Origin of the sequence: Inhella sp. (assembly GCF_041912635.1) — a bacterium.
In the GTDB taxonomy this organism is placed as follows: Bacteria; Pseudomonadota; Gammaproteobacteria; order Burkholderiales; family Burkholderiaceae_C; genus Inhella.
On the sequence record NZ_JAYRMO010000009.1, the window covers coordinates 1 to 110,255 of the forward strand.

At 69.8% G+C, this 110,255-nt stretch carries 102 protein-coding genes, 1 tRNA gene, 1 other RNA gene and 2 pseudogenes (1 of these 106 running past the window's edge); 68 read left to right on the forward strand and 38 right to left on the reverse strand.

Translation table 11 applies throughout. The features are described 5' to 3' along the window. Positions 1–202: 202 nt before the first annotated feature. A complete protein-coding gene (gene ychF, locus ACE3QP_RS06925; protein ID WP_374434716.1) occupies positions 203–1,297 on the reverse strand; it encodes a redox-regulated ATPase YchF in 1,095 nt (364 codons plus the stop codon). Between the two features lie 144 nt (positions 1,298–1,441). Here ychF and ACE3QP_RS06930 point away from each other — a divergent pair, with 144 nt between their 5' ends. Genes ACE3QP_RS06930 through ACE3QP_RS06950 form a run of 5 tightly spaced genes read left to right on the forward strand, consistent with a single transcriptional unit; the run spans position 1,442 to position 5,595 of the window. Next, a complete protein-coding gene (locus ACE3QP_RS06930; protein WP_374434718.1) occupies positions 1,442–2,563 on the forward strand; it encodes an FAD-dependent monooxygenase in 1,122 nt (373 codons plus the stop codon). A 23-nt stretch (positions 2,564–2,586) separates the two neighbouring features. Further along, a complete protein-coding gene (locus ACE3QP_RS06935; protein WP_374434719.1) occupies positions 2,587–3,312 on the forward strand; it encodes a DsbC family protein in 726 nt (241 codons plus the stop codon). Next, entirely contained in the window at positions 3,309–3,773 is a 465-nt protein-coding gene (locus tag ACE3QP_RS06940; protein ID WP_374434721.1) for a DUF3429 domain-containing protein, read from the forward strand. The genes ACE3QP_RS06935 and ACE3QP_RS06940 overlap by 4 nt, the downstream gene beginning before the upstream one ends. Then, positions 3,743–4,810: a DUF3108 domain-containing protein gene (locus tag ACE3QP_RS06945; RefSeq protein ID WP_374434722.1), complete on the forward strand. Its 1,068-nt coding sequence runs from the start codon at positions 3,743–3,745 to the stop codon at positions 4,808–4,810. Before ACE3QP_RS06940 ends, ACE3QP_RS06945 begins: the two co-directional genes overlap by 31 nt. After that, complete coding sequence (locus ACE3QP_RS06950; RefSeq protein WP_374434724.1) at positions 4,807–5,595, forward strand: enoyl-CoA hydratase; 789 nt, start codon at positions 4,807–4,809, stop codon at positions 5,593–5,595. The genes ACE3QP_RS06945 and ACE3QP_RS06950 overlap by 4 nt, the downstream gene beginning before the upstream one ends. Here ACE3QP_RS06950 and ACE3QP_RS06955 read toward each other — a convergent pair. The 4 genes from ACE3QP_RS06955 to ACE3QP_RS06970 are packed head-to-tail and all read right to left on the reverse strand — an operon-like array spanning position 5,592 to position 8,789. Beyond that, positions 5,592–6,335, reverse strand: coding sequence for a LytR/AlgR family response regulator transcription factor (locus ACE3QP_RS06955; RefSeq protein WP_374434725.1), 744 nt, complete (start codon positions 6,333–6,335; stop codon positions 5,592–5,594). The two genes, ACE3QP_RS06950 and ACE3QP_RS06955, sit on opposite strands and share 4 nt — an antisense overlap. Further along, entirely contained in the window at positions 6,320–7,378 is a 1,059-nt protein-coding gene (locus tag ACE3QP_RS06960; RefSeq protein ID WP_374434726.1) for a histidine kinase, read from the reverse strand. Before ACE3QP_RS06960 ends, ACE3QP_RS06955 begins: the two co-directional genes overlap by 16 nt. Then, positions 7,375–8,415, reverse strand: coding sequence for a sensor histidine kinase (locus ACE3QP_RS06965; RefSeq protein WP_374434727.1), 1,041 nt, complete (start codon positions 8,413–8,415; stop codon positions 7,375–7,377). The genes ACE3QP_RS06960 and ACE3QP_RS06965 overlap by 4 nt, the downstream gene beginning before the upstream one ends. Further along, positions 8,412–8,789 carry a hypothetical protein gene (locus tag ACE3QP_RS06970; RefSeq protein WP_374434728.1) on the reverse strand — a complete coding sequence of 126 codons (378 nt, stop codon included), beginning with the start codon at positions 8,787–8,789 and terminating at the stop codon, positions 8,412–8,414. The genes ACE3QP_RS06965 and ACE3QP_RS06970 overlap by 4 nt, the downstream gene beginning before the upstream one ends. Before the next feature lie 139 nt (positions 8,790–8,928). On the opposite strand from ACE3QP_RS06970, the gene ACE3QP_RS06975 reads away from it, so the two are divergent. Beyond that, positions 8,929–9,780 carry a 23S rRNA (adenine(2030)-N(6))-methyltransferase RlmJ gene (locus tag ACE3QP_RS06975; protein WP_374434729.1) on the forward strand — a complete coding sequence of 284 codons (852 nt, stop codon included), beginning with the start codon at positions 8,929–8,931 and terminating at the stop codon, positions 9,778–9,780. Between the two features lie 25 nt (positions 9,781–9,805). On the opposite strand, the gene ACE3QP_RS06980 is transcribed toward ACE3QP_RS06975, so the two are convergent. Both ACE3QP_RS06980 and ACE3QP_RS06985 read right to left on the reverse strand, forming a co-directional pair. Then, positions 9,806–10,531, reverse strand: coding sequence for a substrate-binding periplasmic protein (locus ACE3QP_RS06980; protein WP_374434730.1), 726 nt, complete (start codon positions 10,529–10,531; stop codon positions 9,806–9,808). A gap of 68 nt (positions 10,532–10,599) precedes the next feature. Further along, positions 10,600–11,100, reverse strand: a complete 501-nt coding sequence (locus tag ACE3QP_RS06985) for a glycine zipper 2TM domain-containing protein (protein WP_198113191.1) — start codon at positions 11,098–11,100, stop codon at positions 10,600–10,602. 188 nt (positions 11,101–11,288) lie between these two features. Between ACE3QP_RS06985 and ACE3QP_RS06990 the strand changes: the two genes are divergently transcribed. The 4 genes from ACE3QP_RS06990 (at position 11,289) to ACE3QP_RS07005 (ending at position 16,555) form a co-directional block, all read left to right on the forward strand. Next, positions 11,289–12,665 (forward strand): OmpA family protein, encoded by a 1,377-nt coding sequence (locus ACE3QP_RS06990; protein ID WP_374434731.1) that lies wholly within the window; start codon positions 11,289–11,291, stop codon positions 12,663–12,665. Positions 12,666–12,667: 2 nt separating this feature from the next. Next, entirely contained in the window at positions 12,668–15,433 is a 2,766-nt protein-coding gene (locus ACE3QP_RS06995) for a caspase family protein (protein ID WP_374434732.1), read from the forward strand. An 81-nt stretch (positions 15,434–15,514) separates the two neighbouring features. Next, entirely contained in the window at positions 15,515–16,288 is a 774-nt protein-coding gene (locus ACE3QP_RS07000; RefSeq protein WP_374434733.1) for an alpha/beta fold hydrolase, read from the forward strand. Between the two features lie 18 nt (positions 16,289–16,306). Further along, on the forward strand, positions 16,307–16,555 hold the full coding sequence (locus ACE3QP_RS07005) for a hypothetical protein (RefSeq protein WP_374434735.1): 249 nt from the start codon (positions 16,307–16,309) through the stop codon (positions 16,553–16,555). Between the two features lie 122 nt (positions 16,556–16,677). Here ACE3QP_RS07005 and ACE3QP_RS07010 read toward each other — a convergent pair whose 3' ends face one another. After that, complete coding sequence (locus ACE3QP_RS07010; protein WP_198113200.1) at positions 16,678–17,235, reverse strand: HNH endonuclease; 558 nt, start codon at positions 17,233–17,235, stop codon at positions 16,678–16,680. A gap of 228 nt (positions 17,236–17,463) precedes the next feature. On the opposite strand from ACE3QP_RS07010, the gene ACE3QP_RS07015 reads away from it, so the two are divergent. From ACE3QP_RS07015 to ACE3QP_RS07060, 10 genes are all read left to right on the forward strand, one after another. Further along, positions 17,464–18,174: a TetR/AcrR family transcriptional regulator gene (locus tag ACE3QP_RS07015; protein WP_374434737.1), complete on the forward strand. Its 711-nt coding sequence runs from the start codon at positions 17,464–17,466 to the stop codon at positions 18,172–18,174. Between the two features lie 19 nt (positions 18,175–18,193). Further along, entirely contained in the window at positions 18,194–19,984 is a 1,791-nt protein-coding gene (locus ACE3QP_RS07020) for an acyl-CoA dehydrogenase C-terminal domain-containing protein (protein WP_374434739.1), read from the forward strand. A 40-nt stretch (positions 19,985–20,024) separates the two neighbouring features. Further along, positions 20,025–20,453, forward strand: coding sequence for a DUF2147 domain-containing protein (locus ACE3QP_RS07025; RefSeq protein ID WP_374434740.1), 429 nt, complete (start codon positions 20,025–20,027; stop codon positions 20,451–20,453). 65 nt (positions 20,454–20,518) lie between these two features. Next, a complete protein-coding gene (locus tag ACE3QP_RS07030; protein ID WP_374434741.1) occupies positions 20,519–22,915 on the forward strand; it encodes a 3-hydroxyacyl-CoA dehydrogenase NAD-binding domain-containing protein in 2,397 nt (798 codons plus the stop codon). Positions 22,916–22,924: 9 nt separating this feature from the next. Next, complete coding sequence (locus ACE3QP_RS07035) at positions 22,925–23,422, forward strand: DUF4442 domain-containing protein (RefSeq protein ID WP_374434743.1); 498 nt, start codon at positions 22,925–22,927, stop codon at positions 23,420–23,422. Positions 23,423–23,441: 19 nt separating this feature from the next. Then, on the forward strand, positions 23,442–24,656 hold the full coding sequence (locus ACE3QP_RS07040) for an acetyl-CoA C-acyltransferase (protein WP_374434744.1): 1,215 nt from the start codon (positions 23,442–23,444) through the stop codon (positions 24,654–24,656). A gap of 148 nt (positions 24,657–24,804) precedes the next feature. Continuing rightward, on the forward strand, positions 24,805–25,326 hold the full coding sequence (locus ACE3QP_RS07045; protein WP_374434746.1) for a DUF1569 domain-containing protein: 522 nt from the start codon (positions 24,805–24,807) through the stop codon (positions 25,324–25,326). Then, entirely contained in the window at positions 25,323–26,189 is an 867-nt protein-coding gene (locus tag ACE3QP_RS07050) for an alpha/beta fold hydrolase (RefSeq protein ID WP_374434748.1), read from the forward strand. Before ACE3QP_RS07045 ends, ACE3QP_RS07050 begins: the two co-directional genes overlap by 4 nt. Then, a complete protein-coding gene (locus ACE3QP_RS07055) occupies positions 26,186–26,950 on the forward strand; it encodes an enoyl-CoA hydratase (RefSeq protein WP_374434750.1) in 765 nt (254 codons plus the stop codon). The genes ACE3QP_RS07050 and ACE3QP_RS07055 overlap by 4 nt, the downstream gene beginning before the upstream one ends. Further along, positions 26,947–27,600, forward strand: a complete 654-nt coding sequence (locus ACE3QP_RS07060) for an NAD(P)H-binding protein (protein ID WP_374434752.1) — start codon at positions 26,947–26,949, stop codon at positions 27,598–27,600. Before ACE3QP_RS07055 ends, ACE3QP_RS07060 begins: the two co-directional genes overlap by 4 nt. On the opposite strand, the gene ACE3QP_RS07065 is transcribed toward ACE3QP_RS07060, so the two are convergent. The 5 genes from ACE3QP_RS07065 to ACE3QP_RS07085 form a co-directional block, all read right to left on the reverse strand. Beyond that, the gene (locus ACE3QP_RS07065; protein WP_374434754.1) at positions 27,572–28,084 is read right to left on the reverse strand and encodes a hypothetical protein; all 513 of its coding nucleotides are present in this window, start codon (positions 28,082–28,084) and stop codon (positions 27,572–27,574) included. The two genes, ACE3QP_RS07060 and ACE3QP_RS07065, sit on opposite strands and share 29 nt — an antisense overlap. Next, positions 28,081–28,671, reverse strand: a complete 591-nt coding sequence (locus ACE3QP_RS07070) for a nucleotidyltransferase family protein (protein ID WP_374434756.1) — start codon at positions 28,669–28,671, stop codon at positions 28,081–28,083. The genes ACE3QP_RS07065 and ACE3QP_RS07070 overlap by 4 nt, the downstream gene beginning before the upstream one ends. Before the next feature lie 29 nt (positions 28,672–28,700). Further along, complete coding sequence (locus ACE3QP_RS07075) at positions 28,701–29,690, reverse strand: diguanylate cyclase domain-containing protein (protein ID WP_374434758.1); 990 nt, start codon at positions 29,688–29,690, stop codon at positions 28,701–28,703. Positions 29,691–29,700: 10 nt separating this feature from the next. Further along, on the reverse strand, positions 29,701–35,262 hold the full coding sequence (locus tag ACE3QP_RS07080) for a CHASE domain-containing protein (RefSeq protein ID WP_374434760.1): 5,562 nt from the start codon (positions 35,260–35,262) through the stop codon (positions 29,701–29,703). 120 nt (positions 35,263–35,382) lie between these two features. Then, positions 35,383–36,297 carry a DMT family transporter gene (locus ACE3QP_RS07085; RefSeq protein ID WP_374434762.1) on the reverse strand — a complete coding sequence of 305 codons (915 nt, stop codon included), beginning with the start codon at positions 36,295–36,297 and terminating at the stop codon, positions 35,383–35,385. A gap of 75 nt (positions 36,298–36,372) precedes the next feature. On the opposite strand from ACE3QP_RS07085, the gene ACE3QP_RS07090 reads away from it, so the two are divergent. Continuing rightward, complete coding sequence (locus ACE3QP_RS07090; RefSeq protein WP_374434764.1) at positions 36,373–37,173, forward strand: helix-turn-helix domain-containing protein; 801 nt, start codon at positions 36,373–36,375, stop codon at positions 37,171–37,173. A 25-nt stretch (positions 37,174–37,198) separates the two neighbouring features. On the opposite strand, the gene ACE3QP_RS07095 is transcribed toward ACE3QP_RS07090, so the two are convergent. Further along, positions 37,199–38,392, reverse strand: a complete 1,194-nt coding sequence (locus ACE3QP_RS07095) for a hypothetical protein (protein ID WP_374434766.1) — start codon at positions 38,390–38,392, stop codon at positions 37,199–37,201. Between the two features lie 144 nt (positions 38,393–38,536). Here ACE3QP_RS07095 and katG point away from each other — a divergent pair, with 144 nt between their 5' ends. Then, positions 38,537–40,714 carry a catalase/peroxidase HPI gene (gene katG / locus ACE3QP_RS07100; protein WP_374434768.1) on the forward strand — a complete coding sequence of 726 codons (2,178 nt, stop codon included), beginning with the start codon at positions 38,537–38,539 and terminating at the stop codon, positions 40,712–40,714. A gap of 93 nt (positions 40,715–40,807) precedes the next feature. Further along, positions 40,808–41,419 carry a gamma-glutamylcyclotransferase gene (locus ACE3QP_RS07105; protein WP_374434770.1) on the forward strand — a complete coding sequence of 204 codons (612 nt, stop codon included), beginning with the start codon at positions 40,808–40,810 and terminating at the stop codon, positions 41,417–41,419. A 32-nt stretch (positions 41,420–41,451) separates the two neighbouring features. Here the strand turns inward: ACE3QP_RS07105 and ACE3QP_RS07110 are convergent, their stop codons facing one another. Next, complete coding sequence (locus ACE3QP_RS07110) at positions 41,452–41,871, reverse strand: cupin domain-containing protein (RefSeq protein WP_374434771.1); 420 nt, start codon at positions 41,869–41,871, stop codon at positions 41,452–41,454. Between the two features lie 134 nt (positions 41,872–42,005). Continuing rightward, positions 42,006–42,455 (reverse strand): nuclear transport factor 2 family protein, encoded by a 450-nt coding sequence (locus ACE3QP_RS07115; protein ID WP_374434773.1) that lies wholly within the window; start codon positions 42,453–42,455, stop codon positions 42,006–42,008. 122 nt (positions 42,456–42,577) lie between these two features. On the opposite strand from ACE3QP_RS07115, the gene ACE3QP_RS07120 reads away from it, so the two are divergent. Then, a complete protein-coding gene (locus tag ACE3QP_RS07120) occupies positions 42,578–42,823 on the forward strand; it encodes a hypothetical protein (RefSeq protein WP_374434775.1) in 246 nt (81 codons plus the stop codon). Here the strand turns inward: ACE3QP_RS07120 and ACE3QP_RS07125 are convergent, their stop codons facing one another. Genes ACE3QP_RS07125 through ACE3QP_RS07145 form a run of 5 tightly spaced genes read right to left on the reverse strand, consistent with a single transcriptional unit; the run spans position 42,824 to position 48,274 of the window. Beyond that, entirely contained in the window at positions 42,824–43,930 is a 1,107-nt protein-coding gene (locus ACE3QP_RS07125) for a DSD1 family PLP-dependent enzyme (protein ID WP_374434777.1), read from the reverse strand. A gap of 29 nt (positions 43,931–43,959) precedes the next feature. Continuing rightward, positions 43,960–44,367, reverse strand: a complete 408-nt coding sequence (locus ACE3QP_RS07130) for a GFA family protein (protein ID WP_374434778.1) — start codon at positions 44,365–44,367, stop codon at positions 43,960–43,962. Further along, the gene (locus ACE3QP_RS07135) at positions 44,364–44,717 is read right to left on the reverse strand and encodes a DOPA 4,5-dioxygenase family protein (protein ID WP_374434780.1); all 354 of its coding nucleotides are present in this window, start codon (positions 44,715–44,717) and stop codon (positions 44,364–44,366) included. The genes ACE3QP_RS07130 and ACE3QP_RS07135 overlap by 4 nt, the downstream gene beginning before the upstream one ends. Positions 44,718–44,720: 3 nt before the next feature. Then, positions 44,721–47,567, reverse strand: a complete 2,847-nt coding sequence (locus tag ACE3QP_RS07140) for an HD domain-containing phosphohydrolase (protein WP_374434781.1) — start codon at positions 47,565–47,567, stop codon at positions 44,721–44,723. A gap of 38 nt (positions 47,568–47,605) precedes the next feature. Then, positions 47,606–48,274: a hypothetical protein gene (locus tag ACE3QP_RS07145; RefSeq protein WP_374434783.1), complete on the reverse strand. Its 669-nt coding sequence runs from the start codon at positions 48,272–48,274 to the stop codon at positions 47,606–47,608. An 81-nt stretch (positions 48,275–48,355) separates the two neighbouring features. Here ACE3QP_RS07145 and ACE3QP_RS07150 point away from each other — a divergent pair, with 81 nt between their 5' ends. Next, entirely contained in the window at positions 48,356–49,243 is an 888-nt protein-coding gene (locus ACE3QP_RS07150; RefSeq protein ID WP_374434785.1) for a DMT family transporter, read from the forward strand. A gap of 9 nt (positions 49,244–49,252) precedes the next feature. Continuing rightward, positions 49,253–50,017: an SGNH/GDSL hydrolase family protein gene (locus ACE3QP_RS07155; RefSeq protein WP_374434787.1), complete on the forward strand. Its 765-nt coding sequence runs from the start codon at positions 49,253–49,255 to the stop codon at positions 50,015–50,017. Here the strand turns inward: ACE3QP_RS07155 and ACE3QP_RS07160 are convergent. Together ACE3QP_RS07160 and ACE3QP_RS07165 are read right to left on the reverse strand one after the other, a co-directional pair. Then, positions 50,014–51,153: an NAD(P)/FAD-dependent oxidoreductase gene (locus ACE3QP_RS07160; RefSeq protein ID WP_374434789.1), complete on the reverse strand. Its 1,140-nt coding sequence runs from the start codon at positions 51,151–51,153 to the stop codon at positions 50,014–50,016. The genes ACE3QP_RS07155 and ACE3QP_RS07160 overlap by 4 nt on opposite strands. Positions 51,154–51,157: 4 nt before the next feature. After that, a complete protein-coding gene (locus ACE3QP_RS07165; RefSeq protein ID WP_374434791.1) occupies positions 51,158–51,574 on the reverse strand; it encodes an acyl-CoA thioesterase in 417 nt (138 codons plus the stop codon). A gap of 64 nt (positions 51,575–51,638) precedes the next feature. Here ACE3QP_RS07165 and ACE3QP_RS07170 point away from each other — a divergent pair, with 64 nt between their 5' ends. The 8 genes from ACE3QP_RS07170 to ACE3QP_RS07205 all read left to right on the forward strand — a co-directional run bounded on the left by ACE3QP_RS07170 (position 51,639) and on the right by ACE3QP_RS07205 (position 62,531). Further along, positions 51,639–53,444 carry an ABC transporter ATP-binding protein/permease gene (locus tag ACE3QP_RS07170; RefSeq protein WP_374434793.1) on the forward strand — a complete coding sequence of 602 codons (1,806 nt, stop codon included), beginning with the start codon at positions 51,639–51,641 and terminating at the stop codon, positions 53,442–53,444. Then, on the forward strand, positions 53,425–54,348 hold the full coding sequence (locus tag ACE3QP_RS07175; protein WP_374434795.1) for a LysR substrate-binding domain-containing protein: 924 nt from the start codon (positions 53,425–53,427) through the stop codon (positions 54,346–54,348). The genes ACE3QP_RS07170 and ACE3QP_RS07175 overlap by 20 nt, the downstream gene beginning before the upstream one ends. Before the next feature lie 109 nt (positions 54,349–54,457). Further along, positions 54,458–55,357 carry an amino acid ABC transporter substrate-binding protein gene (locus ACE3QP_RS07180; RefSeq protein WP_374434796.1) on the forward strand — a complete coding sequence of 300 codons (900 nt, stop codon included), beginning with the start codon at positions 54,458–54,460 and terminating at the stop codon, positions 55,355–55,357. A 62-nt stretch (positions 55,358–55,419) separates the two neighbouring features. Then, positions 55,420–56,160 carry an amino acid ABC transporter permease gene (locus ACE3QP_RS07185; RefSeq protein WP_374434798.1) on the forward strand — a complete coding sequence of 247 codons (741 nt, stop codon included), beginning with the start codon at positions 55,420–55,422 and terminating at the stop codon, positions 56,158–56,160. Further along, entirely contained in the window at positions 56,157–56,819 is a 663-nt protein-coding gene (locus ACE3QP_RS07190; RefSeq protein ID WP_374434799.1) for an amino acid ABC transporter permease, read from the forward strand. Before ACE3QP_RS07185 ends, ACE3QP_RS07190 begins: the two co-directional genes overlap by 4 nt. An 8-nt stretch (positions 56,820–56,827) precedes the next feature. Continuing rightward, positions 56,828–57,562: an amino acid ABC transporter ATP-binding protein gene (locus ACE3QP_RS07195; RefSeq protein WP_374434801.1), complete on the forward strand. Its 735-nt coding sequence runs from the start codon at positions 56,828–56,830 to the stop codon at positions 57,560–57,562. A gap of 329 nt (positions 57,563–57,891) precedes the next feature. Then, positions 57,892–61,653, forward strand: coding sequence for a two-component regulator propeller domain-containing protein (locus ACE3QP_RS07200; RefSeq protein WP_374434802.1), 3,762 nt, complete (start codon positions 57,892–57,894; stop codon positions 61,651–61,653). An 8-nt stretch (positions 61,654–61,661) separates the two neighbouring features. Then, positions 61,662–62,531, forward strand: coding sequence for a DUF4394 domain-containing protein (locus tag ACE3QP_RS07205; RefSeq protein ID WP_374434804.1), 870 nt, complete (start codon positions 61,662–61,664; stop codon positions 62,529–62,531). A gap of 78 nt (positions 62,532–62,609) precedes the next feature. Here the strand turns inward: ACE3QP_RS07205 and ACE3QP_RS07210 are convergent. Together ACE3QP_RS07210 and ACE3QP_RS07215 are read right to left on the reverse strand one after the other, a co-directional pair. Then, positions 62,610–62,999: pseudogene (locus ACE3QP_RS07210) on the reverse strand (SRPBCC family protein); the annotation flags it as partial. Between the two features lie 37 nt (positions 63,000–63,036). Beyond that, on the reverse strand, positions 63,037–63,414 hold the full coding sequence (locus ACE3QP_RS07215; protein ID WP_374434805.1) for a rhodanese-like domain-containing protein: 378 nt from the start codon (positions 63,412–63,414) through the stop codon (positions 63,037–63,039). Between the two features lie 173 nt (positions 63,415–63,587). On the opposite strand from ACE3QP_RS07215, the gene ACE3QP_RS07220 reads away from it, so the two are divergent. From ACE3QP_RS07220 to ACE3QP_RS07265, 10 genes and pseudogenes are all read left to right on the forward strand, one after another. After that, positions 63,588–63,950 (forward strand): hypothetical protein, encoded by a 363-nt coding sequence (locus tag ACE3QP_RS07220; RefSeq protein ID WP_374434807.1) that lies wholly within the window; start codon positions 63,588–63,590, stop codon positions 63,948–63,950. A 37-nt stretch (positions 63,951–63,987) separates the two neighbouring features. Beyond that, on the forward strand, positions 63,988–65,031 hold the full coding sequence (gene pyrC / locus ACE3QP_RS07225) for a dihydroorotase (protein ID WP_374434809.1): 1,044 nt from the start codon (positions 63,988–63,990) through the stop codon (positions 65,029–65,031). Continuing rightward, a pseudogene (locus tag ACE3QP_RS07230) lies at positions 65,028–65,759 on the forward strand (NYN domain-containing protein); the annotation flags it as partial. The gene pyrC and the pseudogene ACE3QP_RS07230, both read left to right, overlap by 4 nt. 410 nt (positions 65,760–66,169) lie before the next feature. Beyond that, a complete protein-coding gene (locus ACE3QP_RS07235) occupies positions 66,170–66,868 on the forward strand; it encodes a DUF3025 domain-containing protein (RefSeq protein ID WP_374434810.1) in 699 nt (232 codons plus the stop codon). Further along, on the forward strand, positions 66,865–68,211 hold the full coding sequence (locus ACE3QP_RS07240) for a serine protease (RefSeq protein ID WP_374434812.1): 1,347 nt from the start codon (positions 66,865–66,867) through the stop codon (positions 68,209–68,211). Before ACE3QP_RS07235 ends, ACE3QP_RS07240 begins: the two co-directional genes overlap by 4 nt. Further along, on the forward strand, positions 68,208–69,212 hold the full coding sequence (locus ACE3QP_RS07245; RefSeq protein ID WP_374434813.1) for an FHA domain-containing protein: 1,005 nt from the start codon (positions 68,208–68,210) through the stop codon (positions 69,210–69,212). The genes ACE3QP_RS07240 and ACE3QP_RS07245 overlap by 4 nt, the downstream gene beginning before the upstream one ends. Positions 69,213–69,234: 22 nt before the next feature. Next, an RNA gene (gene rnpB / locus ACE3QP_RS07250) (RNase P RNA component class A) lies at positions 69,235–69,649 on the forward strand. Positions 69,650–69,736: 87 nt separating this feature from the next. After that, on the forward strand, positions 69,737–70,957 hold the full coding sequence (locus ACE3QP_RS07255; protein WP_374434815.1) for a multidrug effflux MFS transporter: 1,221 nt from the start codon (positions 69,737–69,739) through the stop codon (positions 70,955–70,957). 49 nt (positions 70,958–71,006) lie between these two features. Then, complete coding sequence (locus ACE3QP_RS07260; protein WP_374434817.1) at positions 71,007–71,762, forward strand: hypothetical protein; 756 nt, start codon at positions 71,007–71,009, stop codon at positions 71,760–71,762. A gap of 10 nt (positions 71,763–71,772) precedes the next feature. After that, positions 71,773–72,699: a carbonic anhydrase gene (locus ACE3QP_RS07265; protein ID WP_374434818.1), complete on the forward strand. Its 927-nt coding sequence runs from the start codon at positions 71,773–71,775 to the stop codon at positions 72,697–72,699. Positions 72,700–72,798: 99 nt separating this feature from the next. On the opposite strand, the gene ACE3QP_RS07270 is transcribed toward ACE3QP_RS07265, so the two are convergent. Beyond that, complete coding sequence (locus ACE3QP_RS07270; protein WP_374434820.1) at positions 72,799–73,086, reverse strand: hypothetical protein; 288 nt, start codon at positions 73,084–73,086, stop codon at positions 72,799–72,801. Between the two features lie 269 nt (positions 73,087–73,355). Between ACE3QP_RS07270 and mraZ the strand changes: the two genes are divergently transcribed. The 20 genes from mraZ to ACE3QP_RS07370 all read left to right on the forward strand — a co-directional run bounded on the left by mraZ (position 73,356) and on the right by ACE3QP_RS07370 (position 95,709). After that, positions 73,356–73,784: a division/cell wall cluster transcriptional repressor MraZ gene (mraZ, locus tag ACE3QP_RS07275; protein ID WP_198112765.1), complete on the forward strand. Its 429-nt coding sequence runs from the start codon at positions 73,356–73,358 to the stop codon at positions 73,782–73,784. Positions 73,785–73,833: 49 nt separating this feature from the next. After that, the gene (gene rsmH, locus ACE3QP_RS07280) at positions 73,834–74,763 is read left to right on the forward strand and encodes a 16S rRNA (cytosine(1402)-N(4))-methyltransferase RsmH (RefSeq protein WP_374434904.1); all 930 of its coding nucleotides are present in this window, start codon (positions 73,834–73,836) and stop codon (positions 74,761–74,763) included. A 1-nt stretch (position 74,764) separates the two neighbouring features. Continuing rightward, positions 74,765–75,070 (forward strand): cell division protein FtsL, encoded by a 306-nt coding sequence (gene ftsL, locus ACE3QP_RS07285; protein WP_374434822.1) that lies wholly within the window; start codon positions 74,765–74,767, stop codon positions 75,068–75,070. After that, positions 75,067–76,842 (forward strand): peptidoglycan D,D-transpeptidase FtsI family protein, encoded by a 1,776-nt coding sequence (locus ACE3QP_RS07290; protein WP_374434824.1) that lies wholly within the window; start codon positions 75,067–75,069, stop codon positions 76,840–76,842. Before ftsL ends, ACE3QP_RS07290 begins: the two co-directional genes overlap by 4 nt. Then, positions 76,842–78,341: a UDP-N-acetylmuramoyl-L-alanyl-D-glutamate--2,6-diaminopimelate ligase gene (locus ACE3QP_RS07295; protein WP_374434825.1), complete on the forward strand. Its 1,500-nt coding sequence runs from the start codon at positions 76,842–76,844 to the stop codon at positions 78,339–78,341. The genes ACE3QP_RS07290 and ACE3QP_RS07295 overlap by 1 nt, the downstream gene beginning before the upstream one ends. Then, positions 78,341–79,747, forward strand: coding sequence for a UDP-N-acetylmuramoyl-tripeptide--D-alanyl-D-alanine ligase (gene murF / locus ACE3QP_RS07300; RefSeq protein ID WP_374434827.1), 1,407 nt, complete (start codon positions 78,341–78,343; stop codon positions 79,745–79,747). Before ACE3QP_RS07295 ends, murF begins: the two co-directional genes overlap by 1 nt. After that, complete coding sequence (mraY, locus tag ACE3QP_RS07305; protein ID WP_198112697.1) at positions 79,741–80,919, forward strand: phospho-N-acetylmuramoyl-pentapeptide-transferase; 1,179 nt, start codon at positions 79,741–79,743, stop codon at positions 80,917–80,919. The genes murF and mraY overlap by 7 nt, the downstream gene beginning before the upstream one ends. Before the next feature lies 1 nt (position 80,920). Then, positions 80,921–82,684, forward strand: a complete 1,764-nt coding sequence (gene murD, locus ACE3QP_RS07310; protein ID WP_374434829.1) for a Mur ligase family protein — start codon at positions 80,921–80,923, stop codon at positions 82,682–82,684. Next, the gene (gene ftsW / locus ACE3QP_RS07315; RefSeq protein WP_374434831.1) at positions 82,681–83,925 is read left to right on the forward strand and encodes a putative lipid II flippase FtsW; all 1,245 of its coding nucleotides are present in this window, start codon (positions 82,681–82,683) and stop codon (positions 83,923–83,925) included. Before murD ends, ftsW begins: the two co-directional genes overlap by 4 nt. Further along, a complete protein-coding gene (gene murG / locus ACE3QP_RS07320) occupies positions 83,922–85,028 on the forward strand; it encodes an undecaprenyldiphospho-muramoylpentapeptide beta-N-acetylglucosaminyltransferase (RefSeq protein ID WP_374434833.1) in 1,107 nt (368 codons plus the stop codon). The genes ftsW and murG overlap by 4 nt, the downstream gene beginning before the upstream one ends. After that, entirely contained in the window at positions 85,025–86,431 is a 1,407-nt protein-coding gene (murC, locus tag ACE3QP_RS07325; RefSeq protein WP_374434835.1) for a UDP-N-acetylmuramate--L-alanine ligase, read from the forward strand. Before murG ends, murC begins: the two co-directional genes overlap by 4 nt. 2 nt (positions 86,432–86,433) lie before the next feature. Continuing rightward, positions 86,434–87,399 carry a D-alanine--D-alanine ligase gene (locus ACE3QP_RS07330; RefSeq protein ID WP_374434837.1) on the forward strand — a complete coding sequence of 322 codons (966 nt, stop codon included), beginning with the start codon at positions 86,434–86,436 and terminating at the stop codon, positions 87,397–87,399. A gap of 7 nt (positions 87,400–87,406) precedes the next feature. Then, positions 87,407–88,228 (forward strand): cell division protein FtsQ/DivIB, encoded by an 822-nt coding sequence (locus ACE3QP_RS07335; protein ID WP_374434839.1) that lies wholly within the window; start codon positions 87,407–87,409, stop codon positions 88,226–88,228. A 1-nt stretch (position 88,229) separates the two neighbouring features. Next, a complete protein-coding gene (gene ftsA / locus ACE3QP_RS07340) occupies positions 88,230–89,459 on the forward strand; it encodes a cell division protein FtsA (RefSeq protein WP_198112704.1) in 1,230 nt (409 codons plus the stop codon). A 96-nt stretch (positions 89,460–89,555) separates the two neighbouring features. Further along, the gene (gene ftsZ, locus ACE3QP_RS07345; protein WP_374434840.1) at positions 89,556–90,794 is read left to right on the forward strand and encodes a cell division protein FtsZ; all 1,239 of its coding nucleotides are present in this window, start codon (positions 89,556–89,558) and stop codon (positions 90,792–90,794) included. 210 nt (positions 90,795–91,004) lie between these two features. After that, positions 91,005–91,940, forward strand: coding sequence for a UDP-3-O-acyl-N-acetylglucosamine deacetylase (lpxC, locus tag ACE3QP_RS07350; RefSeq protein WP_374434841.1), 936 nt, complete (start codon positions 91,005–91,007; stop codon positions 91,938–91,940). A gap of 16 nt (positions 91,941–91,956) precedes the next feature. Continuing rightward, positions 91,957–92,139 (forward strand): hypothetical protein, encoded by a 183-nt coding sequence (locus tag ACE3QP_RS07355; protein WP_374434842.1) that lies wholly within the window; start codon positions 91,957–91,959, stop codon positions 92,137–92,139. 3 nt (positions 92,140–92,142) lie between these two features. Next, entirely contained in the window at positions 92,143–92,916 is a 774-nt protein-coding gene (locus tag ACE3QP_RS07360; protein WP_374434844.1) for a class I SAM-dependent methyltransferase, read from the forward strand. A gap of 93 nt (positions 92,917–93,009) precedes the next feature. After that, positions 93,010–93,852: a hypothetical protein gene (locus tag ACE3QP_RS07365; RefSeq protein WP_374434845.1), complete on the forward strand. Its 843-nt coding sequence runs from the start codon at positions 93,010–93,012 to the stop codon at positions 93,850–93,852. Between the two features lie 180 nt (positions 93,853–94,032). Continuing rightward, positions 94,033–95,709 carry an MFS transporter gene (locus ACE3QP_RS07370; RefSeq protein WP_374434847.1) on the forward strand — a complete coding sequence of 559 codons (1,677 nt, stop codon included), beginning with the start codon at positions 94,033–94,035 and terminating at the stop codon, positions 95,707–95,709. 38 nt (positions 95,710–95,747) lie between these two features. Here the strand turns inward: ACE3QP_RS07370 and ACE3QP_RS07375 are convergent, their stop codons facing one another. The 10 genes from ACE3QP_RS07375 to ACE3QP_RS07420 all read right to left on the reverse strand — a co-directional run bounded on the left by ACE3QP_RS07375 (position 95,748) and on the right by ACE3QP_RS07420 (position 105,585). Further along, positions 95,748–97,418 (reverse strand): NAD(P)/FAD-dependent oxidoreductase, encoded by a 1,671-nt coding sequence (locus tag ACE3QP_RS07375; RefSeq protein ID WP_374434848.1) that lies wholly within the window; start codon positions 97,416–97,418, stop codon positions 95,748–95,750. A gap of 64 nt (positions 97,419–97,482) precedes the next feature. Beyond that, positions 97,483–97,647, reverse strand: coding sequence for a hypothetical protein (locus ACE3QP_RS07380; RefSeq protein WP_198112716.1), 165 nt, complete (start codon positions 97,645–97,647; stop codon positions 97,483–97,485). 118 nt (positions 97,648–97,765) lie between these two features. Beyond that, the gene (locus ACE3QP_RS07385; RefSeq protein WP_374434849.1) at positions 97,766–99,556 is read right to left on the reverse strand and encodes an ABC transporter ATP-binding protein; all 1,791 of its coding nucleotides are present in this window, start codon (positions 99,554–99,556) and stop codon (positions 97,766–97,768) included. After that, positions 99,549–101,333 carry an ABC transporter ATP-binding protein gene (locus ACE3QP_RS07390; protein WP_374434850.1) on the reverse strand — a complete coding sequence of 595 codons (1,785 nt, stop codon included), beginning with the start codon at positions 101,331–101,333 and terminating at the stop codon, positions 99,549–99,551. Before ACE3QP_RS07390 ends, ACE3QP_RS07385 begins: the two co-directional genes overlap by 8 nt. A 71-nt stretch (positions 101,334–101,404) precedes the next feature. Next, entirely contained in the window at positions 101,405–101,953 is a 549-nt protein-coding gene (gene ruvC / locus ACE3QP_RS07395; RefSeq protein WP_374434851.1) for a crossover junction endodeoxyribonuclease RuvC, read from the reverse strand. Positions 101,954–102,059: 106 nt separating this feature from the next. Further along, positions 102,060–103,046, reverse strand: coding sequence for a phosphatidate cytidylyltransferase (locus tag ACE3QP_RS07400; protein WP_374434852.1), 987 nt, complete (start codon positions 103,044–103,046; stop codon positions 102,060–102,062). After that, complete coding sequence (locus tag ACE3QP_RS07405) at positions 103,043–103,672, reverse strand: lysophospholipid acyltransferase family protein (protein WP_374434853.1); 630 nt, start codon at positions 103,670–103,672, stop codon at positions 103,043–103,045. Before ACE3QP_RS07405 ends, ACE3QP_RS07400 begins: the two co-directional genes overlap by 4 nt. Positions 103,673–103,704: 32 nt before the next feature. Beyond that, complete coding sequence (gene miaB, locus ACE3QP_RS07410; RefSeq protein ID WP_374434854.1) at positions 103,705–105,057, reverse strand: tRNA (N6-isopentenyl adenosine(37)-C2)-methylthiotransferase MiaB; 1,353 nt, start codon at positions 105,055–105,057, stop codon at positions 103,705–103,707. Next, a complete protein-coding gene (locus ACE3QP_RS07415) occupies positions 105,054–105,434 on the reverse strand; it encodes a hypothetical protein (RefSeq protein ID WP_374434855.1) in 381 nt (126 codons plus the stop codon). Before ACE3QP_RS07415 ends, miaB begins: the two co-directional genes overlap by 4 nt. Positions 105,435–105,508: 74 nt before the next feature. After that, positions 105,509–105,585, reverse strand: a tRNA-Met gene (locus ACE3QP_RS07420). 86 nt (positions 105,586–105,671) lie between these two features. Here ACE3QP_RS07420 and ftsY point away from each other — a divergent pair. Continuing rightward, the gene (ftsY, locus tag ACE3QP_RS07425) at positions 105,672–107,021 is read left to right on the forward strand and encodes a signal recognition particle-docking protein FtsY (RefSeq protein WP_374434856.1); all 1,350 of its coding nucleotides are present in this window, start codon (positions 105,672–105,674) and stop codon (positions 107,019–107,021) included. Here ftsY and ACE3QP_RS07430 read toward each other — a convergent pair whose 3' ends face one another. Next, positions 107,022–107,492 carry a DUF2726 domain-containing protein gene (locus ACE3QP_RS07430; RefSeq protein ID WP_374434857.1) on the reverse strand — a complete coding sequence of 157 codons (471 nt, stop codon included), beginning with the start codon at positions 107,490–107,492 and terminating at the stop codon, positions 107,022–107,024. Positions 107,493–107,585: 93 nt separating this feature from the next. Then, positions 107,586–108,977 (reverse strand): signal recognition particle protein, encoded by a 1,392-nt coding sequence (gene ffh / locus ACE3QP_RS07435; protein WP_374434858.1) that lies wholly within the window; start codon positions 108,975–108,977, stop codon positions 107,586–107,588. An 83-nt stretch (positions 108,978–109,060) separates the two neighbouring features. Between ffh and ACE3QP_RS07440 the strand changes: the two genes are divergently transcribed. The 3 genes in view from ACE3QP_RS07440 to ACE3QP_RS07450 are tightly spaced (at most 36 nt apart) and all read left to right on the forward strand, a layout consistent with a single transcriptional unit that may run on beyond the window. Next, positions 109,061–109,837, forward strand: a complete 777-nt coding sequence (locus ACE3QP_RS07440; protein ID WP_374434859.1) for an inner membrane protein YpjD — start codon at positions 109,061–109,063, stop codon at positions 109,835–109,837. Positions 109,838–109,846: 9 nt separating this feature from the next. Next, entirely contained in the window at positions 109,847–110,083 is a 237-nt protein-coding gene (locus ACE3QP_RS07445) for a PP0621 family protein (RefSeq protein WP_374434860.1), read from the forward strand. A 36-nt stretch (positions 110,084–110,119) separates the two neighbouring features. Beyond that, positions 110,120–110,255: the 5' portion of a PAS domain-containing sensor histidine kinase gene (locus tag ACE3QP_RS07450; protein WP_374434861.1), read on the forward strand. The gene runs 1,556 nt beyond the window's last position; 136 of the gene's 1,692 nt are visible here — the first part of the coding sequence; it begins with the start codon at positions 110,120–110,122; the stop codon falls past the right edge of the window.

Here is a 110,255-nt window from a genome sequence, read left to right on the forward strand (position 1 = left end):
TCGGCCTCAGGGCTTCATCGTATACACCTTCATCGACCTGGCGCAAGATCCATATACACGGCCGTATTCACTTGCGCAGTGCTATCAGCTGTCGTTGCATGCAACGAGCTGAAATGAAAAAGCCCCGTATCCACGGGGCTTTGCGTCGATTTCAGTGATGCACTTGCAAGCATGTGCAATCGCCTGAAATGGCTTGTTTGAATCAGACGTTGAACAGGAAGTTCATCACGTCGCCGTCCTTGACCACGTACTCCTTGCCTTCGGCGCGCATCTTGCCGGCGTCCTTGGCACCCTGCTCGCCCTTGTAGGTGATGAAGTCCTCGAAGGCGATGGTCTGGGCGCGGATGAAGCCGCGTTCGAAATCGGTGTGGATCACGCCGGCCGCCTGCGGGGCGGTGTCGCCCTTGTGGATGGTCCAGGCGCGCACTTCCTTCACACCGGCGGTGAAGTAGGTCTGCAGGCCCAGCAGGCTGAAGGCGGCGCGGATCAGGCGGTTCAGGCCGGGTTCGGTCTGGCCCATCTCGGACAGGAACATGGCCTTGTCCTCGTCGGCCATCTCCGAAAGCTCGCTCTCGGTCTTGGCGCAGATCGCCACCACCGGGCCCTTTTGCGCCGCGGCGTATTCCTTCAGGCGCTCCAGGAAGGGGTTGTTCTCGAAGCCGTCCTCGGCCACGTTGCCGACGAACATGGCCGGCTTGGCGGTGATCAGGCACAGCGGCTTCAGCACCGCCAGCTCTTCCTTGCTGAAGTCGATGGAGCGCACCGGCTTGCCTTCGTTCAGCGTGGCCTCGCACTTTTTGAGCACCTCGACCAGGCGCAGGGCTTCCTTGTCGCCGCCGGCCCGGGCCTGCTTGGTGTAGCGCTGCAGGCTCTTTTCAACGGTGGAGAGGTCGGCCAGGCAGAGCTCGGTCTGGATGACCTCGATGTCGGAAATCGGGTCGACCTTGCCGTTCACGTGGATGACGTTCGGGTCCTCGAAGCAGCGCACCACGTTGACGATGGCGTCGGTCTCGCGGATGTGGCTGAGGAACTGGTTGCCCAGGCCTTCACCCTTGCTGGCCCCGGCCACCAGGCCGGCGATGTCGACGAATTCGACGATGGCCGGCACCACGCGTTCCGGTTTGACGATCTCGGACAGCGCATCCAGACGAGGATCCGGCAGCTCGACGATGCCGACGTTGGGCTCGATCGTGCAGAACGGGTAGTTCTCGGCCGCGATGCCGGCCTTGGTCAGGGCGTTGAAGAGGGTCGATTTGCCGACGTTCGGCAAACCCACGATGCCGCACTTGAGGCTCATCGGACAGTCCTTGAATAGCTGGGGCGCCCGGGCGTCGCTCGGCAGGGACCGGCGATCGGGGAATCTGGGCAAAGGGGCGGGATTTTAGGCGGGCGTGACCCTGTCCGCAGCTGGGCTTGGGGCGGCTTCCTAGAATCCCCGGCTATGCACAGGGCTCCAGTCGATGTATTGATCCGCGGCGATGGCTGCGTCGGGCGGGCGTTGGCGCTGGCCTTGTCGCGCCAGGGCCTGCGCGTGGCATTGCGCGGCCGCCCCCCCGCGGCGGGCGGCCCCGATCTGCGCGCCTACGCGCTGAACCCGGCCTCGCGCCGCCTGCTGCAGGAGCTCAGGGTTTGGGACAGCCTGCCCGCCGAGGCACGCACGCCCGTGCACGACATGAAGGTGCATGGCGACGCGCAAGGCGCACACATCGAGTTCTCGGCCTGGCAGGCCCAGGTGGAGGAACTGGCCTGGATCGTCGACGCCGGCGAGCTGGAAGCCCAGCTGGACGCCGCGCTGCGCTACGCCCCCCATGTGGAGCGCGTGCAGGAGGACGTGCCGCACACCCTGCTGGCCCTGTGTGAGGGCCGCGAGGCCGGCAGCCGCGCCGCGCTGGGGGTGGAGGTGGAGTTGCACCGCTACGGCCACCATGCGCTGGCCGCCCGCCTGGTGGCCAGCCAGCCGCACCAGGGCATTGCCTGGCAGTGGTTCCGCCAGGGCGCGCACGGCCCCGAAATCCTGGCCCTGCTGCCGCTGGACCGGCCCGAACCCGGCCGCAGTTATGCCTTGGTGTGGTCTCAGCCGGCTGCGGCCGCGCAGCAATGGGCCGTGGCCGAACCCGCCGAATTTGAAGCCGAGCTGAACCGCCTGTGCGCCGCCTCGTCCGGCAGCCTGACGCTGGCCAGCGAGCGCAAGACCTGGCCGCTCCAGTGGCTGCGCGCCCGGGAGGTCTGCGGCCCCGGCTTCGTGCTGCTGGGTGATTGCGCGCACCAGGTGCATCCGCTCTCCGGCCAGGGCCTGAACCTCGGCCTGGGCGATGTGGCCGCCTTGGCCCAGGTGCTGCGCCGGCGCGAGCCCTGGCGGCCGCTGGGCGACGAGCGCCTGCTGCGCCGCTATGCGCGTGAGCGCGCCCTGCCCACGCTGCTGATGGGCGGCGGCGCCGATGCGCTCTGGACCGGGTTTGCCCATCCCTCGCCCCTGCTGCGCAGCCTGCGCAACCAGGGCCTGAGCCTAGTCAATCAACTGCCCCCATTGAAGCGCTGGCTGGCCCAGCGCGCGATGGGCTGAATCCCGGCCGAGGTGCCCTGTCCATGAAGACCCTTCCCGTTCTCACCCTGGCCCTGGCCGCCATGCTGGGCTGTTCAGCCGAAGCCAACGAGGCCGTCATCCGCAAGGCCCTGGCGCAGCATCTGCCCGCCCATTTCCCGCCGGTGGACGAGGTGCGCAAGTCCCCCATCCCCGGCGTGTTCGAGGTGCGCTTCGGCACCGAGATCAAGTACACCGATGCCAAGGGCGAGTTCCTCATCGACGGGGACCTGATCGACCTGAAGACACGCAAGAGCCTGACCCAGGAGCGCGTGGACAAGCTCACCGCCGTGAACTTCGACAGCCTGCCGTTCAAGGACGCCATCGTCTGGAAGCGCGGCAACGGCAAGCAGCGCGTAGCCGTGTTCGCCGACCCGAACTGCGGCTACTGCAAGCGCTTCGAGCGCACGCTGCAGGAACTCAAGGACGTGACGGTCTACACCTTCGTGATCCCCATCCTGGGCAGCGACTCGCGTGACAAGAGCCGTGACATCTGGTGCGCCAAGGACAGCAGCGATGCCTGGCTGAGCTGGATGCTGAAGAACCGCCTGCCCGAGAAGGTCAGCGGCGCCTGCGATGAGGCCCCGCTGGAGCGCAATCTGGCCTTCGCCCGCAAATACGCCATCCACGGCACCCCGGCCGTGCTGTTCGAGGACGGCACCCGCGCGCCCGGGGCCATCCCGCTGGAGGCGTTGATGGAGCGCCTGGCCAAAGCCGAGAAGCGGTCTTGAACACCACCCCACTGCCCCCGCCGCCCGTCGTGGCGGTGCGCCTGGCCTACGCCGGGCTGATTCCTTTTGTGCTGGGCGCTGCCCTGGCCTGGCTGCTGCCGCCGCCCGATGGCGCCAGCCCGGGCTTGGACGAGCACACCTATGCCCTGCTCGGCCTGTCGGCCTACGCCGCGGTGGTGCTGGCCTTCCTGGGCGCGGTGCACTGGGGCCGGGCCCTGCAGGCGGGTGAGCGAGCCACCTTCCCCTATGCCTGGGCGGTGGTGCCGGCGCTGCTGGGCACGATGGGCGCGCTGATGCCGGCCTATGCCGGCTTGGTGCTGCAGGGCGTGGCCCTGATCGCCTGCTACGCGGTGGACCGGCAGCAGTACGCCCGCTGGGGCGCCCAGAGCTGGCTGACCCTGCGCTTCCGCTGCACCGTGCTGGCCAGCCTGTGCTGCTTCCTGGCAGCAGCGGCAACATAAGCCGCGCGCTTGCCTTTGCCTTGCTGCTGGCCCTGGTGATCGGGGCGCATTGGCAGCTGGTGCGGCAGTGGCGCGGTGGGCTGAGCCTGCAGGCGCCGCCCGCGCGGATGGCGGTTGAACTGCGCAAGCCCATGGAGCTGAAGGCGCCACCGGCGCCGCCCAAGCCGCAGGCTGAAGCGCCGCGCGCGCGCAGGCAATTGGCCGCCGCGCCGCAGCCGGCCGCGGCGGCATCCGCCGTGGAACTGCCCAAGCCCTTGCCTGAGCTGCCCGCACTGACCGAACTCAGCCCGCCGCCCGTGCTGGCTGATCCTTCCGAGGGCGAGCCCGGCCCGGAGTGGCCGCTCTCGACCCGGCTGCGCTACAGCCTGGTCGGCCACTACCGCGGCGCGGTGCATGGCGACGCCGAGGTCGAGTGGTTGCGCCAGGGGCGGCGCTACCAAGTGCGGTTGACGGTGACGGTCGGCCCCAGCCTGGCGCCCTTCATCACGCGACGCATGCTCAGCGAGGGCGAGCTCACACCGCAGGGCATCAGCCCGCGCCGCTACGACGAAGAGACCCGTGTGCTGGTGGCCAGCCCACGCCGCCTGCAGGTGCTGATCGACCCCCTGCGCATCCAGTTCCCGAACGGCCGCATGGAACCCACGCCGCCCGGCGTGCAGGATTCCGCCAGCCAGTTCGTGCAGCTGACCTGGCTGCTGCTCACCGGCCGCGAACAAGCCCGCGCCGGCCATGCGATTGCCCTGCCGCTGGCCTTGCCGCGCCGGCTCTATGCCTGGCGCTACGACATCGTCGGCCTGGAGACCCTGGACACCCCGCTCGGGCCCTTGCCCGCCTGGCAACTGCGCCCGGTGGTGACCGATAGCCGCGGCACCCTGCAGGCCACCGTCTGGCTCGCACCGCAGTTGCAATACCTGCCGGTGCGCATCCGCATCGTGCAGGACGACGAAACCTGGGTCGATCTGCTGCTGGCCGAGCCGCCGCTGCAGGAAGCCGCGCCCGAAAATGCCCACCCCACCGCAAGAGGCTCCACCCCATGAACTACGAAAACATCCTGGTTGATACCCGTGGCGACGGCGCGCGCAAGACCGGCGTCATCCGCCTGAACCGCCCCAAGGCCCTGAATGCGCTGAGCGACCCGCTGATGGACGAGCTGGGCCATGCGCTCAAGGCCTTCGATGCCGACCCCGGCATCGGCTGCATCGTGCTGACCGGCAGCGAGAAGGCCTTCGCCGCCGGTGCCGACATCCCCACCCTGCTGCAGCACGATTTCCTCTCGGCCTTCAACAGCCAGCTGATCAGCAAGAACTGGGAGCACATCCTCGACGTGCGCAAGCCCGTGATCGGCGCCGTGCACGGCTTCTGCCTGGGCGGGGGCTGCGAGCTGGCGATGATGTGCGACATCCTCTACGCCGCCGACAACGCCAAGTTCGGCCAGCCAGAGATCAAGCTCGGCGTCATCCCCGGCGGCGGTGGCACGCAACGCCTGCCGCGCTGGGTCGGCAAGGCCAAGGCCATGGACCTGCTGCTGACCGGCCGCTTCATGGACGCAGCGGAAGCCGAACGCGCCGGCCTGGTGGCCCGCGTGATCCCGGCCGATCAGCTGCTCGATGAAGCCTTCAAGGCCGCCGAGACCATTAACGGCTACTCGGCCCCGGTGGTGGCGCTGATGAAGCAGCTGACCAACCAGGCGTTTGAAGTGCCGCTGACCGAGGGCGTGAAGATCGAACGCGGCATGTTCCATGCCGTCTTCGGCACCAACGACCAGCGCGAGGGCATGAACGCTTTCCTGGAAAAGCGTCCCGCCAACTGGAAGCATTCCTAAAGCTGCTTGAACTTGTGCGCATAGGCCGCGCTGACCTCCAGGGTCTCCGGCCTTTGCTTGAGCGCGATGCTGAGCTTGCCGCTCAGCGAGCGGCTCACCGAGCGGATCGCACCCACATTGACGATGGTGCTGCGGTGCACCTGCCAGAAGCGTTCGCCGTCCAGGCGCGCCACCAGCTCCTTCAGGGGCAGCGAGATCAGCGCCTCGCTGTCGGCCGTCACCACCGCCACGTATTTGTTGTCGGCGCGGAAGTACTGCACGTCGTCCACGGTGATCAGCTGCAGCTCGCGGCCGCGCTGCACGGTCAGCCAGCGCAGCGGTTCGCTGTCCGCAGCGCTGGAGGCGCTCGGCCCACCCAAGCCGCTGAGATCGGCCGGCGGCTGGTGCAGGCGCTCCTTCACGCGCGCCAGGGTGCGGGCCATCTTCACCACGTCCAGGGGCTTGAGCAGGTAGCCCACCGCGCCTTCGTCGAAGGCCTGCAGGGCGTACTGCTCGTAGGCGGTGATGAACACCACATGGGCGCGGTTGCCAATCAGCCGTGCCACCTCCAGGCCGGAGAGCCCCGGCATCTGCACATCGAGCAGGCAGACCTCGGGCTGCAGGGCTTCGAGCGCCTGCAGGGCGGCGTGGCCGTCGTGCACCACGGCGCAGACCTCGGCCTGCGGCCAGAGCTTTAGCAGCTCCTCGCGGATCTCGGCGGCGAGCCGGGGTTCGTCTTCGGCGATCAGGATGCGGGCCATGGGGGCAGGTCCAGGGTCAAACGGGGCAAGGGCGTGGGGTCGAGTTGCAGCCGGGCGGCTGGCCCGTGTACGGCGTGCAGGCGTTCGGCCAGCGCGGGCAGCTCCAGGGCTGCGGCGGCGCGCTGGGTGGAGGCTTCATCCGGCCCGAGCGCATCCACCTGGATGCGCGTGCCGCCGTCGCTGCGGGCGCGCAGGTCCAGGCTCCAGATCGTGCCGGGCGCCTGCAGCAGGCCGCGCACCAGGGGCAGCAGCACGAAGGGGGCGAAGGGCCGTTCGGTCAAGCCTTCGTCCAGATGCAGATGCAGGCGCTCGGTGTGCTGGGCGTCCTGGCTGATCAGGCGCGCGTAGGCCTGCACGGCCTGGAGCTCGCGCGCCAGCGTGGACACACGTGCCTCGGCATGGGGCTGCAGCGCGCGCAGCAGGGCGATCAGCGCGTCCAGCCGTGCCTGGGCGCGCAGCGGCTCCTGGCCGAGCTCGGTGCTGACGCGCTGCAGGCGCTCGAACAGCAGGTCGGGGTCGACGCGCGCCTGCAGGGCCAGCAGCTGGGCGGCGGCCAGTTCGCGCTGGCGTTCGGCATGGGCCAGCTCGGCCGCCTGCAGCTGGGCTTGCACGCGGCGGCGCTGGCGCAAGCGGGCGTAGACGGCCACGCCCAGGCCCAGCCAGACGCTGCTGGTAGCGGCCAGGCCGATGTCGGCCCGCCAGCTCCACCAAGAGACGACGCCCAGAAACGGCGTGAGCGCCTTGCCCACCACCCACACGCCCAGCAGCACCGTGCCGAGCACGGCGGCGCCATAGGCCAGCGGGGCGGCCAGGCGGCGGGCGTCCACCGCATGGTCGGCCAGGTACAGCGCGGCCAGCAGCGGGAAGCCGAACTGCAGCACGTTGTAGACCAAGGCGCTGGGCACGTTGACCTCGATCATGCTGTTCGCAAACGGCGTGCCGTTGGAGAACAGATTGGCCGCGCCGATGAAGAGCGCCCAGCGCCAGTGCCGCAGCGCGTGCTGGACGGCCGGCCCGATGAGCTGCTGCGGCGCCGTGCTCATAGCGGCAGGCTGAGCCGGGCGATCAGCCCGCGCGGCTGGTTCATCAGCAGGCTCAGGCTGGCCGCCTCGCCATACATCGCCTTCAGCCGCGCGCGCAAGGTCGCCAGGCCGGTGCCATGGCCGCTGGCAGCACTCATGCCGCGGCCGGTGTCGGCCAGCTCCAGCAGCAGCTGCTCGCCTTCGCGCCAGGCGCGCACCGTGATCTCGCCGCCGCCCACCTGGGGTGCGATGCCGTGCTTGATGGCGTTCTCGGCCAGGCTCAGCAGGCTGGTGGAGGGCAGCGGGGTGGCGTGCAGGGCCTCGGGCACGTCGAAGTGCAGGCGCAGGCGCTCGGGCCCCATGCGCAACTGGTGCAGGGCCAGGTAGGCGCGCACCAGGCCGAGCTCACGGCCTAGGGTCGATTCGCTGTCGCGCAGGCTGGGCAGGGCCTCGCCCAGGTAGTGCAGCAGGTCGGCCAGCATGGCGCGCGCGCCCTGCGGGTCGGTCTGGGCCAGCCGGCGCAGGTGCGCCAGGGTGTTGAAGAGGAAGTGCGGCTCCACCTGGGCCTGCAGCAGCTGCAGCCGGGCGGTGGCCAGGTCACGCTCCTGCTGCTGCGCCTGCTGGTTCAGCGCCCGCGCCCGCGCACCCTCGGCGCGCGCGCGCTGTGTGGCTTCGTGTGCGGTGACGAGGCAGGCGGCCAGGGTCAGCATCACCTGGATGAGGTAGGGGCCGGGTCCGGGTGCGAGTTTGGGGTCCACATGGTGCGCCAGCCAGGCCAGCCCCATGCCGACCGCCGCGGCCGCCAGCACCAGCAGCGCCAGGCCGAGACCGCGACCCCGCCCCGGCGGCAGCCAGGGGTGCAGCAGGGCGGTGCAGGCCATCATGCTCAGCAGCATCAGGAAGTTGCCGAGGCCGCCGCCGCTGACCAGGTGCAGGCACTCGCTGGGCTCGGGGGCATCGACCGCGCAGTGCACGAAGCCGGGCACGGCCATCGCCAGGGCCAGGCCGGCGGCCAGGCCCAGGGCGATGCGGAGTTCGTGCCGGCGGGTGGGGTTCATCGGGGGGTGGAGGCGGCGGCGAGGCGCGTGTGCGGCGCTTCAGCGCGCGGTTCCTGGAAGCGGATGGTAAGAAGCTGGCGCTGCGGCGTGGCGCTGCGGCAGTCCTGACCCTGCAGTGCGGTGCGCACGCGGCTCAGGTAGCGGCGCGGGCCGCTCACGGCCTCGACCTGCTGCACGCCTTGGCCATCCAAATGCAGCAGCACCTGCACCTCGGCTTCGGTGCCCAGTTCTTGCTTGGCCGTGGCCAGGAGCTCGGGAATCTGCTCGGCCAGCGCTGGGCATTGGGCGCGCAGATCCTGGCGCGGGGCCGGCTCGGCGTGGGCAGCCAGGCTCAGCAGGGTGGCGATCAGAAGGGTGGGGGTGCGGAAGGTCATGATGCGCTCCGAAGGGGTTGTCGATGGAGCGGATGGTTCCGCGTTCGCCCTGCGGCTTCAGTAGAAACCCGATGAAGCCGGCACGGCGGCGACGAATTGGCCCGCAGGCCCGACGAAGCCGCCGGATAGAGTGCCGACCATGTTTGCTTACCGACACGCCTTTCATGCCGGCAACCACGCCGACGTGCTGAAACACCTGGTGCTGGTGCAGCTGCTGCAGCACTTGAGCCAGAAAGAGAAGGGCTACCGGGTCATCGACACCCACGCCGGCGCCGGCGCCTACTCGCTGCGCAGCGAGCAGGCCAACAAGAAGCTGGAGTGGCTGGACGGCATCGGCCGCATCTGGGAGCGCAAGGACCTGCCCAAGGGCGTGGCCGCCTACCTGGACGAGGTCGAGCGCTTCAACGGCCCCGGCGTGCTGAAGAACGTGCCGGGCTCGCCCACGCTGATCCGCCAGCTCTTGCGGGCGCAGGACGAGCTGCATGCCTTCGAGGTCCACCCCACGGACCTGCGCGCGCTCGAAAAGCTGATGGCCGAGGCCAAGGGTGTGAAGGTGCACCTGGCCGATGGCTTTACCTCACTCAAAGCCCTGCTGCCACCACCGACGCGGCGCGGGCTGGTGCTGATCGACCCGCCCTACGAGATCAAGACCGACTACGCCCGCACCCTGGCGGCGGTGCGCGAAGCCCTGACGCGCTTTCCGGAAGCCGTGGTGGCGGTATGGATTCCGCAGCTGCAGACGGTCGAGGCCCAGCAGCTGCCGCAGCGCCTGCGCAATGCCGTCAAAGGCGTGGCCAAGAAGGGCTGGCTGGATGCGCAGCTGAGCGTGGCGGCGCCGCAGGACGGCGGCTTCGGCCTGCTGGGCAGCCATATGTTCGTGGCCAACCCGCCGCACACCCTGGGTGCGCTGCTGGCCCAGGAACTGCCGTGGCTGGCCGAGGTGCTGGGTCAGTACGAGGGCGCCAAGGGCGTGCTGCAGGCCGGCGCCTGAGGGCGGCGGCGGAAGGTGTGCCGCCCTACAGGTGGGCGCGGATGATGGAAGCCAGCCGGCCGTTGGCCTGCAGCCGGGCCAGCGCGGCGCGCAGGCGCTCGATCAGTTCGCGCGGCAGCTGCGGCCGCGCATAGAGCGCATAGGCACCACCGCCGGCATCAAAGGGCGGCGCGAACTGCACCCCTTCCAGCCGGGCCTGCCTCAGTGCCTGGGCGAGCAGGAAGTCGGTCGACACCACCGCGTCCACGCGTTCCAGGGCCAGCATGCGCAGGCCCTGGAAGGGTTCCGTGATGGGGACGAACTGCACCTCGGGGTTGTCGTTGATCGCGGCGTTGTAGTACGCACCCCGCGCCATGCCCAGGCGCTTGCCGCGCAGCGCGGCGAGTGACTGGATCGGACGGGCCTGCAAGCTGATGACCAGGTAGCGCACCGGGTGCAGCGGGTGCACCAGCGTGCCCTGGCTGTCCAGGTCCGGACCGGTCAGGGCTACCACCGCGTCGACGGCTTCGTCCAGCAGCGCGCGCTTGACGCGGGCGTAGGGTGCCGAGCTCAGGCGCAGGCGCAGGCCTTCGAGCTGCGCCATCTCCTGCAGCATGTCCGGGTGCATGCCCAGGATCTGCTGACCCTCCCGGTGCGAGTAGGGCCGCACGTCATTGACCATGACGCGCAATTCCTCCGCCTGCGCCAGGGCGCGCAGGGGCAGGGCAGGCGCGGCCAGCAGCAGGTCACGACGGGAGAGGCGCACAGGCATCCCCGCAGTGTCGCAAGCCGGCCCTCTCCTCCTGTTTCAGGAGCCGGGCGCGGGCCGTGCTGCCGCGCTCAGGGCTGGGGTTCCGAGGCGCTGCGGGCCGCCTCGGGCGGCACCGGCGGCAAGGCGCGCGTCACCCGCGCGCTGCGGCCCTGGCTGACCACCATCACCTTGTCGCCGGCGGCGAAACGCTCCTCGCCCTGCGACTGCACGATCGCGACGCGCTCGCCATTGCGCAACTGAATGATGAGCTCCAGCGCTTCCTCGCGGCCTGACTCGCGCTCGATCGCGTGGCCGATCACCCCGCCCAGGATGGCCCCCAGGGTCGAGAAGATCACCGATTCGCGGCGGCCGCCCACCGTGCCGCCGGCCACGCCGCCGGCCACCGCGCCGGCGGTGGCACCCAGGCCGCTTTGGTGGCCGTCCAGGCGCACGGTGCGCACGGCCACCACGGTGCCGTCCTGCACCTGGGCCATGCGCATCACCTCATGGCGGGGGCGCAGATCGGGGTTGGTGCTGGCACAGGCACTGAGCAACAGGGCGGCCAGCAGGGGCAGGGCAATGGGTTTCATTCGGGTCTCCGCTTCGCGGCCGGTGGAACGCGAACAAGGGGTGCGCCGTTGACGCGAGTTGTTGACGACTTCGCCATGGCCTATAAACACCACCACGAAAGGGGTGGCCAATGAGAGCGTACTGGTTGTGTGGCACGGTTGATCTTCTGTGTGTGGTTCCTTGTGCGATGCCGACGCATTGGTGGGTTATGGCTGCCCCGCCGGCTGCGCAGCCGGCCGTGGTGGTACAGGCGCCCCCGCCCCCGCCCCCGCCCGCACCTCCCCCGCCTCCGCCCACGCTGCCGCATGGCGAGGCGGTGCTGACGGCGGCCAATGCGCTCTTCTCCAAGGTCGACCTGGACGGCGTGGCGCCCGCCGCCAACAAGCGCTACACGGTGGTGGTGGACCCGCTGATCGACGGCGTCTCGCGCATGCAGACGCGCGCCACACAGCAGATCGAGCAGCGTATCGGCCAGCTGGTCAAGGCCAGCTACCCGCAGTTCGACATCAAGCCGCTCAGCACGGCCGTGCTCGATCAAAAGCCGCTGGTGGTGATCGGCACCTTCACGCCCATCAATCAGCAGGGCAAGACCGAGGGCGTGCGCGACCAGTACCGCTTCTGTCTTGCGATGGTGGACCTGAAGTCCGGCAAGCTCGTCAGCAAGACGGTGGCGCGCTCGCGCATGGAGCAGGTGGACGCGGCGCCGCTGCGCTTCTTCGCCGATGCGCCGGCCTGGACCCAGGACGCCCCGGCGGAGGGCTATGTGAAGACCTGCCAGGCCTCGAAGGCGGGCGACCCGATCCAATCCGCCTACCTGGCCGGCCTGGTGGCCACCAGCAGCGTGGAAGAGGGCATCCGCCACTACAACAACGCGCGCTGGAAGGAGGCCGAAGCGGCCTTCGCGCGCGCCCAGACCACCGCCGCGGGCAAGCAGCTGCGCGTGCTCAGCGGCCTCTACCTGAGCCAATGGCGCCAGGGCAAGCGTGACGCCAGCGTCAAGAGCCTGAGTCAGCTGCTGGACTACGGCATCGAGCAGGGCAAGCTGGCCATGATGTTTGCCTTCGCGCGCGGCTCCACCGTGCTGCCGGCCGACGCCAAGCCCGGCAATCTGCGCCCCGACCTGGCCGAGGACCTGGCCAAGCAGGCGCCGCCGCTGCCCAACCAGCCCGGCCAGACCCGTGGCTTCAAGGCCGTGCCGGCCGAAGAGCAGAAGGCCGACGCGCAGCGCGCCGAGAGCGCACCGCCCACGCGCGGCTTCAAGGCTGTGCCGGCGGACCCAGTTGTCACGCCGCCGCAGCAGCTGTGGGTCGAAGTGCTGGCGCGCCGGTTGGCTGCCGACAAGCGCTGTGCCGAAGTGCAGGGGCATGTCAGCCGCAACGGGCCGGAAGAGGTGAACGAGCGCATCTCTGCGCTTCGCGCTGAGCATGTGCGCCGCCGCCTCGTGAGCCTGCAACCCGAGCTGGACCAGCGACTGATCGCCATCGGCCTGGGTTCGCGCGACAACCTGGTGGGAACTGGCAAGGACGATGCCAGCGACCAGCTCGACCGCCGCGTCGACTTCAAGCTCCTGCCCTGTAGCGGCTGAGCATGCGCACCCTGCTGCTGCTGTTGCTGGCGCTGCTGGGCGCAGCAGCGGCAGCGCAGGATCAGCCGATGCTGCGCGTGGCCGGCGCCGGCCACCATGCGGCCATCCGTGCGCTGGCGCACGACGCCCGCGGCGAGCTGTGGCTGACGGTGTCCGAGGACAAGACCGCGCGGCTCTGGCGGGGCCGCCAGCTGCAGGCGGTGCTGCGGCCGCCGATTGGCGCCGGGCAGGAAGGCAAGCTGTTTGCCGGTGCGCTCAGCCCGGACGGCCGCCTGGCCGCGCTGGCCGGCTGGAGCGCCGGCAACGACATCTATCTGTTCCGTTGCGCCGATGGCCAGCTGTTGGCGCGCATCCAGGGTCAGCCCAATGTGGTCAACCAGCTGGCCTTCAGTCCGGACGGTCGACTGCTGGCCGTCGCCCTCTGGGGTCCGCATGGCGTGCAGCTCTGGCGCGGCGAAGCGGACTGGCAGCGCCCGCAGTTCGCAGGCGCCGACAACGACTACGCCGACAGCAGCTACGGCCTGGCCTTCAGCCCCGATGGGCGCTGGCTGGCCAGCAGCGCGCACGATGGCCGCGTGCGCCTGTATGCGCTGGGCGCGGACGGCCTGCGCCGCCAGGCCGAGCAGAAACTGGGCGGGCCCTTGCATGGCCTGCAGTTCGCGCCCGACAGCCAGCGCCTCGCCGTGGGCCATGCCGAGCTGCCGCAGGTGCAGATCCTGCGCACCGAGGGCCTGCAGCCCGAGCGCCTGCTGCGGGGCACCGGGAGTGGCGGCCTGAGCCAGGTGGTCTGGAGCCCGGACGGCGCCGAGCTGCGCGCCGCCGGCAGCTGGCGCCAGGGTGCCGGCCGCCATGGGCTGATGCGCTGGAACCGGCAGGGCCAGGCGCAGGGCGGGCCGCAGCTGGCCAGCGACTCGATCACCGAGCTCAGCCAGCTGCCCGACGGCCGCCTGGCCTTCGCCGCCGCCGACGCCAGCTGGGGCTGGCTGGGGCCGGACGGTCAGCTGCAGACCCAGGGCAGCGCGCGCACCGACTACCGCGCCCTGGCCGGCGCCAGCCTGCGCGTTTCGGCCGACGCGCGCCAGCTGCACTGGAGCGGCTGGGGTGCGCAGGCCTTCGAGTTCCCGGCCTTTGCCTGGCGGCCCCCCGCGGGTGAGCTGCGCGCGGCCGTGCAGGGCCGCCCCGGAGCCCAGCTGCGCGACTGGCGCGACAGCAGCAAGCCCAGCCTGAACGGCAAGCCGCTGGCGCTGGAGCCCGGTGAAGTGGCGCTGAGCGCCGCCGTGGACCCGCAGCGCCCTCGCCTGGCCCTGGGCACCGGCTGGAAGCTGCGCTGGTTCGACCTGCAGGGCCGCGAGCTCTGGCAGCAGGACCTCAGCGCGCCCTGCTTCGCGCTGGCCTTGAGCGCCGATGGCCGCTTCATCGTTGCCGGCCTGGGGGACGGCACCTTGCGCTGGTTCCGTGCCCGCGACGGCGAGCCCCTGCTGGCCTTCTACAACGAGGGCCGCGCCTGGGTGGCCTGGACGCCCGACGGCCGCTACAGCGCGGGCGAAGGGGGCGAGGCCCTGGTGGGCTGGCACCTCAACCGCGGGGCGGACCAGGCGGCCGAGTTCCTGCCCCTGGCGCGCTTTGCCGAGCGCCACGACGACCCGCAGGCCGTGTTCGCCGCGCTGGGCGGCGAGGCCAGCGCACGCCCCGTGACGGACCTGCGTGAGGGCCTGCGCCTGCCGCCCAGCGTGCAGCTGCTCGGCCCCGAGCCCGACAGCCGCCTGCGCGAACCCGGCCTGGCGCTGAAGCTGCAGGCGCAGGACCGCGGCGGCGGCGTGGACGAGCTGCGCCTGTACCTGAACGACAAGCTGGTGGAACGCCTGCCGGCGCGCGGCCTGCGCCGCGCGGGCAGCGCGCTGGAGGCGCAATGGCAGGTGCGCCTGCAGCCCGGCGAGAACCGCCTGCGCGCCCTGGCGCTGGGGCTGGACCGTACCGAGTCACAGGCTGCCGAGCTGCGCCTGGTCTACGACGCCCCGCCGCCGCGCCCCAGCCTGCATGTGCTGACGGTGGGCGTGAACCGCTACCGCAATGCCGCGCTGAACCTCAGCTTTTCCGTGCCCGATGCGCGCGGCGTGGCCGGCCTGCTGCGCCAGACCGGCGCCAGGCTGTTCGAGCGCGTGCAGGTGGAGGAGCTGCACGACGAGCAGGCCACCAAGGCCGGCGTGCTGGCACGCCTGCAGGCCCTGCGGCAGACGCGCGAGGACGATGTGGTGCTGGTCTACCTGGCCGGCCATGGCGACACGCTGAAGGACGACTGGTACTTCGTGCCACATGAACTCACCAACCCCGAGCAGCCCGAGCGCCTGGCCGAAGGCGGCCTGTCCTCGCGCGAACTGGCCGAGGCCCTGCGGCAGATGCCGGCGCGCAAGGTGGTGGTGCTGATCGACGCCTGCAAGTCCGGCGCGGCTGCCGTCGGCTTCCGTGGTTTGGAGGAACGCCGCGTGCTGGCCCAGCTCTCGCGTGCCAGCGGCACCCATCTGATCGCCGCCACCACCAAGGAGCAGCTGGCCAGCGAGCTGGGCCAGCTGGGCCACGGCGTCTTCACCTACGCCCTGCTGGAGGGCCTGCGCGGCAAAGCTGCGGCCGGCGGGCCGGAGGTGACGGCGCGCAAGCTGATGGTCTATGTGGAGCAGGCCCTGCCCGAGCTCTCCAAGCGCTACCGCGCCGAGGAGCAGTTCCCCGTGGTCAACAGCACCGGCATGGACTTCCCCATCAGCTTGAAGTAATTGAAACAAGGCTGTCGGCAGCGGATACCCGCCTGAAACCACGCCTCGCGACAGTGCGCTCCATACCCCAGGAGCGTCAGCATGAGTCTTCCCCTCGTCGTTGCCTTGCACAGCAGTGCCGCCAGTGGCCGCCAATGGCAGGCCTATCGTGAGGCCAGTGCCGGCCGCCTGAACTGGATCACGCCGGACCTGATCGGCTACGGACGCGACGAAACCTGGAGCAGCAGCGTGGGTGTCACGCTCGACCAGGAGGTCGACCGCCTGGCCCCTCACCTGCTGCTGCCAGGCCAGAGCTTCCACCTGGTGGGGCATTCCTACGGCGGCGCGGTGGCCTTGCAGTTCGCGCTGCGCCACCCGCGCGCGGTGCGCTCGCTCACGCTCTACGAACCGGTGCGCTTTGCTGCACTGCGCCAGGCCGGTTTGCAATCCGAATGGCGCGAGATCCGCAGCCTGGCCGCCCGGGTGCGCCAGCGCAGCTTGGCCGGTGACTGGCAGGGCGCGGCGCGGGCCTTCCTGGGCTTCTGGAGCGGCCGCCCGGAAGACGCGCTGGATGCCCGTACCGTGATGTCCGTCGGCGCGCGCTGCCCCAAGGTCTGCGCGGACTTCGACGCCCTCTTCAACGACACCGTGCCGCTGCGCCTGCTGGGCGCGCTGCAGATGCCGGTGCGCCTGCTGGTGGGCAGTGAATCGCCCGCGCCGGCGCGGGCCGTGGCCCAGGTGCTGGAGCTGGCCATGCCGCAGGCCGATCTGCAGGAACTGCCCGGTCTGGACCATCTGGCGCCGCTGCGCGCCTCCGCTGGGCTACAAAGTCTGCTCACCGCTTTTGCCCAGCAAGAGCATCTGCTGGCCGCCTGACGGCCAAGAGGAATTCCTATGCGCGCACTTGTACTGACCCTGCTAATGAGCCTTTCCGCCTTGGGCCACGCCAGCGAATCCATCGAAGCCGTACTGACGGCCATGCAGGGCGAGAAGAAGGGTGTGACCCTCTACGTCCAAGGCCAGCAGATCGGCGGCGCCGTCGTCAAGCTGGAGCCCGGCAAGACGGTCGAGCTGCGCGGGCCGGGCGGCCAGCGCATCGTCGTGCGCCTGGACCGCGTGGACGCGGTGGCGCTGTACCCTTAAATCGCTAAATCGGCGTAGTCAGCCAGCGCAGCTCAGATCAAGTGCCACCGCGGAACCGGCTCTGCCGGGCCGCTGGTGGCGCCCCCTGGGGGGAGGCGGCCCCTTGGGCCGCTTCGGGGGGGTCAACCATGCAGCCTGCTTGAGGCAGGCACGCTGGCGAGCAGGAACTCCATCTGGTCCGTCAGGATGCGGCGGCCGCGCAGGATCATGTCCTCGTGCAGGCTGGGCACATAGGGCAGGTAGAGCAGGCTCATGCCGGCTTCCTCGCACAGGCGGTTGCCCTTGCGGTGGTTGCAGCTGCGGCAGGCGGTGATGCAGTTCATCCAATGGTCGCGCCCACCCCGGCTGGTGGGCTGGATGTGCTCGCGCGTCAGCTCACTTTCCGGAAAGTGGGCGCCGCAGTAGGCGCACAGGAAGCGGTCGCGGGCGAACAGCTTCGGGTTGGAGAGCGCAGGTTCGTGCCGCCAAGCCCGGCTGGGGATGGCGCCGCGCGCGGCCAGGATGGGCGGCACCTCGATGCGCGACTGCCGCCCGGTGACCCGGTTCCAGCCGCCGCGCAGCACCGCGCAGGGCTCGCCCAGGGTCCAGGCGATGGCATCGCAGGCCACCATCACCGCGGCTTCCCGCACACTGATCCAGGCCTGCGGGCGACCGGAAATATCGAGCTGCAGAACGTCCAAGGCTGCACCACCTCCTTGGACGGCCAGCCTACTCCTGTCAGATGACAGAAAGAAATCCGGCCCGACCCGTGGAGGAATGCCTGGAACACCGGGAGAACCAGGGGGTGATTTAGAGCACGGCCTCCAGCTTCCGTGACGGGATGGGCTTGCCGACGGGGTGCAATGCGCCAAAAATAGAACGATCGTTCGTTTTATTTCAGGCCCAAGACAAGCCCCCGAGACCCACCCATGAGCCAGCGCCCCAACCCCAGCAACCCCGCCGCCACACGCGGTGGGCGTGCGCCTGCGGTTCGGGTGCCGCTGCCCAAGGGCCAGCAGACCCGCGCTGCCATCCTCGAAGCCGCGCTGGCCCAGGCCTCGCACATGGGGCTCGAAGGACTTTCCATCGGCGCGCTGGCGGACCAGACCGGCATGAGCAAGTCCGGCGTGTTCGCCCACTTCGGCTCCCGCGAAGAGCTGCAGATCGCCGTGGTGGCCGAATACCACCGCCGTTTCGAGGAAGAGGTGTTCTTCCCGGCTATCCGCGAGCCGCGTGGCCTGCAGCGCTTGCGCGCGCTCTACCAGCGCTGGGTGCGCCAGGTGGCGGTGGAACTGGAGAGCGGCTGCATTTACATCAGCGGCGCGGTTGAGTTTGACGACCGCCCCGGCCCGGTGCGCGACGCCCTGGTGACCATGGTCAAGGCCTGGCACGCGGCGCTGCACAAGGCCATCGTGCTGGCGCGCGACGAGGGCCACCTGAGCCCCGACTGCGATGTCGACCAAATCCTGTTCGAGCTGCATGGGCTGATCCTGTCCCTGCATCACGACGCCCGATTCCTGCGCAGCGAAGGCGCGCTGGAGCGGGCCGCACGCGGTTTCGACCGCGTCATCCACGCCTGCATCACCCCGGCCGGAGTGGCCACTGAACCCGTGGCGCCGCGCCGCCGCAAGACCCGATAACCCCCGAAGGAGACCCGCCATGCCCAGCTATACCCCGCCTCTGCGCGACATGCAGTTTGTGTTGCACGAAGTGCTGAACGTGGTGGATGAGCTCAAGATGCTGCCGCCCTATGCGGACATCGACGCCGACACCATCAACGCCGTGCTGGAAGAGGGCGGCAAGTTCTGCGCCGAAGTCATCGCCCCGATCAATCTGAGCGGTGACAAGGAAGGCTGCCAGCTCGACAAGACCACCCACGAGGTCACCACGCCCAAGGGCTTCAAGGAGGCCTACCAGACCTATATCGACGGCGGCTGGGCGGCGCTGGCCTGCGACCCCGCCTACGGTGGCCAGGGTCTGCCTCTGCTGGTGAACCAGTGCTTCTACGAGATGCTGAACAGCGCCAATCAGGCCTGGACCATGTATCCCGGCCTGAGCCACGGCGCCTACGAGTGCCTGCACGCCCATGGCACCGACGAGCAGAAGAAGCTCTACCTGCCCAAGCTGACCAACGGCCAGTGGACCGGCACTATGTGTCTGACCGAGCCGCATTGCGGCACCGATCTGGGCATGCTGCGCACCAAGGCCGAACCGCAGGCCGACGGTACCTACAAGATCACCGGCCAGAAGATCTTCATCAGCGCCGGCGAACACCAGCTGGCCGAGAACATTGTGCACCTGGTGCTGGCGCGCCTGCCGGACGCACCGGCTGGCAGCAAGGGCATCTCGCTCTTCATCGTGCCCAAGTTCAACGTCAACGCCGACGGCTCCCTGGGTGAGCGCAACGGCATCTTCTGCTCGGGCCTGGAGCACAAGATGGGCATCCACGCCAACTCCACCTGCCAGATGACGCTGGACGGTGCCATCGGCACGATGGTGGGCCAGCCCAACAAGGGCCTGGCGGCGATGTTCGTGATGATGAACACCGCCCGTCTGGGCGTGGGCAACCAGAGCCTGGGTCTGACCGAAGTGGCCTATCAGAACGCCGTGGCCTACGCCAAGGACCGCCTGCAGATGCGCTCGCTCAGCGGCCCCAAGGCGCCGGACAAGCCGGCCGATCCGATCATCGTGCACCCCGATGTGCGCAAGATGCTGCTGACCGCCCGCGCCTACGCCGAAGGCGCGCGCGCCCTGCAGGCCTACACCGTGCTGCAGGCCGACAAGTCGATCAGCAGCGATGACGAGGACGAGCGCAAGGAAGCCGAGGCCGAGCTGGCGCTGCTGACGCCCATCATCAAGGCCTTCATCACCGACAACGGCTGGATCGCCACCAGCCACTGCATGCAGGTCTACGGCGGCCACGGCTTCATCCACGAGTGGGGCATGGAGCAGTTCGTGCGCGATGCGCGCATCAACATGATCTACGAGGGCACCAACACCATCCAGTCGCTCGACCTGCTGGGCCGCAAGGTGCTGGGCAACAACGGCGCCACCCTGAAGAAGTTCGGCAAGAAGATCGCCGCCTTCATCGAGGAAGAGGGCACCAACGAGGCGATGCAGGAGTTCATCAACCCGCTGGCCGACCTGGGCGACAAGGTCAACAAGCTGACGCAGGAACTCGGCATGAAGGCTTTCGGCAACCCCGACGAAGTGGGCGCCGCGGCGGTCGACTACCTGCGTGTGGTGGGCCACATGACATTCGCTTACTTCTTCGCCCGCATGGCCAAGGTGGCGCTGGAAAAAGAGGGTTCCGGTGACCCCTTCTACCGTGCAAAACTCGCCACGGCCCGCTTCTATTTCGCCAAGCTGCTGCCGGAGACCGCGAGCCTGATCCGCACCGCCCGCGCCGGCCTGAAGCCGCTGATGGAAATGGACGAGGCCCTGTTCTAAACCTCAATGCCCCGGCGCCGGGGCCCCCTCAGGAGAAGCCATGAAGTCCTTGATCGCCGCTGCAGTTCTCGGTCTGTTTGCTCTGGGCGCGCATGCGCAGATGAGCCCGGTGGGTGTGTGGAAGACGATCGACGACGAGACCAAGCAGCCCAAGGCGCTGGTCCGCATCACCGAGGCCAACGGCGTGGTGAGCGGCCGGATCGACAAGCTGCTGGCCGCCGATGCCAAGCCCGACGCCAAGTGCGACAAGTGCGAGGACGACCGCAAGGACAAGCCCATCGTCGGCATGGAAATCATCCGTGACGTCAAGAAGGACGACGACGTCTGGGGCGGCGGCACCATCCTCGACTCCGCCAAGGGCAAGGTCTACAAGACCCGGCTCAAGCCCGTGGACGGCGGCAAGCGCATGGAAGTGCGCGGCTATGTGGGCTTCTTCTACCGTACCCAAGTCTGGGAGCGGGTTGAGTAAACCCCTCCTTCAAGGCCCGGCGTTCACAGCCGCCGGGCCCTTCAACCTCCGCTAGGAGCATTCCCGTGAGTCGATTCCAAGTTCGCAAAGTGGCCGTGCTAGGCGCCGGCGTGATGGGGGCGCAGATTGCCGCCCATCTGGTCAACGTGAAGGTGCCGGTGGTGCTGTTCGACCTGCCCGCCAAAGAGGGCCCGAAGAACGGCATCGTCACCAAGGCCGTCGAAGGCCTGAAGAAGCTCAAGCCCGCGCCCCTGGGCGACGCCGCCGAGGCCGCGCTGATCCAGCAGGCGAACTACGAGGAACACCTGGAACTGCTCAAGGGCTGCGATCTCATCATCGAGGCCATTGCCGAGCGCATGGACTGGAAGCTGGATCTGTACACCAAGATCGCTCCTTACATCGCCCCGCACGCCATCGTGGCATCCAACACCTCGGGCCTGAGCATCACCAAGCTCAGCGAGGTGCTGCCGGAAGAAATCAAGCCGCGCTTCTGCGGCATCCATTTCTTCAACCCGCCGCGCTACATGTACCTGGTGGAGCTGATCAACACGCCCACCACGCGCCCCGAGATCCTGGACCAGCTCGAAGCCTTCGTCACCACCAGCGTCGGCAAGGGCGTGGTGCGTGCACATGACACGCCCAACTTCGTGGCCAACCGCGTCGGCATCGCCGGCATGATGGCCACCATGATCGAGGCCGAGAAGTTCGGCCTGACTGTGGACGTGGTGGACGACCTGACCGGCAAGAAGCTCGGTCGTGCCAGCTCGGGCACCTTCCGCACCGCGGACGTGGTGGGCCTGGACACCATGGCCCACGTCGTCAAGACCATGCAGGACAACCTGAAGGACGACCCCTTCTACTCGACCTACGCCACGCCGAAAGTCCTGGCCGGTCTGATCGAGAAGGGCGCGCTGGGCCAGAAGGCCGGCGGCGGCTTCTACAAGAAGGTCGGCAAGGACATCCTGCGCCTCGATTTCGCCACCGGCGAGTACGTGGCTGGCGGCAAGAAGGCCGACGAGATCGTCGCCCGCATGCTCAAGAAGGCCCCGGCCGACCGCATCAAGCTGCTGCGTGAGTCGACCAACCCGCAGGCCCAGTTCCTCTGGTCCATCCTGCGCGACAGCTTCCACTACTGCGCTGTGCACCTGGCCACCGTGGCCGACACCGCCCGCGAGATCGACTTCGCCATGCGCTGGGGCTTCGGCAGCAGCCAAGGTCCGTTCGAGCTGTGGCAGGCTGCCGGTTGGACGCAGGTGGCGCAGTGGATCGCCGCCGACATCGCCGACGGCAAGACGCTCAGCAGCGCCCCGCTGCCCGCCTGGGTGACCGAAGGCCCGGTGGCCGCCGCCGGTGGCGTGCACACCGCCGAAGGCTCCTGGAGCGCTGCGGAGGGCAAGTTCAAGCCGCGCGCCGCGCTGCCCGTGTACGCCCGCCAGCCCTTCCCCGAGACCCTGGTCGGCGAAGCCGCCAAGGACCCGCTGAAGAGCGGCACCGAGCTGTTCAAGAACGAGGAGATCCGCGTCTGGACGCTGGACGGCGAAGTCGTCATCGCCTCCATCACCGCCAAGCTGCACTTGATCAGCCCGGCCGTGACCGAGGGCCTGCTGAAGGCCGTGGAGATTGCCGAGGAAGGCTACAAGGGCCTGGTGATCTGGAGCCCGGACGACGTGTTCAGCGCCGGCGCCAACCTGGAAAGCCTGATGCCCGTGTTCATGAAGCTTGGCTCCAAGGGCATCGCCCCGGAAGAGAAGAAGCTGCAGGACGCGATGCTGCGCATCCGCTACGCCAACGTGCCGGTGGTGGCTGCCATGCGCGGCCTGGCTCTGGGCGGCGGCTGCGAGCTGGCGGTGCACTGCGCGCGCCGCGTGGCCCATGTGGAGAGCTATGTCGGCCTGGTGGAAGTGGGCGTCGGCCTGGTGCCGGGTGCCGGCGGCCTGACCTACATCGCCCGCCGCGCTGCCGAGATGGCCGCGGCCGGCAACTCGGGCGCCGACGTCTTCACCTTCCTGAAGGACGGCTTCCTGAGCGCCGCCACCGCCAAGGTGGCCACCAGCGCGCATGAGGCCAAGAAGATCGGCTACCTGCTCGACAGCGATGTCATCGTGCCGAACAAGGACGAGTTGCTGCATGTGGCCACCGCCCAGGTCAAGGGCATGGCCGAGTCGGGCTACCGCCCGCCGCACAAGGCCGTCTTCCCGGTGGCCGGCCGCAGCGGCATCGCCTCGATCAAGGGTCAGGTCGCCAACATGCGCGACGGCGGCTTCGTCAGCGCCCACGACTACCACCTGGCCAGCCTGATCGCCGACGTGGTGTGCGGCGGCGAAGTGGAAGCCGGCTCGCTGGTGACCGAGGAATACCTGATGGCGCTGGAGCGCAAGCACTTCTGCGCCCTGCTGGACAACCCCAAGACCCAAGAGCGGATCATGGGCATGCTCCAAACCGGCAAGCCGGTGCGCAACTAAGGACACCCGGTGACTTCCCCGAACCGCCTGCAACGCGCGCTGGCCAAGCTGGACGGCCTGCCCGGCCCGCTGCGCCGCGCCGGCCGCAACCTGGTGCTGCGCCGCGCCGTGCCCCTCACCGGCACGGCCGGCCTGGATTTCCAGGCGCTGACGGTCGAGCAGGCGGTGGTCTACATCGCCAACCGCCGCAAGATCCAGAACCACATCGGCGGTGTGCATGCCGCCGCCATGGCGCTGGTGGCCGAGTCCGCCACCGGCATGGTGGTGGGCATGAACGTGCGCGACGACTGCCTGCCGCTGTGCAAGACCATGAAGGTCAAGTTCAAGCGCCGCGCGCAGGGTGCGCTCACGGCCACGGCCTCGCTGGAGCCTGAACAGCGCCAGCTGATGCACGAGACGGACAAGGGCGAAGTGATCGTGGCGGTCCAGGTGACCGACGAAGCCGGCGAACAGCCGATCGAGTGTGAATTTGTCTGGGCCTGGGTGCCCAAGAAACCTCAGGCCTAAACACCGTAAGGAGCTCATCATGAGCAAGCAAGTCCAAGACGCCTACATCGTTGCCGCCACCCGTTTGCCCATCGGCAAGAGCGGCCGTGGCTACTTCAAGAACACCCGCCCGGACGAGATGCTCGTCAAGGTGATGCAGGCCGCGCTGGCCCAGGCCCCGGGCCTGGACCCGAAGGCCATCGAGGACGCCATCGTCGGCTGCTCCTTCCCTGAGGGCGAGCAGGGCATGAACATCGCCCGTGTCGCCTCGGTGCTGGCCGGCTGGGGCAATGGCGTCGGCGGCGTCACCATCAACCGCTACTGCGCCTCCGGCATCACCGCGGTGCAGATGGCGGCCGACCGCATCCGTGTGGGCGAGGCTGACGTGATGTTCGCCGGCGGCGTCGAGTCGATGTCCATGATCCCCATGGGCGGCAACAAGCCCAGCCTCTCGCCGCTGATCTTCGAGAAGGACGAGAACATCGGCATCGCCTACGGCATGGGCCTGACCGCCGAGAAGGTGGCTGCGCAGTGGAAGATCAGCCGCGAAGACCAAGACGCCTTCTCGCTCGAATCGCACCGCCGCGCCGTGGCGGCGATGCAGGCCGGCCACTTCGACGCCGAGATCACGCCCTTCGACATCGTCGAGCGCACGCCCAACCTGGCCGATGGCAGCGTCAACATCAAGACCCGCACGGTGAAGCTGGACGAAGGCGCCCGCCCCGACACCAGCCTCGAAGGCCTGGCCAAGCTCAAGCCGGTGTTTGCCGCGAAGGGTTCGGTGACGGCCGGCAACAGCTCGCAGACCAGCGATGGCTCGGGTGGCTTGCTGATCGTCAGCGAGGCCGCACTGAAGCGCTTCGGCCTGACGCCGCTGGCCCGTTTCGTCAGCTTCGCCGTGCGCGGCGTGCCGCCCGAAATCATGGGCATCGGCCCCATCGAAGCCATCCCCGCCGCGCTCAAGATGGCCGGCCTGAAGGCCAGCGACATGGGCTGGGTGGAACTGAACGAGGCCTTCGCCGCACAGAGTTTGGCGGTGCTGAACGACCTCGACAGCAAGGGCTTCGAGCTGGACCGCAGCAAGGTCAACCCGAACGGCGGTGCCATCGCCCTGGGCCACCCGCTCGGCGCCACCGGTGCCATCCGCGCGGCCTCGGTCATCCACAACCTGCGTCGCACCAAGCAGAAGTACGGCATGGTGACGATGTGCGTCGGCGCAGGTCAAGGCGCCGCCGGCATCTTCGAGGCCCTTTGAGTCATCCGTCTTGCTACTGCGCGACCCGATAGCAGGCCTGCGGTGCTCGCCGTACGGGAGTACGGCTGCGCTCCTCAACCTGCTCTCGGGCCGCTCGCTACGCAATCCGGACGACTCAAACTGAGGACCTTGGATAAAGGATCTTGAAATGCAGCGCCGCCACTTTGTTCTGACGGGTGCCGGCGCTGCAGCTTTGTCCGGCTGCGCCGGCCAGCTCGAAACCTTCAGCTCACTGAAGGAGGCCAAGCAGCAGGTTCTGGACCTGGGCTTTGGCGAGCCGAAGCTGAAGCATGAGAGCTGGTCGCTCAGCCAGCTGCTGCAGCACCTGGCCCAAAGCATCGAGTACTCGATGCAGGGCTACCCTGAGATGAAGGGCCCGGTGTTCCGTGCCGTCATCGGCAACACCGCTTTCGCGGTCTTCAACGCACGGGGCGCGATGAGCCACAACCTGGCGGAGCCCATCCCCGGCGCGCCGGCATTGAAGCCGCAGATTTTGCTCAAGGACAGCATCGCCCGCCTGCTCGCGGCGCTGAATGCCTTCGAGGCCTGGGGCGGCCCGCTCAAACCCCATTTCGCCTACGGCGAGCTGGACAAGGCGCAGTACACCCGCGCGCACCTGATGCATCTCGCGAACCATTGGTCGCAGATCGAGTTCCCCAAGACGACGTGATCGACACCCCCTTGCGCTCGGGCGACGGCACGCCGCTTGCCGCGCGGCTCTTCCTGCCCGAGGGCAACCCGCAGGCCGCCGTGCTGATCGGCGCCGCCATGGGCGTGCCGCAGAGCTATTACGCCGAGCTGGCGCGCTGGCTGGCCGACCAGGGCCTGGCGGTGCAGACCTTCGACTTCCGCGGCATCGGCGCCTCGCGGCCCGAGGCGCACCGGCGCAGCCTGCGCGGCTACCGCGCCGGCATCCAGGATTGGGTGCAGGACATGGACGCCGCGCTGCGCCATCTGCAATCCCAGGTGCGAGGCGCGCCGCTGCTGGTCGTCGGCCATTCGCTCGGCGGCCAGCTGCCCGGCCTGCTGCCCTCGCGCGAGCGCATCCAGGGCCTGGTGGGCGTGGCGGCGGGCAGCGGCTTCTGGGGCCACCAGCCCGAGCCGCAGCGCAGTCGCGCGCGCTGGTTCTGGGGTTGGGGTGTGCCCCTGGCCACCACGCTGTACGGCTACTTCCCGGGCGCCAAGCTCAAGCTGATCGGCGACCTGCCGCTCGGGGTGATTCGGGACTGGAAGCGCTGGTGCAACCAGAGCGGCTATCTGCTGGACGACCCGGGGCTGCGCGAGCATTACCAGGGCTTCACGGCGCCGTTTGTCTCGCTGCAGATCAGCGACGACGAGATGCTCAGCGAGACCAGCATCCAAACCCTCTACCAGGGCTACGCCGGTGCCCGCGAGCGTGAACTCATCACTCTGACGCCCGCGGCCGGCGGCCGCATCGGCCACCTCGGCTTCTTCCGCGCCCAGCAGGCCACGACACTGTGGCCCATCCTGCTGCAGCAGCTGCAGCGTCTCTCTGGAGTGACCCCAATATGAGCATCAAGACCGCCACCATCAATGGCGTGGCCACGATCGAAATCGCCCGCCCCGAGAAGAAGAACGCCATCACCTCGGCGATGTACTCGGAGATGGCCGAGGCCCTGCAGGCGGCGAACGCCGACGGCCAGGTGCGCGCGGTGCTGATCACCGGCCAGCCCGGCATCTTTACCAGCGGCAACGACCTCGAAGACTTCATGGCCCGCCCGCCGCGCGATGCCGACGCCCCGGTGTTCCAGTTCATGCAGGCCCTGCTGGGTTGCGAGAAGCCGGTGATCGCCGCCGTCACCGGCGCGGCCATCGGCATCGGCACCACGCTGCTGCTGCATTGCGACCTCGTCTATGTGGCCGACGACTGCCGCCTCGCCATGCCCTTCGTCGCCCTCGGCCTGGTGCCCGAGTTCGGCTCCAGCCTGGTGGTGCCGAAGCTGCTGGGCCATGTGAAGGCGGCCGAGAAGCTGCTGCTGGGCGACCCCATGACCGGCGCCGAAGCGGTGGAGTGGGGCATCGCCAACGCCGTGCTGCCGGCCGCCGAGGTGCTGAACCACGCGCGCCGCATGGCCGAGCGCTTCAACAGCCTGGCGCCCAGCGCGGTGCGCGCTTCGAAGCGCCTGATGCGCGAGCCCGGCCTGGCCGAGCTGCAGCGCGTGATCCAGACCGAGGCCGAGATCTTCGGCGCGCGCCTGCGCAGCCCCGAGGCCATGGAGGCCTTCCAGGCCTTCTTCCAGAAGCGCGCCCCCGACTTCTCGAAGTTCGAGTGACGCGCAAAGCCCTGCTCGTCGGCGCCAGCGGCCTGGTGGGCCGCGCGCTGCTGGAACGCCTGCTGGCGGAGCCCAGCTACGGCGAGGTGCATGCGCTGCTGCGCCGCCCCATCGCGGGCTGGCCGCAACACCCCAAGCTGCACACCCAGCAGGTGGATTTCGCCGCCCTGCCCAAGCTGCCGCGGCTGGACGAGGTGTTCATCGCCCTGGGCACGACGATCAAGCAGGCCGGCTCGCAGGCCGCCTTCCGGGAGGTGGATTTCGACGCCGTGCTGGCCAGCGCACGGGCGGCCCGCGCCGCCGGGGCCAAGGCCCTGTTCATGGTCTCGGCGCTGGGCGCCGATCCCAAGTCCACGGTGTTCTACAACCGCGTCAAGGGCGAGGCCGAGCAGGCCGTGCAGGGCCTGGGCTTCGAACAGGTGGTGTTGGCCCGGCCCTCGCTGTTGCTTGGTGACCGCGCGGCGCTGGGCCAGCCCGGTCGCGCCGGGGAGGGCACAGCCACCCGGCTGCTGCGCCCCTTGTCCGGGCTGATCCCCCGCAGCGTGCGCCCGATTGAGGCCACCGCCGTGGCGCAGGCTCTGGTGGCGGCGGCGCAGCAGCGCCAGCCGGGCCTGCGCATCCTCAACTCGGCTGAGATGCAGCCGCGCTAGCCTTTGGCTCCAAGGCTCGCAGCGGTTTGTAGGGCGGGGCTGGTGCATCGACCCAATACGACCTGCGACCGTCCTGGTGCTGCATGACCAGGCCTTGGCCGTAGGGGTCCATGGTCACCACGCGACAGATGCTGGGGTCGCTTATGTTTCCTGCGTAGTCGAAGGCCACGCCCCATCCAGGCTCCGAATTCCGCCCACCAGCCTGTGCCCCGATGGCCTTGCCCTTCAAGGTGTTGGCACGCATCTGCATCGCCTGTTCGCGCGGCAGATTCCAGTTGAATGACTCGGGGTCCAGGCGCTCCTTCACGGCCGGCTGATCGGTGTAGCCGTTCTCACGCACGTAGCGTTCCGCCAGTGCGATGGCTTGCGCACGGGTGATGGGCTTTGGGCTGGCGGCTTGCTTCTCACCACAGCCCACAAGACAAGCGGCCAAAAGGGTGCAGAGGAACGGCCTGAGTCGCACGGAAGGGTCCTTGAAGATCATTGATGTGCTGCCGCTTCGGTGCGTGCTGGGCCTTCCTGAACGCTCAGCCAGGGCCAGCGCGCCCGATAGGACGCCGCCTTGGCACGGAACAGCGTGCGGTGGTCGATCAGCGAGTTCGGCCGCAACCGCCCGGCGTACAGATCATCCAGCCCATAGGGCGCCTGCAGGCGCAGGCGGCCATCCGCCTGGGGCTGCACGCCCACGCAGGTGCCGGGGATCAGGAAGCGGGCGATGCCGTCGGCGCTGCAGCCCAGGGGCTCATAGGGGTGGCCGCACCAGTCCTCGTACCAACAGTGCACGCGTGCCTGGTTCTTGGCCTCCACCGGAACGCCCGGAAAGGCGGCCTGCACGCGTTGCTGCACGGCGGCCTCGGCCGCGGCTGAAAGGTCGCCGGCGTCGAAGTAGAAGAGGTCGTAGTCCTTGATGCCGGACTCGGGGGCTCGGCCGCTCTTCAGGTTCCAGACGGTCTGGAATAGGCACCCCGCCACCAGCCAGGCATCGGGCAGCTGCAGCGCCGGCAGGCCGGCCAGCAGGGCGCGGTTGATGGGGTTGCGCTGGATCTCGCGCAGGAACTGTTCGGGGCTCATGGCTGGCGTTCTACCAGCCGGGGCCAGGTTCAGCGCCCGCTGGGTTCGCCTACGTCCAGCTCGATGCGCACGAACACCGCCTGGTCGCGGCCCCGGCGCTTGGCTTCGTAGAGGGCCTGGTCGGCCAGGTTGAGCAGCTGGTTGGCACTCCAACTCTGGCCGCCGGGCACGGGGCCGGTGGGTTGTTCGGTCCAGCCGGCGCAGTCGGGTCCAAAGCTGGCCGCGCCGATGGAGACCGTGAGCCAGCCGTTGACGCCGTCTTCGTGTGGCACGGCGCGTGCGGCCAGGCGGCTGCGCAGGCATTGCGCCACGGCCTCGGCGCCCTCGCGGTCGGCGCCGGTCAGCAGCACGGCAAATTCCTCGCCACCGTAGCGGGCCACCAGGTCGCCCGGGCGTGCCGCGCATTGGCGCAGCACCTCGGCCACGGTCACCAGGGCCTGGTCGCCGGCCAGGTGGCCGTAGCGGTCGTTGAAGCGCTTGAAGTAGTCCACGTCCAGCAGCATCAGGCTGAAGCGCTGGCGCTCGCGCAGGGCGCGGGCCCATTCGCGCTCGATGGCCTCGAGCAGCACATGGCGGTTGGCGCAGCGGGTCAGCTGGTCCAGCGTGGCCTGCTGGCGCAGGGCGTCGAGCGCCTGCTTCAGGCGCAGCTGGGTGCGCACGCGCGCCAGCAGCACGGCCGGGCGCACCGGCTTGGCCAGGAAGTCGGCCGCGCCCAGTTCCAGCGCAGCCTGCTCGGTGGCGTCGTCGCTCTGGCTGGTGATGACGATGACCTGCAGCTCGCGGGTGTCGGGCAGTTCGCGCAGCTGGCGCAGCACCTCCAGGCCGTTGAGGTCGGGCATCTGGGCGTCCAGCAGCAGCAGGTCGGGCGGCTCGGTGCTGGCCAGGGCCAGGGCCTCGCGGCCGGCGGTGGCAAAGCGCAAGCGCCCCAGGCCGTTCAGTGCGCGCGCAATGGCCTGGATGATCAGTGGGTCGTCGTCGACGATCAGCAGATTGGCGGGGCGCAGCGCGGCGTCGGTCATGGCTGGATCTTCACCGATCCGGCCCGGTCAGGCCGGCTTCTTCCAGCAGGCGCAGCGCGGCCGGGAACTGCAGATTGGCGACCTGTTGCTCCCAGGCCTCGGCACGCTCGGCGCCCAGGGCCTGGGCCAGGCCGGGCAGGTAGCGCTGGTAGTCGCTCAGGGCCTCCAGGTCGTTGGCGCGCAGCTGGGCCAGCAGGGCCTGCCAGGCCGGGCCCTCGGGTGGCGGGCCACTGGTTTGCGGGCGACGCTGCGCGGCGGCCTGCAGGGCCGGGGCGGCGGCCTGGCTCAAGGCCCGCAGGGCCTGCCGCACCGCGTCCAGCAGCGGGGGCAGGGTGGGGGCGCTGCTGCGCAGGGCCTGTTCGGCGGCGCTGGCGGCGCTGTGCAGGCTGCGGGCGCCCAACTGGCCGGCTGAGCCGCGCAGCTTGTGCAGGCGGGCCAGCCAGTCGGCACGCTCGGCCTCCAGATCCGCCGTCTGCCAGGCTTCGAGCGCGGGCAGGTGTTCGTCCAGCAGGCGGCGCAGGGATTGCAGGAACAGCTCGCGCTGGCCGCCCATCAGCAGCTGGGATTGGGCGTGGTCGATGCCGGCGATCAAGGGCCATTCATCGCCCTCCGCGCTGGCCAAGGCCGGCGTGCTGCGTGCGGCGGCCAGGGGCTCGCGGCGGCGCGCCTCCACGCTGTGGCGCAGGCTGCGCACCAGCTGGGCGGGCTCCAGGGGCTTGGTCAGGAAGCCGTCCATGCCGGCGGCCAGCGCGCGCTGGCGTTCCTCTTCCAGCGCGCCGGCGGTCAGGGCCAGCACGGGCAGCTCAGCGCCGCCGGGCAGTTGGCGCAGGCGGCGGGTGGTTTCCAGGCCGTCCATGCCGGGCATCTGCACGTCCATCAGCACGGCGTCGAAGGGTGGCGGGTCGCTGGCCTGCAGCAGGGCGAGCGCGGCGGCGCCGCCGTCGGCCGTCTGCACCAGGGCACCTTCGCGGCTCAGCAGACGCTGGGCCACCTCGCGGTTGAGCTCGCTGTCGTCCACCACCAGCACGCGCACGCCGGGCAGCCAGGCGGCGTCCAGGGCGTCGATGCGGGTGGCCTGCAGTACGCGCTCCAGGCTGCCGGTGCGGCGCACCACGGCGCGGTTCACCGCGTTGAACAGGTCGGAGGGTTGCACGGGCTTGTGCAGCAGGGCGTCGGACCACTCCGAGCCGGCGGCGGCGCGCAGGCGCTCGGGGGCGGCGGCGCTGATGACCAGCACCGCGGGCAGGCTGTCCGCGCCCTGGCTCTGCACCTGCTGCTGCAGGGTGCTCAGGCCATCGGGGCCGGCGCCCAGCTGCCAGTCCAGCAGCATCACATCGGGCTCCGGGCCGGGCTGCGCCAGGCGCTGCAGCAGGGCCTCGCCGCTGTCGAGCGCCTCGATCTGCCAGCCCAGGCTGCGGCATTGCGCGGCCAGGGCCTCGCGCTGGGCGGCCTCGTCCTCGACGATGAGCACGCGCAGCCCGCCGCTGGCGCTGCTGGCTTCGGCGCGCTGCAGCGGCAGGCGCACGGTGAAGCAGCTGCCCTCGCCGGGCTGGCTGCGCAGGCTCACCGTGCCGCCCAGGCGCTCGCTGAGCTCGCGCACGATGGCCAGGCCCAGGCCGGTGCCGCCGTAGTGGCGGGTGGTGGAGGCGTCTGCCTGCACGAAGGGGCGGAACAGCTGGGCCTGGGCCTCGGGGGTGATGCCGATGCCGCTGTCCTGCACCTCCCAGCACAGCCACTCGGCGCCTGTCGCGTCGGCCTCCAGGCGGGCACGCAGGCGCACCGCGCCCTGGGCGGTGAACTTGATGGCGTTGCTGCTGAGGTTGAGCAGGATTTGGCGCAGGCGCTGCGGGTCGCTGCTGATGAGTTCGGGCAGGGCCGGGTCGAGCTCGGTGTGCAGGCCCAGACCCTTGGCCTGGGCCTGCGGCTCCATCAAGGCGCGCACCTCGTCGAGCAGCTGCTGTGGCCGTACCGGCAGCTGCTCCAGGCGCAGCTCGCCAGCTTCGATCTTGGCCAGGTCCAGCACGTCGTTGATGATGGCCATCAGCGAGCGTCCGGCCAGCTGCAGCTTGCCCAGCAGGGTGCGCTGCTCGGCGTCCAGCGGGGTGTCCTGCAGCAGGTGCGCGACACCCAGCACGGCGTTCATGGGTGTGCGGATCTCGTGACTCATGTTGGCCAGGAACAGGCTCTTGGCGGCGTTGGCGGCCTCGGCCACCTGCTTGGCCTCGCGCAGGGTCTGCTCGGCGCGGCGGCGTTCGGAAATGTCCTGCGCAATGCCCAGGTAGCCGATCAGGCGATCGGCCTCGTCGCGCATGGCGGTCACCACCAGGGCCACGGGCACCTGGCTACCGTCCTGGCGCACGTAGGTCCATTCGCGCAGCTCCGAGCCTTGCTGCTCGGGCAGGTGCACAAAGACGCGGAAGCCCTCCACCGGCCGGCCCGAGGCCTGGCTCAATTCCTGCCCACGCGCCTGCACCTCTTCGGGGAGGTGCAGCACGGCCGGGGTCTGCCGGCCCACCATGTCTTCGGCGCGGTAGCCCAGCAGGCGTTCGGCGCCGGGGTTGAAAACGGTGATGACACCCTCGGTGTCGGTGGCGATCACCGAGACCTCGGTGGCCGCGGCCAGCACCTGCTGCAGCAGGCGGGCGGCGCGCTGCTGGCGCTGCTGCGCCTGCTTGAGCTCGGTGATGTCCTGGTGGGTGCCGTACATCCACTCGGGGCGGCCGTCCTCGGTCCAGCTCAGCACACGGCCGCGCGAGAGCACCCAGACCCAATGGCCGTCGCGGTGGCGCAGACGCAGCTCGACCTCGTAGAGCGAGTCGCGGTTGCGCAGATGGGCCTGCATCAGCTGGCGGGCCGCGGCACGGTCGTCCGGGTGGGTGAGCGCTTCCATGCGCTCGGGGGTGATGGGTTGCAGTTCGTCCAGCGTGTAGCCCAGCATCTCGGCCCAGCGCGGGTTGTGGCGGGTCGCGCCCGTCTGCACATTCCATTCCCAGGTGCCCACATGGGTGCCTTCGAGGATGTTGGCCAGCCGCTCGCGCTCGTGCAGCAGGTCGGCGGTGCGCGCCATCACCTGGCCCTCCAGCTCGGCATTGAGCTGCAGCACGCGACGCTGGGCGGCGCGTTCCTGGCCGATGTCGCGCAGCGTCAGGCTGCCGCCGCCGTCCTCACCCTGCAGCGGGGTCCAGTCCACCGCCACTTCCAGGGGCTCGGCGGCGTCTGCGCTGCCGCGGCGCACGCGGGTCTCGAAGCGGCAGGCTGGGTCCTGTGGCTGCGGCCAGGGGGCTTCGGCGTGCAGCAGCTCGGCCAGCGCGCGGCTGCGCACCTCGTCGGCCTGCCAGCCGAACAGCGCCTGCGCGCCTTGGTTCCAACTGCGGATGCGCTGCTCGCCGTCCAAGCCGATGAAAGCGTCGCGCGACTGATCGAGCACGCGCGCCTGGCGCAGGCGTTCGGCGCGCATGCGCTGCTGGCGCTCATTGGCCGTCCACAGCAGGTAGAGCAGCAGCAGGCCGACCGGGCCGAGCGCGAGCGGGATGCGCAGGCGCTGGCCCAGCTCGCTGCGCACCTCCTGCTCCAGCTGCTCTTGCGGCTGGCCCAGCAGCAGGGCCTGCTCGGCCTCGTCGCTGCGCTGGTTGGGTTGGTAGAGCGCTTGCGCCAGCAGCAGGGTGCCGCTGGGACCGGCCCAGGCGCGCAGCGCGGGCTCGGCGTCCACCCAGGGCGAGGCCACGCTGTGGAATACCTGTGGCCAGCGCAGCAGCTCGCCCACGGGTGTCGGCGCGCGCAGCCCGGGCGGCGCCACCATCAGCTGCTGCTGGCTGTCCAGCACGTAGAGCTGTTCGCCCGCCGGCAGCTGGCTGCGCAGGCTTTCCAGTCGTTCGCTGAGGTCGATGACCACGCTCAGCACGGCAACGGGGCGACCCTGCGTGCTGCCGGGCGGGCCGTCCACGGCCAGCAGGGCCTCGTAGCTCCAGCGCGGGCGGCCATCCGGCCCGGGCGCGCCGGCGCGGGGCGCAGCGATGTACAGAGTCCCGGTGGGCTGGCGCAGTGCCAGGGCCAGATGCGGACTCGGATCCGGTTCCGTCACCAAGGCACCGGCCCGTGCCACCAACTGGCCGTCCACGCGCAGCACGCTCAGGCTCTCGCTGGCGGGGCGGTCGAGGTAGCGCAGGCTCAGGCTCTGCACCTCGGGGGCGGTGCGCAGATGGGCGCTGAAGATCTGCTGCATGCGGCGTTGCCAGTGCGCGCGGTCCGAGCCATCGAGCGGGTCCACTCCCGTGGGCAGGGAGCGCCACAGGCCGAGCACCGGAGGCGTCTCGGCCAGAAAGGTCAGCACCTTGCGGCGCGCCTCGCGCTGCTGCTCGCGCTGCGTCACCAGCTGCCGCGCCTGCTCCTGCAGATGGCGGGCCAGCTCGGCGGCGCGGCGCGCGCGGATCTCGCTCTGTGCCACCGCTGCATAGGCCAGCACGCCGAGCAGCCAGAGCAGCAGGGCGCCCAGCGTGAGGCGGCTGGTGGCAAAGGCGCGCAGCGGGCGCGCGGCCTCGCGTTCGGGCAGGCCCAGGGCCTGCAGCTGCTGCTCGCGCTGGCGCGTCAGCACGCCCAGCAGCAGCGCGCCCAGGCTGCTCAGCGCCACCCCGATGGCCAGCACGGCCGCCGGGCTGCGCGGCTGGGCCGCGGCCAGCAGGGCAGGCTGGGCATCGGCCTGCAGCTGCCAGTTGCGGCCCATGATGCGCAGCGCGCGCTGCGTGCTCAGACCGGTGCCGCTGCGTTCGCCCTCGGCATCGGTGCGGAAGAAGGGGCTGCGCTCGGCCTGGTCCACCAGGCGGATGTGCACCTCGTCCAGCCCGGCGCCCAGGCTGCGCAGCACGGCGTCAGCCAGCAGCGGGGCGTGCACCCAGCCCTGCGTGGCGCGCTCGCGCGCGCCGGGGGTGCGCAGGTCGGCGCCCTCGGCGTACACCGGCAGCAGCAGTAAGAAACCGCGGTGCGGGCTCTCGGCCGCCTGCATCAGCGTGAGCGGGGCGGTGAGCCGCGCTTCGCCGCTCAGTGCGGCCTGGCGCGCGGCCTCGCGGCGGTTGGGTTCGGAGGCAATGTCCAGCCCCAAAGCCTGGCGGTTCAGGGCCTCGGGCTCGACGGCGCGGATGACCAGGCGCTCCTCACCATGGGGGCTCAGCTCGCGCACCGCGAAGTCGCTCAGGCCTTGCGCCCGCATCTGGGCCACGAAGCGCGCTTCCTCGGCGCGCGGCACGCGCTGGATCAGGCCGAAGCCGCGCGCGCCGGGGAACTCGCGTTCCAGCTCGCGGCTGTTCGCATAGGCGGCGAAGGCCTGGCGGGGCAGACCGATGCCGCCGGCCGCCAGCGCCGCGCCGCGTGCACCGCGCAGGCCCAGTTCGTACAGGCCGAAGCGCTCCTGCACGCCGCGCGCCAGTTCGTCCACCACGCGCTCGAAGCGCTGCTGCGCCGCGCGCTCGTTGCTGCGGTGCACCTGCATGGCCAGCGCCAGCGTCAGCAGCAGGCCGAGCAGCCACAGCCCGAGCGCCCAGGGCTGCGAGGAGAGGGGTGTCCGGTGGGGTGTGACCATGGCGTCTTGGGCCTGACGATACCCGCCGCCGCTGCGGCCCCGGCTCCGCCTTTGCCCGCACGGCCCAGCAAGCCGCTCCCCGCCAACGAAGCGGCGCGCCGGCTGATCAGGCGTGGCGCTTCAGGAAGCCGGAACCCGCCGCATCAGCAGCGGCTGCGCGCTCACCACCGTGATGCCCAGCAGCACCAAGGCCGCGCCGCCCAGAAAGGCGGGCTCCAGGGCTTCGCCCAGCAGCCAGACGCCAAAGCCCACGCCGAACAGCGGCGTGAGGAAGCTGAACACGCCCAGGCGCGAGGCCAGGTACTGGCGCAGCAGCCAGAACCACACGCCGTAGCTGATGAAGGAGACGATCACCGTCTGGAAGGCCAGGCTGGCGGCCAGGCGGGCGCTGGGCTGCACGGCGGTCTGGCCCAGCAGCAGGGCGGTGAGCAGCAGCAGCACGAAGCCGCCGCTCAGTTGGTAGAAGAGCGTTTCCGCCGGCGCCGCCGTGGCCAGGCGGCTGGCGCGCACCGCCACCGTGGTGGCGCCCCAGGCCGCACCGCCCAGCAGGCCCAGCAGATCGCCCCACAGCACCTGGGAATTCACCGCGCCGCCGCGGCCCAGAAAGGCCAGCGCCATGCCGGCAAAGGCCAGCGCCACCCCGGCCCATTGCAGCGGGTGCAGGCGCTCGCTGCGCTGCACCCAGGCCAGGCCCAGGGCGGCAAACACCGGCGCGGTGTAGAGGAACACCGCCATGTGCGCGGCGCTGGTGTGGCGCAGGCCTTCGCCCACCAGCATGAACTCCAGCCCGAACAGCCCGCCCACCAGGGCGCCGGCGCGCCATTGGCCCTCGCGCCAGTGCAGGCGCTCGCCGCGCCAGCGCATCCAGCCCAGCACCAGCAGCGCGGCCAGGCCCGAGCGCAGGCCGATCTGCAGCGTGGGCGCCATGTCGGCCGCGGTGGCCTTCAGGGCGATCTGCTGGAAGCCCCAGATCAGGCAGAGCAGGCTCATGATGGCCATGGCGCGGGCGTCGAGGGGGCGGTGCAGGCTGGACATGGGGCCGATTCTGGTGTGACGGGTTCGCTGCCGGTTCATCGAACCCGACAATCTCTGCCACCGCCGCGCCACCGCATGAAAGCTCGCCCCACCCCCGCCGCCACGCTCAGCACGCCCTACCGCGACGCCCTGCCGGCGCAGATCGTGTTCCGCGCCGCCACCCTCAGCGCCCCGGCCAGCTACCCGCGCCACCGCCATGCCTGGGGCGAGTTCGTCTACGCCTACGAGGGCGTCATCGAGCTGCAGTTCGCCGGCCACCAGCTGCTGGTGCCACCGCTGTGCGGCGCCTGGCTGCCGCCTGAGCTGGAGCACCGCGGCCTGAACCGCCAGGCGGTGGTGCATGCCTCGCTCTACCTGGCCGCGCCGCTGTGCGCGCAGCTGCCGGCCCAGGCCTGCGTGCTGACCGTGGACCCGCTGCTGCGCGCCCTGCTGGAGCGCTGGCGCCAACGCCCGCCCGAGCCAGCGCGCCCGCCCGATGCGCGCCAACTGCAGGTGGCGCTGGACCTGCTGCACGAGGCCCAGCCCAGCGGCAGCTACCTGCCCGGCAGCCGCGACCCCCTGCTGGCGCCACTGCTGGAGGCGCTGAGCGCCAACCCCGCCGACCCGCGCGGCCTGGCCGACTGGGCGCGCCAGCTGCACAGCACCGAGCGCACCCTGCAGCGCCGCTGCCAGCAGCAGCTGGGCATGGGCTTCACCGAATGGCGCTCGCGCCTGCGCACCGTGCGCGCGCTGCCGCTGCTCAGCGCCGGCCGCAAGCTCGACGCCATCGCCCACGAGCTGGGCTACGCCAGCGCGGCTGCCTTCATCGCCTTGTTCAAGCGCCAGATGGGTGTGACGCCGCAGGCCTACCGGCGCGGGGTGAACGGGCCGGGTTGAAGCGCAGGCGGCGCACGCACCCTTATCAGCCCGCGCCGCTGCGGTAGCCCACGGGGTAGAGGCTGTGCGCGTTGCCCGCGCTGGCATAGCTGATGTAGCCGCCGCAGCCCAGCACCTGTTCGGGCTGCAGGCAAAGCGTGGCGATGAAGGCGTCGAAGCTGGCGTAACGCACCTGCTCGGCGCTCACGTCTTCATTGGAAAGCAGCACCTGGCCGGCGAACGGGCCTTCCACCGGCAGCAGCCAGTAGCTGGCGTCGCCCGGAATCTTGCCGAAGGGAATGGCGCTGCGCACCCAGCTGGGCAGCGCCTCGGGCTCCTCTTGAAAGTCCACGCTGAGCAGCCAGTCCAGCATCTCGGCGGCGGCCTCGTGCCATTGCTGGGCGGGCAGCAGCAGAAAGCCGGCCGACCACAGGTCCTGCGCATCGGTGCAAAACAGCGCCGCCCCGTTCAGGGCCTGGTACACGGCGAGCAGCTGCGCCGCCGCGGCGGGCTGCGCCGCCAGCGCCGGCGGCCGTGCCTCCAGCGGCGCCAGATGCCGCACGGCGATGGCCACCTGCTGCGGCGCTGCGCCTTCGTGCTCGATGTCGTATTCGCTGGGTTGCGCCAGCACTTCGGGTTGCGGGTGTTGCAGCAGTTCCTGCAGCAGCTGCAGGGCGTTGTGCCGGGCCAGCGCCGCTTGCACCGCGGCTTCACGCTGGCGCTGCGCGCGCAGGGTGGGGCCCCAGTCGAAGGCGATCAGCTCGGCATGGGGCTGCAGATGGTCCAGCAGGCAATCCTCCAGCGCCTGCCAGGCCAGCGAGAGCTCGATCTCGGCCTCGCTGTCCGCGCTGGCAAAGGCCACGCCGGCAAAGCCCTGCAGAAAGGCCTGCGCGCCCGGCTGCTGGCTTGTCTGTTCCTTCAGCGCCTGCTGGAAGGCGCCGCTGGGGCGGGGCTGGCCTGCCATCACGGACTGCATCAGCGCGCCCAGCTCCGTCAGCCCCTGCTCCTGGCCGAGCCGCAGCAAGGTCTGCGCCGTCTGCGGGTGGCGTTTGAAGGCCCGGGCAAAGCTGCTGGCGCTGGCCTGCTCGTCGAGCCTGAAGTAGTCCAGCAGCAGCTGGTGGATGGCCGCACCCGCGCCGGAGCGGGCGGGGGAGGGCTCCAAGCCCTCGCGGATCTGGGCCAACAACTCGCTGGCGCTCAGGCGCTCACGTTGCTGCAGCAGTTCGGTCAAGGGGCTCATCAAGGGCTCGGGCGGTGGGCGCGGGGTGTGCGCATTGTTGAGCCAGCGCCGTGGCTATCGCCGCCATTGCCAGGCTTGCCTTGCCCGGGGCGGACGCGCTTCCTAGACTGCGGCGCACCCACCAGCCAATCAGGAGACCTCTCAATGTCCAGCGAAGCCAAGTGCCCCTTCCATCACGGGGTTCCACAAACCACCCAGGCCGGCAGTGCCGGCAACCGCACTTGGTGGCCGAACCAGCTCAACCTGGCCATCCTTCACCAGCACGCCCCCAAGGGCAACCCGATGGGGGAGGACTTCGACTACGCCGCCGAGTTCAAGACCCTGGACCTGGACGCCGTGGTGAAGGACCTGACGGCGCTGATGACCGACTCGCAGGACTGGTGGCCGGCCGACTGGGGCCACTACGGCGGCTTGATGATCCGCATGGCCTGGCATGCCGCCGGCACCTACCGCGTGCACGACGGCCGCGGTGGCGCCGGCACCGGCAACCAGCGCTTCGCGCCGCTGAACTCCTGGCCCGACAACGGCAACCTCGACAAGGCGCGCCGGCTGCTCTGGCCGATCAAGCAGAAGTACGGCCGCAAGCTCTCTTGGGCCGATCTGATGATCCTGGCCGGCAACGTGGCGCTCGAATCGATGGGTTTCAAGACCTTCGGCTTTGCCGGCGGCCGGTCCGACATCTGGGAGCCCGAGCAGGACATCGACTGGGGCCCCGAGACCAGCTGGCTGGGCGACCAGCGCTACAGCGGTGACCGGAAACTGGCCAACCCGCTGGCCGCCGTGCAGATGGGCCTGATCTACGTGAACCCCGAGGGCCCGAACGGCAACCCCGACCCCGTGGCCTCCGGCCGCGATGTGCGCGAGACCTTTGCCCGCATGGCCATGAACGACGAGGAGACCGTGGCCCTGGTGGCCGGCGGCCACACCTTCGGCAAGGCGCATGGCGCCGGTGACCCCAAGCTGGTGGGGCCCGAGCCCGAGGGCGCCGCCATCGAGCACCAGGGCCTGGGCTGGATCAACGCCTTCGGCACGGGCAAGGGCGTGCACACCACCACCAGCGGCATCGAAGGCGCCTGGAAGCCCAACCCCACGCAATGGGACAACGGCTACTTCGACATGCTGTTCGGCTACGAGTGGGAGCTCACCAAGAGCCCGGCCGGCGCGCACCAGTGGGTGGCGAAGAACTGCAAGCCCGAGCATCTGATCCCCGACGCGCATGACCCGAGCAAGAAGCACCCGCCGATGATGACCACGGCCGACCTCTCGCTGCGCTTCGACCCCGGCTTCGAGAAAGTGGCGCGGCGCTTCCACCAGAACCCGGCCGAGTTCGCCGACGCCTTTGCGCGCGCCTGGTTCAAGCTCACCCACCGCGACATGGGCCCGCGCGCCCGCTACCTGGGCAAGCTGGTGCCCAAGGAAGAACTGATCTGGCAGGACCCGATCCCGCCCGTGGACCATGCGCTGGTGGACTCACAGGATGTGGCCGCTCTGAAGGCGCAGGTGCTGGCGTCCGGCCTCGGCGTCGACCAGTTGGTGCGCACGGCTTGGGCCTCGGCCTCCACCTTCCGCGCCAGCGACAAGCGCGGCGGTGCCAACGGTGCCCGCATCCGCCTGAGCCCGCAGAAGGACTGGGCCGCCAACCAGCCGGCCGAACTGGACAAGGTGCTGGCCGTGCTTTCGGGCATCCGCGAGGCCTTCAATGCCCAGGCCGGCGGCGGCAAGAAGATCTCGCTGGCCGACCTGATCGTGCTGGCAGGTGGCGCCGCCATCGAGGCCGCGGCGCAAAAGGCGGGCCTGAGCCTGAGCGTGCCCTTCCATCCTGGCCGCATGGATGCCCGCGCCGACCAGACCGATGCGGCGTCCTTCGCCGTGCTGGAACCGCAGGCCGATGGCTTCCGCAATTTCGTCAAGCCCGGGCTGGAAGCGCTGGCGCCAGAGTTGCTGCTGGACAAAGCCCAGCTGCTGAGCCTGGGCGCGCCCGAGATGACGGTGCTGGTGGGCGGCCTGCGCGCGCTGGGCGTGGGGGGCTCGCATCCGCTGGTGCAGCGCCCCGGCACCCTCAGCAACGAGTTCTTTGTCAACCTGCTCGATATGGGCACGGCCTGGCAGCCCGTCGGCCCGGGCCTGCTGGAGGGCCGCGACCGCAAGACCGGCGCCGTCAAGGGCCAGGCCAGCAATGTCGATCTGGTCTTCGGCTCCAACTCGCAGCTGCGCGCCATTGCGGAGGTCTACGCCAGCAGCGATGCGCAGCAGAAGTTCGCGGAGGACTTCGCTGCGACATGGGTCAAGGTGATGGAGCTGGACCGCTTCGACTTGCGGTAAGCCGAGGGCAAGACGGGCGCCGCACAATCGGCGCTCGCCTTGCCTATGAATGCCCGCAACCGCCTGACCCGCTGCAATCTTCGCGATGGCAGCATGCGCCGCGACCTCGCCTTGCCGGATGAGCTGGCCTGGAGCGAGGCGCAGATCGAGCAGTCCTTCCTGGCCACCTGGGCCCAGCGCCCACCCGGCCCCGTGTGGGTGTTCGGCTACGGCTCGCTGATCTGGAACCCGCTGCTGCACTGGGACGCCCAGCACAACGCCCGGCTGGAGGGCTGGCACCGCAGCTTCTGCCTGCGCTCCGTGGCCGGGCGCGGCCGGCCCGAGAACCCCGGCCGCCTGCTGGCCTTGCGCGCCGGTGGTGCGGTGGATGGCGTGGCCCTGCGCCTGGTGGAGGCCGACATCGAGACCGAGCTGCGCCTGCTGTGGGCGCGTGAGATGAGCACCGGCTGCTACCGGCCGGCCTGGGTGCATGTGCAACTGCAGGACGGACCGACGCTGCCGGCCCTGACCTTTCTGGGCCTGCCCGAGCACCCCCTCTACGAGGCCGATGCCGAGCCCGCCACCGTGGCCGGCCCGATCGCCCGCGCCACCGGCGCCTTTGGCTCCAACCTCGATTACCTGCACCAGCTGGCCCAGGCCCTGCGGGCCCGCGGCCTGCACGACCCCTATGTCGAGGCCGTGCTGGAGGCGGTGGGGCGACGCTGAATTGGCCCCGAGGGACCTGTTCAGCGTTGCCGCTACTTCGCCATCACCACATTCCACGGGCTGTCGGCCTGGATGAAGAACACGGCCTCCGCCTTGCCCTCGACCTTGGCGATGTGCGGCGCCTTCTGGGTCAACGCAAAGTAGGCGCCCGGGCCCAGCTTGTGGTCCTTGCCACCGGTGCTCAGCGTGATGCTGCCCGAGAGAACTGTGACGTAATGGTCGGCATCGTGGTGGTGCAGCGGCGTCACCAGGCCGACCGGGTACTTGAGGAAAAAGCGGCTGGCGCCCTTGTCCATGTCGCCCGACACCACCGCCGCCTTGATCCCGTTGCCCATGTCCTTCCATTTCAGCTCGGCCGGGGTGTGGACGACCGAATCGGCTGGGGCCAGCAGGGGCAGCGCCATCAGGCCCGCCGCCGCCATCGAACGAAGCCATGCTTGGGTGGAAGCCATCGCGTTCTCCTTGGGTCGGGGTTGAGGGGCCTTCCTCGGCTTGCCGGGCCGCGCCTAGTCAACAGGCGCCAGACCGGCCGGGGCAGGTCAGCGCCGATTGTGGGCGTCTGGGCCGGGCAGAGCCAGTGCCGGCGTCAGCCCGCAATTTTGCTGATCTGCACGCTGACGATCTGCCAGATGCCATTCCGCCGCACATACACATCGATGTAGCGGTAATGGCTCTCGAAGGCCTTGCCGGCGTAGCGGCCGCGCATGCGCGTGCGGCCGCTGAGCAGCGCGACCTCGCCGTACAGGCGGATCTCGAAGTCCTCGACCCTGTAGGGGTCGATCTGCAGCTGCGGGTCGAGCAGGCCGGCGACGAAGCTGGCCTTGTCCTCCAGATTGCCGGCGCCGTCGATCTGGCGGAAGTCCGCCGCCATATTCGCTTCGATCGCGGCGCGGTCTTTGGCCACGATGGCCTGGTCCCAGCGGTCGGCCTGGGCCTTCAGCAGGGCGCGGGTGGCTTCATCGGTGGGGCCGGCGGCGCCGGCCGGGGCCAGCAGGGTCAGGCCCAGCAGGGCGGTCAGGGCTTGTGCGCGGTTCATGGGGGCCTGCGGTGCGGCGGAAGAACAAGGGCGCGCAGTGTGCCGGCAAGCGGGCCAACCGCATGTACAGACGCGCGCCAATGGGTTAGAACGGGATCCATCCCCTGCCTGACGAGGCCTTTATGGAACATGTCGAACTTTCGATGGGGCACCCCACCACCGGCTCGCCCTGCCAGTGCTCGGTGTGGATCGTTTCCCGCCATGCCACGCAGGGCGGTGCCGAGGTGACCTGGCACGCCAAGGTGCGCGAGCAAGGTCAGGCCGAGCGTGAGTTCGGCCTGCGCCACACCGAGCTGATGGAAGGCGCGCTGCTGCTGCCGCCCGAGGTGCTGGCCAAGAGCCTGCTGACGCAGAGCCTGGCTTCCTGATCAGCTGACGCAGCCGCGTGCGTCGACGGGCCAGACGGCTTCGACGACGCCGCGCTCCAGCCCGCCGCGCACGGCGATCAGCTGCGCGTGCAGGTTCACGGTGGGGTCGCAATGGCCGGGCACCAGCCAGACGGCGGCACCCGGCTGCGGCAGGCCCGCGCCGCGCAGGATGCAGTGCTCGTCGCCACCGTTCTGCACGCTCCAGCTCGGCCCCCAGACGCGCGGCAGGCCGGAGTCGATGGCATGGCTCTTGTGGCCGGCATCCAGCACCGCATGCTCGGCCCCGCGGCTGATGACCTGGCTCTTGACGAACAGCGCCTGCTCGAAGCGCGGCGCATCGGCATCCCGCTCGTTGTCGGCGTAGTCGCGGTCCATGAAGGCATAGCTGCCGCATTGCAGCTCGCCCCACAGGCCGCTGGCGGCCTCATGCACGAAGCTGCCGGTGCCTGCGCCCGTCACCAGCGGGCAGGCGATGCCCAGGCGCTCCAGGCTGGCCAGGGCGCTGCGCACGGCCGCCGCGGCCTGCTCAATCGCCGCCGCGCGTTCGGCCGGGCTGCGCAAATGCTGGGCCTTGCCCTGGTAGGCCTGCAGGCCGGCAAAGCGCAGGCCGGCGGCACGCAGCGCGGCGGCCAGGGCGCCGGCCTGCTCGGGCGCCACGCCGCAGCGGCCCTGGCCCACATCAATTTCGACGAACACATCCAGCGTGCTGCCGGCCGTTCGCAGGGCCTCGGCCAGGCGCTGCGCGCCCAGCAGCGAATCCACCGCGATGGCCAGCTTCACGCGCCGCGCCAGCGCTGCCACGCGGGCCAGCTTGGCGGGGTCGATGACCTCGTTGCTGATGTACAGGTCGTCGAGGCCGGCGGCGGCCAGCGCCTCCGCCTCGCTGGTCTTCTGCACGCACAGACCCACCGCCCCGGCCTGCAGCTGCAGGCGCGCCACGGCGGCGCTCTTGTGCATCTTGGCGTGCGGCCGCAGGCGCAGCCCGCGCTCGCGCGCAAAGGCGGCGAGGGTGGCGATGTTGCGTTCCAGTGCGTCCAGGTCAACGACCAGGGCGGGCGTGTCGAGGGTGGCGACGGGGTCGCCGGCGTGGCAGTGGGGGTGGGTCATGGGGCGTTCAGGGGGCAGGCGGCATGCCATCAGTCCGGGTCCTTGGCGAAAGCCTGGCAGCCCGCAGGCAGCTGCACCCAGCCATGGCGCCGGCTGTCGTAGACCGAGAAGCGGGGCGGTGGAAAGTCGGGGTCGGCGAAGGCGCCGACGGCCACGCTGACCGAGCCGCTGTCCACCCCCTCTTCGGTGTGGAACAGGTTCGTGCCGCAGACCGGACAGAAGCGGAAACGAAAGCGCGCGCCCTGGTCGCCCTGGCGCACGAACTCGCTGGCTTGGCCCTGCACCTCGTAGGGGCCGGCAAAGGCCGCCAGCGCGGCAAAGACCGAGCCGGTGCGGCGCTGGCAGGCCAGGCAATGGCAGAGCCCGACGACGCGCGGTTCGCCCCGCACGGTGATGCGCAGCTGGCCGCAGCTGCAGTGGGCGGTGCGCTCGCTCATTCGTTCAGCGCGTCCAGCTTCAACGCATGCATATGCCCCAGCCAGAGCGCGCTGTCGCGGTGGTCGCGCAGGCCGTCGTCGGTGTTGGGGTGGATGAAGAGGTCCAGGCCGCCATGGTTCAGTACCAGCCAGCTCAGCACGAAGCCGAACTGCGCGGGGGTGATCGCCAGCTCGTAGCTGCCCTGCGGGTGCGGGCCCACCGGGCCTTCGTTGAAGCGGCCGATGCGCACGCGCTCGCTCAGCTCGGTGGCGATGCGTGCACGCAGCGCCCAGGCGCGCTCACGGCGCGCGGCGTCGAAGTAGACATGGGCGTGCCAGTCGCGGATCTGCTGCGGGTCGAGGGCGCTCATGGGTCAGCTGCCCGAAGGAGGCGGCAGCAAGGCCTCGATCGCCGCCACATCCACCGCATCCCGCTGCCCGGGCTGCATGAACTGTGCTGCGAACTCGTCCCACAGCCGGCTGTGCAGGAAGTAGCGGAACAGCTCGGTGTCCAGGTGCTGGTCCTTGCACATGAAGGCCATGATCTTCAGGGTCTCGGTCAGGGTCTTGGGGGCCTTGTAGGGGCGGTCGGCGGCGGTCAGGGCTTCGAACACATCGGCCAGGGCCATCACGCGGTCTTCGACCGTCAGCTGCGCCGCGGCGAGCTTGCGCGGGTAGCCCTTGCCGTCGAGCTTCTCGTGGTGCGTGGCGGCCAGTTCGGGCACGCGTTCCAGTTCGGCCGGCCAGGGCAGGCCTTTGAGCATCACGTAGGTCTGCACGATGTGGTCGTTGATCTTGAAGCGGTCCTCGTCCGTCAGCGTGCCGCGGCGCACGCTGAGGTTGTGCAGCTCGCCCTGGTGCTGCTGCTGGGCGGGCAGCTGCATGTCGAAGCCGTAGCGGTTGCGCGGGTCGGCCGCGGCCACCGGCGGGCGCTGGGGGCCCCAGGGCACGATGTGTTCGGGGCGGTCGGCCAGCAGGGGCTCGGTGGCGGGCAGGGTGGGGGGCTCGGGGCGGGCCTGCTGCAGGCGGCGCGTTTCCTCGGCGGACAGGCCGAGGCGGTCGTCGAAGTGGCGCTGCCAGGTTTGCGTGGCGATTCGGTGCAGGCGCTCGATGGTGGCGTCGGCCATGAACTCGCCGCCGACATTGCAGCCGGCCACGAAGGCGCAATCCTGCTGCAGCTGGGCGTGGTGTTCGGCCAGCTGCGCGGGGCTGAGCTCGCCGCGCAGCTGGGCGATGGTCGTGTCACGGTGCAGCACCTCAAAGCGGGTGCGGATCTCGTGGATGCGGTTGTGGATGAGCTCCAGCTTGGTGGCCTTGTCGACGATGTGCTCGGGGCTGGTGACCTTGCCGCAGTCGTGCAGCCAGGCGCCGAGGCGGAAGGCATAGCGCTCTGCTTCGCTGAGCCGGTAGCCGGCGTAGGGGCCCTGCGCTTCAGCGCAGAGCCGGTCCACCAGGGCGATGGCGAGCTGGGGCACGCGTTCGCAATGCCCGCCGGTATAGGGGCTCTTGGCGTCGATGGCGTCGGCCATCAGGCGGATCACGGCGTCGAACAGCTGGCGCTGGGCCTTGATGAGCTGGCGCGTCTCGATGGCCAGGGCCAGCATGCCGCTGAGCTGGCGCGCGAAGTGCAGGAAGGCCGGGTCCTCGTGCTCGTCGTGCGCGGGGAATTCGAGCAGCAGCAGGCCTTGCAGGCGGCCGTCGCGGCCGTGCAGCTCCAGCGCCAGCTGTTCGCGCCCGGCGGGCAGCTCGCGCGGCGGGTGCGGGTGGGTGAACTGCGCGGGCAGGGGGGCGAGCAGGCCGCCGGCCTGGGCGGCGTGCTGCATCTGCTGGGCCTGGTGATCCCAAAGACAAACCTGGGCGCCATCGCAATGCGTGGCCTGCACCAGCTGCTCCAGCACCTGCTGCAGCATGCGCTCGGTCTCGGGCTCGCTGGCCATCTGCTGGCTCAGGCGCAGAAAGGCCTCGATGGTGCGGCCCATGTGCTCGATGGCCTGGTGCAACTGGTTGACCTCGCGCACCCGCGACTGGCGCATCGGCGTGGTGGCGAAATCGAAGCGCACCAGACGCTGGGTGCGCTGGCTCAGGCGGTCCAGCCGGCGCGCCAGCGTGGAGCCGGCCCACCAGCCAATGGGCAGCAGCAGCAGGGCCAGGCCGACGGCGATCCAGCGCGCGCGGTAGGCGCGGGCGCGGGCCGGGGCGATCAGGTCCTCCAGCGGCGTCACGGCCATCAGCTGCAGGTGCGGGCCCAGGCCCACGTCGAACGGCACGCGGATGCCGACCCAGGGCTCGGCAGCGGTCTCGTCGGTATGGGCGCGGCCCGGTTCCAGCTGAGCCAGCGCGGGCAGGGCCTGCTGGCCCAGTTCGCCCAGGCCGGCCAGGCTCAGGCGGTCGCCGTCCTGCAGCACCTGGCGGTGCGGCTCGCTGTAGGCCAGCACGCGCTGTTGGGCATCCACCAGGGCCAGCTGCGTGCCGGGCGTGAGCCGCTGCGTGCCCAGGGTGCGCGACAGATCGCTGAGCAGCAGATCCGCCCCCACCACGGCATGGCCGGCGCGGGCGCGCTGGCTCAGCGTCAGGCCGGGCGAGCGCGTGGTGAAGAACAGATAGGGCGGGCTGATGGCCATACCCGGGGCCTGCAGCGCCGCCGCCCACCAGGGCCGCGTGCGCGGGTCGAAGCGGTAGTCGGGCAGCTCGCGGGTGCGCAGCATCTGCGTCTGCTCATCCAGCTCGTGGTAGCGGCCGATCGCCTGGCCATCGGCCCCCACCGTCATGCTCTGCAGCAGGTAGCGGGCCTCGGGCAGGGTCTTGAACTGCTGGCGTTCGGCCTCGTTGCGCAGGGGGCGGGCGAGGATGAAGTCGCCGTTGTCATAGCCCACGTACAGCGCGGCCAGCAGGGGGTTGGCCTCCAGTTCGGCCGTTAGCACATAGCTGCGGCTCAGGCGCTCGGCCAGGCCGGCGGCGCTGCTCAGCGGGTCGAAGCCGATCTGCCGCACCACGCTGCTGCTGGGCTGCAGCAGCCGGCGCGTGCGCTCCTCGATGAGCACGCTGGCGGCCTGCGCGCTGCGCTGGGCTTCCTGCGCAAAGCGGTCGCGCGCCATCCACACATTGATGCCGAGCTGCAGGCTGGCCATCAGGGCCATGCAGGCCACCACCAGCGAGGCCAGCCAGAGGCGCAGGCCCAGGCCGCGGCGCAGGCCTTGGGTGAGATTTTTTAGTGCAGCCATGGTGCGGGCCAGTCTAGGCGCGCCGGCTGCTGGGTCGGCTACTCCGGACGCAGGACCTGCCAGGGTCGGCGCCAGTCCGGCGGGCGGTGGCCGGGCGCCGAGGCCCAGCTGGTGCGGTGCACCTGCCAGCCTCGGCCCTGCGGGCGCAGCAGCCAGAAGTCGGTCTGCCCCGTCACCTCCAGCACGCTGCCGCCCGGGGGCAGCTCCATCGGGTCCAGCAGCAGGCGCACCGCATGGGCCTGGCCGTCGATCTCGATGCGGTCGCCCTGCAAGCACCAGCGCGCCCCTTGGCCGCTGCGGTAGCAGCCGTGCAGCAGGCGTTCGGCGTAGGGCGCGGGCGGGGCGCTTTGCGGCCCGGCCACGCGCGTGAAGCGGCTGTGTGCGGGCATGCCCAGGTGCCGCATGTGCAGGCTCACGCGCTCGCCGTCGAAGCGCAGGCAGCCGGGGCCGAACTCATCCTCCAGACGGCCTGCCTCGTGCCAGCGCAGGCTCAGCAGCACCTCGCCCTGCGGCGTGATCTGCAGCTCGGTGGCGCCGGTCGGGGCCTGCACGGCCAAGTCCCAGCGGCGCGTGCGGGTCAGCGTGGCCAGCAGGTCGTCGGCGGCGTAGCGGCCGGCGTGGGCGCGCAGGGCCTCGCGCTCGTGGCTGCACAGGGTGTCGGCCTGGGCCGTGCCGGCCAACAGAAGAAGCAAGAGAAGGCGTTGCATGCCGGGCATCTTTCCATGCCGGCAAGGGCCCTGCGGCGATGAAGAAGCGTAGGCCGCGCGCCCGCGCGGTCCAATGCCCGCATGAATTCCGCGCGTGCCGCCCGCATCGGCCTGGCTTGCGCCCTGCTGGGCGCGATTGGCTTCTCGGGCAAGGCCATCATCATCAAGCTGGCCTACCGCCATGGCGTGGACGCCGTGACCCTGCTGATGTGGCGCATGCTGCTGGCGCTGCCGCTCTTTCTGGCCCTGGCCTGGTGGGCCGGGCGCGACCGGCCGGCGCTCAACGCGCGCGATTGGCGCGACATCGGCCTGCTCGGCTTCACCGGCTACTACCTCGCCAGCTTTCTGGACTTCGCCGGCCTGCAATACATCAGCGCTTCGCTGGAGCGGCTCATCCTTTACTTGAACCCCACCCTGGTGCTGCTGATGGGCGTGCTGTTCCTGGGTCAGCGTGCCAGCCGTGCGCAGCTGCTGGCACTGGGCCTCAGCTACGCCGGCATCCTGATCGTGTTCGCGCAGGAGCTGCACTTCGAGGGGCGCAGCACGCTCATCGGTGCGGCCCTGGTGCTGGGCAGTGCGCTCAGCTATGCGGTCTACCTGGTGCACAGCGGCCAGGTGCTCAAGCGCCTGGGCGCGCTGCGCCTCACCGGCCTGGCCACCAGCGTGGCCTGCGGGCTGTGCATCCTGCAGTTCCTGCTGCTGCGCCCGGTCGAGGCCGCCTTCGTGCCCGCGCCGGTGTTCTGGCTTTCGCTGCTGAATGCCACCGCCTGCACCTTTGCGCCGGTGCTGCTGGTGATGCTGGGCATCGAGCGCATCGGGGCGGCGCGTGCCGCCCAGACCGGCATGGTGGGGCCCATGAGCACCCTGCTGATGGGCGTGGTGCTGCTGGATGAGCCCCTGACGCCGACCGTGCTGATTGGCACGGCCCTGGTGTTGGCCGGGGTGGCGGTGCTGGCACGGCGTCGTTAGGCTGTGGACATGCCCCGTGCCCTTGCCCTGAATACCGCCAAAGTCGCCCTGCTGCCCCTGCTGCTTTGGCAGGCCGTGCAGGTGCGGCGCCGTGCGCTTGAACTGCCCGAGGCCGCCGGCCCGCGCCGCGCCAAGGTGCGCCCGCCGCGGGCGCGTGAGGCCACGCCGCTGCGCGTGCTGCTGGTGGGCGATTCCTCCGCCGCCGGCGTGGGCGTGCGCGAGCAGTCGGAGGCGCTGGCCGGCCAGTTCGCCACCGCCCTGGCCGAGGAGCTGGGCCGGCCCGTGCACTGGCAGCTGCTGGCCCGCACCGGCCACACCAGCGGCGAGGCCCTGCAGCATGTGCGCGACACCCTGCTGGCACCGGCCGATGTGCTGGTCACCGCGCTGGGCGTGAACGACGTGGTGCGCCAGGTACCGCCCGAGCGCACGCTGCAGCAGCTGCAGGACCTGCACGCCGAGGCCGTGGCGCGCGCCGGCGTGCGCTACTGGGTGCACAACGCGGCACCGCCGATGCAGGAGTTCCCCCTGCTGCCCAGCCCGCTGCGCTGGGTGCTGGGCAGCCAGGCCGAACTGCTCAACCAGCAACTGGCCCAGACCCTGGGCGACCAGCTGGACCGCGGCCTGATGCGCACACCGGCCCGCCTGGCCGGCGCGGCCGCCGCCGAGCTGATGGCCGAGGACGGCTTCCACCCCGGTGCCGGCGGCTATGCGCTCTGGGGCCGCCAGCTGGCCGAGCATGTGGCGCGGCGCTGGCGGCGCATCGAGCGGGCTTAAATGACGTTCGTTTCGAGGTAAGGCTCGCCGCGCCGCAGGCGCTCGGGGCTCAGTGGGCTCAGGTCCAGGCTTTGATAGGCACCGGTGGCCAGCCATTCGGCCAGCCCGCGCCCCACACCCGGGGCGTGCTGCAGGCCATGACCGGAGAAGCCGCAGGCCATCAGCAGGTTCGGGCATTCGTCGAACGCGCCGACCAGGCCGTTATGGTCGAAGTCGTTCATCTCGTAGTAGCCGGCCCAGGCGCGGCCCGGGCGCAGGCTCTCGAAGCCGGGCACGCGCGCGGCCAGGGCGGGCCAGAGCCGTTCCTCGAACAGATCGGCCTCGGGGTCGAGCGGCAGGCCGGGGGTGTCGTCCAGCGGCGTGCCGCCGCAGATGAACTGACCGGCTGCGCCCTCGGGGCGGAACCACAGGCCGCTGGGGTCGATCAGCAGCGGCGCCAGCGGCGCCGTCTCGGGGCTGTGGAAGGCATAGACGCTGCGGCGGCGGGCGCTGACGGGGATGTCGAGCCTGGCCGTGGCTGCCAGCGGGGCCGACCAGGCGCCGCAGGCCAGCACGAAGTGCTCGGCCTTCAGGGCACCGAGGCTGCTGTGCACGGCGGCCAGGCTGCCGTCGGCATGACGTTCCAAGCTGTGGGCGTCGCCCTTCAGGAATTCGACGCCAGCGGCGCGGGCGCGCTCGCGCAGGCTCATCAGGAGGCCCCAGCCGTCAAACCAGCCTTCGCCCTGCTCGCCCCAGGTGCCCAGCTCAATGTCGTCGAGCTGCAGCCAGGGCCAGCGGGCCCGCAGCGCGGCGCGGTCCAGCAGCCGCACGGCGGCACCTAGGCGCTGCTGCTCGGCCTGCAGCGCGGCCAGCGCGGGCGCCTGCGCGGGCCCGGCCAGGTAGAGGTAGCCGCGCTCCACCAGCGCGGCCGCCGGCCCGGCGGCGCGCAGCACCTGCAGGCCGAACTGCGAGAGCGCGATGTTCAGCGGCGTGCTGAACTGCTGGCGGATGGACGCGGCCGAGAGCGCCGAGGACGCCTGCGCGTAGCTGGGGTCGCGCTCCAGCACGCGGATGCGGCCGCGCCAGTCCGGCCGCTCGGCCAGGTAGGCGGCCACGGCGCAGCCCAGCGCGCCGCCGCCCAGGATCAGCACGCTCATGCGCTCAGGCGTGGTTGAACACGCGCGGCTTGCCCTGCTCGTCGATGGCGACGAAGGTCAGCTCGGCGTCGGTGACCTTCACCACTTCCGGGTTCTCGGGGTTGCGCTCGGCAAACACCTCAACCTGCAGGGTGATGGACGTGCGGCCGACGCGCAGCACGCGCGAATAGAAGCTCAGCAGATCGCCCACGCTGACGGGCTGCTTGAAGATGAATTCCTTCACCGCCACGGTGGTGACGCGACCGCGCGTGAGCCGCGTGGGCAGCACCGAGGCGGCCAAGTCGACCTGCGCCATGATCCAGCCGCCAAAGATGTCGCCATTGGCGTTCGCATCGGCGGGCATGGGGATGACGCGCAACACCAGCTCGCGTTCGCTGGGCAGGTGGGCGGGGTCGATGACGGGGCGGACCGGTTCGTTCATGGCGGGCAAGACCCTGGTGGAAACCCGGGGATTGTGCGGGCAGTCCGAGAATGCCGCCTCTCTCATGCGCAGAACCGTCCTTACCGAGCCCCCGCCGCAGCGGCGCGACCGCCAGACCCTGGCCAAGCTGCTGCCCTACTTCTGGCAGTACCGCTGGCGCGTGGCGCTGGCGCTGGCCTTCATGGTGGGCGCCAAGCTGGCCAATGTGGGCGTGCCCCTGCTGCTCAAGCGCCTGGTGGACGGGCTCAACGGCGCCGCGGCCAACCCGGCCTTCGTCATCCCGCTCGGCCTGCTGCTGGCCTACGGCGGATTGAGGTTGTGCACCTCGCTCTTCACCGAGCTGCGCGAGCTGATCTTCGCCAAGGCCACCGAGGGCGCGGCGCGCCAGGTCTCGCTGCAGGTGTTCCGGCATCTGCACGACCTGAGCCTGCGCTTCCACCTGGAGCGCCAGACCGGCGGCATGACGCGCGACATCGAGCGCGGCACGCGCGCCGTGCATGCGCTCATCAGCTACTCGCTCTACAGCATCCTGCCCACGCTCATCGAGGTGGCGCTGGTGCTGACCCTGCTGGCCACGCAGTTCGACGCGGCGTTCGCGCTCATCACCGGCGTGGCGCTGGTGCTCTACATCGGCTTCACCATCACCGTCACCGAGTGGCGCACCCAGTTCCGCCGCCAGCTCAACGAGCTCGATTCGGCCGCGCACACCCAGGCCATCGACTCGCTCTTGAACTACGAGACGGTGAAGTATTTCGGCCAGGAAGACTTCGAGGCGCGCCGCTACGACCGTGCCCTCGAAACCCTGCGCCGTGCCCAGCTGAAGAGCCAGACCACGCTCTCGCTGCTCAACACCGGGCAGCAATTCATCATCGGCGTGGCCCTGGTGCTGATGCTCTGGCGCGCCACCGAGGGCGTGGTGGCCGGGCGCCTGAGCCTGGGTGATCTGGTGATGATCAACGCCTTCATGATCCAGCTCTACATCCCGCTCAACTTCCTGGGCGTGCTGTACCGCGAGATCAAGCAGAGCCTGACCGATCTGGACAAGATGTTCGGCCTGCTGGAAAAGCCGCGCGAGGTGGCCGACGCGCCCGAGGCGCGCGACCTGCGGGTGCAGGGCGGTGCCGTGCGCTTCGAGGACGTGCACTTCGCCTACGACCCGGCGCGGCCCGTGCTCAAGGGCGTCAGCTTCGAGATCCCGGCCGGCAAAAAGCTCGCCGTGGTGGGCCCCAGCGGTTCGGGCAAGAGCACGCTGGCGCGCTTGCTGTTCCGCTTCTACGACGTGCAGGGTGGGCGCGTGCTGATCGACGGCCAGGACATCCGCGCGGTGAGCCAGCACTCGCTGCGCGCCGCGCTGGGCATCGTGCCGCAGGATTCCGTGCTGTTCAACGACACCCTGGCCTACAACATCGGCTACGCGAAAGAGGGCGCCAGCGAGGCCGAGATCGAGGCCGCCGCCCAGGCCGCGCGCCTGCACGAGTTCGTGGCCAGCACGCCGCTGGGCTACCAGACCCGCGTGGGCGAGCGCGGCTTGAAACTGAGCGGAGGCGAGAAGCAGCGTGTGGCGATTGCCCGCACCCTGCTGAAGGACCCGCCGATCCTGATCTTCGACGAGGCCACCTCAGCGCTCGATTCGCACAACGAACGTGCCATCCAGGCGCAGCTTGATGCCGTGGGCCGCAACAAGACCGTGCTGGTGATCGCGCACCGGCTTTCCACCATCGTCGACGCCGATGAGATCCTGGTGCTGGAGGCCGGCCGAGTGGTGGAGCGCGGCCGCCACGCCGACTTGCTGGCGCGTGGCGGGGCGTACGCTCGCATGTGGCAGATCCAGGCAAATTCCCACAAAGACCATGGAAACCAAATGGCTTGAAGACTTCGTCAGCCTGGCCGAGACGCGCAGCTTCTCGCGCTCGGCTCAAGGGCGGCATGTCACCCAGCCGGCGTTCTCGCGCCGCATCCAGGCGCTTGAAGCCTGGGCCGGCATGGACCTGGTGGACCGCAGCTCCTACCCGACGCGGCTCACTCCCGCGGGCGAAACCCTGCTGGGCCAGGCGCAGGAAATCCTGGCGCAGCTGCAGGCCACCCGCAACATGCTGCGCAGCCACCAGAGCGGCGGGCAAGACATGGTCGAGTTCGCGGTGCCGCACTCGCTCGCCTTCAGCTTCTTCCCGCATTGGTTGATGGAGCTGCGCAAGCAGCTCGCGCCGTTCAAGAGCCGGCTCAATGCCCTGAACGTGCACGACGCCGTGCTGCAGCTCAGCGAAGGCCATTGCGACCTGCTGCTGGCCTATTACCACCCGAGCCAGCCCTTGCAGCTTGACCCCGAGCGTTTCGAGATGCTGAGCGTCGGGAATGACACCCTGGCCGCCTTCGCGCGGCCCGACCCCGAGGGCCAGGCGATGTTCCGCCTGCCTGGCCACAAGGGCCAGAAGATCCCCTTCCTGGCCTATGCCGAAGGGGCGTATCTGGGCCGGCTGGTGGAGATCATCGTCAAGGATGCCGGCATGCCCCTGCACCTGGACCCCTGCTACGAAACCGACATGGCCGAAGGCCTGAAGGCCATGGCCATCGAGGGCCATGGCCTGGCCTTCCTGCCGGCCAGCTCGGTCAAGCGCGAGCTGCGCGCGCGCCGCCTGGTGCCCGCCGCGCCGCCGGGCGAGTTTGAGTTGCAGATCGCGCTGCGTCTCTACCGCGAGAAGCCAGAGTTGCGCAAGCGCGTCAAGCCGGCCGCCGCGGCGTTGTGGGAGAGTCTCACCACACGCTCCTCGGCCTGAAAAATGCGGTTTCCCGCCCGCTGAAAAACCCTTGGGTGGTTTGGATGCGGGAGCGCTGCCGCTATCGTTGCAGGATTCCCCCGAACCCATTCCCAAAGCAGGAGTTGACATGAAGACTTGGTTCCGACTTGGCGCCGTGGCGCTGGCCCTGACCGCGGTTTCCCTGGCCCAGGCCGACACGCTCAAGAAGATCAAGGACAGCGGCTCGGTGACCATGGGCGTGCGTGAATCCTCCGGCGCCCTGTCCTTCACCCTGGGTGACGGCAAGTACACCGGCTTTCATGTCGAGATCTGCGACCTGGTGCTGAAGGACATCCGCAAGCAGCTGGCCATGGACAGCATCGCCGTCAAGTACCAGCCCGTCACCTCGCAGAACCGCATCCCGCTGGTGCAGAACGGCAACGTCGACATCGAGTGCGGCTCCACCACCAACAACCAGACGCGCCAGAAGGACGTGGCCTTCGCCGTCACCACCTATGTGGAAGAGGTGCGCATCGCGGTCAAGGCCAACTCGGGCATCACCGGCATCGGCCAGCTGAACGGCAAGACCGTGGCCACCACCACCGGCACCACCAGCGTGCAGACCCTGCGCAAGCACGAGCGCGCCACCGGCGTGGATTTCAAGGAAATCTTCGGCAAGGACCACGCCGACAGCTTCCTGTTGCTGGAGAGCGGCCGTGCCGACGCCTTCGTGATGGACGGCTCCATCCTGGCCGGCAACATCGCCAAAGCCAAGAACCCGAACGACTTCAAGATCGTCGGCGAGGTGCTGTCGGTCGAGCCGATCGCCATCATGATGCGCAAGGACGACCCGGCCTTCAAGAAGGCCGTGGATGACTCCATCAAGGCCATGATGAAGAGCGGCCAGATCGCCAAGCTCTACGACAAGTGGTTCATGCAGCCCATCCCGCCGGCCAACACCCGCATCGGCCTGCCGGCCAGCGAGGCCACCAAGGCAGCTTGGGCCAACCCGAACGACAACCCCATGGAGTCGTACGCGAAGAAGTGATCGGGTCGCGACGGTGAATCTGACGGGCGCTCCCGGGCGCCCGTCGCTTTTTGGAGAGAGCCATGGCGTTTGAGTGGCGCGAGTTGTGGTGCAAGGACACGGTGGATGGCACCGTGGGCGCCTGTTTTGGCCAGGCCGGGGCGCAGACCTATCTGGACTGGCTGTTCTCGGCCTGGGGCTGGACCCTGGCGGTCAGCGCGATCGGTCTGGTGATCGCGCTGGTGCTGGGCAGCCTGATGGGGGTGCTGCGCACCACGCCGAACAAGGGCCTGGTGTTTGCCGGCAATGCCTGGACCGAGCTGTTCCGCAACATCCCCCTGATCGTCCAGCTCTTCCTCTGGTACTTCGTGTTGCCGGAGTTCCTGCCCTTCCTGAAGAGCATGCCGAGCTGGATGGTGGCGGCCATCGGCCTGGGCTTCTTCACCTCGGCGCGCATTTCCGAACAGGTGCGCGCCGGCATCCAGAGCATTCCGAAGGGCCAGACCTACGCCGGCCTGGCGATGGGCTTCACGCGCCTGCAGACCTACCGTTTCGTGCTGCTGCCGGTGGCCTTCCGTGTCGTCATCCCGCCGCTGACCAGCGAGGCCATGAGCATCGTCAAGAACAGCTCGGTGGCCTTTGCGCTCTCGGTGCTGGAGCTGACGCAGTTCGCGCGCCAGGTGGGTGAGGAAACCTCGCGCCCCACCGAGGTCTACGCCATGGTCACGCTGCTGTACTTCATCAGCGCGTTCAGCGTCTACCTGGTGGCCAGCCTGATCGAGCGTTGGGTCAAGGTGCCCGGCGTGGCGGGAGCGGCGCGATGAATCTCGACTTCAGTTTTCTGACGGCCGAGTTCCTGCAGGGCTTCGTCCTCAAGGGCCTGATCTTCTCGGTCACGCTCACGCTGGTGGCCATGGTGGGTGGCATCCTGCTGGGCACGGTGCTGGCGCTGATGCGGCTCTCGGGCAAGGCCTGGTTGGCCACGCCGGCGGCGGCGTATGTGAACCTGATGCGTTCCATCCCGCTGGTGATGGTGATCCTGTGGTTCTTCCTGCTCGTGCCCTTCCTCACCGGCCCGATCAGCGCCGAGGCCTCGGCCTACATCACCTTCACCCTGTTCGAGGCGGCCTACTACGCCGAGATCATGCGCGCCGGCATCCAGAGCGTGCCCAAGGGCCAGCAGCATGCCGGCTTCGCCCTGGGCATGAGCTATGGCCAGACCATGAGCCTGGTGGTGCTGCCGCAGGCCTTTCGCAACATGCTGCCGGTGCTGCTGACGCAGACCATCATCCTGTTCCAGGACACCTCGCTGGTCTACGCCATCGGCGCCTATGACCTGCTGAAGGGCTTCGAGGTGGCGGGCCGCAACTTCAACCGCCCGGTCGAGGCCTACCTGCTGGCCGCAGGCATCTACTTCGTCATCTGCTTCAGCCTCTCCATGCTGGTGAAGAAGCTGCAGGCCCGCATCGCGATCATTCGCTGAGGTTCCCCATGATCGACATCAAGAACGTCTCCAAGTGGTACGGCAGCTTCCAGGTGCTGACCGATTGCACGACCAGCATCCAAAAGGGCGAGGTGGTGGTGGTCTGCGGCCCCTCGGGCTCGGGCAAGAGCACGCTGATCAAAACCGTCAACGCGCTCGAACCGATCCAGCAGGGCGACATCGTCATCGACGGGCAATCCATCACCGCCGCCGGCACCAATTTGCCCAAGCTGCGCGCCCGCGTCGGCATGGTGTTCCAGCACTTTGAGCTGTTCCCGCACCTCAGCGTGACCGAGAACCTGACGCTGGCGCAGATCAAGGTGCTGGGCCGCAGCAAGGACGACGCGCTCAAGCGGGGCCTGAAGATGCTGGATCGCGTCGGCCTCTCGGCCCACAAGGACAAGTTTCCCGGTCAGCTCAGCGGCGGCCAGCAGCAGCGCGTGGCGATTGCGCGCGCGCTGTCGATGGACCCGATCGTGATGCTGTTCGACGAGCCCACCAGCGCGCTCGACCCCGAGATGGTCGGCGAGGTGCTGGACGTGATGGTGCAACTGGCCAACGAGGGCATGACCATGATGTGCGTGACGCACGAGATGGGCTTTGCCAAGAAGGTCAGCCACCGCGTCATCTTCATGGACGCCGGCAAGATCGTTGAGGACTGCAGCAAGGCCGATTTCTTCGGCAAGCCCGACGAGCGCAGCCCGCGCGCCAAGGACTTCCTCTCCAAGATCCTGCAGCACTGAAGCCCGAGCGAGCAGGGTCCTGAGGACTGAGTGGGACCGAGGAAGGTCCTGAGGACCTTCCGACGCCCACGAAGGTAGGCCGGCCTGCAAGCCGGCCGTCAGCCGTGTTCGAAGCCGGGCTTCAGGCCGGCCAACCGCCAAGCCGGCCATCAGCCGTGTTCGAAGCCGGGCTTCAGGCCGGCCAACCGCCAAGCCGACCGTCAGCCGTGTTCGAAGCCGGGCTGGAGGCAGGCCGACCTCCAAGCCTGCATTCCATGCCGTATTCCTCACCCACACCCCGCGTCGCCCCGCGATGATGGTCCCCTCGCAGCTTGGAAGGGCGGCAGGGGATGCGGCGACTCGTCTGGCTTGGGTTCGCGCTGGTGCTGGCAATGTTCGGCTTGCCCGCCGCCCGTGCCGCCACCGATTGGTCTGCCCTGGCGCGGCCGGCGTTCCGCCATCTGGGTTTTGACGAGGGCCTGCCGCACCCCATCGTCACCGCGCTGGCGCAGGACCGCGTGGGTTTTCTGTGGATCGGCACCCAGGGCGGCCTGGCCCGCTACGACGGCCACCGCCTGCGCCGCTACCCCGGCGGTGACGGGCCCGGCGCCTTGGCCGACCCCAACATCCAGGCCCTGCACGTCGACGCCCAGGGCCGCCTGTGGGTGGCCACGCGCGGCGCCGGCCTGCTGCGCCACGAACCCGAGAGCGACCGCTTCCTGCCCGTGCCAGCACTGGGCCTGCAGGGCATCTGGGCGCTGCTGGACGAAGGGCCCGACGCCCTCTGGCTGGCCAGCGAGGCCGGGCTGCTGCGCCTGCAGCAGGGCCAGGCGCAGGCTTGGCCGGCCGCCGACCCGCTGGCGCCCCTGCTGCAGGCGCCGCAGCGCGCGCTGGCGCGCGCGGCCGATGGGAGCCTCTGGGTGGGCGGCGCGCTGGGGCTGGTGCACATCCGGCAGGGCAGGGCGGAGCGGGTCGGGCCGGCCACGGGCATCACGGCGCTGCTGGCCGAGCCCGACGGCACGCTCTGGGTGGGCAGCAGCGCCGGCCTGGGTCGGGTGACGCCGGCCGGTGCCTGGGAAACGGTCTGGCCGGCCGAGCATCCGCAGCTCAGCGGCCGTGGCGTGCAGGCCCTGCTGCGTGTGGCGCCGGACGAGCTCTGGGTGGCCGGCTATGGCAATGGCGTGGCGCGCTTTCCCGGGCCGGCCGCGGCGGCGCTGCGCCACGACCCCTATGTGACCAGCAGCCTGGCCTCGGACGGCGTGCGCGCGCTGCTGCGCGACCGCTCGGGCCTGGTCTGGCTGGGCACCGACCAGGGCCTGGACCGGCACGACCCCCAGGCCCAGGGCTTCGTGAACCTGCTGCACTCGCCGCGCCAGCCCGAGGGCCTGGCGGACCGCCACGTCGTGCACATTGGCGCCGGGCCGACGCCCGAGCAATGGCTGCTCGGCTACGGCGGGCAGGGCCTGGGCCTCTTGAGCACGCCGGCGGATGGCCCGGCGCGCCTGCTGCCGCTGCAACTGGACAGCCCGGGCGCGGCATTGCCGCTGCAGCAGCAGCGCGTGCTGGCCAGCGTCTGGCAAGGGCAGCACCTGTGGGTGGGCACGCTGCAGGGCCTGTACCGGGTGGACTGGGCGGCACGGCGTGCCGAGCGCGTGGCGCTGCCCAGCGCCCAGCCGCATCCGCGCGTGGATGCGTTGATGGTGGACCGCGCCGGCGGGCTCTGGGTCGGCAGCACCGAGGGCCTGCTGCGCCAGCGCCCCGGTGGCTTCGAGCTGCTGCGCCACGAACCGGGCCGCCGCGACAGCTTGCCGCACAACCGCGTCAATGCCCTGCTGCAGGACCAGCAGGGCCGCATCTGGGTGGGCAGCAACGGCGGGCTCTCGCGCTGGCTGGGCGAGGCGCGCTTTGCCAACCATGTGCGCGACCTGCGCCGCCCCGACAGCTTCTGCCACAGCGACGCCGTCTCGCTGCGCGAGGACGCCAAGGGGCGGTTGTGGATCGCCACCCTTGGGGGCGGCCTGTGCCTGCTGCAGGACGAGGCGGGCAGCCGCTTCCGGCACTTCGGCCGCGCCGAGGGGCTGCCGCACGACAACGTCGGCGGCCTGCAGGTCGACGGCCAGGGCCTGCTCTGGGCCAGCAGTGCCGATGGCCTGTTCAGCCTGGAGCCGAACGGTGCGCAGCTGCGCAGCTTCGGTCTGAGCGAGGGCGTGGCGGTGCGCAGCTTCTGGGTCGATTCGGCGGCGCGCACCGCGCAGGGCGAGCTGCTGTTTGGCGGCGGGGGTGGCCTGGTGGTGGTGCGTCCCTCGCGGGTGCCCGGTGCGGCCGCGGCGCCGCCGCTGGTGGTGAGCAGCCTGCGCGTGGACGGCCAGCGCCGCCACCTGCCCGCCAGCGGGCTGCGCCTGGCGCCCGGCCTGCAGTCGCTGCAGATCGAGTTCAGCGCGCTCGACTTCCGGGCCGCCGAACGCCTGCGCTACCGGCATCGCCTGCTGGGGCTCGAAGAGGCCTGGACCGAGGGCGATGCCAGCCAGCGCGTTGCCACCTTCAGCCGCCTGCCGCCGGGCCGCTACGAACTGGAGCTGCAGGCCGCCTTGCCGGGCGAGGACTGGTCGGCCGCGCTGCGCGTGCCGGTCGAGCAGCTGCCGGCCTGGTGGCAGACCTGGTGGGCGCGTGCCCTGGCCCTGTTGGCCGTGGCGCTGGCGCTGGCCGGCCTGGTGCAGCTGCGCACGCGCAGCCTGCAGCGCCAGCGCCAGGTGCTGGAGGCCGAGGTGGCGCAGCGCACGCAGGAGCTCTCCACCGCCAATGCCACGCTGGCGCGCAGCGCCGACACCCTGAGCCTGCTGGGCGACACCGGCAAGGCCCTGACTGCGCAGCTGGACCTGCAGGCCATCTGCGCCACCCTGCACCGGCAGCTGGCCCGCCTGCTGCCGGTGGATGCGTTTGGCGTGGCCCTGCTGGAGCCCGATGGCCGGCAGCTGCGCTTTCCCTACTACTTCGAAGACCGCCTGGTGCAGGGCGACACGGTGCAGCTGGACGACCCGCTGTCATTGAGCGCGCGCGCCTTCCGCGAGGACCGCGAGCTCGACGTGCTGGACGAGCAAAGCAGCGAGGCCGCGCCCGAGGTGGAGGGCATCGAGGTGGGCGAACCGATGCGCTCGCTGGTGTTCCGGCCGCTCACGCTGAACGAGGAGCGCATCGGCATCGTCACCATGCAGAGCCGGCGCGCCCAGGCCTATGGGCCGCAGGAGCTCGACATCTTTCGCAGCCTGGTGGCCTATGCGGCCATCGCCATCGGCAATGCGCGCGCCTTCGCGGCGCTGCAGCAGGCGCAGGCGCAGCTGGTGGAGCATGCCAAGCTGGCCTCGCTGGGCCAGCTGGTGGCCGGGGTGGCGCATGAGGTCAACACGCCGCTGGGCATTGCGGTGACGGCCAGCTCGCACCTGCTGGAGCGCACCCAGCAGGTGCAGGCCGAGCTGCAGGCGCAGCGGCTCTCGCGCGGCGGGCTGGCCGGCTTTCTGCAGGAGGCCGAGCACACCGGCCAGGTGCTGGAGCAGAACCTGCGCCGTGCCGCCGGGCTGATCGAGCACTTCAAGGAGGTCTCGGTGGACCGCACCTCGGACGGGCAGCGCCGCTTCGAACTCGGCCCCTATCTGGACGAGCTGCTGGAGAGCCTGCGCCCGAGCTGGAAGCACCGGCCGGTGGGGGTGGAGTGCGCCGTCGAGCCCGGCCTGTGGATGGACAGCTTTCCGGGGGCGCTCGGCCAGGTGCTCAGCAACCTGGTGCAGAACGCGCTGCTGCACGCCTTCGCGCCCGAGCAGCCCGGCCAGATCCGCATACGCGCCGAGCGCCTGGGCGAGAGCCAGCTGCGCCTGGAGGTGGCGGATGACGGCCGCGGCATCCCGGCCGAGCACCTGGCACGCGTCTTCGACCCCTTCTTCACCACCAAGCGCGGCCAGGGTGGCACCGGGCTGGGCTTGCACATCAGCTACAACCTGGTGGTGCAAAAGCTGCAGGGTCTGATCCGCGTGCACAGCGCGCCCGGCCAGGGCTGCCGCTTCGAGCTGCTGCTGCCCTGCGTGCTGGCGCCGGCCGCCCGCCCCGAACCTGGAACATGAATACTGCCATGACCCGCCTGATCTTGCTTGGCGCCTTGCTGCTGAGCGCCTGCGCCAGCGGCCCTTCCGAGCCCCCGGGGCCGGCGGCCAAGGAAACCATCCTGGCCGTCACCGCCGACCACCGCCTGATCCGCTTCAACGCCGGCCAGCCGCAGCGCCTGCTGGCCAGCCTGGCGCTGCGCGGGCTCAAGCCCGGCGAGCGGGTGCTGGGCATCGATTTCCGCGTGGCCCGCAACCAGCTCTACCTGCTGGCCAGCAGCGGCCAGCTGTACCGCGTGAAGGTGGCCAGCGCGCAGCTGGAACCCGTGGGCGAGCCGCAGCCCCTGCCCAACGGCGGCGCTGGCGAGTGGGGCTTCGACTTCAACCCCACGGTGGACCGCATCCGTGTCGTCAACAGCCATGGCGCCAATCTGCGCCGGCACCCGGACACCGGCGCCCAGGTCGATGGCGACCCCAACCAGGCCGGCCTGCAGGGCGATGCCCTGCTGCAGTTCGACCCCAGCGACCGCCATGCCGGCCAGCGCGCCGAGGTGGTGGCGGCCGCCTATACCTACAACAAGGACGACGAGAAGCTCACCACCAACTACGCCATCGACGCCGCGCGCGGCCTGCTGCTCACCCAGGGCAGCCGCGAAGGCGTGCAGCCCGTGGTCTCACCGAACAGCGGCCGCCTGTTCACGGTCGGCTCACTGGGGCTCAAGCCCTTCGTGAGGGCGCAGTTCGACATCTCCGATGTGCGCAATCTGGCCTATCTGGCGGTGGACGGGCAGGGCGCTGGCGACACCTTGTTCCAGGTGGACCTGGGCAGCGGCCAGGCGCGCCGCATCGGATCCCTGGTCGGCGGCGTCAGCCTGCGCGGCCTGGCCATCGAGCCCTGAAGCCGGCTGCTGCGCCAGCCAGCGGCGCAGGCCCTGCTCGCCGGCGCGCATCACCGCATGATGGTTCCAGCGGAACAGCGGCGCCAGCCAGCGCAGGCTGCGTCGCATCCAGGGCTTTTGCACATCCACCGCCCAGCAGTAGCGCACGCAGGTCTGCGCGCCCTCGGTCCAGAGCGTCCATTCCCCTTCGCCCTGCAGATGGCCGACGGCGCGGCCGGCGAGGCGGCGTTCGCGTTCGGCGGCGGTGCAGGTCATCACCAGGCTGAGCGAGTAGGGCAGGCGGGTGCGCCAGCGCAGGTGCCGCACCGCACCCACGCCCTGACCGGCGCGCAGCGTCTGCACCTCGGCCACATAGGGCCACCACTGTGGCCAGTCTTCCACCCTTGTGAGGGCCCGCCAGACGGCGGTCGGCGTGGCGTCCAGGCGCCACAGGGTTTCAAGCTGGAAGGCCGGGGGCGGGGTGTGCATGCCCCCTGTACGCGCCGGCGGACGGCCTGGATGCAGTTCAGGGCTTGACGGTTGGCCAGCCGCGCTTGACCCATTCGGACATGCCGCCCTCGACGTACTGCACCTGCGTGTAACCGGCCTCGCGCAGCTTCTGTGCGGTGGCCTTGGAACGGTTCTGCGTGCGGCAGATCAGCAGCAGGGGCTCGTCCTTGCCCGGCAGCTCGGCCAGGCGCTGGGGCAGCTGGCTCATGGGCAGCAACTGGGCCCCTTCGGCCACGCCGGCGGCGTGCTCGGTGGGCTCGCGGATGTCGATCACGCGCAGCTTCCCCTGGCCCAGGGCCTCGCGGGCGACTTCCAGCGGCACGCTGGGAGCCGGCTGGGCCTGAAGGGCCAGGGCGGGGCAAAGCAGCAGCAGGGTGCGGCGGGCGAGTTTCATGGCGGGCAAGAAGGGAGCGGGCAGCGGGCCGACATTCTGCGGCGTGTGCCGTCATCCTGGGGCAAACCCGCTCCTGCGAAAGGAGGGGATGGCCGGCGCGTCGGGCTGCGGCATAGTCGCCGCGCCTTGCTACGCTGGCCGGGTTGGCTGGCTGTTCCGTCTGTGGAGTCCGCATGTCCGCGCGTATGTCCCGTCTTATTCCTGTGTTTGCCGGACTGGTGTTGGCGCTCAGCGGTGCACGCGCCGAGCCCCTGTCCTTCCAGCTGAGCTACCAGGATCTGGCGCGAGTGGCGGCGCAGGGCGTGGCGCCGCTGGTGTGGCAGGTGCAGCCGGACATGGTGCGGCGCGTGCTGCAGGCCTACACCTCGCTGAACGGGGTGGAGCGCCTCGAAGTGCATGAATGGCAGGGCGGGCTGATGGCGCGCGTGGACCGCAGCCTGCCGCTGCCCCAGGGGCCGCGCTGCGAGCTCAGCGAGCCCATCGTGCACGAAGGCCGCTCCATCGGCCGCCTGGTGCTGACCCTGCGCTGCGGCTGAGCCTCGGCCTCGAATCCCGGGCCCGACAATCCGGGCCATGAACACCACCCTGACGATCACCCGGCCGGACGACTGGCATCTGCATGTGCGCGACGGCACCGCGCTGCAGTCCGTGCTGCCCTACACGGCGCGCCAGTTCGCCCGTGCCATCGTGATGCCCAATCTGCGCCCGCCCGTCACGACGAGCGCCCAGGCCGTGGCCTACCGCGAACGCATCCTGGCCGCGCGGCCCCAGGAAGGCCCGGGCAGCGACTTCCAGCCGCTGATGACGCTGTACCTGACCGACAACACGCCGGTCGCCGAGATCGAGGCCGCCAAGGCGGCCGGTGTGGTCGCGCTCAAGCTCTACCCGGCCGGGGCGACGACCAACAGCGACGCCGGTGTCACCGACATCCGCAAGACCTACAAGACCCTGGAAGCGATGCAGCGCGCCGGCCTGCTGCTGCTGGTGCACGGTGAGGTGACGGATGGCGAGATCGACGTGTTCGACCGCGAGGCCGTCTTCATCGACCAGGTGATGCGCCCGCTGCGTGCCGACTTCCCCGAGCTCAAGGTGGTGTTCGAGCACATCACCACCAAGGAAGCCGCCGAGTACGTGGCTGCGGCTGACCGCTACACCGCCGCCACCGTCACGCCGCAGCACCTGCTCTACAACCGCAACAGCATCTTCATGGGCGGTCTGCGCCCGCACTACTACTGCCTGCCGGTGCTCAAGCGCGAGGTGCACCGCCAGGCCCTGCTCAAGGCCGTGGCCAGCGGCAGCCCGAAGTTCTTCCTGGGCACCGACAGCGCTCCGCATGCGGCGCAGCTGAAGGAGGCCAGCGTGTGCGGCGCCGGCTGCTTCACCGCCCCGGCCGCACTGGAGCTCTACGCCGAGGCCTTCGAGGCCCTGGGTGCGCTGGACAAGTTCGAAGCCTTCGCCAGCCACCATGGCCCGGACTTCTACGGCCTGCCGCGCAACACCGGCACCGTCACCCTGGTGCGCGCGCCGCAGACCCTGCCCGAGACCCTGCCCTTTGGCGACAGCCTCATCAAGCCCCTGCGTGGGGGCGAAACCCTCTCTTGGAAACTGCAGGCATGACCGCTGACCGTCCCACCCGCATCGCGCTGCTGATCGATGCCGACAACTCTCCCGCCGGCAAGATCGACCTGATCCTCACCGAGCTGGCCACGCTGGGCGTGGCCAATGTGCGCCGTGCCTATGGCAACTGGAAGAAGGACGCCCTCAAGGGCTGGGAGAAGCTGCTGCACGAGCACGCCATCCGCCCCATGCAGCAGTTCGACTACAGCAAGGGCAAGAACGCCAGCGACATGGCCATGGTCATCGACGCCCTGGAGCTGCTTTACACCGACAAGCCCGACGCCTTCGGCATCGTCAGCAGCGACGCCGACTTCACGCCCCTGGTCATGCATCTGCGCGCCAAGGGCGCGGCGGTCTACGGCTTCGGCAACCGCCAGACCCCGCAGCCCTTCGTCAACGCCTGCTCGCAGTTCCTCTACCTGGACAAGGTGGAGAGTGCCGGCAGCGGCGGCGCCAATGCGCCCCAGCGCATGAGTGGCAGCCAGCTGCGCCAGGACGGCAAGCTCGTGACCCTGCTGCGCCACGCCGTGCAGGCGGCGGCCGGCGAGGAAGGCTGGGCCATGGCCGGCAATGTCAGCCAACAGATCCGCAACCAGGCACCGTTCGACCCGCGCAACTACGGCTACCCCAGCTTCAGCCGCCTGCTCGAAGCCACCAATCTGTTCGAACTGCGCCGCGAAGGCTCGGTGGCCTGGGTGCGCGACCGCCGCGAGGGCAAGCCCGATTCACGCGCTGACGTGGAGGGTGGCCGCACGGAGACGCCGGAGGTCCGTGAACCCCGTGAGAGCCGCGAGCCGCGGGAGCCCCGTGAGCCCCGTGAGCCCCGTGAAGGACGCGGCGAACGCCGCCGCGGCGAGCGCGGCCGGCGCCAGGCCACCGAGACCGCGACGCCCCATGAGCCGATGGTGGAGCTGGTGGCCGAGCCGCTGCCGGCCCCCGCTGCGGTGGCCGACCCGGTGGCCGAGGTGCTCGCCGACCTGATGGCCGAGCCGAGCACCGAGCCCGCCAGCGCGCCCGCCCCGGCGCCGAAGAAGCGCGCACCCCGCAAGAAGGCAGCGGCCGCACCGGCCGCCGAGCCCGCCGCGGTGGAAGCCCCAACCCCGGCCCCGCGCCGCCGCCGCACCAAGGCGGCCTGAGCTTGCCGCTGCCGCCCGGCTTCATCGACGCCCCCTGGTGCGTGCCGCTGCGTGCCGCCTGGGCGCGCATGGGCCCCGGCGGCACCGTGGCCGAACGGCTGAACCAGGCCGGCCTGGCGCCGCGCCGCTTCGTCCCCCAGGCCGAATTGCCGGCGGGGGAGGCCTACGAGGCCTTCATCGCTCGCAGCGGCCAGGTGCCCACGCGCGACAACGCGCACGACCTGCTCAACGGCCTGCTGTGGTGCGCCGAGCCCGCGCGCAAGGCGCGGCTGAACGAGCTGCAGGCGCAGGCGATCGCGGCACAGGGCAGCAGCGGCCCGCGCGGCCCGTTGCGCGATGCGCTCACCCTGTTCGACGAGAACGGCGCCTGGTGGCCCGACTGCCCGCCCGCGCTGGCCGAAGCCTGGCGCCAGCGTGACTGGCCACGCCTGTTCCTGAGCCTGCGCGGCCAGTGGCAGAGCCGCCCGCGCCTGTTCGGCCATGCGCTGCTGGAGCAGCTGGCGCTGGCCCCGCGCAAGCCCTTGTGCGCCCATGTGCTGCTGGCCGACCCACTGACCCTGAACGCCGCCGACTGGGCGGCCAAACCCTTTCTGCCCCTGCCGGTCTTGGGCGTGCCCGGCTGGTGGCCGGCCAACGCGAGCCCCGACTTCTACGATGATCCGGCCGTCTTCCGTCCCTTGAGAGTGAAGCTCCCCGCATGAAGCGATTCCTGATGCTCCTGGGCGCGCTGCTGTGTGGCGCCGCGCTGGCCCAGGAGGCCCCGCCACCGGCTCCGCCGGCCCCAGCGGCTTCCGAGCCGGCGGCGCCCCTGTCCGCCACCGCGCGCCGCCTGTTCGATGGCGCACGCGCCAATCTGCTGCAGGTGCGCACCCTGCTGGCCCAGCAGGACAGCCAGGCCAGCGTCGGCTCCGGCTTCGTGGTCAGCGAGGACGGCCTGATCGTCAGCAACTACCACGTCGTCAGCCAGGCGGCGCTGGAACCCGAGAGCTACCGCCTGCGCTTCCAGACCGCCGACGGCAAGCGCGGCAAGCTGCAGATCCTGGCCATCGACGTGCGCCGCGACCTGGCCCTGCTGCGCGCCAGCAGCGAAAAGGATGAGCCGCTGCGCTGGTCCAACCCGCTGCGCTTTCGCCCCGCTGCCGAGAAGCTCGACAAGGGCGACCGCATCTATTCCCTTGGCCACCCGCACGACGTCGCCTTCGCCATCGTCGAGGGCAATTACAACGGTCTGGTCGAACGCAGCTTCGACGACCTGATCTATTACGCCGGCTCGCTGAACCCCGGCATGAGCGGCGGCCCGGTGCTGGACGATCGCGGCCGCGTTGTGGCGGTGAACGTCTCGACCCTGCTGTTCTCGCAGCAGATGAGCTTCCTGATTCCGGGCGGTTTTGCCGAGGCCCTGCTGGAGCGCGAGCGCGGCCATGCCCCGCTGCGCGGCCCGGCCTGGGCGCAGGCGCGCGATCAACTGCTGGCCTACAGCGACGAGCTGGTCAAGGCCTTTATGGCGCAGCCCTGGCAGGATTGGGGCCACGCCCGCTACCGCCTGCCGATCCCGCAGGAGCGCTTCCTGCGCTGCTGGGGTCGCAGCGCCGACCCCGAAAGCAAGGGCCTGCAGTTCGCGCGCAGCCAGTGCCGTCAGGATCACGCGCTCTTCATCAACAACAGCCTGCAGACGGGTTATCTGGAGGTGCAGGCCGAGGTCTATGACGGCGCCAAGCTCGGCGCGCTGCGCTTTGCCAAGCAGTACACGCAGAGCTTCCGCAACGAGAACCTGGGCCGCCCGAACGACCGCGACCGCACCGCTCCGCACTGCACCGAGAGCTTTGTGGACGCCCAGGGCCTGCCGGCGCGCGCCGTCATTTGCCTGCGGGCCTACCGCAAGATGGAAGGCGTGCACGACCTCACCGTGCTGCTGACGGCGGTGGACCACCCGACCCAGGGCCTGCTGGGCCGCTTCGATGCCCGCGGCGTCAGCTTCGACGCCGCCATGCAGTTGGCCCGCCACTTCATTCAGGGCTACGGCCGCAAGGGAGCGGCACGATGAACCGCAAACCCTTGGCCTACATCGATGTGCTGGACGGCGACCAGGCGCGCAGCAGCCTGGCCGTCTACCCCGACGAGGACGGCAGCGCGCGCCTGCGCATCGGCCGCAGCTTCGATTGCGCACTCAACCTGGACGACGCCCATCTTGCGCCCGAGCACGCCGAGCTGCACATCCACGCCGAACCCCAGGCCACGCTGACCCTGCTGCCCAGCCTGAACGGCGCCTGGCAGGGTCTGCACCATCTGCGCGCCGGGGCCACGCTGAAATGGGCGGCCGATGGCGTGATCCAGCTTGGCCATACGCGATTGAGGCTGCGCCACGCGGCCGCGCCGCTGGCCGAGGAGCTGGCGCCGCTGCAGACCAGCCGCCAGGGCCTGTCCAGCGGCCTGCAGATGCTCCTGCTGCTGCTGGCGGTGGGCGGCCTCTCGGCCTTCGAGTTCTGGCTCGGCGCCGAGCCCGACACGCCCTGGTCCGCCCATCTGCGCCCGCTGCTGATGCTGGGGGCTGCCGTGAGCATCTGGGCCGCACTGTGGGCCTTGCTCACCCAGCTGTTCCAGCGCCGCTTCCCCTTCCAGCTGCACCTGCGCCGCACCCTGCTGGTGTTGCTGGGGGTGACGGTGTTGGACGGCCTGCTGAGTGCCGGCGCCTACATCGCCTCGGCGCCCTGGCTGATGGTGCCGGCCACGCTGTTGCCCGGCTTGGCATTGGCCGGCCTGGTGGTGTGGCAGGGCCGCATCGCCCTGCCCAAGCGCCGCAAGATGCTCAACGCCCTGGTACTCAGCGCGCTGGCCACCTGGCTCATCTTTGCCTGGAATGCGCAGGAGCAGCGCCAGTACCGCTGGCGCCCGCCCTACCTGGCCACGCTGCTGCCGCCGCAGCTGCGCGCCGCGCCGCTGCGCCCGGTGGACGCGCTGCTGAAGGATGCCGCTGCGCTGCGCGAACCTCTGGCGGCCAAGGCCAAGCGCGACCCGCAGGGCAATGAGATCGGCGACGAAGACTGATGACGGACAATGCGCCCGTCGTGAAGCACTCCAGACCGCCGCTGGTGCAATCGCCGAAAGGCCGCACTGGAGGAAGGTCCGGACTGCACAGAGCAGCGTAGGGGGTAACACCCCTCCGGCGTGAGCCGAGGATCAGAGCAACAGAGACGAGTCCATGGTCTCAAGGAAGGCGCGGTGCAAGCTGCCACTTCCTGAATCCGACCCACAGGGCCTGGCTTGCCGGGCATGCTGGGCGGGGCGCCGCAAGGCGAGGGCCATGGGGTGAAACGGGCAATCTCTACGCGCAGCAACACCAAGTAGGCCGGTTTTGAGGTGGCTCGCTGAGCCGGCGGGTAGGTGGCATCGAGCCGGGGTGTGAGCCCCGGCCCAGAGGAATGGCGGTCACCGGCCCCGCAAGGGGTCGGACACAGAATCCGGCCTATCGGGGTGCTTCACGACACCTTTGGCGGCAAAGCCCTGACGGATGGGTTGCAGGGTGCCGCGCCCTGATACTGGCTTGCTTCGCCGTACCGAGCTCAGCGCCCATGCATCCCCAAGCCGCCACGCTCTGGCGCTACCCCCACTGGACCCTGGCCGTGCTGCTGGCCGGTCTGGGCATGATCGGGCCCTTCTCGATCGACACCTACCTGCCCGCCTTCGAGGGCATCGCGCGCAGCACCGGCGCCACGCCCGTGCAGCTGCAGCAGACCCTGTCCAGCTACCTGCTGGGCTTTGCGGTGATGAATCTGTTCCACGGCGCGCTGTCCGACTGCTTCGGGCGCCGGCCGGTGGTGCTGGGCGGCATGGCGCTGTTCACGCTGGCCTCGGTCGGCTGCGCGCTCTCCCAGCACATCGAGACGCTGATCCTCTTCCGGGCGTTGCAGGGCGTCAGCGCGGGCGCCGGCATGGTGGTCTCGCGCGCCGTCATCCGCGACCTGTTTCCGCCCTCCGAGGCGCAGCGCGTGATGTCGCAGGTCACGATCTTCTTCGGCGTGGCGCCGGCCATCGCGCCGCTGGTGGGGGGCTATCTGTACGTGCATGCCGACTGGCACGCCATCTTCTGGTTCCTGGCCGGCGTGGGCCTGCTGCTGCTGACGATCAACTGGCGCCTGCTGCCCGAAAGCCTGCCGCCGGAGTCGGTGCAGCCTTTTGCCGTCAAGCCGCTGATGCGCGGCTACAGCGGCCTGCTGCGCAACCCGCGCTTCCTGCTGCTGGTGCTGGCCAGTGGCATCCCCTTCAACGGCATGTTCCTGTACGTGCTGGCGGCGCCCACCTTCCTGGGCCAGCACCTGGGCTTTGCGCCCACGCAGTACTTCTGGTTCTTCCTCTGCACCATCGGCGGCATCATGGGCGGTGCGGCGCTGAGCGGGCGCCTGGCCGGGCGCATCAAGCCCCATGTGCAGATTCGGCGCGGCTTCAGCATCATGGTTGCCGCCACCTTGCTGAACCTGCTGCTGAACCTGCTGCTGCCCGGCCACGAGGTCTGGAGTCTGCCGCTGATCGGGCTCTTCAGCCTGGGCTGGGCGCTGATGGTGCCGGTGGTCACGCTGATGGTGCTGGACCAGGCGCCGGACCGGCGCGGCATGGCGAGCTCGCTGCAGTCGGCCATCGCCGCCGGTGCCAACGCCCTGGTGGCGGGCGCGCTGGTGCCGCTGGTGATGCACTCGCTGATCGGGCTGGCACTGACCTCGGCCGGCTTCATGCTGGTGGGTTTGGTGGCATGGCGCACGGTGCGGCGCGCACTGCCGGTCAGCCCCGATGCTTGAACTGCGGCATCCGCGCTAGGCTCGGGCCACTTCAGATGCAGGAGCGGCGATGCGCTGGCTGGGAATGCTGTGCCTGGTGGTGGCGATGCAAACGGCCGGCGCGCAGCCGGTGCTGCGCTTTTGCGCCGAAGACGAGGACAGCCACCCCTGGCTGCTGAAGGGCGGACGCGGGCTGAACATGGTCATGCTCGGCGCCGTGGAAGAGCGCCTGGCCCTGCGCATCCTGGTGGAGCGCCAGCCTTGGAAGCGCTGCCTTCAATCCCTGCGCGACAACCTGGTGGACGGCGCCTTCAAGGCCAGCTTCAGCGCCGAGCGCCAGGCCTTCGCCCATTACCCGCTGCGCAACGGCCGGGTGGACGAGGAGCGGCGCATGCTCACCGAGAGCTACCACCTGTTTCGCCGCAAGGGCACCGCCGTGCACTGGGATGGCCAGCAGCTGCAGGTCGGTGAGCGCCCGGTGGGCGCGCAGGCGGGCTTTTCCATCGTGCCCTGGCTGCAGGCCAAGGGCCTGAAGGTGGACGAGGGCACGCGCCAGGCCGAGGCGGTGCTGACCAAGCTGGTGCGCGAGCGCATCGACGCCGCCGCGCTGCAGACCCAGCAAGCCGAGCACCTGATCCGCAAGCACCCCGAGTGGGCCGGGCTGATCGAGCGCCTGGAGCCCCCGCTGGTGGCCAAGCCCTATTACCTGCTGCTGTCGCGCGCCCTGGTGCTGCGCGATGGCGCGCTGGCCGAACGCATCTGGGATGCGGTGGGGGCGGTGCGCGAGTCGCCGGCCTACCAGCAGGCGGTCGCCGAGTTCGATTGAGAACTGGCGGGTGAACGCCGCCCAATTCAAGCTGGCCCTGGCCGCTGCCGATAGCTGCACCATGCGCCTGACCCGCCTCTGCCTTGCCCTGGCCCTGCTGGCCGCCCCCGCCGTTCACGCCGAAGAGCCGGCCAAGGACCTGCGCCAGCGCCTGGCCGAGAAGCTGGAGAAGGAGCCGTCCAAGGCGCTGCAGCTGCGCAACCAGGCCGCCAAGCCCGGGGCGGACCGGGCAGCAGGCAAGCCGGCGGCCAAGTCGACCGTCAAGCCGCACTGGGGCTATACCGGCGAGGGCGCCCCCGACCGCTGGGGCGAGTTGGCCCCCGAGAACCGCCTGTGTGCCATCGGCACGCGGCAGACCCCGATCGACATTCGCGACACCCTGAAGGTCGATCTCGAGCCCATCCAGTTCGAGTACCGCCCCAGCAGCTTCTCCGTCATCGACACCGGCCACAGCATCCAGGTCAATGTCGAGCCCGGCAACTTCCTGAGCGTGATGCAGCGCCGCTACGAGCTGCAGCAGTTCCACTTCCACAAGCCCAGCGAAGAACGCATCAACGGGCGCGGCTACGACCTCTCCGCCCATCTGGTGCACAAGGACGAAGCCGGCCGCCTGGCCGTGCTGGCCGTGCTGCTGGAGCGCGGCAGCGACCAAACCCAGGTGCAGCAGGTGCTCAACCACCTGCCGTTGGAAAAGCACCAGCTCAATCCGGCCTCGGGCACTCTCGACCTGAACCTGCTGCTGCCGGCCGAGCGCGGCTACTACACCTTCATGGGGAGCCTGACCACGCCGCCCTGCAGCGAGGACGTGCTGTGGATGGTGATGCGCCAGCCCGTGCCCGTGGGCGCGCAGCAGCTCGCCATCCTGGCCAAGCTCTACCCGATGAATGCCCGGCCCATCCAGCCGGCCGGCGGGCGCATCGTCAAGGAATCCTTCTAAGGACGCGGGGCGCCATCACGGCGCCTCCCGGCTTCGCCCGCCCCAACCGGGGTCGGCCCAGGCGCGACCGATGGCCCGCGCCTCTTCAGCGCGGCGGCCTCAGAGCGTGTTCCGCAGCACCCACAGCAGACCCAGCAGCACGCCGCACAGCGCGGCGATGCCCAGCGCTGCGCGCAACAACCACGCCAATGCCGGACCCAGACCGCGACGCGGCTCGAAGAAGTCCGGCGCCGGGGGCTTGTAGCTGGCAAAGCCTTGGGCCAGCACACCGGCCAGCAGCAGCGCGGCTGCCGCCGGCAGCGGCAAGCCGGCCAGGCGGTGCGCCGCCAGGCTGAGCGCGGTCAGGGTCAGGAGCAGCAGCAGCAGCTGGGGCATCTGGCGGGGCATGGCGGCAGCATCCGGATTGATACGGAGGCGCATTCTGTGACGAGCTGCACTGCTCTTGAGGCGGTACTTTCGCTAACTCATGCAAGTGCTTTATTTGCAATGACTTTTGTCTTTTCGACTGCCTTCAAATGTCGTCCTAAGTACTTGATGCGACAGGAAGTTTTTTTGTTTCACGGACCTATGGAAGGGGATAAGGCGGGAGTAAAGTTGCGAAAAGTGGGTTTTAGTGGTTTAGCTGGGGGCGCGGCGTGGCCGACTCGATGGGCGAGGTGTTTCAGGGGACTTCGGTCTTGGCGATGGACGCCAAGGGCCGTACCGCTGTGCCTACGCGCTTTCGCGAGACCCTGGCGCAGCAGTGCGGCGGCCAGCTGACGCTGGTGAAGAGCCCTGAAGGCTGCCTGAAGCTCTACCCGCAGCCGATCTGGCTGGAACTGCGCGCCCGCCTGCTGGCCCTGCCGCAGGACGCCGCCGCCTGGCGCCGCTTCCTGCTGGGCAGCGCCCAGGACGTGGAGCTGGACAGTGCCGGCCGCTTCCTGATCGCGCCGGAGCTGCGCAGCTTCGCCAAGCTGCAGCGCGACCTGAAATTCATGGGCGTGGGCTCGCACTTCGAGCTCTGGGATGCCCAGGTGCATGCCGACCACGAGGCCGCCACCATGGCCTCGGCGATGCCGGCTTCCATTGCCGAACTGAACTTCTAAGGGGCTGCCCGCCGTGACTGCCCCTGACCGCGCCGACTCGAGCGCCGACCTGAGCGCAACCCGTCCGCACATCACCGTGCTGCTGCATGAGGCGGTGGACGCCTTGCTGCATGCCGAGGCCGACCTGAACGGCGTCTACGTCGACGGCACCTTCGGCCGCGGCGGCCACAGTCGGCTGCTGCTCTCGCGCCTGGGCCCGCAAGGCCGCCTGCTGGCGCTGGACCGCGACCCGGCCGCGCTGCAGGCCGGTCAGGCCATCGACGACCCGCGCTTTTCCATCCACCACGCGCGCTTTTCCGAGTGGGCCGAGGTGGCGGCCGATCAGGGCTTCCCGGCCGTGGACGGTCTGCTGCTCGACATCGGGGTCTCCAGCCCGCAGATCGACGCCCCCGAACGGGGTTTTTCATTCCGTGCCGACGGTCCGCTGGACATGCGCATGGACACGACCCGGGGCGAATCCGCTGCCGAGTTTCTGGCCCGCGCCGATGTGCGCACGCTGACGGAGGTGATTCGTGACTATGGGGAAGAACGGTTTGCTGGCCCGATTGCAAAGGCGCTTGTGGCTCGCCGCGAATCTGGCCCCGCGCTGGAACGCACCCGAGAGCTCGCCGAGCTTGTCGCGCGCGTCGTCAAGACCCGAGAGCCGGGGCAGGACCCTGCGACCCGCACGTTTCAAGCTCTACGGATTCACGTCAATGCCGAGCTTGAAGAGCTGCGCGGCGCGCTCGAGCCCAGCCTCCGGCATCTGAAGCTGGGCGGACGCTTGGGCGTCATCAGCTTCCACTCGCTGGAAGACCGCATCGTCAAGCGCTTCATCCAGCTGCACAGCAAGGACGAGCCGGACCGCCGCGCGCCCTTCGCGCCGCCGCGCGCCATGCCGCTGAAGGGCATTGCGCGCATCCACCCGGGCGCGGACGAAGTGGCCGCCAACCCGCGCTCGCGCTCCGCCGTGCTGCGCGTGGCCGAGCGCATCAACTGACATGTGGGTCCGCCTCAACGTGTTGCTGCTGATCGCATTGGTCCTGTCCAGCCTGTTCCTGGTGCGCCAGAGCTATGAGCACCGCCGTCTGTTCGCCCAGCTGGAGCGCGCCAAGTTCACCGCGCGCAAGCTGGACGCGGACCTGCAGCACCTGCAGGCCGAACGCGAGGCCGAGGCCACCAATCTGCGCGTCGAGCAACTGGCGCGCGAGCGCCTGCAGATGCGCCCCATCACCCCGGCCGTGACCCTGGGCACGGCTCCCGCCCCTTCCGCCACGCCCGCCGCCTCCGCGGCCTCGCAACCATGAAGCTGTTCCGTCGCAGCACCGAGGCTGCACAAACGCTGAGCTATGGCAGCAGCCCGCTGCTGAAGGTCAAGACGCCGGTCTGGCGTTCGCGCCTGCTGGTGGCGCTGATCGGCGCCTCCTTCCTGGGCCTGGTGGGGCGCGCGGTCTATGTGCAGGTCTGGGCCAAGGAGTTCTTCCAGGACCAGGGTGAGCAGCGCTACTCCGCCACCCTCGAGCTGCCCGCGAACCGTGGCCGCATCCAGGACCGCAATGGTCAGCTGCTCGCTGCCAGCGTGGCCGTGCCCTCGGCCTGGGCCGTGCCCCAAGAGGTGGACCGCAGCCGCCTGGACGAGCTGGCCAAGCTGCTCGACCTGCCGCGCGCCGAGCTGGAGAAGAAGCTCGCCACCGAGGGCAAGTTCACCTGGCTCAAGCGCGAGCTCGACGACGCCAGCTCCCAGGCCCTGAAGGACGCCAAGATCAAGGGCGTCTACCAGGACCGCGAGTTCCGCCGCCGCTACCCGGAAGGGGAGGCCTCGGCCCATGTGGTGGGCTTCACCAATCTGGAAGACCGCGGCCAGGAAGGCATCGAGCTCGCCTTCCAGCGCCAGCTGCAGGGTCAGGACGGCCGTCGCGCCGTGCTGCGCGACCGCCTGGGCCGCATCGTCGAGGACATCGGCGACGAGCTGCCGGCCCAGAACGGCCGCGACGTGCAGCTCTCGCTCGACGCCAAGGTGCAGTTCTTCGCCTACCAGCGCGTGCGCGACGCCGTGGCCGAGCACAAGGCCAAGGCCGGCTCGGTGGTGGTGCTGGATGCGCAGACCGGCGAAATCCTGGCGCTGGCCAACTACCCCAGCTTCGACCCGGCCGCGCGCAAGAACCTCACCGGCGCCCAACTGCGCAACCGCGCCCTCACCGACGTGTTCGAGCCCGGCTCGACGATGAAGCCCTTCATCGCGGCGATCGCGCTGGAGAGTGGCCGCTTTCGTCGCGACAGCATCATCAACGTCGCGCCGCGCTCGATCGGCTTCAACGGCTTCTACCCCAGCGATGTGCATGCCTATGGCGACCTGACGCTGGACGGCGTGATCCAGAAGTCCAGCAACATCGGCGTGGCCAAGATCGCCATGCAGTTCCAGCCCAAGGACCTGCATGAGATGTACACCAGCATCGGCCTGGGCCAGCGGCCGCAGCTGCAGTTCCCGGGGGCCGTGAGCGGCAAGCTGCGGCCCTGGAAGAGCTGGCGCCCGGTCGAGCAGGCCACCATGAGCTACGGCTACGGCCTCTCGGCCAGCCTGTTGCAGCTGGCGCGCGCCTACACCGCCTTTGCGCATGATGGCGAGCTGCTGCCGGTGACGCTGAACAAGCGCGCCCCCGACGAGCACCCCGCCGGTGTGCGCGTGTTCTCGCCCGAGACCGCGCGTGCCGTGCGCGAGATGCTGCAGCTGGCCGCCAGCCCCGGTGGCACCGGCCCCAAGGCCCAGGTGCTGGGCTACAGCGTGGGCGGCAAGAGCGGCACCGCGCACAAGCAGGAAGGCGCGGGCTACGCCGGCCGCAAGTACCGCAGCTGGTTCGTGGGCCTGGCCCCGGTGGCCAAGCCGCGCATCGTCGTGGCGGTGATGGTGGATGAGCCCAGCAACGGCGTGTACTACGGCGGCGCCGTGGCCGCCCCGGTGTTCAGCCAGGTGGTGGCCCAGACCCTGCGCCTGATGCATGTGCCGCCCGATCTGGACGTGCAGAGCCAGATCGTGGCCATGAACAACAACCAAATCAAACCGGTGCTGGAGAGCTTCTGATGGGAGTCACGCGCCTCAAATCCCCCGAAGCCGCCGCCCGCTGGCTACGCGAGTGGTGCACCGGCACGCTGGTGAGCGACAGCCGTGCCGTGCGCCCGGGCGATGCCTTCGTGGCCTGGCCGGGCCATGTGCGCGACGGCCGCAGCTTCGTGAAGCAGGCGCTGGCGGCCGGTGCGGCCACCTGCCTGGTCGAGGCCGAAGGCCTGGAGGCCTTTGGCTTCGATGACGCCCGCGTGGCCGCGCTGCCCGAACTGAAGCGCCACACCGGCGCCATCGCCGCCGAGTTCTTTGACCAGCCCACCCAGGCGCTGGATGTCATCGCCGTCACCGGCACCAATGGCAAGACCAGCACCGCCTGGTGGACGGCGCAGGCCCTGAGCCTGGCCGGGCGCCGCTGCGGCGTGGTGGGCACCCTGGGCGTGGGCGAGCCGCCCGCACCCGACGGCCGCGCCGCGGCCATGCCGGTCGAATACACCGGCCTGACCACCCCCGACCCGGTGCGTCTGCAGCAGGGCTTCAAGGCCATGCGCGACGCCGGCTTTGCCGCCTGCGCCATCGAGGCCAGCAGCATCGGCATCGAGGAACACCGCCTGGGCGGCGTGCAGATCAAGGTGGCGCAGTTCACCAATTTCACGCAGGACCATCTGGACTACCACGGCGACATGACCGCCTACGCCGCCGCCAAGCGCAAGCTGTTCGACTGGCCCGGCCTGCAGGCCGCGGTGCTGAACAGCGATGACCCGCAAGGCGCCGCCTGGGCCGCCGAGCTGCAGGGCCGCTACGAGCTCTGGACCGTGGGCACGGCCGCCGCCGCCCGCGTGCGCGGTGCCAATCCGCACTACACCGCGCAGGGCCTGGCCTTCGATGTCATCGAGGGCAGCGAGCAGCGCCGCGTGCAGACCGGCCTGATCGGCGACTACAACCTGCACAACTGGCTGGGCGTGCTGGCGGCGCTGCGCGCGCTCGGCCTGCCGCTGGATGCGGCGATTGCCGCCTGCAGCCCGGTGACGCCGGTGCCCGGCCGCATGCAGCGCATCGGCACCGGGCGCGAGCTGCCCATGGTGGTGGTGGACTACGCCCACACCCCCGACGCGCTGGACAAGGCCCTCTCCGCCCTCAAGCCCCTGGCCGCGGCGCGCGCGGGCAAGCTGCACGTCGTGTTCGGCTGCGGGGGCGACCGCGACCGCGGCAAGCGCCCGCAGATGGGTGCCATCGCCGCGCGTCTGGCCGATGCCGTCGTCATCACCAGCGACAACCCGCGCACCGAAGCCCCGGCGCAGATCCTGGCCGACATCGCGGCAGGCGTGAGCGGCGCCCACCAGGCGATCGAGAACCGCGCCGAGGCCATCCGCGCCGCCGTGCTCGGCGCCGCGCGCGAGGACCTGATCGTCATCGCCGGCAAGGGCCATGAGGACTACCAGGAGATCCAGGGCGTCAAGCATCCGTTCGACGATGCCTTGCAGGCGCGCGCCGCCCTGATCGAAAGGGCCGGTCTGTGATGTGGACCCTGGGTGAAGCCTGCAGCGCCCTGCAGGCCCGTGGCATCGCAGCCGAACTGCTCGGCGATGCCACCGTCGCCTTCCAGCGCGTGCACACCGACACGCGCAGCCTGCAGGCCGGCGACCTGTTCGTCGCCTTGAAGGGCGAGCGCTTCGACGCGCACGACTTTCTGCCCCAGGCCGCCGCGGCCGGGGCCGTGGCGGTGATGGCCGAGCGCGGCGTTGAAAACCTGAACGGCCTCCAGGTGCCCGACAGCCGCGCCGCGCTGGCCGCGCTGGCCGGGGCCTGGCGTGCCAAGAAGCTGCTGCCCGTGATTGCCGTCACCGGCTCGAACGGCAAGACCACGGTGACGCAGATGATCGCCAGCATCCTGCGCGCCTGGGTCGGCCCCGAGGCCACGCTGGCCACGGCCGGCAACTTCAACAACGACATCGGCGTGCCGCTCACGCTGCTGCGCCTGCGCCAGAACGAAGAAGGCGTGTGGCACCGCGCGGCGGTGGTCGAGATCGGCATGAACCACCCGGGCGAGATTGCGCCCCTGGCCCAGCTGGCCGCCCCCACCGTGGCCCTGGTGAACAACGCCCAGCGCGAGCACCAGGAGTTCATGGCCACCGTGGAGGCTACGGCGCGCGAGAACGGTGCCGTCTTCCTGGCCCTGCCGCCCAGCGGTACCGCGGTGTTCCCGGCCGACGACGCCTGCGCACCGATCTGGTGGGACCTGGCCGGCGACCGTGCCCACCTGACCTTCGCGCTGCAGGGCGGCGCCGACCTCACCGCCGACGCCACCTGGCAGGACAGCCACTGGGCGATCGAGCTGCACACCCCGGCCGGCGAACTGCCGGTGGTCTTGCCGATGCCCGGCGTGCACAACCTGCGCAATGCGCTGGCGGCCGCCGCCTGCGCGCTGGCCGCCGGCGCGCCGCTCGCCGCAGTGCGCGAAGGTCTGCAAGGCTTCCAGGCCGCCAAGGGGCGTTCGCAGCTGCATGCCCTGCGCCTGGAGGGGCGCAGCGTCACGCTGGTGGACGACAGCTACAACGCCAACCCCGATTCGATGCGCGCTGCCATCGAGCTGCTGGCCGGCCTGCCCGGCCCGCGCTGGCTGCTGATGGGCGACATGGGCGAAGTGGGCGATCAAGGCCCAGCCTTCCACGCCGAAGTGGGCCAGCTGGCGCGTGAACGCGGCATCGAGCACCTGTGGTGTGCCGGCACGGCCGTGCAGCACGCGGCCACGGCCTATGGGCCGGGCGCACGTGTGTTCGCCGATGCCGCGGAGCTGGCGGCTGCTCTCGGCGCCGAGCGCCCCACGGCGGCCTCGGTGCTGGCCAAGGGCTCGCGCTTCATGCGCATGGAGCAGGCCGTGCAGGCGCTGCAGGCACTGAACGACAAGGGAGACGCCGCATGCTGATCGTGCTGGCCGAATGGCTGCAGGCTCTGATGCCCGACTGGGGCTGGCTGCGCGTGTTCCAGTACATCACCTTCCGCGCGGTGATGGCGGCCCTGACGGCGCTGCTCATCGGCTTGGCCTTCGGGCCCTGGGTGATCCGCTACCTGACCTCGTTGAAGATCGGTCAGCCGGTGCGCGAGTACGGCGTGCAGACCCACCTGAAGAAGAGCGGCACACCCACCATGGGCGGCGTGCTGGTGCTGATCGGCATCGCCGTCTCGACCCTGCTGTGGTTCGACTGGAGCAACCGCTTCGTCTGGGTGGTGATGGCCGTGACCCTGGGCTTCGGTGCCGTGGGCTGGGTGGACGACTGGCGCAAGGTCGTCGACAAGAACCCCGAGGGCATGCGCAGCCGCGAGAAGTTCTTCTGGCAATCGCTGATCGGCCTGCTGGCCGCGATCTACCTGGCCTTCTCGGTCTCCGAGGTCAATGCCCTGCGCGTGGCCGAGCTGTTCTTCCGCTGGGTGACGAGCGGCTTCTCCACCGAGTTGCCGCCCAAGGCCGACCTGATCGTGCCCTTCTTCAAGACCATCAGCATGCCGCTCGGGGTCTGGGGCTTCATGGCCTTTGCCTACTTCGTCATCGTGGGCGCCAGCAACGCCGTGAACTTCACCGACGGCCTGGACGGCCTGGCCATCATGCCGGTGGTGATGGTGGGCTCGGCCCTGGGCGTGTTCGCCTACGCCACCGGTTCGGCGGTGTTCAGCCGCTACCTGTTCCTGCCCCACATCCCCGGTGCCGGCGAGCTGCTGATCTTCTGCTCGGCCATGGCCGGCGCGGGCCTGGCCTTCCTGTGGTTCAACGCCCACCCGGCCCAGGTCTTCATGGGCGATGTCGGGGCGCTTTCGCTGGGCGGCGCGCTGGGCACGATTGCCGTCATCACGCGCCAGGAGATCGTGCTGGCCATCATGGGCGGCATCTTCGTGGCCGAGACCTTGAGCGTGATGCTGCAGGTCAGCTGGTTCAAGTACACGAAGAAGAAGTACGGCGAGGGCCGGCGCCTGTTCCGCATGGCGCCGCTGCACCACCACTTCGAGAAGAAGGGCTGGACCGAGACGCAGGTGGTGATCCGCTTCTGGATCATCACCATGCTGCTCTGTCTGGTCGGTCTGGCTTCACTCAAGCTGCGCTGACATGCTCGACCTGCTGCGCGATCAATCCGTGTTGGTGCTGGGCCTGGGCGACAGCGGCCTGGCCATGGCGGCCTGGGCGGCCTGGCAGGGTGCAGCGCGCGTGCGGGTGTGGGATTCGCGCGATGCCGCGCCGCAGGACGCCGCGCTGGCCGCCCTGGTGCCGCAGGCCGAGCGCCTGCGCGGTGAACTGCGCGCCGAGGAACTGGGCGGTGCGCAGCGTGTGTTCAAGAGCCCCGGCCTGTCGCCGCTCGATGCCCGCCTGCAGCCCCTGCTGGGCCGCGCGCGCGAGGCTGGCGTGCGTGTGCAGGGCGAACTGGACCTGTTCGCCGAGGCCCTGGCCGCGCTGAAGGCGCAATGGCGCTACGCCCCGGCCGTGCTGGCCATCACCGGCACCAACGGTAAGACGACGACGACCTCGCTGACCGGCCAGCTCTGCGAAGCTGCCGGCCGCCGCGTGGCCGTGGCCGGCAACATCGGCCCGACCCTGCTCGACACCCTGAGCAGCACGCTGCGCGAAGAAGGCCATGCGCCTGCGTTCGACACGCCCGAGCAGCTCGACCTGCCGATGCCCGAACCCGAGCCGGAGGCGGATGCGCCACTGCTGGTGGACGTGGTGGAACCCGCGCCGGCCGAGGACATCAGCCTGGAGCAGCTGGACGAGCTGCTCGAACACAAGACCCTGCCGATCGAGCCGCCGCCGCCGCGCCCGCCCGAGTTCAAGGCTCTGCCCGAGGTCTGGGTGCTGGAGCTGTCCAGCTTCCAGCTCGACGGCGTGCAAGGCTTCGAACCCAGTGCCGCCGCGGTGCTCAACATCACGCAGGACCATCTGGACTGGCACGGCGACCTGCAGGCCTATGCGGCCTCCAAGGCGCGCATCTTCGGCAGCCAGGCGCTGATGGTCATCAACCGCGACGACCCGCTGGTGGAGGCCATGGTGCCCACGCCGCCGCCCCCGCCGATGGGCGCGCGCGGCAAGCCGCTGAAGGTGACGGTGAAGTGGACGCCGCGCCGTGTTTGCCGCTTCGGCCTGGATGAACCCAAGGCCCCGGGCGACTTCGGCCTCGTGGAGGCCGGCGGCATTGCCTGGCTGGCGCGTGCGCTGCCCAGCGACGACACGCCCCTGCGCGTCAAGCGCGGCGCCAAGGCCGAGGAGGTGGAGCTGCAGATCCAGCGCCTGATGCCGGCCGACGCACTGCGCATCCGTGGCCGCCACAACAGCGCCAACGCGCTGGCGGCGCTGGCCCTGGCCACCGAGATCGGCTGCCCGCTGGCGCCCATGCTGCACGCGCTGCGCGAGTACCGTGGCGAGCCGCATCGCGTCGAGTGGGTGGGCACGCTGGGCGGCATCGATTTCGTGGACGACAGCAAGGGCACGAATGTGGGCGCCACCGTGGCTGCCATCGCCGGGCTGGGCGCCGACCGCGAGGGCAGCCAGCTCAGCCTGGTGCTGGGCGGCGACGGCAAAGGCCAGGATTTCGGCCCGCTGCGCGAACCCATCCATCGGCATGCCCGCGCGGTGGCTTTGATCGGCAAGGACGCCGAGCAGATCGCGCTGAGCCTGCAGGGGCTGGAGCTGCCCATCGAGCGCCACGCCAGCCTGGAGGCCGCCACGCGCTGGGCCTTTGAGCAGGCGCGCGAAGGCGACACCGTGCTGCTCAGCCCGGCCTGCGCCTCGCTGGACATGTTCCGCAACTACGCCCACCGCGCCGAGGTCTTCGTGGCCACGGCGCGCGAGCTGGCGGCCGAGCGGGGGGAGACGCTGTGAACTGGAGCGGTCTCTGGGGCAAGCTGAAGCCGGCCGGTGCCGAAGCCAGCGGCTTCGCGCTGCCAGTGCGCGACGGCATCCAGATCCGCGACAGCCAGCCCAGCCGCGCGCATGGCTTTGACCTGCTGTTGGTCTGGGTGGTGGTCTGCCTGCTGGCCCTGGGCCTGGTGATGGTCTATTCGGCCAGCATTGCGCTGCCGGACAACCCCAAGTTCGCGCGCTACGCCCCCACCCATTTCCTGAGCCGGCATCTGCTGGCCATTGGCATCGCCCTGGCCTGCGGGCTGGCGGTCACGCAGATCCCGCTGCGCGTGTGGGAGCGCCTGGCTCCCTGGCTGGTGCTGGGCTCCATCCTGCTGCTGGTGGTGGTGTTGATCCCCGGCCTGGGCAAGGGCGTGAATGGCGCGCGGCGCTGGCTGCCGCTGGGGCTGATGAACTTCCAGCCCAGCGAATTGGCCAAGTTCGCCATCGCCATGTACGGCGCCAGCTACATGGTGCGCAAGATGGACCTGCGCGAGAACTTCTGGCAGGCCGTCTGGCCCATGCTGGCCACGCTGGGCCTGCTGGGCATCCTGCTGCTGGCCGAGCCCGACATGGGCGCCTTCATGGTCATCGCCGCCATCGCCATTGGCGTGCTGTTCCTGGGTGGCGTGAACGGCCGCATGTTCAGCCTGGTGCTGCTGGTGCTGATCGGGGCCTTCGTCCTGATGATCAGCTTCAGCGAGTTCCGGCGCGAGCGCATCTTTGCCTACCTGAACCCCTGGGACGAGAAGTACGCCGCCGGCAAGGCCTACCAGCTCACGCACTCGCTGATCGCCTTCGGGCGCGGGGAGTGGTGGGGCCAGGGCCTGGGCGGTTCGGTGGAAAAGCTCCACTACCTGCCCGAGGCCCACACCGATTTCCTCCTCGCCGTCATCGGTGAGGAGCTCGGCCTGATCGGCGTGGTGCTGGTGATCAGCGCCTTCTTCTGGCTGACCCGCCGCGTGGTGCAGATCGGCCGCCAGGCGATCGCCCTGGACCGGGTGTTCGCCGGGCTCTATGCCCAGGGCGTGGGCATCTGGATGGGCGGGCAGGCCTTCATCAACATCGGCGTGAACCTGGGGGCGCTGCCGACCAAGGGTTTGACGCTTCCGCTGCTGTCGTTTGGCGGCTCGGCGATCTTGATGAACTTGATTGCCTTGGCGGTGGTGCTTCGCGTTGATTTGGAAAACCGCCAACTCATGCGCGGAGGCCGCGCATGAGTCAGAAGCACCTCGTCATCATGGCCGCCGGCACAGGCGGCCACGTCATTCCCGGCCTGGCCCTGGCCACCGAGATGAAGCAGCGCGGCTGGACCATCAGCTGGCTGGGCACGGCGCATGGCATGGAGAACCAGCTCGTGCCCAAGGCCGGCATCGAGCTGGACACCATCGCCTTCTCCGGCCTGCGCGGCAAGAACTTCATCGAAACCGTGTTCGGCGGCCTGCGCCTGCTCAAGGCCTTCTGGAACTGCCTAGGCATCCTGCGCCGCCGCCGTGCCAGCGCCGTGCTGGGCATGGGCGGTTACGTCTGTTTCCCCGGCGGGCTGATGGCCGCGCTGCTCGGCAAGCCTTTGGTGCTGGTGAATGCCGACGCCGGCCTGCTGCTCTCCAACAAGGCGCTGCTGCCGGTGGCCGATCGGGTGGCCTTCGGCTTCGGCTTCCAGGGTGTGGAGAAGGTCCAGCAGGGCATGGTGACCGGCAATCCGGTGCGCGCTGCCATCGAAAACCTGCCCGCCCCGGCCGAGCGCTTTGCTGGCCGCAGCGGCCCGCTGCGCGTGCTGGTGGTCGGCGGCTCGCTCGGCGCCAAGGCCCTGAACGAAGCCATTCCGGCCGCCTTGGCCCTGCTCCCGCCCGAGCAGCGCCCGCAGCTGGTGCACCAGACCGGCAACGCCAATCTGGCCGCCGTGCTGGCCGACTACGACGAGCGCGGCTTGATGGGGCCGGGTGGGGCCGAGGTGCGCCCCTTCATCGACGACATGGCCGCCGAACTGGCCGCCGCCGATCTGGTGATCTGCCGCGCCGGTGCCATCACGGTGAGCGAGCTCTGCGCCGCCGGCGTGGCTGCAGTGCTGGTGCCCCTGGTGGTGAAGACCACTGCGCACCAACGCGATAACGCTGAACACCTGGCCGCGCAGGGCGCGGCCATCCACCTGCCGCAGCCCGAGGCCACGCCCGCACGCCTGGCCGCGCTGCTGTCTACCGAACTCACACGCGCGCGCTGCCTGGAATTGGCCACGGCCGCGCGCGCCCAGCATCGCCCCGGCGCCGCCCAGCGCGTGGCGGATGCCATCGAAGCCCTCGCACAAGGAGGCCGCGCCCCATGAAGCACGCGGTCAAACGCATCCATTTCGTCGGTGTCGGCGGCGCCGGCATGTCCGGCATCGCCGAGATCCTGCACAACCTGGGCTTCCAGGTCAGCGGGTCGGATCAGCACGCCAGCGCCGTCACCGAACGCCTGGCCCAGCTGGGCCTGACGATTCACATCGGCCATGCCGCCGAGCACATCGGCAAGGCCCAGGCGGTCGTCACCTCCACGGCGGTGAAGGCCGACAACCCCGAGGTGCTGGCCGCCCGCGCCGCCCGCGTGCCGGTGGTGCCGCGTGCGGTGATGCTGGCCGAGCTGATGCGCCTGAAGTCGGGCATCGCCATTGCCGGCACGCATGGCAAGACGACGACGACCTCGCTGGTGACCTCCATCCTGGTGGAGGCGGGCATGGACCCGACCTTCGTCATCGGCGGCCTGCTGAACGCGGCCGGCGCCAACGCGCAGCTCGGCAAGGGCGAGTTCATCGTCGTCGAGGCCGACGAGAGCGATGCCAGCTTCCTGAACCTGAGCCCCGTGCTGTCCGTCGTCACCAACATCGACCAGGACCATATGGACACCTACGGGCATTCGGTGGAGCGCCTGCACCAGGCCTTCATCGACTTCCTGCACCGCATGCCCTTCTACGGCGCGGCGGTGGTGTGCAGTGATGACGCCGGCGTGCAGGCGGTGCTCGATCGCATCGAGCGCCCGCTGGTGCGCTACGGCCTGGGCGAGGACGCGAATGTGCGCGCGGTGAACATCCAGGCGCTGAGTGGCGGGCAAATGCAGTTCATCTGCCAGCGCCGCAATGGCAGCCAGCTGCCGGACCTGCCCATCACCCTGAACCTGGCCGGCGAGCACAACGTGCGCAATGCGCTGGCGGCGATTGCGGTGGCCACCGAGATCGGCATCGAGGACGGGCCCATCCAGCGCGCACTGGCCGCCTTCCAGGGCGTGGGCCGGCGCTTCCAGCGCCACGGCCTGTGGCCGGCGGGCGAGGGCGGGCAGTTCCTGCTGATCGACGACTACGGCCACCATCCGGTGGAGATGGCCGCGGTGCTCTCGGCCGCGCGCGGCGCCTTCCCCAATCAACGCATCGTGCTGGCCTTTCAACCCCATCGGTACACCCGCACGCGCGATTGCTTCGAGGACTTCGTGCGCGTGCTGGGCGCGGCCGACGCCGTGCTGCTGACCGAGGTCTACAGCGCCGGCGAGGCGCCGATTCCCGCCGCTGATGGCCGCGCGCTGGCGCGTGCGCTGCGCCTGGCCGGCAAGGAACCGCTGTTCGTGCCCGAGGTGGCCGACATGCCTGCCGCGCTGGCGCAGCTGACGCGCGCCGGCGACGTCGTCATCGGCATGGGCGCCGGTTCCATGAGCAGCCTGCCCAAGCGCATGGCCGAGTACTTCAACGTCAAGCCCTGAACATGTTCGACACCTCTTCGATCGATCCCAAGGCCCTCGGCAAGGTGGCCGTGCTCTTCGGCGGCAGCAGCGCCGAGCGGCCGGTCTCGCTGATGAGCGGCGCCGGCGTGCTGGCGGCGTTGCAATCGCTGGGCGTGGACGCACACCCCTTCGACCCGGCCGAGCGCCCCTTGCAGGAGCTGAAGGAACAAGGCTTTGCGCGCGCCTTCATCGCCCTGCACGGCCGCGGCGGCGAGGACGGCTCCTTGCAGGGCGCGCTCGAATGCCTGGGCATCCCCTACACCGGCTCGGGCGTGATGGCCTCGGCCATCGCCATGGACAAGGTGGCGACCAAGCGCATCTGGATCGCCGAGGGCCTGCCCACGCCGCGTGCCCTGGTGCTGGCACGCCACGAGCTGACGCGCGAGCGCGTGCGCACCATCCCTGACGAACTGGGATTGCCGGTCGTCGTCAAGCCGCCGCACGAAGGGTCGAGCTTCGGCATCAGCAAGGCCCAGGGCTATTCCGAGATGCAGGGTGCGGTGGAGTTGGCGCTCGGCTTCGATGACGAACTGCTGTTCGAGGAATGCATCGAAGGCCCCGAGCTGACCTGCGCCGTGCTGGGCGACGGCGCGGGCGCGCAGGCCCTGCCGGTGGTCGAGATCCGCGCCGTGGGCGGCAACTACGACTACGAGAACAAATACGTCAGCAACAGCACCCAGTACCTGTACGGCAGCTTGCCCGCCGCGCTGGAAGCCGAGGTGCAGGCCCTGGTGCTGAAGGCCTACCGGCTGCTGGGCTGCCGCGGCTGGGGCAGGGCCGACCTGATGCTGCGCAAGAAGGATCAGAAGCCCTTCCTGTTGGAGATGAACACCAGCCCCGGCATGACCTCGCACTCCCTGGTGCCCAAGGCCGCCAAGCAGATCGGCCTGGACTACCCGCAGCTCTGCCTGTGGCTGCTGGCGCAGGCGCGCCTGGATCGCCGCTGAGCCCCTGATGACCGACACCTTGCCCACCAACAGCCTGCCCAGCGACATCCGCTGGATGCAGCTGGCCGCGCCTGTGCTGGCGCTGCTGGCCGTGCTGCTGCTGGTGACGGCGGGTGGACGCTGGCTGGCGCAGCGGCCCTGGTGGGACTGGCGCCAGATCCGCATCGAGGGGGATGTCGAGCGCAACAGCCTGGCCACGCTGCGGGCCAATGCGCTGCCGCACCTGCAGGGCAACTTCCTGACCCTGAACCTGGCGCAGGCGCGCAAGGCTTTCGAGGCGGTGCCTTGGGTGCGGCACGCCCAGGTGCAGCGCGTGTGGCCGGGGCTGATGAAGGTCAAGCTGGAGGAGCACCGCGCCGTGGCGCTGTGGGATGGCCGCGGCGACTGGGGCGAGCCCGCCCCCGAGCGTGCCCTGCTCAACTCGCACGGCGAGGTCTTCCACGCCAATCTCGGCGACGTCGAGGACGAGAACCTGCCCGTGTTCGCCGGCCCCAACGGCAGCGCCCCGCAGGTGCAGCGGCTCTGGATTCGCCTGCAGGGCAGCAGCCAGCGCCTGGGCGAGCGCGTCACCCGCCTCGAACTCTCCGGCCGTGGTTCCTGGCGCCTGGCTTGGGCCAGCGGTGCCGTGGTGGAACTGGGTCGTGGCAGCGAAGACGACCTGGTGCAGCGCTACGAGCGCTTCCTGCCCCATGCCCTGGCCGTGGCCCAGCGCTTCCACACCAACGTGGCCGGCGCCGACCTGCGCCATGTCGAGGGCTATGCCCTGCGCCTGACCGGTATTGGCGTGAATCCCAACCCCAACCCCAAAGCAATTACGAGGAAACCCTAGCATGGCCAAGGAATACAAGGATCTGGTCGTCGGCCTGGATATCGGCACGTCCAAGATCATGGCCGTCGTCGGCGAGGTCATGCCGGGCGGGGAATTGCGGCTCGCGGGTTTGGGCATGGCGCCCTCGCATGGTTTGAAACGCGGTGTGGTGGTCAACATCGACGCCACCGTGCAAGCCATCCAGCAGGCCCTGAAAGAGGCCGAAATGATGGCCGACTGCAAAATCACCCGGGTTTTCACGGGGATCACCGGCAGCCATATTCGCGGGCAGAACTCCACCGGCATGGTCATCGTGCGTGACAAAGAGGTCACTCCGGTGGATGTGGCCCGGGTGGTGGAAACCGCCAAGGCCATCAATATTCCGAATGATCAGCGCCTGTTGCTGGTCGAACCGCAGGAATTTGTCATCGACGGCCATGAGGTCAAGGAACCCATCGGCATGAGTGGCGGGCGCCTGGAAGTCAAGGTGCATATCGTGACGGGCGCCCAATCGGCGGCGGAAAACATCGTCAAATGCGTGCGCCGCTGCGGACTGGAAGTCGAGCAATTGGTGCTCAATCCCAGCGCCAGCAGTTTGGCAGCCCTGACCGCCGACGAGCGCGAACTCGGTGTGGCGCTGGTGGACATCGGCGCCGGAACGACCGATGTGGCGATCTTTACCGGCGGATCGATCCGACATACCGCCGTGATCCCGATTGCCGGCGATCTGATCACCTCCGACATCGCGATGGCCCTGCGCACCCCGACCAAGGATGCCGAGGAAATCAAGGTCGAGTTTGGGGTGGCCAAACAAATGCTGGCGGACCCCGCCGCCCAAGTCGAGGTGCCGGGTTTGGGCGACCGCGCGCCGCGCATGTTGTCCAAGCAGGCACTGGCGGGTGTGATTGAGCCGCGGGTCGAGGAAATCTTCGCCCTGGTGCACCAGGTCATCCGCGAATCGGGTTACGAAGAACTGCTCAGTTCAGGAATCGTGCTGGCGGGCGGTTCGGCGGTGATGCCCGGAATGATCGAACTGGCCGAAGACATGTTCCTCAAACCCGTGCGACGCGGCAATCCGACGTATAGCGCGGCCCTTTTCGACATGGTCGCCAATCCCCGCTCCAGCACCGTCATGGGCCTTTTGGAAGAAGGCCGGCTGGCGCGCACCCGGGGTTTCAAGGCGGCCCAGCAGGCAGGCTCCATGAAAACCCTGATGCATCGCTTCAAGGATTGGTTCGCCGGGACGTTCTGACACCACAAAACAAGGGGTTCAAACCAAATAAAGCGGGTTTGAACCTGGATTTTTCACAGTATTGCCGCGAGAATGTCGCGGTCCACGGAGGTAAGTATGGCCATCGAGATGATCGAAGAGTTCAACCAAGGCACCCGCATCAAGGTGATCGGTGTTGGCGGCGGCGGCGGGAATGCCGTCGAGCACATGATCGAACAGGGCGTGCAAGGGGTCGAATTCATTGCGGCCAATACCGATGCCCAGGCCCTGAACCAGTCGCGTGCCGACCAGCTGATCCAGCTCGGCCGCAGCGGCCTGGGCGCCGGCGCCATTCCCGAGCGCGGCAAGGAAGCCGCGGCCGAAGCCGAAGACCGCATCCGCGACGTGCTCGAGGGCACCGACCTGCTGTTCATCACCGCCGGCATGGGCGGCGGCACCGGCACCGGTGCGGCCCCGGTCATCGCCAAGGTGGCCAAGGACATGGGCATCCTGACCGTCGGCGTCGTCACCAAGCCCTTCGACTTCGAAGGCTCGCGCCGCAACAAGCAGGCCGACGCCGGCCTGACCGAACTCGAAGCCGCGGTCGATTCGCTGATCGTGGTGCTGAACGACCGCCTGCTCGACGTGCTGGGCGATGACGCCACGCAGGAGCAGGCCTTCGCCTTCGGCAATGACGTGCTGAAGAACGCCGTCGGCGGCATCTCCGACGTGATCCACCTGCCCGGCCTGGTGAACCTGGACTTCCAGGACGTCCGCACCGTGATGCAGGAACCCGGCAAGGCGCTGATGGGCACCGCCCAGGCCGGCGGCCCGGACCGCGCCACCAAGGCGGCTGAAGCCGCCATGGCCTGCCCGCTGCTGGATGGCATCAACCTCACCGGCGCGCGCGGGGTGCTGGTGCTGATCGCCGCCTCGCGCTCCACTTTCAAGCTGGCCGAGTCGCGCGCCGCCATGAGCGCCATCAAGCGTCTGGCCCATGAAGACGCGCACGTCATCTACGGCACCGCCTACGACGACAGCCTGGGCGACCAGCTGCGCGTCACCGTTATCGCCACCGGCTTGAACAGCGCCAAACAAGCCACCACGACCGACAGCCGCCCGCAGATGCAGGTGGTGCATGGCCAGCGCACCGGCACTGACAACCTGCCCATCCTGACCCAGGCCGTGGCCAGCCCCGGCCTGCCGGGCCAGGGCCATGCCCCGGTGATGGGCCATGGCGGTGGCGGCGACTTCGGCAACCGCGACATGCCCTCGGTCTGGCGCTATGGGCGTGCGGCGCAGAAGGTGGATGCGCTGTCGGCGTCGGGTCTGGACGACATCGAGATTCCCGCCTTCCTGCGCCGCCAAGCCGACTGAGCGGGGCGTCAAGCTACTGCGCGAACCGATCTTGCGCCTGCAGTGCTCGCCGTACGCCAGTACGGCTGCGCGCTTCGCCGCAAGCTCGGGCCGCTCGCTACGCTTGCCACCCCACTCAGCGAACCGCATTGGAGATTTCAATCTCTCACTTCAAAAGGCCTTCGCCTCCGGCGCGGGCCTTTTTGCTTGGCGGCTCGGACAATCCCGCCCATGCTGGCTCAACGCACTTTGAAATCCATGACCCGCGCCGTCGGCGTGGGCATCCACAGCGGGCGCAAGGTCGAGTTGGTATTGCGGCCCGCGCCCGTCAACACGGGCATCGTGTTCCGTCGCACCGATCTGGCGCAGCCGGTCGACATTCCGGTGAACCCGCAGGCCGTGTGCGACACCCGCATGGCCACCACCATCAGCCCAGGTGGCGACCCCGGCGCGCCCAAGGTGCAGACCATTGAGCACCTGCTCTCGGCCTGCGCCGGGCTGGGCCTGGACAACCTGCGCATCGACATCAGCGCCGACGAGGTGCCCATCCTCGATGGCTCCGCGGCGAGCTTCGTGTTCCTGCTGCAGTCGGCCGGTATCGAATTGCAGGACGCGCCCAAGCGCTTTCTGCGCGTGAAGAAGCCCGTAGAGGTGCGCCGCGGCGAGGGCAAGCGGCTGATGTGGGCGCGTCTGGAGCCCCTGCACGGCTACACGCTCAGCTTCGAGATCGAGTTCGACAACCCCGCCGTGGCCGCCACCGGCAGCCGCTACACCTTCGACATGGGCTCGCACGCCTACAAGCGCGAGATCGCCCGTGCCCGCACCTTCGGCATGACCAGCGACATCGAGCTGATGCGCTCGCGCGGCCTGACGTTGGGCGGCAACATGGACAACGCCATCGTGGTCGACGACGACAAGGTGCTGAATGCGGAAGGGCTGCGCTACGACGACGAGTTCGTCAAGCACAAGATCCTCGACGCCATCGGCGACATGCAGGTGGCAGGCCACCCGCTGCTGGCGGCCTACACCAGCTTCAAGGGTGGCCACGCGCTGAACAACGAGCTGCTGCGTGCGCTGCTGGCCGACCCCACGGCCTACGACTACGTCGAGTTCCAGGACCCGGCCCAGGCACCAACCGGCTTTGCCGAGCTGGCACCAGCCTGGTGAAGCCGGTGCACTCCGCATGATGGGTTTTCGCATCGTCTTCGGCCTGCTGCTGCTGGCCGCCCTGGTCTGCTTCGGCCTCGCGCTGGTGAAGCGCGAGTCGCGCTGGCAGCGCCTGGGGGTGCTGATCCTCAAATGGACGCTGGTCGCCGCACTGGGCTTTTTCGCCGTGCTGATCGCCGACCGAACCCTGGGTGGCTGAGTCGTGGACTGGCTGCAGCACAACCGTCAGGCCTGGAACGCCGATGCCGCCGCGGGCGGACCCTGGTCCACGCCGGTGGACGAGGCTGCGCTGGCGCGCGCCCGCGCGGGCGATTGGCAGGTGCACCTGACCCCCAAGCTGCCGGTGCCGCGCGAGTGGTTCGGCGACATCGCCGGCCGCGACCTGCTCGGGCTGGCCTCGGGCGGCGGCCAGCAGATGCCGCTCTTTGCCGCCGCCGGCGCGCGCGTCACCAGCTTCGATTTCTCCGAAGGCCAGCTCGGCCTGGACGCCGAGGTGTGCAGGCGCGCCGGGCTGCCGCTGCGCTGCGTGCAGGGCGATATGCGCGAACTCAGCGCCCTGGCCGACGCCAGCTTCGACCTCGTCTTCCACCCCGCTTCGAACTGCTTCGTGCCGGATGTGCTGCCGGTCTGGCGCGAATGCTGGCGCGTATTGCGCCCGGGTGGTGTGCTGCTGGCCGGGTTCATGAACCCGGCCGTCTACCTGTTCGACCACCAGCAGGCCGATGCCAGCGGCGAGCTGCGCGTGGCTTATCGCCTGCCCTACTCGGAGCTGGAGCTGCCCGCCGAGCAGGCACGCCGGCGTGCGCAGGGCCAGCCGCTGGAGTTCAGCCACTCGCTCGACACCCTGATCGGTGGCCAGCTGCAGGCCGGCTTCCTGCTGGCCGGCTTGTTCGAGGACCACTGGTTCGACGACAGCTGGCTCTACAGCCGCCACGCGCCGATCTGCATCGCTACGCGGGCCATCAAGCCGGGCTAGGGCGAGCCCGAGGCCGGGTGGCCAAGGGCGCGTGTCACCATCGCCCTACCCATGGAAACATGCCCTGCCGGCCCCCGCAGCAGGGCCAGCCGGATGCTGCTGGCCCTATTGACCTTGGCCTGCACGCTGCCGGCCTGGGCCGCGGAGCGCCTGGTGTGGGCCGGTTCACCCTATGCGCCGATGGCCATCGCGGCCGGGCCCTTGAAAGGCCAGGGCTATGTGGACCGCATGATTGTCGAGGTGCTGCAGCCCGGCCTGCCGCAGTTTCGGCATGAGCAACTGCAGGCCTCACCCAACCGGCTCGACATCGAGCTGACGCGCACCGACGTCGCCGTCTGCAGCCCGGCCATGAGCAAAACGCCGCAGCGCGCGCAGCGCTACCGCTACACCCAGCCCCTGTTTCGCTTCCTGCCGGCCGGGGTGGTGCTGCGGCGCGAGCAGGCGCTGCGCAGCGGGCCTGGACCGCTGGCGCTGCAGCAACTGCTCGCCCAGGGCCTGCGCTTCGGCGTGGTGGGCTACCGCGCCTACGGGCCGCGCGTGGATGCCCTGCTGGAGCGCCATGAAGCCCAGCGCCAGCGCTTCATCCTCAGCCAGTCCAACCAGGCCGTACTGGCCATGCTGGCGCGCGGCCATGGCGTCGACGCCGTACTGGTCTACGGCTTCGAGCTGCGCCACTTCGCCTTGCAGCAGCCCGAGCTGGGCGCCGAGCTGGTGTGGCGGCCGCTGCAGGAGTTGGACGACACGCAGCTCTCCTACACCGCCTGCTCGCGCAATCCGGCGGGCGAACGCGCGGCCCAGGCCATCGACGCCCTGCTGCAGCAGCCGGGCGTGCGCGAGCGCCTCCAGGGCCTGTACGAGGCCTGGCTGGACGAAGAAGGCCAGCGCCAGCTGCAGGCGCTGCGCCAGCGCATGGGGGCGCAGTTCTGGCAGGAGTGAGCTGCTCGCGAGCGGCCTGTCTGTAGGGTTCTCCGCGCGTTCATTGCTGATTGCTGCATATTGGATCCAATGAGAAGGTTCCCTCGTCCGATCGCGTAGCGGGGCGATCCGAAGCCGCCCGCCCGGGCCTCTGGCGCTGCCCAGAATCGCGCCCCGCTCGGCTTTCCTCGGGGCCCCCTCATGCGCCTTCCCAATCTGCTCGCCAGCCGCCACGGCCGGCTGCTGGCCTTCTTCCTGCTCTACGTCACCGAAGGCATTCCGCTGGGCTTCGCTGCCACGGCCGTGGCCACCCAGCTGCGCCGCTACGGCGTGGGCCCGGCCGAGATCGGCGCCTTCGTTGCCTCCTTCTACCTGCCCTGGGCGTTCAAATGGGCCTTCGGGCCGATGGTGGACGTGTTCCGCTCGACGCGCTTCGGCCACCGCCGCGCCTGGATCCTCGGCACCCAGCTGATGATGGCGTTGACCCTGCTGGCACTGATGGCCGTGCCCCTGCCGACGGGCCTGGGCCTGTTCACCGCCATCCTGCTGGTGCACAACGCCTTCGGCGCGCTGCAGGACGTGGCGATCGACTCCCTGGCCTGCACCACCTTGCAGCCCGAGGAACGCGGCCTGGGCAATGGCCTGATGTTTGCCGGCGCCGCCCTGGGCACGGCGCTGGGCGGCAGCGGCGTGCTGTTCCTGAGCGGCTGGACCGGCTTCAGCTTCACCTTCGTGTTCGTCGCCGCCGCGATCCTTGCCGTGACGGCCGGCGTGGTGTGGCCCATGCGCGAGGCGCCCGGCCTGCTGGATGCCCCGCCGCCCGCCGGCTGGCGCAGCGCCGGGCGCGAGATGCAGCGCTTTGCCGGCGATGCCTTCCGCGCCTTCCTGGGCACGCGCGGCGCCTTTGCCGCGCTGGGCTTCGCCCTGCTGCCGGTGGGCGCCATGGCCCTGGGCCTGGCCCTGCAGTCGAACTTGGCGGTGGAGCTGGGCATGGACGACACCCAGATCGGCTGGCTCAGCCTGGCCACCCAGGTGGTGATGGCGGCCTTCATGGTGCTGGGTGGTTATCTGGGTGACCGCCTGGGCCGGCGCGGCACCCTCGCGGTCTACATCCTCGGCATGGCGCCGCCCACGCTCTACCTGGCCTGGGCGCTGCAGCAGGCCGGCTACATCTGGCCCAGTGCCACGCCCTCACCCCAGCCGGCTCTGCAGCTGGCGCTGTGGATTGCCTCGATGGGCTACTCGGTCTTCCAGGGCCTGATGTACGGCACCCGCGCCGCGCTCTTCATGGACGTGACCAACCCGCGTCTGGCCGCCACCCAGTTCACCGCCTACATGGCGCTGATGAACCTGGCCATCGCCTTTTCATCCAACTGGCTGGGCCTGGCCACCGAGCTGCTCGGCTACCCCGTCACCCTGATGCTGGACGCGCTGACCGGCTTGCTCTGCCTGGCCCTGCTGCCGGCCTTGCGTGCCCAGCCCGGCCTGGTGCACGATGGCCGCGCCGAACCCCGCGCCCGCCGCTGCGCCCTGGCCCTGGGCCTGCTTTGCCTGGCCTGGCTGCCCTGCAGCCTGCAGATGCCGCAGTTCGGCAAGGCCCAGCCGCTGCTGCACACCGTCTTCACCCTGGTCTTCGTGGCCTCGGCGCTGTTCCTGCTGGCCGGCCGCGCCGAGCTGGGCCGCGCCCGCCGCCTGGTGGTCTGGCTGGCGCCGCTGCTGCTGGCCCTGCCGGCCCGGCGCTGGCTGCCGGAAATGGACGCAGCCTGGCCGGTGGAAGCCCTGCGGGCCCTGAGCCTGGGCGTGCCGATGGCCGCGGGCCTGCTGCTGCTGGGCTTGGGGGTGCGGAGCTGGCAGGGCCTGGCGCCCCAAGCGGCGTAGCGATCGACGACCGAAGTTGGGTGCTGCGATCGGAGGGCTTAGCCGCCCAAGCCCAGCATCACCCGCCCCAGCGCCTCGGCCACTTCGATGCCATCGACCCCGGCGGACATGATGCCGCCCGCATACCCGGCGCCCTCACCGGCCGGATACAACCCACGCACATTCAGACTCTGATAGTCCTTGCCGCGCGTAATGCGCAGCGGCGAGGAGGTACGGGTCTCGACCCCGGTCAGCACGGCGTCCGGGCGGTCGAAGCCGCGGATCTGGCGGCCGAAGGCGGGTAGGGCCTCGCGGATGGCTTCGAGCACGTAATCCGGCAGGCTGCCGCGGCCCTTTTCGGCCAGGTTCGTCAGCGTGATGCCGGGCTTGTACGAGGGCTCGACCTCGCCCAGCACGGTGGAGGGCTGGCGCTTGAGGAAGTCGCCCACCAGGCCGCCCGGCGCGCGGTAGCCGCCGCCGCCTAGCTCGTAGGCGCGCGACTCCCAGATGCGCTGGAAGGCCATGCCGTCCAGCGGGTTGACCGGGCCCTCGGTCTTGCCGTCCTGGCGGTAGTCCTGCGGGTTGATGCCGACGACGATGCCGGCATTGGCATTGCGTTCGGCGCGCGAGTACTGGCTCATGCCATTGGTGACCACGCGTTCCAGCTCGGAGGTGGCGGCCACCACGGTGCCGCCCGGGCACATACAGAAGCTGTAGACCGAGCGGCCGTTCTTGGCGTGGTGGACCAGCTTGTAGTCGGCCGCGCCGAGCAGCGGATTGCCGGCATTGGGGCCGAAGCGCGCCGCGTCGATCAGGCTCTGCGGGTGCTCGATGCGGTAGCCGATCGAGAAGGGCTTGGCCTCCATGTAGACGCCGCGCCCGTGCAGCATCGTGAAGGTGTCGCGCGCGCTGTGGCCCAGCGCCAGCACGACGTGATCGGTGCGGATTTGCTCGCCCGATTCGAGGGTGAGGCCACGCACGGCGCCGTCCTCGATCAGCAGATCGGTCACCTTCTGGCCGAAGCGGATCTCGCCGCCCAGGGCCTCGATGTCGGCGCGCATCTTCTCGATCATGCTGACCAGGCGGAAGGTGCCGATGTGCGGCTTGCTGACGAACAGGATCTCTTCCGGCGCGCCGGCCTTGACGAACTCGGTCAGCACCTTGCGGGTCAGGAAGCGCGGGTCGGAGATCTGGCTGTAGAGCTTGCCGTCCGAGAAGGTGCCGGCACCGCCCTCGCCGAACTGCACATTGCTTTCGGGCTTGAGCACGCCCTGGCGCCACAGGCCCCAGGTGTCCTTGGTGCGCTCGCGCACCGCGCGGCCGCGCTCCAGCACGAGCGGGCGCAGGCCCATCTGCGCCAGGATCAGCGCCGCGAACAGGCCGCAGGGGCCGAAGCCCACCACCACCGGGCGGTGCCGGCTGGGCTGGGCGTAGAAGTCGGCCGGTGCGCTGCCCACCACGCGGTAGCGCGTGTCCGGGCTGGGGCGCAGATGCGGGTCGCCACCGGCCAGCAGCTGGGCCTCGCGCGCGGCCGAGGCCAGCTCGCAATCCAGCGTGTAGATCAGCTGCATGGCCGTCTTCTTGCGCGCGTCGTGCGCGCGCTTGTAGACGGTGAAGCCCAGCAGCTCGGCCGCCTGGCCCGGCTTCAGACCCAGGCGCTGCAGCACGGCGGCCTGCAGTTGCTCCTCGGTGTGGTTCAGCGGCAGGCGCAGGTCGGTGATTCGAAGCATGGTGGCAAAGCGGAAAAAACTACGGCGCCAGGAGGCGCCGTTCGGACTCAGGAGCCGGGGGCTCTTAGCCTTGGTGCGGGCGCTTGCCCGGGTTCTTCTTGCTGCGGGTGTGCGAGCCACGTTCCTGGCTGCGCTTCTGGCCGCGCGCGGTGGTGAAGGTCACGCCGGCGGGGGTGGCGGGGCGCGGGGTGGCCTTGCGGTCGGCTTCGGTACGGATCTTGTTGCCCATGGTGTGGCTTTCAGAAAAATGGAGTTTTGACAGCCAGAAGTCCACAACGGCATTCGGCCCAGCGCCCGCGCGTTGCGCGCAGGCCGAGGCGGAGTTTAGGCGATGAGCTTGCAGACGCTCATTCGGCCAGCTGCTGCAGCTGCACCAGGCGCTGGTATACGCCGCCGGGGATCGCCATCAGCTCATCATGCGTGCCACGCTCGACCAGATGGCCGTGGTGCAGCACCAGGATGGGGTCGGCGGCGCGGATGGTGGAGAGCCGGTGCGCCACCGCGATCACGGTGATGCGGCCGCGCAGGGCGCTCAGGGCCTCGCCCAGCAGGGCCTCGGTGCCGCTGTCGATGTTTGCCGTGGCTTCGTCCAGCAGCAGGATCTTGGGCGAGCCGGCCAGCGCCCGGGCCATGGCCAGCAGCTGCTTCTGGCCGGTGGACAGCTGCACGCCGCCTTCGCCCAGCAGGGTGTCGTAGCCCTGGGGCAGGGCCAGCAGCATCTCGTGCAGGCGGGCCTGGCGGGCGGCTTCCTGCAGCGTGGCGTCGCTCAGGTGCGCGCGCCCCATGCGCAGGTTGTCCCAGGCGCTGGCCGAGAGCAGTTGCGGCTCTTGCGGCACGAGGGCCAGGTCCTGGCGCAGCCGCGCTTCGTCCAGGGTCTCCAGCGGCTGGCCGTCGATCAGGATGCGCCCGGCGCGCGGCGCATAGAAACGCAGCAACAGGGCCAGCAGCGTGCTCTTGCCGCTGCCGGTGTGGCCCACCAGGCCAACGAAGCTGCCAGCCGGCAGCGTCAGGTCGAAGGGGTGCAGCACGTCGGCGCCCTCGCCATAGCCGGCGCGCAACTGCTCGATGCGGATCTCTCCCCGCTCGATACCGGGCCCGCCGGGGGCGGGCAGGGGGGCGCGCGCCTCCTGCAGCAGCACGCCCACACGCGCCGCGGCCACCAGGGCCTGCTGCAGCTGGCCGAACTGCAGGGTGATCTGGATCAGCGGCTCCACCACCCTTGTGAGGTAGCTGAGGAAGGCGTAGAGCAGGCCGACCTGAAGTCCGACCGCCGTGCCGCTGATCTCGCGCTGCTGCGCATAGCCGTAGATCAGCGCCACCATCAGCAGCACGTTCAACAGGTCCAAGGCCGGGCGCAGCAGCCAGGCGTTGGCAAGCATTTCCTTCATGCGGGCGCGGTAGTGCTGGTCGTTGTGATTGGCAAAGCGGGCCTGGAAGCGCCCCAGCGCGCCGCTGGCCTGCAGCACCGCCAGGCCGCCGAGGTTCTCGGCGATCTGCGCGTTGATGTCGCTCTTCAGCGCGCGCGCCTGCGCCACCGCCGGGGCCGAGAGTCGCTGGTAGGCCCAGATCACCAGGACCATGGCGGGCACCAGGGTGGCGATGATGAGCATCAGGCGCCAGTCCAGAAAGGCCATCGCCACCAGGGTGCCGGCGACGACGATGCTCGAATCCAGCATCATGTACAGCACCTGGCGGTAGAGCTGGTTGACGGACTCGGTGTCGTTGGTGACGCGGCTGACCAGGGCTCCGGTGATCTGCTTGTCGAAGTAGGCCATGGGCAGCGCCAGCACATGCTGGAACACCTGCTCGCGCAGGCGCAGCACAGCCTTTTGCGCCACCCCGGCCATGCGCGTGAGCTGCAGGTAGCGCGTGCCGCTGGCCGCCAGGCCACTGAGCCAGATCGCCGCCAGCAGCGCCACCATCAGGCCCAAGGGCTCGAACTGGCGCGGCAGTAGATGCTCGTCGATCAGCCGCTTGGCCAGGATGGGCCCGATCGCTTCCAGCCCGGCCGCCACCACCAGCCAGGCGGTGCCGATGAAGACCTGGCGCCGCTCCGGCCGCGCCATGGTCCAGAGCAGGCGCGCGGCGTCGCGCAGGCTGGAGCGCGCGACGTCCTGGGCGCGGACTTCCTCATGCATCGCCGTGCTCCTCGTCCTCTTCCAGCGAGGCCTCAAGCTGCTGGGTCTGCCACTGCGTGGCGTACCAGCCGCCTCGCGCCAGCAAGTCGGCATGGCGGCCGCGCTCGCTGATGCGGCCCTCGCGCAGCACCAGAATCTCGTCGGCCTCCAGCGCGGCCGAGAGGCGGTGCGTCACCAGCACCAGCGCGCACTCGGGCCGGCTGCGGCGGCGTTCGCGCAGGGCCTGCAGGATGCGCGCTTCGGTACCCGTGTCGACGGCCGAGAGCGCGTCGTCCAGCAGAGTCAGTGGGGCATCGCTCAGCAGGGCGCGCGCAATCGCCACGCGCTGGCGCTGGCCGCCTGAGAGCGAGACGCCCTTCTCGCCCACCAGGGTGGCATAGCCCTGCGGCAGGCGCAGCAAATCCTCGTGCAGGGCGGCAGCGCGGGCGGCGGCTTCCACCTCGGCAGGGGTGGCGCCGGCCCGCGCCAGCGCGATGTTCTCGGCCACGCTCGATGAAAACAGAAAGGGCTCCTGCGGCACCCAGGCAATGGCCTGGCTGAGCGCGTGGCGCGTCCATTCGGGCAGGGCCGCGCCGTCCAGTTCGATGCGCCCAGCGTCGGGCTCCCATTGGCGCAGCAGCAGGCGCAACAGGGTGGTCTTGCCCGAGCCGGTGGGGCCAACGATGGCCAGCATGCGGCCCGGCTGCAGGCGCAAATCCAGCCCCTGCAGCACCGGCTGCGCGGCCTCGTAGCCGAAGCGCAGGTCTTGCACCTTCAGCTCGGCGCGCTGCACGGGCTCGCGTGCACCGGTATCGCTGCGCGTGGCCTCGGACTGCAGCACCGGCGCCAGGCGCGCCCAGCCGGCTCGACCGCGTTCCAGCAGCGAGAGCACCCAGCCAGCGGCGAACATCGGCCAGATCAGCCGGTCCAGCAGGAGGATGAAGGCGGTGAGCTGGCCCACGGTCAGCTCGTTGCGCGCGATCAGCCAACTGCCCACCCCGAGCGCGGCCACGGTGGCCGTGCTCAGTGCGATGCCTACCGCCGGTTCGTAGGCGGCTTCCCAGCGCTGCGCGCGAAAGGCGGCTTGGCCCGAGGCCTGCGCCCAGCCCTGAAAGGCGGCCTGCTCCTGCGCGGCCAGGCCCATCGAGCGCACGGTGCGTAGGGCCGTGAGCGACTGCTGCGCCTGTCGGCTCATGCGCCCGAAATCGTCGAGCGAAGCGCTCCAGGCGTGATGCACCTGGTTGGAGATGCGCCAGAAGGCCCAGGCCATGAAGGGGAAGGGCAGCAGCGCGGCCAGGCCGAGCCGCCAGTCGATGGCGATCAGCATCGTGGCGATCACCAGCGCAAAGGTCTGTGTGCCATCGAAGGCGGCCAGCATGGCGTCGCCGCTGGCCGTCTCCACCGCGTCCACGTCGTTGGTGGCCAGCGCCATCAGGTCGCCGGCGCGCTGGGTCTGGAAGAACAGCGGTGCCTGCAGGCCCAGGCGCTCGAACAGCTGCACGCGCAGGCGCTGGCCGAGCCGGTACGACGCACCAAAGAGCGCCAGGCGCCAGCCCACGCGCAGCGCGTACACCAGCAGGCCCACCCCGGCCAGCAGAGCCAGCTGCTCATGGAAGGCGGCGCCGCTCAGCTGGCCGCTGACGATGCCATCGACGATGCGGCCGACCTGGGTCGGAATCCAGACCAGCAGCACCGTGATGCCGCTGAGCATCAGCGCCGCGGCGGCATAGGCGCGGCGGTGCTGCCAGATGAAACCGCGCAGCAGACCGCTTAGGGTCTTGGGGATGGGAGAGGACATGGAGAAGGGCGCCGGGGCGCGAGGGCCCGCGATGCTAGGGGGGCGCCGATGTCAGCGCATGGCGCTCGGGATCAATACGTTCTGCCGCCCTTGAACTGGGCGTGCTGGCGGCGCTGCAACTGGCCCTTGGCGCTCATGGCGTTGAAGCTGACGCTGGCATGGGCATGCATGACGGCGATGCCGAGCGCGTCCGCGGCGTCCTTGCCGGGCTGGCCGGGCAGCTTGAGCAGGTGCTGGACCATGGCCTGGATCTGCTCCTTCTTCGCGTGCCCGTGGCCGACCACGGCCTTCTTCATCTGCAGCGCGGTGTATTCGCTCACCGTCAGCCCGCCACTGGTCAGCGCCGCCAGCGCCGCCCCACGTGCCTGGCCCAGCAACAGGGTGGACTGCGGGTTGACGTTGACGAACACGATCTCGACCGCAGCGCAGTCCGGTTTGTAGGTCTCGACCACCTCGCGCACGCCCTCGAACAGGATCTTGATGCGCGCCGGCAAGTCACCCGTGGGCACGCCCGTGGTCTTGATGGTGCCGCTGGCCACATAGGCCAGGCGCGGGCCATCGGCCTCGATGACGCCAAAGCCCGTGCATTGCAGGCCGGGGTCTATTCCAAGGATGCGCATGCTGGGCAGGCAAAGAACGACCAAGCGGCCGCCGTGGAACTGGCTTTGCCAGGCCACTGGCGGCGCCCCCCTGGGGGGGAGGCGGCGAAGCCGCTTCGGGGGGGGGTCATACCGACAACTTGAAATACCAGCGGACCGAGTGGAAGAAGATCGGTGCCGCGAAGCAGAGCGCCGCGACGCGATCGAGCAGACCGACGGCACCGGTGATGCCGGACCGGTTGCCCCAGTAGTGGATGCCGGCCTCGCGCTTCATCGCCTTCATCACCAGCGCGCCCAGGGTGCCGGAGGCGGCGGCAATGAACGCCATCACGAAGGCCTGGCCGGCCTTGAAGGGCGTGACCCAGTAGAGCAGGGCGCCGACGAAGGCGCCGGCCAGCGCACCGCTCCACCAGGCGCGCCGGCTGAAGGATCGGCTGATGGCCCGCACCGTGGGCAGGCTGCGCACCGATCGGCTCACGACCTCCTGGACGATCTGCGCCACCGACACCACGGTGACCAGGAAGAACAGCAGGAAAGCGCCCTTGCCGGCGTAGCGCGGGAATTCCAGCAGCAGCAGGGCCGGTGCATGGCTAAGGCCATAGATGCAGACCATGATGCCCCACTGGATCTTGGCGTTGCGTTCCAGGAAGCGCTTGGGGTCGCCCGAGAGCGCGCTGATGACCGGAATCGCCAGGAAGGCATAGACCGGGATCAGCACCGTGAACAGATCGAAGCGGCGGTTGGCCACCACGATGTACTGCAGCGGCAGGATGACGAAGAAGGCCGCGATCAGCGTGCGGTGGTCGCTGCGCGTGGTGTGCTGCAGGGTGATGAACTCGCGCAGGCAGAAGAAGCTGAACAGGCCGAACAGGATGGTGGAGCCGGCCGGTCCGCTGATCCAGGCCAGCCAGAACAGCAGTGCGCCCACCCAGGAGGCGTTCAGATCGCGCTGGAACTGCGCGCGCGCACTGCGCGGGTTGATGGCCAGTTCCTCGACCGGGTTCTTCAGCCGGTACAGCACGCCGCCGGCAGTGATCAGCAGCAGCAGGCCGAACAGCAGGGCGAAGAGCAGGGCGATCTGATCGGCGGGGGACCAGTGTTTGAGTTCGCTCATTGCTTCCAGCCCCCCGGCTTCAGAGCGGTGACCTCGGCGCGTGTGCGCTCTAGGAAAGCCTTCTTCTCTTCCCCCGGCTGGATCTGCGTCGGCGTGCCGAAGGTGACCGTGCAGAGGATGGGCACCGGCACCACTTCGCCCTTGGGCATCACGCGCTGCACGTTGTCGATCCAGGTCGGGATGATCTGCACGCCGGGGAATTGCTCGGCCAGGTGGTAGATGCCGGCCTTGAAGGGCATGGGCTCGCCCTTGTTGGAGCGCGTGCCCTCGGGAAAGATGATCAGGGAGTCGCCCTGCTTCAGCGCTTCCACCAGGGGTTCGAGCGGGTCTTCGTCCGGATTGGCGCGGGTGCGGCTGACGTACACCGTGTTGAACACATCGGTGGTCAGCCAGGTCTTGAACTTGCCCTTGGTCCAGTAATCGCGCGCGGCAATGGCACGCGTCTTGGCACGCAGCTCGCTGGGCAGGGCAGCCCAGATCAGCACCAGATCAAAGTGACTCTGGTGGTTGGCGATGTAGATGCGTTGTTCGTTGGAGGGCGGGCAACCGAGCCAGTGGCCCTGGGCCCCGGTGATCGCCCGCGCGAGAAAGCCCAGAAACGGGCCCATAAGGTCGGCTAGCCGCATGGGGCGGCATCCTACGGGCCCGATCGATGCAATCAGGCGAGGACTTCCTCCAGCACCGGCACCTCGCCACGCAGCGAATGCGGGTAGGCGTCGGTGATGCGCAGCTCGATCAGCTCGTTCATCAGGCGCGCATGGCCCTTGAAGTTGACGATGCGGTTGCACTCGGTGCGACCCATCAGCTCGGTCGGGTCCTTCTTGGCGTTGCCCACCACCAGCACCTTCTGTGTCGTACCCACCAGGGTCCGGGAAATGGACAAGGCATGCGCCTCGATCGCCGCCTGCAGCTGCTGCAGGCGCGCGACCTTCACTTCATAAGGCGTGTCGTCGGGCAGGTTCGCCGCCGGCGTGCCGGGGCGCGGGCTGAAGATGAAGCTGAAGGAGGCGTCGAAGCCCACGGCCTCGATCAGCTTCATGGTCTGCGCATGGTCCTCGTCGGTCTCGCCGGGGAAGCCGACGATGAAATCGGAGGCGATGCGGATGTCCGGCCGGATGGCGCGCAGCTTGCGCACGATGCTCTTGAACTGGATGGCGCTGTAGCCCCGCTTCATCGCAGCCAGGATGCGGTCCGAGCCATGCTGCACCGGCAGGTGCAGGTGGTTCACCAACTGCGGGATCTTGCCGTAGGCCTCGATCAGGCGCTGGCTGAATTCGTTCGGATGGCTGGTGGTGTAGCGGATGCGCTGGATGCCAGGAATCTCGGCCACGTACTCCAGCAGCATGGCGAAGTCGGCGATCTCGTTGGTCGAGCCCATCGTGCCGCGGTAGGCATTGACGTTCTGGCCCAGCAGGGTCACCTCGATCACGCCCTGCTCGGCCAGACCGGCCACCTCGACCAGCACGTCCTCGAAGGGCCGGCTGACCTCCTCGCCGCGCGTGTAGGGCACCACGCAGTAGGAGCAGTACTTGCTGCAGCCTTCCATGATGGAGACGAAGGCCGAGCGGCCCTCGACCTTGGCGGGCGGCAGGTGATCGAACTTCTCGATTTCGGGGAAGCTGATGTCCACCTGCGGGCGCGCCGCGGCCACGCGCTGGGCCAGCAGATCGGGCAGGCGGTGCAGGGTCTGCGGGCCGAACACGACGTCCACGTAAGGGGCGCGTTCGATGATGGCGGCGCCCTCCTGTGAGGCCACGCAGCCACCGACGGCGATCTTCACGCCCTTGGCCTTCAGATGGCGCACGCGGCCCAGATCACTGAACACTTTCTCCTGCGCCTTCTCGCGCACCGAGCAGGTGTTGAACAGGATCAGGTCCGCGGCCTCGGGGTCGTCGGTCTTCTCGTAGCCCTCGGCCTCGCGCATCACGTCCACCATCTTGTCCGAGTCGTACTCGTTCATCTGGCAGCCGAAGGTTTTGACGTAGACCTTCTTGGTGGAAGCTTCGCTCATGGCTTGCTCCAGGTCTGCGTGCCGGGTTCGAAGCGCCATTGCGCGGCCTGGGCGGGCGTGGTGGGCCAGGTCTTGTTGGCGCGCTCGGTGGCGCTGAGGATCCAGACCTCCTTGATCATGCCGTCCGGCCACAGCGTGTAGTGCACCGGAAAGGTCTGACCCACGATGGCGCCATGCAGCACTTGGTGCCCATCGGCACCCCAGATGCGATGGCCGGGCGAGAGCAGGGCCGGCTTGCCGTTCAGGCGGGCCTCGGGTGCGAGCACGACCTTGAAGTCGCCGCGCAGAGCCTCGGCCGTGAAGGTGCGATGGGTTTGCGCCAGCGCGGGCGCGGCAGCCACCAATACGGTGGCGGCAAAGAGAGCACAGCGATTCATGGGGTTCATCCAGGGGCTGCGTGATGGAACAAAGCCCCGGCGGTCTGAGACCGTCGGGGCTTTGCGATTTTCTTTGGTGGCGCTTCAGGGATTCGAACCCCGGACCTGCGGATTATGATTCCGTCGCTCTAACCGGCTGAGCTAAAGCGCCAAGAGCCCGCTAGTATAGGCAAAATTTTTCAGTTCGCAAGCCCCGTCAGATTTTTTCCGGGGCTCGGCGGTCCCAGCGGATACCCGATGTTCAGCTTCTTCAAGAAAAAGCCCACCAGCGCCGAAACCGGCACCGTCTTCACCGAGGTGGGCTTTACCGACGTATTTCCCGCCAAGACACCGGCGCCCGAAGCCCCTGCGATGGTGGTGCCAGCGCCGGCGGCTCCGGTCGTGCCCCCCCCAGCAGCATCTCCCGCGCCCCCTGCTGCGGAGCCGGTGCCGCCACAACCCGCTGCGCCAGCCGTCGCGCCTGCACCCGCCGCGGTGCCGGTGGCAGTGCCTGCGCCTGTGGTGATCCAGCCCGAACTGCCCGCTGTCGCGGCCCCTGCACCTGTATCGCCGCCCGCGCTGGCTCCTCAAGAGGCCCCTGCTGCGGCGTCGGCGCCTGCACCGATTCCGGTTCCGCTGCCGGTCGTCGAGTCCCCCCAGTCGAAGCCCGAACCCAGCCGCGCCAGCTGGCTGAGCCGCCTGAAGGAAGGGCTGCGCAAGACCGGTAGCAGCCTGGCCAGCGTGTTCAGCCGCACCAAGATCGACGAGGCCCTGTACGAGGAGCTGGAGGAGGCCCTGCTGCTGGCCGACACCGGCGTCAAGGCCACCGAGTTCCTGCTTGAAGACCTGAAGCGCCGCGTGCGCGAGACGCGCACCACCGAGCCGCAGGCGGTCAAGGGCCTGCTGGTTGATTCCCTGAGCGAGCTGCTCAAGCCGCTGGAGCGTCCGCTCGAAATCGGCCGCCACGACCCGACCGTGATGATGGTCGTCGGCGTCAATGGCGCCGGCAAGACCACCAGCATCGGCAAGCTGACGCGCCATCTGCTGGAGGCCGAGCAAAAGGTGCTGATGGCGGCCGCCGACACCTTCCGCGCGGCCGCGCGCGAGCAGCTCGCCGTGTGGGCACAGCGCGCCGACGGCAGCGGCGTGCAAGTGCAAGGGGCGGGCTGGGTGGACATCGTCAGCCAGCAGGGCGGCGACCCGGCCGCGGTGACCTTCGACGCCGTGAACGCCGGCAAGGCGCGCGGCTGCGATGTGGTGATTGCCGACACCGCCGGCCGCCTCCCCACCCAGCTGCACCTGATGGAAGAGCTGAAGAAGATCAAGCGCGTCATCACCAAGGCGCAGCCCGATGCGCCGCATGAAGTGCTGCTGGTGGTGGACGGCAACACCGGTCAGAACGCGCTCACCCAGGTCAGGGCCTTTGACGACGCCCTGCAGCTGACGGGCCTGATCGTCACCAAGCTCGACGGCACGGCCAAGGGGGGCGTGCTGGCCGCCATCGCGCGCGAGCGGCCGGTGCCGGTCTACTTCATCGGCGTGGGCGAGAGGCTCGAAGACCTGCAGACCTTCAGCGCGCGCGAGTTCGCGCAGGCGCTGCTCAGCTGATCACAGCGGGCTGAGCCCCAGGGCCTGGCGCAGTTCATTCTCGTGCGGTACCCAGCCGGGCTGCCACTCCAGCACGTTCAGCCCGGCGGCGCGTAACACGCGCGCCAGGCGTTCGCGGCGCAGCTTGCCGCGCGGGCTTTCCTCGCGCGGGCACAGCAGCACGCAGGCGATGACCTGGCTGGTGCGGTCGCAAACGGCGAAATCGGCGCTCAGGCCGGAGATGCGTGACAGCCACTCGTTGTAGGAGCGCCGGTTCGGCACGCGCACCAGGCGGGCGAGCGGCAGGTGCACGAAAACCTGGCAATCCGGCAGGGATTGCAGCAGCTGGCCCTGGGCCAGGCGTTCGGATGCATTCAGCAGCCGGGCCGGCACGGGTGGCCACGCGGCCACGGTGTCATCGCTCTGGGTCTTGTGGCTGCGTTGCAGCGGCAGCCAGTTGCTCAGTCTTTGCAGCAGAGGTACTTCGGTCATGGGCCGCGAGGCTATGGCGCGGCCCGGCCCGCAGGGGCTACCAATGGTGAACGGCGCCCCCCGCAGGCATGGGAAGGGTTGCCCCGGTCGGGTTCACCCCATGCCGCCCGGCAGGCCCTTCATGCCGCCTAACTTCTTCATCATCTTGAAGAGGCCGCCGCCCTTCATCTTCTTCATCATGTCGCGCATCTGCTCGTACTGATTGAGCAGGCGGTTCACTTCCTGCACCTGCACGCCTGCGCCCTTGGCGATGCGCTTCTTGCGGGTGGCCTTGATGAGCTCGGGTTTGCGGCGCTCCAGCGGCGTCATCGAATGGATGATCCCGGTCATGCGCCGCATGTCCTTTTCGGCGCGCTCCATGTCGCCCGCACCGGCCTTGGCGGCGATCTGCGTGGGCAGCTTGTCCATCAGGCTGGACAGGCCCCCCATCTTCTTCATCTGCTGCAACTGCAGCAGGAAGTCGTCGAGCGTGAAGGCGTCGCCGGCCTTCAGCTTGTCAGCCAATTGCTTGGCCGACTCCATGTCCACGCCCTTGGTCACCTCCTCGACGAGGGCCACGATGTCGCCCATGCCGAGCACGCGACCGGCGTGGCGTTCGGCGTCGAAGGCCTCCAGGCCGTCGATCTTCTCGCTGACGCCGGCGAACTTGATTGGCACGCCGGTGATGGCGCGCACCGACAGCGCCGCACCGCCGCGCGAGTCGCCGTCCAGCTTGGTCAGTACGACGCCGGTCAGCGGCAGGGCCTCCTTGAAGGCCTTGGCGGTGTTGATGGCGTCCTGGCCCTGCATGGCGTCGACGACGAACAGGGTTTCGACCGGCTTGAGCGTGGCGTGCAGCTCGCGGATCTCGGCCATCAGCACTTCGTCGATCGCCAGCCGGCCGGCGGTGTCGACCAGCAGCACGTCGAAGTAGTGACGGCGCGCGTGGTCCAGCGCGGCCAGCGCGATGTCGCGCGGCTTCTGGTCCGGCGTGGAGGGGAACCATTCGGCGCCAGCCTGCTTGGTCACCGTTTTCAGCTGCTCGATGGCGGCGGGGCGGTAGACGTCGCCGCTGACCGTCAGCACCTTCTTCTTGCGCTTTTCGATCAGGTGCTTGGCCAGCTTGGCCGTGGTGGTCGTCTTGCCCGCGCCCTGCAGGCCGGCCATCAGGATCACGGCCGGCGGCTGGGTGTGCAGATTGATGTCCGAGGCGCCCGGCTTGAGCTGGCCCTTGTCATCCAGCTCGCCCATGGTGGCGGCGAGCTCCTTGTGCACGATGCCCACCAGGGCCTGACCCGGCGTGAGCGAACCCACCACCTCCTGGCCCAGCGCCTTGTCCTTGACGCGGCTGATGAAGTCGCGCACCACGGGCAGGGCCACGTCGGCTTCCAGCAGGGCCATGCGCACCTCGCGCAACATCTCCTGCACATTCGTTTCGGTGATGCGGGCCTGGCCGCGCATCGTCTTGACCAGCCGACTCAGGCGATCGGCAAGGGTGGAAGCCATCGGGGTGAGAGCGCGGGCCTGCGAAGGGGCGCCCGTAAACTAAAGACGACGATTTTATGGAGGGCGCGAGCCTGAACTCCTCAATGTGGCTGACTGGATGGAGCGCGCTGGCCTTGCTGGGCTATGCGCTGGCGGCCTGGGGGGCCAGCCCCGAGCGTGAACGCTGGATGCCGGCCCTGTGGCTGGCCTGGCCTGCCCACGCGGTGGCCTTGGTGTTCGATCTGGGGGGCATCGGCCAGTTGCCGGCGGGGGCGCGCTTCGGGTTTGCGCCGGCGCTGTCGCTGATGTTCTGGCTGGTCTGGGCGGTGGTGCTGATCGAAAGCCGCTTCCTGCCCCTGCAGTTCATGCGCCGCGTGCTGGCGATGCTGGCGGCCGTGGCGGTGGCCCTGGCCTGGGTCTTTCCCGGGCAGCTGCATGCAGCCGCCACGCCCTGGGCGCCGCTGCACTGGGTGCTCGGGCTGGTGTCCTATGGCCTGCTGGGCACGGCGGTGCTGCATGCCTGGCTGCTGGGCCGGGCCGAGCGCCAGATGCGCCACCCGGGCAGCGGGGGCGCGCCCGTGGGCCTGCCGCTGCTGCGTCTGGAGCGCCTGACCTTTCAATTTGTGGCGGCCAGCGTGCTGGTGCTGGGCCTGGCCCTGCTGCTCGGCGCAGCCCTGGGCGCGCCCTGGCACTGGGACCACAAGACCTTGTTTTCGCTGCTGGCCTGGTGCGTGCTGGCCGGCCTGCTGGCGGGCCGCCACTGGCTGGGTTGGCGCGGTGCCCAGGCCACCCGTTGGCTCTATGTGGGCGCGGCCCTGCTGCTGATGGCCTATGTGGGCTCGCGCTTTGTGTTGCAGGTCCTGCTGGGCCGGGTGGTCTGAACCATGCTGATGCGTCTGATCTTTTTTCTGCTCATGGGTGGGCTGCTCTGGCTGGCGTGGCGCAAGCTGAAGCCGCGCGATGCGGACGCGCCGCCCCCGCCGGCACCGGCGCCCGGCCCTGAGGTGATGCGCCGCTGTGCGGAGTGCGGCGTGCACATGCCCGAGAGCCAGGCCCTGCCCGGCCGTGGTGGGCATTTCTGCAGCGCGGCCCATCGCGACCAATTCGAAACGCGCGAGCCGCGCTGAGCCGGTTTGAGCCGCCCGAGCCCGCCTCTCGAGGGCATGGAGCCGACGGCCGCGCCCTTGCGCACCGCCCGCCTGCTCGAAGGCAGCTTCGCACGTCTGTACGCCGCCTTCCTGGCCGCCCGCGCCGCGCTGGGCGTCGCCCTGCTGCTGGTGCAGGCCAGCGGCTGGATGC

What these genes read in the sequence shown, in the direction of transcription:
- murC (WP_374434835.1), top strand. Translation starts at nt 85,025, where the DNA reads ATGAAGCACGCGGTCAAACGCATCCATTTCGTCGGTGTCGGCGGCGCC.
- ACE3QP_RS07390 (WP_374434850.1), bottom strand. Translation starts at nt 101,333, where the DNA reads ATGTCCTCTCCCATCCCCAAGACCCTAAGCGGTCTGCTGCGCGGTTTC.
- ACE3QP_RS07330 (WP_374434837.1), top strand. Translation starts at nt 86,434, where the DNA reads ATGTTCGACACCTCTTCGATCGATCCCAAGGCCCTCGGCAAGGTGGCC.
- ACE3QP_RS07105 (WP_374434770.1), top strand. Translation starts at nt 40,808, where the DNA reads ATGCGCCGCGACCTCGCCTTGCCGGATGAGCTGGCCTGGAGCGAGGCG.
- ACE3QP_RS07045 (WP_374434746.1), top strand. Translation starts at nt 24,805, where the DNA reads ATGCAGCGCCGCCACTTTGTTCTGACGGGTGCCGGCGCTGCAGCTTTG.
- ACE3QP_RS07075 (WP_374434758.1), bottom strand. Translation starts at nt 29,690, where the DNA reads ATGACCGACGCCGCGCTGCGCCCCGCCAATCTGCTGATCGTCGACGAC.
- ACE3QP_RS07255 (WP_374434815.1), top strand. Translation starts at nt 69,737, where the DNA reads ATGCATCCCCAAGCCGCCACGCTCTGGCGCTACCCCCACTGGACCCTG.
- ACE3QP_RS07200 (WP_374434802.1), top strand. Translation starts at nt 57,892, where the DNA reads ATGCGGCGACTCGTCTGGCTTGGGTTCGCGCTGGTGCTGGCAATGTTC.
- ACE3QP_RS07375 (WP_374434848.1), bottom strand. Translation starts at nt 97,418, where the DNA reads ATGCTTCGAATCACCGACCTGCGCCTGCCGCTGAACCACACCGAGGAG.
- ACE3QP_RS07205 (WP_374434804.1), top strand. Translation starts at nt 61,662, where the DNA reads ATGACCCGCCTGATCTTGCTTGGCGCCTTGCTGCTGAGCGCCTGCGCC.
- ACE3QP_RS07065 (WP_374434754.1), bottom strand. Translation starts at nt 28,084, where the DNA reads ATGATCTTCAAGGACCCTTCCGTGCGACTCAGGCCGTTCCTCTGCACC.
- ACE3QP_RS06990 (WP_374434731.1), top strand. Translation starts at nt 11,289, where the DNA reads ATGGCTGCCCCGCCGGCTGCGCAGCCGGCCGTGGTGGTACAGGCGCCC.
- ACE3QP_RS07160 (WP_374434789.1), bottom strand. Translation starts at nt 51,153, where the DNA reads ATGAGCGTGCTGATCCTGGGCGGCGGCGCGCTGGGCTGCGCCGTGGCC.
- ACE3QP_RS07125 (WP_374434777.1), bottom strand. Translation starts at nt 43,930, where the DNA reads ATGACCCACCCCCACTGCCACGCCGGCGACCCCGTCGCCACCCTCGAC.
- ACE3QP_RS07165 (WP_374434791.1), bottom strand. Translation starts at nt 51,574, where the DNA reads ATGAACGAACCGGTCCGCCCCGTCATCGACCCCGCCCACCTGCCCAGC.
- ACE3QP_RS07405 (WP_374434853.1), bottom strand. Translation starts at nt 103,672, where the DNA reads ATGCGGCTAGCCGACCTTATGGGCCCGTTTCTGGGCTTTCTCGCGCGG.
- ychF (WP_374434716.1), bottom strand. Translation starts at nt 1,297, where the DNA reads ATGAGCCTCAAGTGCGGCATCGTGGGTTTGCCGAACGTCGGCAAATCG.
- ACE3QP_RS07020 (WP_374434739.1), top strand. Translation starts at nt 18,194, where the DNA reads ATGCCCAGCTATACCCCGCCTCTGCGCGACATGCAGTTTGTGTTGCAC.
- ACE3QP_RS06995 (WP_374434732.1), top strand. Translation starts at nt 12,668, where the DNA reads ATGCGCACCCTGCTGCTGCTGTTGCTGGCGCTGCTGGGCGCAGCAGCG.
- ruvC (WP_374434851.1), bottom strand. Translation starts at nt 101,953, where the DNA reads ATGCGCATCCTTGGAATAGACCCCGGCCTGCAATGCACGGGCTTTGGC.
- katG (WP_374434768.1), top strand. Translation starts at nt 38,537, where the DNA reads ATGTCCAGCGAAGCCAAGTGCCCCTTCCATCACGGGGTTCCACAAACC.
- ACE3QP_RS07095 (WP_374434766.1), bottom strand. Translation starts at nt 38,392, where the DNA reads ATGAGCCCCTTGACCGAACTGCTGCAGCAACGTGAGCGCCTGAGCGCC.
- ACE3QP_RS07000 (WP_374434733.1), top strand. Translation starts at nt 15,515, where the DNA reads ATGAGTCTTCCCCTCGTCGTTGCCTTGCACAGCAGTGCCGCCAGTGGC.
- ACE3QP_RS06975 (WP_374434729.1), top strand. Translation starts at nt 8,929, where the DNA reads ATGTTTGCTTACCGACACGCCTTTCATGCCGGCAACCACGCCGACGTG.
- ACE3QP_RS07220 (WP_374434807.1), top strand. Translation starts at nt 63,588, where the DNA reads ATGTCCGCGCGTATGTCCCGTCTTATTCCTGTGTTTGCCGGACTGGTG.
- ACE3QP_RS07245 (WP_374434813.1), top strand. Translation starts at nt 68,208, where the DNA reads ATGAACCGCAAACCCTTGGCCTACATCGATGTGCTGGACGGCGACCAG.
- ACE3QP_RS07400 (WP_374434852.1), bottom strand. Translation starts at nt 103,046, where the DNA reads ATGAGCGAACTCAAACACTGGTCCCCCGCCGATCAGATCGCCCTGCTC.
- ACE3QP_RS07025 (WP_374434740.1), top strand. Translation starts at nt 20,025, where the DNA reads ATGAAGTCCTTGATCGCCGCTGCAGTTCTCGGTCTGTTTGCTCTGGGC.
- ACE3QP_RS07120 (WP_374434775.1), top strand. Translation starts at nt 42,578, where the DNA reads ATGGAACATGTCGAACTTTCGATGGGGCACCCCACCACCGGCTCGCCC.
- ACE3QP_RS07110 (WP_374434771.1), bottom strand. Translation starts at nt 41,871, where the DNA reads ATGGCTTCCACCCAAGCATGGCTTCGTTCGATGGCGGCGGCGGGCCTG.
- ACE3QP_RS07135 (WP_374434780.1), bottom strand. Translation starts at nt 44,717, where the DNA reads ATGAGCGCCCTCGACCCGCAGCAGATCCGCGACTGGCACGCCCATGTC.
- ACE3QP_RS07290 (WP_374434824.1), top strand. Translation starts at nt 75,067, where the DNA reads ATGAAGCTGTTCCGTCGCAGCACCGAGGCTGCACAAACGCTGAGCTAT.
- ACE3QP_RS06960 (WP_374434726.1), bottom strand. Translation starts at nt 7,378, where the DNA reads ATGAGCACGGCGCCGCAGCAGCTCATCGGGCCGGCCGTCCAGCACGCG.
- ACE3QP_RS07355 (WP_374434842.1), top strand. Translation starts at nt 91,957, where the DNA reads ATGATGGGTTTTCGCATCGTCTTCGGCCTGCTGCTGCTGGCCGCCCTG.
- ffh (WP_374434858.1), bottom strand. Translation starts at nt 108,977, where the DNA reads ATGGCTTCCACCCTTGCCGATCGCCTGAGTCGGCTGGTCAAGACGATG.
- ftsL (WP_374434822.1), top strand. Translation starts at nt 74,765, where the DNA reads ATGTGGGTCCGCCTCAACGTGTTGCTGCTGATCGCATTGGTCCTGTCC.
- ACE3QP_RS07195 (WP_374434801.1), top strand. Translation starts at nt 56,828, where the DNA reads ATGATCGACATCAAGAACGTCTCCAAGTGGTACGGCAGCTTCCAGGTG.
- ACE3QP_RS07175 (WP_374434795.1), top strand. Translation starts at nt 53,425, where the DNA reads ATGGAAACCAAATGGCTTGAAGACTTCGTCAGCCTGGCCGAGACGCGC.
- ACE3QP_RS07190 (WP_374434799.1), top strand. Translation starts at nt 56,157, where the DNA reads ATGAATCTCGACTTCAGTTTTCTGACGGCCGAGTTCCTGCAGGGCTTC.
- ACE3QP_RS07185 (WP_374434798.1), top strand. Translation starts at nt 55,420, where the DNA reads ATGGCGTTTGAGTGGCGCGAGTTGTGGTGCAAGGACACGGTGGATGGC.
- ACE3QP_RS07215 (WP_374434805.1), bottom strand. Translation starts at nt 63,414, where the DNA reads ATGAAACTCGCCCGCCGCACCCTGCTGCTGCTTTGCCCCGCCCTGGCC.
- lpxC (WP_374434841.1), top strand. Translation starts at nt 91,005, where the DNA reads ATGCTGGCTCAACGCACTTTGAAATCCATGACCCGCGCCGTCGGCGTG.
- ACE3QP_RS07270 (WP_374434820.1), bottom strand. Translation starts at nt 73,086, where the DNA reads ATGCCCCGCCAGATGCCCCAGCTGCTGCTGCTGCTCCTGACCCTGACC.
- ACE3QP_RS07005 (WP_374434735.1), top strand. Translation starts at nt 16,307, where the DNA reads ATGCGCGCACTTGTACTGACCCTGCTAATGAGCCTTTCCGCCTTGGGC.
- ACE3QP_RS06970 (WP_374434728.1), bottom strand. Translation starts at nt 8,789, where the DNA reads ATGACCTTCCGCACCCCCACCCTTCTGATCGCCACCCTGCTGAGCCTG.
- ACE3QP_RS06980 (WP_374434730.1), bottom strand. Translation starts at nt 10,531, where the DNA reads ATGCCTGTGCGCCTCTCCCGTCGTGACCTGCTGCTGGCCGCGCCTGCC.
- ACE3QP_RS07085 (WP_374434762.1), bottom strand. Translation starts at nt 36,297, where the DNA reads ATGTCCAGCCTGCACCGCCCCCTCGACGCCCGCGCCATGGCCATCATG.
- ACE3QP_RS07260 (WP_374434817.1), top strand. Translation starts at nt 71,007, where the DNA reads ATGCGCTGGCTGGGAATGCTGTGCCTGGTGGTGGCGATGCAAACGGCC.
- ACE3QP_RS07130 (WP_374434778.1), bottom strand. Translation starts at nt 44,367, where the DNA reads ATGAGCGAGCGCACCGCCCACTGCAGCTGCGGCCAGCTGCGCATCACC.
- ACE3QP_RS07370 (WP_374434847.1), top strand. Translation starts at nt 94,033, where the DNA reads ATGCGCCTTCCCAATCTGCTCGCCAGCCGCCACGGCCGGCTGCTGGCC.
- ACE3QP_RS07140 (WP_374434781.1), bottom strand. Translation starts at nt 47,567, where the DNA reads ATGGCTGCACTAAAAAATCTCACCCAAGGCCTGCGCCGCGGCCTGGGC.
- ACE3QP_RS07040 (WP_374434744.1), top strand. Translation starts at nt 23,442, where the DNA reads ATGAGCAAGCAAGTCCAAGACGCCTACATCGTTGCCGCCACCCGTTTG.
- ACE3QP_RS07415 (WP_374434855.1), bottom strand. Translation starts at nt 105,434, where the DNA reads ATGAATCGCTGTGCTCTCTTTGCCGCCACCGTATTGGTGGCTGCCGCG.
- ACE3QP_RS07430 (WP_374434857.1), bottom strand. Translation starts at nt 107,492, where the DNA reads ATGACCGAAGTACCTCTGCTGCAAAGACTGAGCAACTGGCTGCCGCTG.
- ACE3QP_RS07180 (WP_374434796.1), top strand. Translation starts at nt 54,458, where the DNA reads ATGAAGACTTGGTTCCGACTTGGCGCCGTGGCGCTGGCCCTGACCGCG.
- ACE3QP_RS06950 (WP_374434724.1), top strand. Translation starts at nt 4,807, where the DNA reads ATGAACTACGAAAACATCCTGGTTGATACCCGTGGCGACGGCGCGCGC.
- ftsA (WP_198112704.1), top strand. Translation starts at nt 88,230, where the DNA reads ATGGCCAAGGAATACAAGGATCTGGTCGTCGGCCTGGATATCGGCACG.
- murD (WP_374434829.1), top strand. Translation starts at nt 80,921, where the DNA reads ATGCTCGACCTGCTGCGCGATCAATCCGTGTTGGTGCTGGGCCTGGGC.
- ACE3QP_RS07295 (WP_374434825.1), top strand. Translation starts at nt 76,842, where the DNA reads ATGGGAGTCACGCGCCTCAAATCCCCCGAAGCCGCCGCCCGCTGGCTA.
- ACE3QP_RS07145 (WP_374434783.1), bottom strand. Translation starts at nt 48,274, where the DNA reads ATGCAACGCCTTCTCTTGCTTCTTCTGTTGGCCGGCACGGCCCAGGCC.
- mraY (WP_198112697.1), top strand. Translation starts at nt 79,741, where the DNA reads ATGCTGATCGTGCTGGCCGAATGGCTGCAGGCTCTGATGCCCGACTGG.
- ftsY (WP_374434856.1), top strand. Translation starts at nt 105,672, where the DNA reads ATGTTCAGCTTCTTCAAGAAAAAGCCCACCAGCGCCGAAACCGGCACC.
- ftsZ (WP_374434840.1), top strand. Translation starts at nt 89,556, where the DNA reads ATGGCCATCGAGATGATCGAAGAGTTCAACCAAGGCACCCGCATCAAG.
- ACE3QP_RS06965 (WP_374434727.1), bottom strand. Translation starts at nt 8,415, where the DNA reads ATGAACCCCACCCGCCGGCACGAACTCCGCATCGCCCTGGGCCTGGCC.
- ACE3QP_RS06935 (WP_374434719.1), top strand. Translation starts at nt 2,587, where the DNA reads ATGAAGACCCTTCCCGTTCTCACCCTGGCCCTGGCCGCCATGCTGGGC.
- ACE3QP_RS07155 (WP_374434787.1), top strand. Translation starts at nt 49,253, where the DNA reads ATGCCCCGTGCCCTTGCCCTGAATACCGCCAAAGTCGCCCTGCTGCCC.
- murG (WP_374434833.1), top strand. Translation starts at nt 83,922, where the DNA reads ATGAGTCAGAAGCACCTCGTCATCATGGCCGCCGGCACAGGCGGCCAC.
- ACE3QP_RS07070 (WP_374434756.1), bottom strand. Translation starts at nt 28,671, where the DNA reads ATGAGCCCCGAACAGTTCCTGCGCGAGATCCAGCGCAACCCCATCAAC.
- pyrC (WP_374434809.1), top strand. Translation starts at nt 63,988, where the DNA reads ATGAACACCACCCTGACGATCACCCGGCCGGACGACTGGCATCTGCAT.
- miaB (WP_374434854.1), bottom strand. Translation starts at nt 105,057, where the DNA reads ATGAGCGAAGCTTCCACCAAGAAGGTCTACGTCAAAACCTTCGGCTGC.
- ACE3QP_RS07055 (WP_374434750.1), top strand. Translation starts at nt 26,186, where the DNA reads ATGAGCATCAAGACCGCCACCATCAATGGCGTGGCCACGATCGAAATC.
- ACE3QP_RS07090 (WP_374434764.1), top strand. Translation starts at nt 36,373, where the DNA reads ATGAAAGCTCGCCCCACCCCCGCCGCCACGCTCAGCACGCCCTACCGC.
- ACE3QP_RS07440 (WP_374434859.1), top strand. Translation starts at nt 109,061, where the DNA reads ATGTGGCTGACTGGATGGAGCGCGCTGGCCTTGCTGGGCTATGCGCTG.
- ACE3QP_RS07115 (WP_374434773.1), bottom strand. Translation starts at nt 42,455, where the DNA reads ATGAACCGCGCACAAGCCCTGACCGCCCTGCTGGGCCTGACCCTGCTG.
- ACE3QP_RS06985 (WP_198113191.1), bottom strand. Translation starts at nt 11,100, where the DNA reads ATGAAACCCATTGCCCTGCCCCTGCTGGCCGCCCTGTTGCTCAGTGCC.
- ACE3QP_RS06955 (WP_374434725.1), bottom strand. Translation starts at nt 6,335, where the DNA reads ATGGCCCGCATCCTGATCGCCGAAGACGAACCCCGGCTCGCCGCCGAG.
- ACE3QP_RS07445 (WP_374434860.1), top strand. Translation starts at nt 109,847, where the DNA reads ATGCGTCTGATCTTTTTTCTGCTCATGGGTGGGCTGCTCTGGCTGGCG.
- ACE3QP_RS07080 (WP_374434760.1), bottom strand. Translation starts at nt 35,262, where the DNA reads ATGGTCACACCCCACCGGACACCCCTCTCCTCGCAGCCCTGGGCGCTC.
- ACE3QP_RS07365 (WP_374434845.1), top strand. Translation starts at nt 93,010, where the DNA reads ATGCTGCTGGCCCTATTGACCTTGGCCTGCACGCTGCCGGCCTGGGCC.
- ACE3QP_RS07015 (WP_374434737.1), top strand. Translation starts at nt 17,464, where the DNA reads ATGAGCCAGCGCCCCAACCCCAGCAACCCCGCCGCCACACGCGGTGGG.
- murF (WP_374434827.1), top strand. Translation starts at nt 78,341, where the DNA reads ATGTGGACCCTGGGTGAAGCCTGCAGCGCCCTGCAGGCCCGTGGCATC.
- ACE3QP_RS07335 (WP_374434839.1), top strand. Translation starts at nt 87,407, where the DNA reads ATGACCGACACCTTGCCCACCAACAGCCTGCCCAGCGACATCCGCTGG.
- ACE3QP_RS06930 (WP_374434718.1), top strand. Translation starts at nt 1,442, where the DNA reads ATGCACAGGGCTCCAGTCGATGTATTGATCCGCGGCGATGGCTGCGTC.
- ACE3QP_RS07170 (WP_374434793.1), top strand. Translation starts at nt 51,639, where the DNA reads ATGCGCAGAACCGTCCTTACCGAGCCCCCGCCGCAGCGGCGCGACCGC.
- ACE3QP_RS07150 (WP_374434785.1), top strand. Translation starts at nt 48,356, where the DNA reads ATGAATTCCGCGCGTGCCGCCCGCATCGGCCTGGCTTGCGCCCTGCTG.
- ACE3QP_RS07240 (WP_374434812.1), top strand. Translation starts at nt 66,865, where the DNA reads ATGAAGCGATTCCTGATGCTCCTGGGCGCGCTGCTGTGTGGCGCCGCG.
- ACE3QP_RS07380 (WP_198112716.1), bottom strand. Translation starts at nt 97,647, where the DNA reads ATGGGCAACAAGATCCGTACCGAAGCCGACCGCAAGGCCACCCCGCGC.
- ACE3QP_RS07385 (WP_374434849.1), bottom strand. Translation starts at nt 99,556, where the DNA reads ATGCATGAGGAAGTCCGCGCCCAGGACGTCGCGCGCTCCAGCCTGCGC.